The 115,343-nt window shown below is 43.1% G+C and carries 95 protein-coding genes and 1 tRNA gene (2 of these 96 running past the window's edge); 44 read left to right on the top strand and 52 right to left on the bottom strand.

The window, feature by feature from the left end; genetic code table 11:
- Positions 1–624, top strand: partial view of a D-lactate dehydrogenase gene (dld, locus tag JN178_RS16325; protein WP_202262455.1) — the final stretch only. The gene continues 1,110 nt to the left of window position 1, outside the view; the window shows 624 of its 1,734 coding nt (coding positions 1,111–1,734); its start codon lies beyond the left edge, outside the window; it ends in the stop codon at positions 622–624.
- An 88-nt stretch (positions 625–712) separates the two neighbouring features.
- On the opposite strand, the gene mmsB is transcribed toward dld, so the two are convergent.
- On the bottom strand, positions 713–1,588 hold the full coding sequence (gene mmsB, locus JN178_RS16320; RefSeq protein WP_202262454.1) for a 3-hydroxyisobutyrate dehydrogenase: 876 nt from the start codon (positions 1,586–1,588) through the stop codon (positions 713–715).
- Positions 1,589–1,606: 18 nt separating this feature from the next.
- Positions 1,607–3,106, bottom strand: a complete 1,500-nt coding sequence (locus JN178_RS16315) for a CoA-acylating methylmalonate-semialdehyde dehydrogenase (protein WP_202262453.1) — start codon at positions 3,104–3,106, stop codon at positions 1,607–1,609.
- A gap of 113 nt (positions 3,107–3,219) precedes the next feature.
- Here JN178_RS16315 and JN178_RS16310 point away from each other — a divergent pair, with 113 nt between their 5' ends.
- A complete protein-coding gene (locus JN178_RS16310) occupies positions 3,220–4,104 on the top strand; it encodes a LysR family transcriptional regulator (protein WP_202262452.1) in 885 nt (294 codons plus the stop codon).
- Positions 4,105–4,214: 110 nt separating this feature from the next.
- Here the strand turns inward: JN178_RS16310 and JN178_RS16305 are convergent, their stop codons facing one another.
- Both JN178_RS16305 and JN178_RS16300 read right to left on the bottom strand, forming a co-directional pair.
- Entirely contained in the window at positions 4,215–4,976 is a 762-nt protein-coding gene (locus JN178_RS16305) for a reprolysin-like metallopeptidase (protein ID WP_202262451.1), read from the bottom strand.
- A 21-nt stretch (positions 4,977–4,997) separates the two neighbouring features.
- Positions 4,998–5,735 carry a hypothetical protein gene (locus JN178_RS16300; RefSeq protein WP_202262450.1) on the bottom strand — a complete coding sequence of 246 codons (738 nt, stop codon included), beginning with the start codon at positions 5,733–5,735 and terminating at the stop codon, positions 4,998–5,000.
- A 440-nt stretch (positions 5,736–6,175) separates the two neighbouring features.
- Between JN178_RS16300 and JN178_RS16295 the strand changes: the two genes are divergently transcribed.
- Both JN178_RS16295 and JN178_RS16290 read left to right on the top strand, forming a co-directional pair.
- Positions 6,176–7,249 (top strand): adenosylhomocysteinase, encoded by a 1,074-nt coding sequence (locus JN178_RS16295; RefSeq protein ID WP_232369599.1) that lies wholly within the window; start codon positions 6,176–6,178, stop codon positions 7,247–7,249.
- A 97-nt stretch (positions 7,250–7,346) separates the two neighbouring features.
- Complete coding sequence (locus JN178_RS16290) at positions 7,347–8,555, top strand: M24 family metallopeptidase (RefSeq protein ID WP_202262448.1); 1,209 nt, start codon at positions 7,347–7,349, stop codon at positions 8,553–8,555.
- 89 nt (positions 8,556–8,644) lie between these two features.
- Here JN178_RS16290 and JN178_RS16285 read toward each other — a convergent pair whose 3' ends face one another.
- The 4 genes from JN178_RS16285 to JN178_RS16270 form a co-directional block, all read right to left on the bottom strand.
- Positions 8,645–9,259, bottom strand: a complete 615-nt coding sequence (locus tag JN178_RS16285) for a hypothetical protein (protein WP_202262447.1) — start codon at positions 9,257–9,259, stop codon at positions 8,645–8,647.
- 12 nt (positions 9,260–9,271) lie between these two features.
- A complete protein-coding gene (locus JN178_RS16280; protein ID WP_202262446.1) occupies positions 9,272–10,225 on the bottom strand; it encodes a hypothetical protein in 954 nt (317 codons plus the stop codon).
- Positions 10,226–10,244: 19 nt separating this feature from the next.
- On the bottom strand, positions 10,245–13,025 hold the full coding sequence (locus JN178_RS16275; protein ID WP_202262445.1) for a polysaccharide biosynthesis/export family protein: 2,781 nt from the start codon (positions 13,023–13,025) through the stop codon (positions 10,245–10,247).
- A gap of 64 nt (positions 13,026–13,089) precedes the next feature.
- Positions 13,090–14,052 carry a vWA domain-containing protein gene (locus tag JN178_RS16270; protein ID WP_202262444.1) on the bottom strand — a complete coding sequence of 321 codons (963 nt, stop codon included), beginning with the start codon at positions 14,050–14,052 and terminating at the stop codon, positions 13,090–13,092.
- A 471-nt stretch (positions 14,053–14,523) separates the two neighbouring features.
- On the opposite strand from JN178_RS16270, the gene JN178_RS16265 reads away from it, so the two are divergent.
- The 8 genes from JN178_RS16265 (at position 14,524) to JN178_RS16230 (ending at position 22,358) form a co-directional block, all read left to right on the top strand.
- A complete protein-coding gene (locus JN178_RS16265; RefSeq protein ID WP_202262443.1) occupies positions 14,524–15,411 on the top strand; it encodes a sulfotransferase family protein in 888 nt (295 codons plus the stop codon).
- The gene (locus JN178_RS16260) at positions 15,408–16,673 is read left to right on the top strand and encodes a hypothetical protein (protein WP_202262442.1); all 1,266 of its coding nucleotides are present in this window, start codon (positions 15,408–15,410) and stop codon (positions 16,671–16,673) included. The genes JN178_RS16265 and JN178_RS16260 overlap by 4 nt, the downstream gene beginning before the upstream one ends.
- Positions 16,674–16,696: 23 nt before the next feature.
- Positions 16,697–17,803, top strand: coding sequence for a glycosyltransferase family 4 protein (locus tag JN178_RS16255; RefSeq protein ID WP_202262441.1), 1,107 nt, complete (start codon positions 16,697–16,699; stop codon positions 17,801–17,803).
- A gap of 17 nt (positions 17,804–17,820) precedes the next feature.
- Entirely contained in the window at positions 17,821–18,744 is a 924-nt protein-coding gene (locus tag JN178_RS16250; RefSeq protein WP_202262440.1) for a glycosyltransferase family 2 protein, read from the top strand.
- A gap of 194 nt (positions 18,745–18,938) precedes the next feature.
- Positions 18,939–19,382 (top strand): UDP-N-acetylglucosamine--LPS N-acetylglucosamine transferase, encoded by a 444-nt coding sequence (locus tag JN178_RS16245; RefSeq protein ID WP_159626437.1) that lies wholly within the window; start codon positions 18,939–18,941, stop codon positions 19,380–19,382.
- The gene (locus JN178_RS16240) at positions 19,379–19,858 is read left to right on the top strand and encodes a glycosyltransferase (RefSeq protein WP_202262439.1); all 480 of its coding nucleotides are present in this window, start codon (positions 19,379–19,381) and stop codon (positions 19,856–19,858) included. The genes JN178_RS16245 and JN178_RS16240 overlap by 4 nt, the downstream gene beginning before the upstream one ends.
- Before the next feature lie 16 nt (positions 19,859–19,874).
- Positions 19,875–21,200, top strand: a complete 1,326-nt coding sequence (locus tag JN178_RS16235; protein WP_202262438.1) for an oligosaccharide flippase family protein — start codon at positions 19,875–19,877, stop codon at positions 21,198–21,200.
- Positions 21,201–21,287: 87 nt separating this feature from the next.
- A complete protein-coding gene (locus JN178_RS16230; RefSeq protein ID WP_202262437.1) occupies positions 21,288–22,358 on the top strand; it encodes a Kelch repeat-containing protein in 1,071 nt (356 codons plus the stop codon).
- Here JN178_RS16230 and JN178_RS16225 read toward each other — a convergent pair.
- From JN178_RS16225 to JN178_RS16205, 5 genes are all read right to left on the bottom strand, one after another.
- Positions 22,355–23,140, bottom strand: coding sequence for a crotonase/enoyl-CoA hydratase family protein (locus JN178_RS16225; protein WP_202262436.1), 786 nt, complete (start codon positions 23,138–23,140; stop codon positions 22,355–22,357). The genes JN178_RS16230 and JN178_RS16225 overlap by 4 nt on opposite strands.
- A 58-nt stretch (positions 23,141–23,198) precedes the next feature.
- The gene (locus tag JN178_RS16220; protein ID WP_202262435.1) at positions 23,199–25,274 is read right to left on the bottom strand and encodes an ATP-dependent helicase; all 2,076 of its coding nucleotides are present in this window, start codon (positions 25,272–25,274) and stop codon (positions 23,199–23,201) included.
- 101 nt (positions 25,275–25,375) lie between these two features.
- The gene (locus JN178_RS16215) at positions 25,376–27,109 is read right to left on the bottom strand and encodes a protein adenylyltransferase SelO family protein (protein ID WP_202262434.1); all 1,734 of its coding nucleotides are present in this window, start codon (positions 27,107–27,109) and stop codon (positions 25,376–25,378) included.
- Positions 27,110–27,189: 80 nt separating this feature from the next.
- Positions 27,190–27,747, bottom strand: coding sequence for a DUF1439 domain-containing protein (locus tag JN178_RS16210; protein ID WP_202262433.1), 558 nt, complete (start codon positions 27,745–27,747; stop codon positions 27,190–27,192).
- Positions 27,748–27,794: 47 nt separating this feature from the next.
- The gene (locus tag JN178_RS16205; RefSeq protein WP_202262432.1) at positions 27,795–29,180 is read right to left on the bottom strand and encodes a winged helix-turn-helix domain-containing protein; all 1,386 of its coding nucleotides are present in this window, start codon (positions 29,178–29,180) and stop codon (positions 27,795–27,797) included.
- Positions 29,181–29,302: 122 nt separating this feature from the next.
- On the opposite strand from JN178_RS16205, the gene JN178_RS16200 reads away from it, so the two are divergent.
- Together JN178_RS16200 and JN178_RS16195 are read left to right on the top strand one after the other, a co-directional pair.
- Positions 29,303–30,751, top strand: coding sequence for a S41 family peptidase (locus tag JN178_RS16200; RefSeq protein ID WP_202262431.1), 1,449 nt, complete (start codon positions 29,303–29,305; stop codon positions 30,749–30,751).
- Positions 30,752–30,844: 93 nt separating this feature from the next.
- On the top strand, positions 30,845–32,605 hold the full coding sequence (locus JN178_RS16195; protein ID WP_202262430.1) for a substrate-binding domain-containing protein: 1,761 nt from the start codon (positions 30,845–30,847) through the stop codon (positions 32,603–32,605).
- Between the two features lie 46 nt (positions 32,606–32,651).
- Here the strand turns inward: JN178_RS16195 and JN178_RS16190 are convergent, their stop codons facing one another.
- Complete coding sequence (locus tag JN178_RS16190) at positions 32,652–33,521, bottom strand: LysR family transcriptional regulator (protein ID WP_202262429.1); 870 nt, start codon at positions 33,519–33,521, stop codon at positions 32,652–32,654.
- A 169-nt stretch (positions 33,522–33,690) separates the two neighbouring features.
- Between JN178_RS16190 and JN178_RS16185 the strand changes: the two genes are divergently transcribed.
- Entirely contained in the window at positions 33,691–34,374 is a 684-nt protein-coding gene (locus tag JN178_RS16185) for a hypothetical protein (protein ID WP_202262428.1), read from the top strand.
- 75 nt (positions 34,375–34,449) lie between these two features.
- Here the strand turns inward: JN178_RS16185 and JN178_RS16180 are convergent, their stop codons facing one another.
- Entirely contained in the window at positions 34,450–38,970 is a 4,521-nt protein-coding gene (locus JN178_RS16180) for an EAL domain-containing protein (protein ID WP_202262427.1), read from the bottom strand.
- A 483-nt stretch (positions 38,971–39,453) separates the two neighbouring features.
- On the bottom strand, positions 39,454–39,648 hold the full coding sequence (locus tag JN178_RS16175; RefSeq protein WP_202262426.1) for a hypothetical protein: 195 nt from the start codon (positions 39,646–39,648) through the stop codon (positions 39,454–39,456).
- A 121-nt stretch (positions 39,649–39,769) separates the two neighbouring features.
- Here JN178_RS16175 and JN178_RS16170 point away from each other — a divergent pair, with 121 nt between their 5' ends.
- Complete coding sequence (locus JN178_RS16170) at positions 39,770–40,102, top strand: DUF1904 family protein (RefSeq protein WP_202262425.1); 333 nt, start codon at positions 39,770–39,772, stop codon at positions 40,100–40,102.
- Between the two features lie 52 nt (positions 40,103–40,154).
- On the opposite strand, the gene JN178_RS16165 is transcribed toward JN178_RS16170, so the two are convergent.
- From JN178_RS16165 to JN178_RS16155, 3 genes are all read right to left on the bottom strand, one after another.
- Positions 40,155–40,601: a DUF2799 domain-containing protein gene (locus tag JN178_RS16165; RefSeq protein ID WP_202262424.1), complete on the bottom strand. Its 447-nt coding sequence runs from the start codon at positions 40,599–40,601 to the stop codon at positions 40,155–40,157.
- 261 nt (positions 40,602–40,862) lie between these two features.
- Positions 40,863–43,943, bottom strand: a complete 3,081-nt coding sequence (locus JN178_RS16160) for a WD40/YVTN/BNR-like repeat-containing protein (RefSeq protein ID WP_202262423.1) — start codon at positions 43,941–43,943, stop codon at positions 40,863–40,865.
- 25 nt (positions 43,944–43,968) lie between these two features.
- Positions 43,969–44,727, bottom strand: a complete 759-nt coding sequence (locus tag JN178_RS16155; RefSeq protein ID WP_202262422.1) for an outer membrane lipoprotein-sorting protein — start codon at positions 44,725–44,727, stop codon at positions 43,969–43,971.
- Positions 44,728–45,179: 452 nt separating this feature from the next.
- Between JN178_RS16155 and JN178_RS16150 the strand changes: the two genes are divergently transcribed.
- A complete protein-coding gene (locus tag JN178_RS16150; RefSeq protein WP_202262421.1) occupies positions 45,180–47,285 on the top strand; it encodes an LruC domain-containing protein in 2,106 nt (701 codons plus the stop codon).
- Between the two features lie 10 nt (positions 47,286–47,295).
- Positions 47,296–47,814 (top strand): hypothetical protein, encoded by a 519-nt coding sequence (locus JN178_RS16145; RefSeq protein ID WP_202262420.1) that lies wholly within the window; start codon positions 47,296–47,298, stop codon positions 47,812–47,814.
- Between the two features lie 77 nt (positions 47,815–47,891).
- Here the strand turns inward: JN178_RS16145 and JN178_RS16140 are convergent, their stop codons facing one another.
- From JN178_RS16140 to JN178_RS16100, 9 genes are all read right to left on the bottom strand, one after another.
- Positions 47,892–48,326 (bottom strand): DUF3010 family protein, encoded by a 435-nt coding sequence (locus JN178_RS16140; RefSeq protein WP_202262419.1) that lies wholly within the window; start codon positions 48,324–48,326, stop codon positions 47,892–47,894.
- Between the two features lie 370 nt (positions 48,327–48,696).
- Positions 48,697–50,073, bottom strand: coding sequence for a deaminase (locus JN178_RS16135; protein WP_202262418.1), 1,377 nt, complete (start codon positions 50,071–50,073; stop codon positions 48,697–48,699).
- A gap of 389 nt (positions 50,074–50,462) precedes the next feature.
- On the bottom strand, positions 50,463–50,696 hold the full coding sequence (locus JN178_RS16130) for a hypothetical protein (RefSeq protein WP_202262417.1): 234 nt from the start codon (positions 50,694–50,696) through the stop codon (positions 50,463–50,465).
- Positions 50,697–50,838: 142 nt separating this feature from the next.
- Entirely contained in the window at positions 50,839–51,597 is a 759-nt protein-coding gene (locus JN178_RS16125) for a DUF2034 domain-containing protein (RefSeq protein ID WP_202262416.1), read from the bottom strand.
- A 595-nt stretch (positions 51,598–52,192) separates the two neighbouring features.
- Positions 52,193–52,492: a hypothetical protein gene (locus tag JN178_RS16120; RefSeq protein WP_202262415.1), complete on the bottom strand. Its 300-nt coding sequence runs from the start codon at positions 52,490–52,492 to the stop codon at positions 52,193–52,195.
- A gap of 25 nt (positions 52,493–52,517) precedes the next feature.
- Positions 52,518–53,840 (bottom strand): tyrosine-type recombinase/integrase, encoded by a 1,323-nt coding sequence (locus JN178_RS16115; protein WP_202262414.1) that lies wholly within the window; start codon positions 53,838–53,840, stop codon positions 52,518–52,520.
- 201 nt (positions 53,841–54,041) lie between these two features.
- Positions 54,042–54,824, bottom strand: a complete 783-nt coding sequence (locus JN178_RS16110; protein WP_202262413.1) for an HNH endonuclease — start codon at positions 54,822–54,824, stop codon at positions 54,042–54,044.
- Positions 54,825–54,914: 90 nt separating this feature from the next.
- Positions 54,915–56,489 carry an AAA family ATPase gene (locus tag JN178_RS16105; protein ID WP_202262412.1) on the bottom strand — a complete coding sequence of 525 codons (1,575 nt, stop codon included), beginning with the start codon at positions 56,487–56,489 and terminating at the stop codon, positions 54,915–54,917.
- Between the two features lie 704 nt (positions 56,490–57,193).
- Positions 57,194–58,570, bottom strand: coding sequence for a family 16 glycosylhydrolase (locus JN178_RS16100; RefSeq protein WP_202262411.1), 1,377 nt, complete (start codon positions 58,568–58,570; stop codon positions 57,194–57,196).
- Positions 58,571–58,911: 341 nt separating this feature from the next.
- Between JN178_RS16100 and JN178_RS16095 the strand changes: the two genes are divergently transcribed.
- A complete protein-coding gene (locus JN178_RS16095; protein ID WP_202262410.1) occupies positions 58,912–60,342 on the top strand; it encodes an IS1182 family transposase in 1,431 nt (476 codons plus the stop codon).
- Between the two features lie 216 nt (positions 60,343–60,558).
- Here JN178_RS16095 and JN178_RS16090 read toward each other — a convergent pair whose 3' ends face one another.
- Both JN178_RS16090 and JN178_RS16085 read right to left on the bottom strand, forming a co-directional pair.
- Positions 60,559–63,237, bottom strand: coding sequence for a UvrD-helicase domain-containing protein (locus tag JN178_RS16090; protein ID WP_202262409.1), 2,679 nt, complete (start codon positions 63,235–63,237; stop codon positions 60,559–60,561).
- A gap of 124 nt (positions 63,238–63,361) precedes the next feature.
- Positions 63,362–64,105: a hypothetical protein gene (locus JN178_RS16085; RefSeq protein WP_202262408.1), complete on the bottom strand. Its 744-nt coding sequence runs from the start codon at positions 64,103–64,105 to the stop codon at positions 63,362–63,364.
- A 225-nt stretch (positions 64,106–64,330) separates the two neighbouring features.
- Between JN178_RS16085 and JN178_RS16080 the strand changes: the two genes are divergently transcribed.
- From JN178_RS16080 to JN178_RS16050, 7 genes are all read left to right on the top strand, one after another.
- The gene (locus JN178_RS16080) at positions 64,331–64,966 is read left to right on the top strand and encodes a hypothetical protein (protein WP_202262407.1); all 636 of its coding nucleotides are present in this window, start codon (positions 64,331–64,333) and stop codon (positions 64,964–64,966) included.
- On the top strand, positions 64,956–65,993 hold the full coding sequence (locus tag JN178_RS16075; RefSeq protein ID WP_202262406.1) for a hypothetical protein: 1,038 nt from the start codon (positions 64,956–64,958) through the stop codon (positions 65,991–65,993). The genes JN178_RS16080 and JN178_RS16075 overlap by 11 nt, the downstream gene beginning before the upstream one ends.
- Positions 65,994–66,163: 170 nt before the next feature.
- A complete protein-coding gene (locus tag JN178_RS16070) occupies positions 66,164–67,078 on the top strand; it encodes a tyrosine-type recombinase/integrase (RefSeq protein ID WP_202262405.1) in 915 nt (304 codons plus the stop codon).
- Positions 67,075–69,087 (top strand): AAA family ATPase, encoded by a 2,013-nt coding sequence (locus tag JN178_RS16065; protein ID WP_202262404.1) that lies wholly within the window; start codon positions 67,075–67,077, stop codon positions 69,085–69,087. The genes JN178_RS16070 and JN178_RS16065 overlap by 4 nt, the downstream gene beginning before the upstream one ends.
- A 22-nt stretch (positions 69,088–69,109) precedes the next feature.
- On the top strand, positions 69,110–69,547 hold the full coding sequence (locus JN178_RS16060) for a DUF6641 family protein (protein ID WP_202262403.1): 438 nt from the start codon (positions 69,110–69,112) through the stop codon (positions 69,545–69,547).
- Positions 69,548–69,720: 173 nt separating this feature from the next.
- Positions 69,721–70,128, top strand: coding sequence for a DUF2787 family protein (locus JN178_RS16055; RefSeq protein WP_202262402.1), 408 nt, complete (start codon positions 69,721–69,723; stop codon positions 70,126–70,128).
- 65 nt (positions 70,129–70,193) lie between these two features.
- Complete coding sequence (locus tag JN178_RS16050; RefSeq protein ID WP_202262401.1) at positions 70,194–70,490, top strand: RNase H1/viroplasmin domain-containing protein; 297 nt, start codon at positions 70,194–70,196, stop codon at positions 70,488–70,490.
- 1 nt (position 70,491) lies between these two features.
- On the opposite strand, the gene JN178_RS16045 is transcribed toward JN178_RS16050, so the two are convergent.
- Both JN178_RS16045 and JN178_RS16040 read right to left on the bottom strand, forming a co-directional pair.
- Positions 70,492–71,241, bottom strand: coding sequence for an NYN domain-containing protein (locus tag JN178_RS16045; protein ID WP_202262400.1), 750 nt, complete (start codon positions 71,239–71,241; stop codon positions 70,492–70,494).
- A gap of 9 nt (positions 71,242–71,250) precedes the next feature.
- The gene (locus tag JN178_RS16040; protein WP_202262399.1) at positions 71,251–72,018 is read right to left on the bottom strand and encodes a DUF2034 domain-containing protein; all 768 of its coding nucleotides are present in this window, start codon (positions 72,016–72,018) and stop codon (positions 71,251–71,253) included.
- Positions 72,019–72,146: 128 nt separating this feature from the next.
- Between JN178_RS16040 and JN178_RS16035 the strand changes: the two genes are divergently transcribed.
- The 4 genes from JN178_RS16035 to JN178_RS16020 all read left to right on the top strand — a co-directional run bounded on the left by JN178_RS16035 (position 72,147) and on the right by JN178_RS16020 (position 75,675).
- Positions 72,147–73,148 (top strand): DUF429 domain-containing protein, encoded by a 1,002-nt coding sequence (locus tag JN178_RS16035; RefSeq protein ID WP_202262398.1) that lies wholly within the window; start codon positions 72,147–72,149, stop codon positions 73,146–73,148.
- Between the two features lie 337 nt (positions 73,149–73,485).
- The gene (locus JN178_RS16030) at positions 73,486–74,478 is read left to right on the top strand and encodes an HD-GYP domain-containing protein (RefSeq protein WP_202262397.1); all 993 of its coding nucleotides are present in this window, start codon (positions 73,486–73,488) and stop codon (positions 74,476–74,478) included.
- 78 nt (positions 74,479–74,556) lie between these two features.
- Positions 74,557–74,985 (top strand): winged helix-turn-helix domain-containing protein, encoded by a 429-nt coding sequence (locus JN178_RS16025; RefSeq protein ID WP_202262396.1) that lies wholly within the window; start codon positions 74,557–74,559, stop codon positions 74,983–74,985.
- Complete coding sequence (locus JN178_RS16020; protein ID WP_202262395.1) at positions 74,986–75,675, top strand: EAL domain-containing protein; 690 nt, start codon at positions 74,986–74,988, stop codon at positions 75,673–75,675.
- A gap of 747 nt (positions 75,676–76,422) precedes the next feature.
- On the opposite strand, the gene JN178_RS20335 is transcribed toward JN178_RS16020, so the two are convergent.
- Positions 76,423–76,671, bottom strand: coding sequence for a helix-turn-helix domain-containing protein (locus tag JN178_RS20335; protein ID WP_202262394.1), 249 nt, complete (start codon positions 76,669–76,671; stop codon positions 76,423–76,425).
- Positions 76,672–76,821: 150 nt separating this feature from the next.
- Here JN178_RS20335 and JN178_RS16010 point away from each other — a divergent pair, with 150 nt between their 5' ends.
- The 8 genes from JN178_RS16010 (at position 76,822) to JN178_RS15975 (ending at position 86,140) form a co-directional block, all read left to right on the top strand.
- Positions 76,822–78,738, top strand: a complete 1,917-nt coding sequence (locus JN178_RS16010) for a KAP family P-loop NTPase fold protein (RefSeq protein ID WP_202262393.1) — start codon at positions 76,822–76,824, stop codon at positions 78,736–78,738.
- Between the two features lie 6 nt (positions 78,739–78,744).
- Entirely contained in the window at positions 78,745–79,947 is a 1,203-nt protein-coding gene (locus JN178_RS16005) for an AAA family ATPase (protein WP_202262392.1), read from the top strand.
- Complete coding sequence (locus JN178_RS16000) at positions 79,944–80,642, top strand: hypothetical protein (protein ID WP_202262391.1); 699 nt, start codon at positions 79,944–79,946, stop codon at positions 80,640–80,642. The genes JN178_RS16005 and JN178_RS16000 overlap by 4 nt, the downstream gene beginning before the upstream one ends.
- Positions 80,643–80,692: 50 nt before the next feature.
- Positions 80,693–81,442 (top strand): HNH endonuclease family protein, encoded by a 750-nt coding sequence (locus JN178_RS15995; protein ID WP_202262390.1) that lies wholly within the window; start codon positions 80,693–80,695, stop codon positions 81,440–81,442.
- 121 nt (positions 81,443–81,563) lie between these two features.
- Positions 81,564–81,950 carry a hypothetical protein gene (locus JN178_RS15990; RefSeq protein WP_202262389.1) on the top strand — a complete coding sequence of 129 codons (387 nt, stop codon included), beginning with the start codon at positions 81,564–81,566 and terminating at the stop codon, positions 81,948–81,950.
- A 264-nt stretch (positions 81,951–82,214) separates the two neighbouring features.
- Complete coding sequence (locus tag JN178_RS15985; RefSeq protein WP_202262388.1) at positions 82,215–82,976, top strand: BRO-N domain-containing protein; 762 nt, start codon at positions 82,215–82,217, stop codon at positions 82,974–82,976.
- Positions 82,977–83,252: 276 nt separating this feature from the next.
- Entirely contained in the window at positions 83,253–84,374 is a 1,122-nt protein-coding gene (locus JN178_RS15980; protein ID WP_202262387.1) for a hypothetical protein, read from the top strand.
- Positions 84,374–86,140: a hypothetical protein gene (locus JN178_RS15975; protein ID WP_202262386.1), complete on the top strand. Its 1,767-nt coding sequence runs from the start codon at positions 84,374–84,376 to the stop codon at positions 86,138–86,140. Before JN178_RS15980 ends, JN178_RS15975 begins: the two co-directional genes overlap by 1 nt.
- A 358-nt stretch (positions 86,141–86,498) precedes the next feature.
- Here the strand turns inward: JN178_RS15975 and JN178_RS15970 are convergent, their stop codons facing one another.
- The 11 genes from JN178_RS15970 to JN178_RS15920 all read right to left on the bottom strand — a co-directional run bounded on the left by JN178_RS15970 (position 86,499) and on the right by JN178_RS15920 (position 98,048).
- Positions 86,499–87,593 (bottom strand): hypothetical protein, encoded by a 1,095-nt coding sequence (locus JN178_RS15970; protein ID WP_202262385.1) that lies wholly within the window; start codon positions 87,591–87,593, stop codon positions 86,499–86,501.
- Positions 87,593–88,879 (bottom strand): hypothetical protein, encoded by a 1,287-nt coding sequence (locus JN178_RS15965; protein WP_202262384.1) that lies wholly within the window; start codon positions 88,877–88,879, stop codon positions 87,593–87,595. The genes JN178_RS15970 and JN178_RS15965 overlap by 1 nt, the downstream gene beginning before the upstream one ends.
- Positions 88,880–89,008: 129 nt before the next feature.
- Positions 89,009–89,239 carry a hypothetical protein gene (locus JN178_RS15960; RefSeq protein WP_202262383.1) on the bottom strand — a complete coding sequence of 77 codons (231 nt, stop codon included), beginning with the start codon at positions 89,237–89,239 and terminating at the stop codon, positions 89,009–89,011.
- Between the two features lie 297 nt (positions 89,240–89,536).
- A tRNA-Leu gene (locus JN178_RS15955) sits at positions 89,537–89,623 on the bottom strand.
- Between the two features lie 328 nt (positions 89,624–89,951).
- Positions 89,952–91,049, bottom strand: coding sequence for a HupE/UreJ family protein (locus JN178_RS15950; RefSeq protein WP_232369598.1), 1,098 nt, complete (start codon positions 91,047–91,049; stop codon positions 89,952–89,954).
- 28 nt (positions 91,050–91,077) lie between these two features.
- Positions 91,078–92,148, bottom strand: coding sequence for a hypothetical protein (locus JN178_RS15945; protein ID WP_202262382.1), 1,071 nt, complete (start codon positions 92,146–92,148; stop codon positions 91,078–91,080).
- 83 nt (positions 92,149–92,231) lie between these two features.
- Positions 92,232–92,810 (bottom strand): Ig-like domain-containing protein, encoded by a 579-nt coding sequence (locus tag JN178_RS15940; RefSeq protein WP_202262381.1) that lies wholly within the window; start codon positions 92,808–92,810, stop codon positions 92,232–92,234.
- An 11-nt stretch (positions 92,811–92,821) separates the two neighbouring features.
- Positions 92,822–94,414: a DUF4331 domain-containing protein gene (locus JN178_RS15935; protein WP_202262380.1), complete on the bottom strand. Its 1,593-nt coding sequence runs from the start codon at positions 94,412–94,414 to the stop codon at positions 92,822–92,824.
- A gap of 153 nt (positions 94,415–94,567) precedes the next feature.
- A complete protein-coding gene (locus JN178_RS15930; RefSeq protein WP_202262379.1) occupies positions 94,568–95,305 on the bottom strand; it encodes an anti-sigma factor in 738 nt (245 codons plus the stop codon).
- On the bottom strand, positions 95,302–95,835 hold the full coding sequence (locus tag JN178_RS15925) for a sigma-70 family RNA polymerase sigma factor (RefSeq protein ID WP_014977297.1): 534 nt from the start codon (positions 95,833–95,835) through the stop codon (positions 95,302–95,304). Before JN178_RS15925 ends, JN178_RS15930 begins: the two co-directional genes overlap by 4 nt.
- Positions 95,836–95,987: 152 nt before the next feature.
- Entirely contained in the window at positions 95,988–98,048 is a 2,061-nt protein-coding gene (locus tag JN178_RS15920; RefSeq protein WP_202262378.1) for a TonB-dependent receptor, read from the bottom strand.
- A gap of 337 nt (positions 98,049–98,385) precedes the next feature.
- On the opposite strand from JN178_RS15920, the gene JN178_RS15915 reads away from it, so the two are divergent.
- Together JN178_RS15915 and JN178_RS15910 are read left to right on the top strand one after the other, a co-directional pair.
- Positions 98,386–99,474, top strand: coding sequence for a Gfo/Idh/MocA family protein (locus JN178_RS15915; RefSeq protein ID WP_202262377.1), 1,089 nt, complete (start codon positions 98,386–98,388; stop codon positions 99,472–99,474).
- 210 nt (positions 99,475–99,684) lie between these two features.
- On the top strand, positions 99,685–100,164 hold the full coding sequence (locus tag JN178_RS15910; RefSeq protein WP_232369776.1) for an RDD family protein: 480 nt from the start codon (positions 99,685–99,687) through the stop codon (positions 100,162–100,164).
- A gap of 17 nt (positions 100,165–100,181) precedes the next feature.
- On the opposite strand, the gene lptG is transcribed toward JN178_RS15910, so the two are convergent.
- Together lptG and lptF are read right to left on the bottom strand one after the other, a co-directional pair.
- A complete protein-coding gene (gene lptG / locus JN178_RS15905) occupies positions 100,182–101,243 on the bottom strand; it encodes an LPS export ABC transporter permease LptG (protein ID WP_202262375.1) in 1,062 nt (353 codons plus the stop codon).
- Positions 101,244–102,356 (bottom strand): LPS export ABC transporter permease LptF, encoded by a 1,113-nt coding sequence (lptF, locus tag JN178_RS15900; RefSeq protein WP_159626496.1) that lies wholly within the window; start codon positions 102,354–102,356, stop codon positions 101,244–101,246.
- 263 nt (positions 102,357–102,619) lie between these two features.
- On the opposite strand from lptF, the gene pepA reads away from it, so the two are divergent.
- Genes pepA through JN178_RS15885 form a run of 3 tightly spaced genes read left to right on the top strand, consistent with a single transcriptional unit; the run spans position 102,620 to position 107,364 of the window.
- Positions 102,620–104,125 carry a leucyl aminopeptidase gene (gene pepA, locus JN178_RS15895; RefSeq protein WP_202266101.1) on the top strand — a complete coding sequence of 502 codons (1,506 nt, stop codon included), beginning with the start codon at positions 102,620–102,622 and terminating at the stop codon, positions 104,123–104,125.
- A gap of 6 nt (positions 104,126–104,131) precedes the next feature.
- On the top strand, positions 104,132–104,554 hold the full coding sequence (locus JN178_RS15890) for a DNA polymerase III subunit chi (RefSeq protein ID WP_202262374.1): 423 nt from the start codon (positions 104,132–104,134) through the stop codon (positions 104,552–104,554).
- Between the two features lie 35 nt (positions 104,555–104,589).
- The gene (locus JN178_RS15885) at positions 104,590–107,364 is read left to right on the top strand and encodes a valine--tRNA ligase (RefSeq protein ID WP_202262373.1); all 2,775 of its coding nucleotides are present in this window, start codon (positions 104,590–104,592) and stop codon (positions 107,362–107,364) included.
- Positions 107,365–107,445: 81 nt separating this feature from the next.
- On the opposite strand, the gene JN178_RS15880 is transcribed toward JN178_RS15885, so the two are convergent.
- The 6 genes from JN178_RS15880 to JN178_RS15855 form a co-directional block, all read right to left on the bottom strand.
- Complete coding sequence (locus JN178_RS15880) at positions 107,446–108,234, bottom strand: substrate-binding periplasmic protein (RefSeq protein ID WP_202262372.1); 789 nt, start codon at positions 108,232–108,234, stop codon at positions 107,446–107,448.
- Between the two features lie 11 nt (positions 108,235–108,245).
- Positions 108,246–110,936, bottom strand: coding sequence for a hybrid sensor histidine kinase/response regulator (locus JN178_RS15875; RefSeq protein WP_202262371.1), 2,691 nt, complete (start codon positions 110,934–110,936; stop codon positions 108,246–108,248).
- Positions 110,937–110,981: 45 nt separating this feature from the next.
- Positions 110,982–112,265, bottom strand: a complete 1,284-nt coding sequence (locus JN178_RS15870; protein ID WP_202262370.1) for an ABC transporter substrate-binding protein — start codon at positions 112,263–112,265, stop codon at positions 110,982–110,984.
- Positions 112,266–112,641: 376 nt separating this feature from the next.
- Complete coding sequence (locus tag JN178_RS15865; RefSeq protein WP_202262369.1) at positions 112,642–113,430, bottom strand: choice-of-anchor H family protein; 789 nt, start codon at positions 113,428–113,430, stop codon at positions 112,642–112,644.
- Between the two features lie 108 nt (positions 113,431–113,538).
- Positions 113,539–113,940, bottom strand: coding sequence for a ribonuclease E inhibitor RraB (gene rraB / locus JN178_RS15860; protein WP_202262368.1), 402 nt, complete (start codon positions 113,938–113,940; stop codon positions 113,539–113,541).
- A gap of 32 nt (positions 113,941–113,972) precedes the next feature.
- On the bottom strand, positions 113,973–114,698 hold the full coding sequence (locus tag JN178_RS15855) for a 1-acylglycerol-3-phosphate O-acyltransferase (RefSeq protein ID WP_202262367.1): 726 nt from the start codon (positions 114,696–114,698) through the stop codon (positions 113,973–113,975).
- Positions 114,699–114,954: 256 nt separating this feature from the next.
- On the opposite strand from JN178_RS15855, the gene JN178_RS15850 reads away from it, so the two are divergent.
- Positions 114,955–115,343, top strand: partial view of an HD-GYP domain-containing protein gene (locus tag JN178_RS15850; protein ID WP_202262366.1) — the 5' end (the start) only. It continues 751 nt past the right edge of the window; only the first 389 of its 1,140 coding nucleotides appear in the window; its start codon is at positions 114,955–114,957; the stop codon falls past the right edge of the window.

Raw genomic sequence — 115,343 nt, 5'->3', positions numbered from 1 at the left:
TTCCCCAACCATCTGCCGAAACGCATGGAGTTGTACCGCGATAAATATCAGCATCACTGGATTTTAGAGATGAGTAATGAGGGTGTTGATGAAGCTAGAGCGTACCTTGATGAATTCTTCAAAACTAACGAGGGTAGCTACTTCGAATGTACTGAAGAAGAGGCAGATAAAGCCATTTTACATCGCTTTGTGGCGGGTGGCGCAATAGGCCGCTATCACGTTATGCACAGTAAAGAGGTTGGCGCTATGATGACCATTGATGTGGCACTTCGACGAAATGATCCCGACTGGTTTGAAGTACTGCCTAAAGAAATAGACGATCAAATAGATACTAAGTTGTACTACGGCCACTTATTTTGCCACGTGATGCACCAGAACTATGTGTTGAAAAAGGGTGCCGACGCGAAAGTGCTTAAAGGTAAAATTTTGGAAACGTTCGACGCGCGAAGCGCCGAGTACCCAGCTGAGCACAATGTGGGGCATGAGTACTTTGCAAAAGATGCGCTTAAAAACTTTTATCGTGAACTTGACCCGACAAACAGCTTAAACCCTGGCATCGGTAAAACCACAAAATTGAAGAATTGGGCAGAACATTCTTCGTCCTGCTGCGGTGGCCACGATTAGCGTGCTGTCATCATTACGCTAAATTACTGCGCACACAAAAAAAGCCAACATTGTTGGCTTTTTGTTTTTAAGAGCGTGTAAGTTGGGACTACGCGAGGCGATTGATGATAGATGAGAAGTCCATGCTCGCATTGCCTTCTTCGCAGTGCATTTCAAACCATCTTGCTGCAAGCTCTCCCATAGGCACCTGAGCATCTACACCTTTGGCGCCCTGCATGGCAAGTCCTAAATCTTTAAGCATCAAAGCTGATGCAAAGCCGCCAGCAAAGTCATTGTCGGCAGGGCTCTGTGGGCCAACCCCTTTTACTGGACAATAGCTTGTCATAGACCATGTTTGGCCTGATGCATTTGAGGCAATGTCGAAAAAGACTTGGGCGTCTAAGCCAAGCTTGTTGGCAAGCTGAAAGCTTTCACACGTGGCTATCATAGTTGCGCCAAGCAGCATGTTGTTGCAAATTTTAGCTGCCTGTCCAGCGCCGTGTCCGCCAGCGTGCACAATTTTCTTACCCATGGCGCCAAGCACGCCTTGTGCTTTTTCAAACGCTTCTTTGTCTCCACCAACCATAAAGGTTAGTGTGCCACCAGCTGCGGCTGCAATGCCACCAGACACCGGAGCATCAAGCATTTGAAGCCCTTTGCTTGCAGCCAGCTCAGAGACCTTATTAGCGGTTTCAACATCAATGGTCGAGCAGTCGATAAGTAGCGTGTTTCCACCCACATTATCAAGGATCTGCGATGTGTATATGTCCATTACATGTTTGCCCGCTGGCAACATAGTTACCACGATATCGGCATTACTTACGGCTTCTTGTGAACTTTGCGCAATAGCGCAGCCAGCGTCTTTCGCTTTAGTCAGTGCCGCTTCACTTAAGTCAAAAGCAACTACATTAAAGCCATTTTTGACAAGGTTATCCGCCATGCCTGAGCCCATATTACCTAGGCCAATAAATGCTACTGTTGTCATTGTCATGTCCTCGCTGATTTAGCCCATGGTTGGAATAACAAAAGCGTTATCGTTAGAGTCTGAGCCATCAGGCCAGCGCTGGGTAATGGTCTTCACTTTTGTCCAGAACTTCACGCCTTCCATGCCGTGTTGGTTTGTATCGCCAAATGCAGAACGCTTCCATCCGCCAAACGTGTGGTAGGCCACAGGCACAGGGATAGGTACGTTAATACCTACCATGCCTACATTAACGCGCTGGGCAAACTCACGTGCGGCATGGCCATTTCGCGTATACATAGCAACACCGTTACCGTATTGATGATCGCTTGCTAGGTTTACTGCTTCGTTGAAGTCTTTAGCGCGCACCATCTGGAGTACCGGGCCAAAAATTTCTTCTCTGTAAGAACGCATGTCTTTGGTGACATGGTCAAAGAATGTTGGGCCAATAAAGTAGCCATTGCTATCCGCTGGAATTTGGCTGTTTCTACCGTCGTATACTAACTCTGCGCCTTCTTCGATGGCTAAGTCGATGTAGCCTTCTACGCGCGCTTTGTGCGCTGCAGTGACAACAGGGCCGTAGTGCGCGTTAGGATCTTCACTGTGACTTACCATAATGTCTTTAATGGCTGGAATAAGTTTGGCTTTAAGTTTTTCTGCGGTCTCGTCACCGACAGGTACTACAACAGGTAAAGCCATGCAGCGTTCACCGGCAGAACCATAGGCTGCGCCTACAAGGTCGGTGACTACCTGATCTAGATCAGCGTCTGGCATAACAATACCGTGGTTTTTTGCTCCACCCATTGCTTGCACTCGCTTACCTGCGCGTGCACCACGTTCGTAGACGTAATTAGCAATATCTGATGAGCCAACGAAACTGACGGCCTTAACGGTTTGATGATCTAAAATACCGTCCACCGCTTCTTTGTCGCCATGAACAACGTTAAGCACGCCCGCAGGTAAACCAGCTTCAATTATTAACTTTGCAAGTTCCACCGGAACCGATGGATCGCGCTCAGAAGGTTTGAGGATAAAAGCATTGCCGCACGCTATAGCCACACCAAACATCCACATAGGGATCATGGCTGGAAAGTTAAACGGCGTAATACCCGCAACAACGCCTAACGCTTGACGCATTGAGTAAACGTCAATACCAGGGCCTGCACCTTCGGTATATTCTCCTTTTTGAGCATGAGGAATACCGCACGCGAACTCGATAACTTCAAGGCCACGCTGAATATCACCTTGCGCATCAACAAGTACTTTACCGTGTTCGCTTGAAAGTAGTGCGGCAAGTCGATCGCGGTTAGCTTCTACCAACTCCTTAAATTTGAACATAACACGAGCGCGTCGCTGAGGATTGGTAGCGGCCCATTCAGCTTGCGCTGCTTTTGCCGTTTCAATTGCATATTCTAGCGTTGCTTTGTTTGCCAAACTTACTTCAGCTTGAACCTCGCCGGTATTAGGGGCATACACTGGCGATGTACGCTCGCTGCTATCCTCAAAATCTTTACCAGCAATAAAGTGAACAATTTTTCTCATGACATGGCTCCTGACTAAGCGATTCAATAATATATTAACAATATTGAAACCTTGTGTTTGCAATAGCAATACATATACTTGCAGCTAGGTGCTGTAAAAATGCAGGTCAAATTATGAATTGGGATGACATGCGACTGTTTCTTGGGTTGGCAAGAAATGGTCGTGTAGCTATTGCTGCTAAAGGTTTAGGTGTGGACCCGACAACATTAATACGTCGTGTAAAAAAGCTGGAAGACTCGCTAAATTGCAAATTATTTGAACTAACAAAAAAAGGTTATGTACTCACGACCCAAGGCAGTGAACTCGTTCGTTATATCGAAAAAGCCGAGCATTATTTTTTAGAGGCTCAAAACGAGCTTAGCGATGAACGTTCTCATTTATCCGGCACCATTCGCGTAAGCGTATCAGAAGGCTTCGGTAGCTGGTTTTTGGCACCACTATTACCTGAATTTAAACGACTATACCCCGGTATTTGTATTGAATTAGTGGCGACCAGCGGCTTTTTGAACCTGAATAAACGCGAAGCAGACATGGCTATTTTGCTAGAAAAGCCAAGCAAGGGGCTACTCGTTACTCAAAAGCTAACCGACTACAGCCTTTACTTGTACACACATCAGTCACTTGTTGAAACACGTAAACCACAAACGCTCCAAGATCTTAGCCAATTCAATTTAGTGAGTTATGTACCTGACCTTGTTTATGCCCCCCAACTCAAATTCATTGAAGAAACCGCTTTAGCGCAGCTTAGCGCGTTGCGCAGTACAAGCATTAATGCGCAATATCAAATGTTGATAAATGGGGCAGGCGTGGGGATTTTGCCTACATTTATTGCTGAAGCAAACGAAGGGCTCGTTAAGCTATTAGATGAAGATATCCATATTAAACGTACCTTTTGGTTAGCAACGCATAAAGAAACTCACTCTCAAGCTAGGTTTCAGGCATTTACTAAGTGGTTAATTGAGAAGGTTGCAGCAAACCAGTCGCGCTTTGTGCATTAGCGCCTTTTTAACTGGCAAGTAAGAAAAGGAATAACAGCGTTAAGTTCCCTTAACGCTGTTACATTTCTTATTATTATTTAAAACCAGGATATCCCCTGAAGGTCACTTAATTAATAGTAATTAGCAATTTGGTCGATGACGGCATTAACCGCGCGGTATGCGTTTGATTCGTTGACGACTCCACAGGCTTGGCCATTACATCCAGACCAGTATGGATCTGAGAAATAGTCTAATTGAGTCGCACTTCCAAATGCTTGTGGATAGGCCATAATAGTTGAGAAGTTGTTATCTATACCGTGGCCAATACCATCATTGTAAACCCCACCAACTGAGCCCTGACGGACTGAGTGGCCTAAACCCATATTGTGACCCAGTTCATGAACAAAAGTAGAAAGCCCACAATCTACAGCACTAATGCTATACATCCGGCTTTTAGAGCTAGAGTAAAGTGTGCCGTTATTACCTTGACCTACCCAGCCAATACCACAGACATAGCCCACAAGCTGGCCGTTTTCATAGATATTTTCTCGTTTTCCGAGTAGCACAACCATATCTGCGCTTACTGATGTTCTAGCGTTCTGAACGCCGGAGCTATCAGTCAGTAGGTTTAATGCACTGTCCGTAGGTTGTAAGTCGCTTGACGTTGCCGCAGAAGATTGTGCACCAACAAGGCGAAGTTCAAGGTCAACGGCATTGTTGCGATAAACCCTATTAGCATGGGAGATATATTGATTAATCTTAGTATCAATACTCGACACACTACTGGCGGCCGGTTGTGTATAAAGTACCATCACATCAATGGTTGCCGCAGAGGCTGTCGAGCATAGCAACGAAACTGCCAATGCCGTTAAACACTTAAATGTGTGTTTCATTTTTATTTCCTTCTTGTCGTTCTAGTTTCCTACAGGGGATTCGGTGTCATGCAAATCAAACACATCGTCAGTATTGCTGTTATCTGGCGTGGCGTGTTGCTGTTGAGTAGGCTCTCGCTCAATGTGGTTTTTCATCATTGCCGATTTAGGTGCGATCCAAGCGTATTGATCGTTGCCTTCTAAAATGAATACATCACGTGGAGTAGCGAGGTTTCCGTAAGTGGCGTTTTCCCCAACCGTGATAACTGCCGCGTAAAGCGTACCTGCTCCGGGTATGTGGGCTTCTACTGTTCGATCGCCGTTGGGGTGCGTCTGGATATGATCAACTTCACCAGTGTAGCTACCACCAAATTGGGGGATGTATAAATCAAGATATTCACCCACTTCCACACTAAGTAACTCTTCGCGATCAAGCTCGATATATGCTTCATCGGTTACATCAGCGGGAATGAGGCCGGCTTGTGTGAGGACCTGTTGGCTTTTATCCGATTCTTGCCACACTATGGTGTCTTTGACGGCATTTGAGATTGAGTCGGGTGACTCTTTGGATTTCGTTTTCGGCTTAAAGGTATCAATGCCTGTTGAAAGTACTTTGTCTTGACTTACTTTTTGTACCTCGTTGGGAAGCACTGGCGTGTGTTCATTGTCTTCTAGTTGTGCTAGGGCATCTTCCGTGTCGTTTGAAGAAAAATTGTAGTTTATCGATAGGTATACTCCTGCAATAACAATGCTAGATACCAAAATAATACGCTTAAGCATACTGCTTTCTCCTTGTTGTAATTTGTATCCGAATCAAAAAGCGCTAATGCCTATGAAGGGCGGCATCTTTGAATGAAAGAGTGCTGATTAAGAAAACGTTGAATGAATGTTTAATAAAAATGTAACTGCTTTTAATTTTTATTTAGGTATAAGTGAGGATACGAGGGTATAGAATATCAATTCAATTAGGTTGTTGTTTTTTTGGTTTATTTTTTGTAAGCCTTGCTGCGCAAGGCGTTAGCCGATAATGAGTAAGCTGAAAGAACAGCACAGAGGTGAATAAAAAGTAGTCTTTTAGGGTGCTTTTTGACCCATCAATATTGCTGAAAACATAATTTTCACAGATCCGCTTCAGTAACGTATCATTACTTTTTTCTTTTAATTTAATCCTTGTCATGTACCAAAATTTTAACGCTGAACTGGCGTGGGCATCGCTGCACATGCCACGTACTCGCCAGGCAATCGCCGCACTTCCTGATTTAAGTGGAATAAGACTCGCTTGCAATATGCATCTTGACTTGAAAATGGCTCCGCTTGTTGAAGGGTTATTGTCTCGTGGTTGTGAAGTTTTTCTTACTACCTGCAATCCCACTACCGTGCAAAACGATGTGGTTAACTACCTTGTAGAAAAAGGGGCAACTGCGAAAGCATGGCGCGATATGAACAATGAAGAGTGGTCTGCGTCATTTGACGACGCACTTGTGTGGCAGCCCACACACCTTTGTGAAATGGGAGCCGATCTGACAACGCGTTTACACGAAAATGTAGCGTTGGGTAAGTCAGTACCTACTATTGCAGCTAGTCTCGAAGCCACCGGGTCTGGCATTAACCGTTTAAAGGGTATGAAGCCGCAATATCCTATTTACAATTGGGATGATCTGCCGGTTAAAGAGGGGGTGCATAACCGTCATATGGTGGGGTTAAGCGCATGGCAAACTTTCTTCCAAACTACGCATCTAACACTGCATGAAAAGGTTGTTGTCGTTATTGGTTATGGGCTTGTTGGTCAGGGCGTCGCTGCGTCAGCTAGGGCTTTCGGAGCCCAAGTTCAGGTTGCTGAACTTGATGCTGCGCGTGCGCTTCAAGCAAAGTATGACGGTTGGCCAGTAGTCGATTTACATGATGTAGTTGAAACTGCTGATGTGGTGGCTACTGCAACAGGTGCCAACGATGTGGTTAGCGCAAAGCATCTCGATAACATGAAAAGCGGGACTTTTATTCTAAATGTTGGTCATGTGGCGAAAGAAATTGATGTTGATTACTTAAAGAGCAACGCTACACATAGTGAGCCCATGCCGTATGTTAATGCCTATACGCTGCCTGATAAAACGCTCTATTTGCTCGCTGATGGTTCGATGTTTAATTTAACCGCTGGATATGGCGATAGCCTAAATGCGTTTGATGTCACATTGGCGGTTATGGCAGCAGGAATAGGTCATATTGTGGGTGAAGGTGCCACCAGTGAGAGCGGGTTGTACTTGTTACCTGAAATGGTATGGAAGCGCGCGCTGTAGTGAGCGCGCATTGATTTATACGAAACACCTTGTTGTAAAAACGTAATACTTTGGTCAATACATTCTATTTGACCTACTAATGAAAACAGGAAAAAAAATGTCAAATGGTATCGGCGGTAAAACGCAGCAGCAGGCGCTTGCTGAACTGTCTAATATGACGTCAGACTTAACGCCAATTCAATTACATGAATATCAAGCTCGTATTGAAAAAGCGAAAACATATATGCGCAATAACAATATAGGCGCTTTGTATTTAAATGCAGGCACGAACCTTACCTATTTTACCGGTATGCAGTGGTATCCGAGTGAGCGTTTGGTTGGTGCAATACTGCCTGCTGAAGGCGATGTTGTTTACCTCGCGCCAGCGTTTGAGATTGATTCGCTCAAAGAACGCCAAGTTGTAGATGGCGAGATTAAGGGGTGGCACGAGCATGAAAGTCCTTACGCACTTTTTGTTGACGAACTTAATTCATTATCACTAAGTGGCAGCACTAAAATTGCCATCGATGAATCAACGCCATTTTTTATCGTAGACGGTATTAACACCTTATTGGATAGCACATGGTCTGTGATTAACGGTGCAGAGGTTTCTGCGCACTGCCGTATGCACAAGTCTGATAATGAACTTGCCCTTATTCAACGTGCCATGGATATGACCCTTGAGGTACATAAAGCCGCCGCCAGTATACTTTGCGAAGGAATTACAACTAAAGAGGTTGAAGATTTTATCAACCTAGCACATCAGAAGGTGGGCGCGAGCGGTAATTACTTCTGCATCGTATTGTTTGGCAGAGCAACATCTTTTCCTCATGGCGTTAAAGATCCACAAGTCTTAAAGCAAAACGACTTGGTTTTAATCGATACTGGCTGCAAGGTACATGGGTATCTCTCAGATATAACTCGAACCTACTGTTATGGCACACCTACCGAGAAACAAGTGGCAATGTGGGAAAGTGAAAAACGTGCTCAGCAAGCGGCTTTTGACACTGCTCAAATAGGCGTTAGCTGTGGGGAAGTGGATGGCGCAGCTAGGTTGAGTTTACAGCGTGACGGTTTGGGGCCTGACTATAACCTTCCTGGCTTACCTCACCGAACTGGGCACGGTATTGGTATGGATATTCATGAGTGGCCGTATTTGGTGAAAGACAATCCACAGCCACTAGCTAAAGGAATGTGTTTTAGTAATGAGCCTATGATTGTTGTGCCAGGTGAATTTGGTATCAGACTTGAAGACCATTTCTACACGACAGATTCGGGGCCTAAATGGTTTACTCAGCCTAGCCATAAAATAGATGCGCCCTTTTAAAAAGGGCGACAGTTCGCGAGTATAGCTCGCTACTATATTTCGCTACTGTATTTCGCCACTATATCAAACTGTAGTTAGACAAGTTCAAGTCAGGTAGATTGAATCGAAAACACTGTGTGTTTTAGCTCAGTGCCTAGCGGTTTTCGATTCATAACTTTGGCTTCAATAATACCAATTAGCGCCATGCTCGCTGCCGTCACGAGGTACACTTTAAACGCAAATCCGTCGGTATAAGGCGCTAATTCATGATCCCAATTCCAAATGAGCACAGGAATAATACTGACGAACCCACTCAAAATCGCATAGCCGCAGTTACGTACACAACGATAGAGAAATAAAGTGAGTTGATTGACTTGATGTGCGGGCTGGTTGTTAAAGGCCAAATAAAAGGCAGCGCTGTGTACCGTACCGACCACGACCAGTGACACAAAGAAAACGTCAATACGATAGGTTTCATACAACGTATTGCCCATCGAGCTTTCCACTAATGCCGCAAGAATGAGTACAACCGCAATACGTACAATAAGCTCAACTGCCACCACAAAGTAAGTAGGAAACTTGGCCAATTCGCCACCACTGGCATGTTCGTTTATTTTAATCTGAAACGCTCTCGGCGGTGCAAGTAATAAAAAATACAATACCGTGTATGTCAAAAAATGATTATCGAAACGGTATGCCCGAATGGATTCCATGATGTTTCTCATTACATACTACTCCTAGAGATCATGATAGCGTTTAGGTGGGTTGAGCTTTTTAGGCTCAAATCTTTCTGCATAGGCTTTAAGGTCGCGACGCAGTGCTCTAACTGCATTCATTGAAACCACGAAAACAACACCTAAGAACAGAAGCAGTACAAAGGTGATAGCGACCCACTGTTTGCGCGCGGGGTAAGATTCAAAAAGCGGTATGGTTGCCGGTTGGATCACTTCAAGTGGATAGTTTGCCCGTGCATTAATCAGTGACTCAACCGCAAGTTGAGTTTCAAGAAGCCGGAAGATAGAACGCTGAATTTCCGCATTTTTTATTTCGCTAAGACGCTGCTCCAGGTAACTACGTCTGCTTTGGATCTCTTCTAAATCTAATGTGCGTAAATATTCATTGAATGACCTTACAAAGGTATTAGCTAACTTGGTGGAAAACTCAGGTGATTTTGAGGTAATACGTATGTTTAAAAGGTCGGTTTTTTTATCAATAAATACATACAGCGCATCAGATTTAAACTTCTTAACGGCCTCTCGCATGTCAGGCTCAAAACCATCTATCCAGCTTTGTGTTGTGGCATCCCAACTTTCCTCGTACAACCACTGTAGTAGGTTTTGCTCCACAATAAATGCACTGATATAGCCAAAGGAGTCCATCCTAGCGAGTAAGCGTTCTCGTTCATTGGCTTGGATCCCATCAATGATAAAGTCGTACTCCAGTACACCAATGGTGTTTACACCACGATAATTGTTGGGCTGAATGCCACCGGGATCTTCGCTAATATTTATTGCCACCGTGGCTTGCGCCGAATAACGGTTGTCTAGCATAAGCGATATGCCTGCTACAATTGCTGCCCCTAGGATAGCCACCATTGCAATGCGGAACTTGTAGCTGAACAGTTGATGCAAAAACTTCAGCAGTAATTCATATTCAGCGACATGTTGGCTTTCGTCATTGTTATTTGCCATAACATCCTTACTCCATTCGCTAGTTCATTAAGTTCGCAATCATTGCGGTAGCGATAATATTTTTGTAGAAAATATCTACCCATTTTTCTACTGACTCGCGACCGTTTATGCGATCAACGCTCAGTGGTACAAATATTGTTGAACCTGGCGTAACTTTTACGTTCGCTGGAGAGTTGAACCAACCCCAAGAGCTTGTACTAGAGCGAACCGACATTACTTCTCCGTTAGCCTGAACAATATACGCATGCTCGTACTGACCAAGCTCTTTCACACCACCACTTAGGCCTATATAGTCAAGTGCTGCGCGATCGTCTCGATACTTATGTGATGTGGGGAAGTACACTTGACCAATAACACTGACGTCATCTTGATATTTTGGCACTAAGATACGATCACCGTCTTCAAGCACGATATCAGATGACTCGTCACAGCGTGTTACGGCGCTATGAACATCAACAACCATTCTTCCCAGTGCTTTTTCTGGTGACATTTTCTTAAGTACGTCAAATACATCCTTCGCACGTTGATCTTTAGGCATCTTCTCGTCTTTATTAACCCCCTGTGATACATGAGTATCAGCAAGTAACCGTTCTAGTTGGTCAAACATTCTATCAAGTGCTTTTTGCTCTTTCTGACGCACACTTTCTCGCAAAAATACGGTGCCAAATAGATACGCATCTTCGGTAAAACCACCTACTTTTTGCATAAGCGAACAGAGGGTTTCTCTTTTGTCGATGCGGTATTTACCCGGGAAGGTAATTTCACCTTCGATTTCTACAAACTGTGGTGTTTGCACCCACTCAGGCTTAACGCGCAGTACCAAATGATCTTTCGGATGTAAGATTAAATTGGTAGTATCTAAAAGCGGATCGTTTTTAGTCAAGCTTATGGCACGGGAGTCTGTTCTGCTAAACTCACTATCCATCAACACTTGGCGAGACAACGTCGCCGCTAATCCATAGGCTTCTTCTTTCATGCCGCCGGCGGCCGCAATTAAATCGTCAATGCGCATGCCTGGCACCATAGGGTAGGCACCTGGATGAAATACTGAACCAGTAACCTGAACAATAGGCGCTTGCTGGCCAAACTGAGTTTCGCGTTTGACCCGTTCTAGTGGCGTTTTTATTAGTGCTGCTCGGTCGATATCTTTATTAAACAGATAAACTTTGTCTTTAGGCTGCAAAATAGGGTTGTGGTCGGGCTTATTGTTTAGCGCGTCTTTAAGCGAAACGTGAATAAAATAAAGACGGTCTGACTGAAGGTCGGTACGTGCAAGCAACGCGTAATCAAGGTCAACACCTGCTTCTAAACCGCCCGCGTATTTGACCATATCAAGTAGGCGCTTGCCCATGTGCAGCGGATAGGTACCCGGGTGAGGGACCGCACCTTTGAAGTCTACTACTTTAACCGGGTCATTAGCGGTAGCTTCATTTTGTAGCTTCGCTACTACCTTTGATAACTGACCGGCACGAGGTGAATGCGTATCGAAGATAATGATCTGATCACGGGGGTGAAGCACAATATTATCTTTAGAATATTCGTCGGTTATTGCATTCCAAAGGTTAAAGTAAATAGCTTCGGTACGTTTGTCTTCGCGGTTTTCGCGTTGGATCATGGCTGCATCAAACTCAGCTCCCTGTCGTAGAATATTTTTAGACTGGATCAGGTCAGACACTTTCATTCCCTTAAACCATTGATAACCGCCGGGCGTTAATACGTGACCTGAGAGTAATACTACGTCGTCCATTTTATCTAGCACCGGAAAGATGCGAATAAGATCGCCGTTTTTAACGGCCACAGTGTTGCCGTTACGATCCAAATTAGCCTGCATTAAGGTATACATGCCGCTATTTGACACTCGCTCAATTTGGGCATTCTTTGCATTTGCTGTTGGCAGTAAACCGCCTGCTAATGACAAAATTTCAGACACGTTTTGCTCGTTCGCTAGCTCATAAATGGCTGGACGCAATATTTCGCCTGCAATGCCAACTGTCGGGCCAACAGGTGGAACAAAAATAAGGTCGCCCTGACGCAGATAAATGTTGGCGCTGTCGTCACCCTTTAGTAGTAAGGCGTAAAGATCAAAAGTGGCGACAACACTACCATGACGCTTCACTTGAATGTTGCGCAACGAGCCAGTGCGCTTTACCCCGCCGCTGGAGACCAGAGCGTTAATAAGCGTTGAAAAGCCGCTAACGGAATAACTGCCAGGTTTAGATACCTCTCCTACAAGCATAATTTGAATAGAGCGGAATTCAGAAAGTGTAACTATGGTTTTTATACCAATGCGTCTGGTTTCAATGGCCTCTGATATAACAACTTTTGCTTCCTCAAAGGTAAGGCCGCTTAAGTTAACGGCGCCGGCGTCTGGGATAAGTAGCATACCTTCTCGGGTTACCGTTAAGTTGTATTGAACGTTGGTGGCCGCAAATGCTTGTATAGTGAAAGTGTCGCCAGGCCCGATAACGTAATCGTAGGGCACAGGCATATCTGAAACAGGTGCAAACGTAGTAGCAACACTGTTAAACATTTCATAACCGAAAAGCTCTAGTTTACTTTGCACTCGCTGTTGCTGAATTTCTTCTTCCAGTGTTACCGGCCGGAGCGACTGAGAAACGTTCTGTTCTAGTTGCGTAGGCGCTTGGTTCTGTGTATTTGGCTCTTCAGTAATAACCACTTGAAAGCTTGAATTATCTTGCTCAGCATTCGCCGTTTGCGCAGACAATATGGCTTCTTTACGCTGCTGATCTTCAACTGTCGCTACGCGAACAGTGTCAACTTGCGCTACGCTAATATTCATTAGGGAGCCTACAACCAATAAACCCGAAAATATTACTTTTACCATCTTCATGATCTACATCTCCCTAATAGTTCGTTGGAAAGCGCGGACAGCCGCTATAGTCAACCATTTTGCCCGGTGAGGTATCTGGGCAGCGATCTTGATAGTCGTAAATACCATCGTTATCGCTGTCAGAGGGGCCGCGATAAAGCACGGTTTCCACGAAATTAGCCATATTGCTGGGTTGCGCTACTTTATCAACAGCTGCGGAAAAGCCACAGCTGTCAGCACTTTCTAGCCGACTACGTGACATGCGATTGCCAACGCCGACAGTGTAAAAGCAAAGGCCTGAGTAGCTTTGCGGCCACGCTATTGACGCCGATTCTGGAACAACAACATGCGCGTTTGTTGTGAAATCGGCGCGTTGACGCATACGCATTACTGCATGCTCGACTGACTCATCTATTTGCTCCCACTCCGTAACCAATATAACGGCTGATGGACCGTGTAAATTGCCTACAAGCTCCGACACAAAATCAAGCGCAACCGACAAAGATTGCACTTCAACATGTTGCAGCGCACGGTGCTGGCCTAACTGCTTTTCAAGTTCGATTGGAAGCAATGGTGAAACACTCAAACGCGCATCTAATGGCGCATAAAGTTGCGGGTTAATGGCATCATCATAAGTGACGATAGTACTGCTAAAGCGTTGAGTGGGCATTGTCTTGATAAATCTGCGGACCACTTCTTTAGCGTAGAACTGAGTATTGAGACCACGAAACGAATCACTTAGCGCTGAACTTTGGTCGATAACAAAAACGATGTGGTCAACACGTGGTTGAAGCTTAAACTGCGCTACACGCTCGTCTATTGGCATGGGGTTAAAAATATGAACAGACTGACGGTGTAGACCAGTATCGTAGTCTTCAACTTTAGCCATATGCTCATGTTCTGGCACATGAACTAGGTTTTCTGTCGCCATACAGCCGCTTAAGCAGAGTATGACTAACGATGAAAGCAACCCATTTTTCCAATTTTTCCATGCCATCGTAATCACTCCCAAATCCATCCTTCAACGGTCGCTTAAAAGATGCTTTGAATCGAAAATTGTTAATTCGCTAACGGCACGCGTGCCTTTAACTCTGTATTAACTTTAGCAAGAAGCCTTCCTTTTCGATGTTTTAGGGGGCTAAAAATCTATATTTCGAGTCTAAGTTATTGTTTTTTATTGATTGATTTTTGGTCTTTTTCTGATGTGGAGGAAGGGGATTACAGTCAGCTTTTTTATTTTGCAAACTGCAAATCGCGGTTATTCACCGGTTTTCTCAATTGTATTTGCAAAATGCGAATTGCCTCGTGCTATAAGCGGTGTCGCCGTATCTCGTTAATTTCGCTCATCCTTTTATAAATAACCGATAGCGACGAATTTTTAGTGGTTGGTATAGATTTAGCTATAGTTGATGTAAGTGGCCAACATAAAACGAAGCCAAAGCGTATTTAAAAGGAAAGGAGAGTGCCAATGCCTGATGTGTTTATTCTAGGATTTACAAAATGCGCTACAACCAGTCTGTACAATCAGTTGATGCAGCATGAGGATGTTTCGCACACTAAACGCAAAGAGCCTCATTATCATTTTGCGCAAGTGAAAGGAACGCAGTTTGATGGGCCTGCAGACAACGACACTGTAAGCCAAATGTTTGTTACTGAAGAAGATAAGTATCATGCGCTTTATGAACCCGGCAAGCTTTCCATTGATGGGTCGGCCATGTCAATTGAGGCGCCCGAAATACTCGATAGCATTAATGCTCAATACCCAAATGCAAAATACATTTTAATGTTGCGTAGCCCCATTGAGCGGGCATTCTCTGCTTATTCGCACCTGATTAGAGATGCAAGAGAAACGCGAACATTCAAAGACGCTCTCGAGCATGAGCTGTCAGGTGCACGAGATAATTACTTACCCATATGGCATAACCTTAAGTCGAGCCGTTTTGTTGAGGCAACGCAATACGCTCGAAATTTATTTGGTGATCGATTAAATGTTATCGACTACCGTGACTACGCCAAAAACAATAAGCAGGTAATGAATGAAGTTGCCCAGTTCCTTGGACTCTCACCAGCTACCTGGACACAAGACTTTGCGAATCGTTCGGGGGTTCCTCGTTCACCTACATTGCAAAAAGTACTGATGCGCAAATCGTTCGCAAAGAGCGCGTTTGTAGCGCTGTTTCCGGAAAAATTTGTGACATCCTTAAAACGCTCTTTAATGGAACGAAATACCGGTGACAAACCTGTGTTGAGTGAAGAAGACCGCACTTATTTTGCGTCGCTCATCAGCGATGAGCGCGACAAAATTATTCCGTATATGCCCGATGCACAATTGCTGGAGTCGCTTTATTCGTTATGAGAGATACAAAGCAAGTCTCAATCGTGCCACATATTTTGTTCACCATGTTCATTCTTGAAATCTTTTTCTTGATGGTGAAAAAAATCAACTTAGCCTTGTACGGCCCGTTTGACTTGTTTGAAAAGCTCTTCCCCATAATAGCAATTGGACTTTTGATAACTGTCATCAGACCAAGGCTCAATGTTCAATGGTGGGCGGCACTATTTCTCTATCTAGGGTATCTGACTTACGGTGTGCTTATCTCACTTGCTAACCAGAAAGGTATGAAGATTATTCTGGTTCAGCTTTACCACGAGCTAAAGTTCTTCCCAATGGTCATGCTGTTTTCTGTTGCGCGTGTTGATGAGATTTGGACCCAAAGAACACTTAAGGTGATTAAGCCCTTAATGGTCATGTGTATATTTCTCATTCTTTTTCAAGCAGGCGCATCAGGCGCATACGATGCATTATTTAAAAGCGGCGGACATTTTGAGCCCGGTCATTTAGGCGGGATGTTGGTGCCGCGCTTTGTGGGGTGGTTTTGGCACCCGGGTCAATCTGCGTTGTTCTTTACCATCGCCGCAATACTGATAAAAGTGGAATACCAGCGCGGTAATATTCGTTTTGGCCATTCTCTCGTTTTTCTGTGCATTGTTTTTGTCTTTGTTGCCATTCAGCGTTTAGAACTCATGCTGTTGTTTATGGCGCTAATGGCTATGAAGGTTCAGCGCGCCTTTAACTTTGATTACCGCCTTATTTTGGCACTTGCTGTATTTGCGTTTTTTACCTGGCTTATCAGTTTTTTGAGCATGGATAAAGACAACGCTTGGTACGTGCTTGAAAACTTCGAGTCTCCTCGCGTCATCTTTTTGGTAGAAGCTGTATTTGAACTGTTTGAAAGCAATTTTTGGGGAGCCGGGTGGGGAACAATTGGTAGCCATTCGGCGGCCGATGTGGCAAACGTTTATGAATACAATGCGATGAAAGATTTATGGTGGGTTCAGTTAGGTCAATACTTCTATGATACCTACTGGCCACACGTTATTGGTGAGACAGGTATTCCTGGCTATTTCCTTCTATTGCTATCGATGACGTTCATGGTATGTGCACTGAAGCGTCCAGAAGCAAGTTTATTGTTATTTCTACTATTATTAACCAGTGCGCTGTCATCAAATGCGCAGTCGCTTTATCACCTTACGATTTTTGGCTGGTTCATTACGTTGTTGGAAAGCGATCCGAATGGTTGGAAAAAGCCGAAAACAAAACCTGTTTTAACCACGTGAAGCTACGTTGTAGGAGAACAACTATGAGCGATACTATTCAACGAAAGGGCGTTGCGATTATAGGAACAAAAGCACGTGGTGGGATCCATGCTGTCATCGAAAACCACATTCAAGCAGGGGTCTATGATGATTATGAGCGCTACGTCATTGTGTCTCATGATGATGGCAGTATGCTAAAACGCTTTTATGTTTATTTCAGCGCGTTAGCGTCATTACTCGGACTACTGTTTAGAAGCAAAGTCGACATTTGTCATCTGCACGGTTCGCATAAAGGCAGTATCTACCGAAAAGCACTGTTTATTCTTGTGTGCAAGCTATTTAACTGTAAAGTTATTTTCCATCTACATGGCTCGGTGTTTGCGCGGACCTATGATAGTGCGGGTGGTTTCTACAAGGGCCTTGTTAGATATGTCTTAAATAATGCCGATAGCGTTTTTGTGCTTTCTGAGTATTGGGCAAAATACGTCAGCGCTATTTCAAGTAACGATGACATTCGCGTTATAAACAACTTCCCGTCTCCTATTTTTGAGTCTCTCTACCAACAGAAAACCTTTACCTTTACTCAGCCAATTAATTTTTTGTTCTTAGGCTATATTGGTCAGCGAAAAGGCATATACGACCTTGTTGACGCTGTAGAAAGTCTAAAACGACGAGGAGTCGGAGGGTTTAAGATAAAGGTGGGCGGTAACGGAGAAATAGATAAGCTCAAGGCGTTGATAACGGAAAAGGCGTTATCTGACTACTTTGACGTGATTGGCTGGGTGACTGGAGACCAAAAATACCAGCTAATGAACGAAGCTGATGTTCTATTACTCCCTTCACATAACGAAGGGCTTCCTATCGCTATTTTAGAAGCTATGTCGGCAGGTCTTGCGGTGATAAGTACGACGGTAGGCGGCATCCCTGAGGCAATCCCTGACGACAGTGCGGGGTTACTTATTGAGCCCGGTGACAAACAGGCGTTAGCGCAAGCAATTGAGACATATATTACAGATAAGGCGCTAATAGCACGCGCAGCCGAAATCTCACGGCAACGCTACGATTCTGCCTATTCGTCGACATCAAATGTAAAAATCATAAGAGATGTTCTCGAAAAACTGATTAATGGCGAATTGTCTACTGCGGGCTAAACCGCTGTGAGGGCAAGATGAAGATAGACGTCACTGTCATTATTGCGGCGTATAACGCCGCGCAAACGATAGCTACAGCAATTGATTCTGTGCTCAATCAAACTCACTATAATCTAGAGCTTATTGTGGTGGACGATTGTTCGGCCGACGATACTTACTCTATTGCTATGGCGTATGCCCAACATGACTCTCGAGTAAAGGTACTAAAAACACCTCAAAATATGGGACCGAGTGCTGCGCGAAATACAGCGATACGCACAGCGAGTGGCGCTTTTTTTACCGTACTTGATGCTGATGACTGGTTTACAAGCGACAGGCTAGCCACGCTTTTAAACGCCGCTTTAAACAACAATGCCGATGTGGTGATAGATAGTTACTTTCTTGCCAACCCGAAAACTAAAGCTTGCTATGCGGCAAAGCATACAAATTTGTGCCCGCTTAACGCGCACCAATACATTGATGGGGTCTTTTTTATTGCTAACGGCTTGGGTTCAACCAAACCTTTAATAAGCATGGCACTTATTAGGCAAAGCAACGCGGAATTCAATGAGCACATAAATGGTGGCGAAGACCTATTACTCTATGCTCAGCTGGTATTGAGTGCGCCAACGAGCTTGTTTATCAATTGCCCTACGTATTGTCGTACTGAGTCACCCCAGTCAATTTCAAGGGGCAATCGAATTCGCTTTCTTAATGATGTGCTGAATGCCTATGCGATACTTCGACAGCTTGTTCACTCCAATAATCGCGTTACCCCGCAACTTTTAAACGCGTTAAGCTACAGAGAAATGGTGGTTGAAGACGCGTTAGTCGCTGCCAAGTGGAAACACTGGTTATCCCAACAATGTAAACCGCCCGTTCCTTCTACAAAGAGTTTATTACGGCTTATACGACATATATGGTGTCGCAAAGCGCGATATTCCATAAATGTACTATCATAAATATCGTGATTTGCATTCTGCATAAAACCTTATGAAATCGCATTTTCATTTTGCGAAATGCAAATAAGTAAAAACGATGTTTTTTTGTGTAACTTACTGATATTTATTGCTTTTTAAGTTTGGCCTGAGCTTTGCTCTTACTACAGTGTAGTGACTATTCGGTCCCGAGACCGTTTCTATACTGGAGTATCATCATGAAGCAGAAAAAACTTTTAGCAGTAGCATCTCAAGGCGGTCATTTAATTCAGTTGTTGCGTTTAAAGCCTGTTTTTGACCGCTATGACACCAGCTATGTTTCCAACCATTATCGCGAAGGTATGGGAAGTAAGTTTTTTAAGGTTATTGATGCGAACGGCAATGAGAAAATGAAGTTGCTTGTGCTGTTTGTGCAAATGGCATGGATAATGGCTATCAAGCGTCCAGATGTCGTAATTTCAAGTGGTGCTGCACCTGGCTTTTTTGCTGTAATGCTCGGTAAGTTTTTTGGCGCTAAAACAATTTGGATAGACAGTATAGCTAACGCCGAAGAGCTGTCATTGTCGGGCAAGAAAGTAGGTGCATTTGCTGATCTTTGGCTAACGCAGTGGCCAAACTTAGTCCAGCCTTCTGGCCCTCAATATCAAGGGAGAGTTTTATGATATTTTTGACTGTAGGTACACAGTTACCTTTTGACCGTTTTGTTGAAGCTGTCGACACATGGGCAGCAAACCATCCAGAAGTTGAAATATTTGGTCAAATTGGTGAAGGAGAGTATCAGCCAAAGCACATTAAGTACTGTGCGTTTTTGGATGAAAAAGCCTACAAGCAAGAATTCGACAAGGCAGAAGTGGTGCTCGCACATGCGGCAATGGGCTCTATTATCACCTCACTGATTGAGTCGAAGCCTGTTGTCGTGTTTCCTAGGGTGGCAGCGTTAGGTGAACACCGTAATGAGCACCAATTGGCTACATGTAGAAATTTTGAAAAGCTTGACGGTTGCTATGTCACGTATGACGTAGAGCAACTTTATAAAACCCTCGATGAGGTCTCATCGCTTAAAGCTGGGTCGTTAGGCCAGTTTGCCAATACTGATTTAATGGATAGCATAGAGAGTTTTATTCTTTCTGATAGCTAAGAAAAGGACTCACTTTATGGAAAAAGTGCCAAAGTGGCGTCTTTATCTTGCCGACCCCCATATGAGAGAAATGCTTCTTGGTAGCGCAGTAGGGCTTACGGTCAAGGTACTTGCGGCGTTAAGTTTGTTCGCAATGAACGTTGTGGTTACTCGCACCGTTGGCGCTACTCAAGCTGGTTTGTTCTTTCTCTCTTTCACACTCATAACTATCATTGCCACAGTTGGTCGCATTGGGTTAGATCAGGCGGTCGTGCGATTTATAGCGAAAGAAGGGGGCACAGACAGTTCAGATAAAGAAAGTCAGGTTCACAGTGTCTATATAAAAGCAGTGATTTGGACATTGATAGCATCAACATCGTGCTCTTTGATTTTTTATTTTGCTGCGCCTTGGCTTAATAATGCGGTATTTCAGTTACCTGGTTTTACGGCTGTTTTCAAAACCATGCTGTTAGCCGCCCCCATTATTGCCATTTACATCATCCATGCTCAAGCCCTACAAGGACTGAAGAAAATCTCTCAATCGATGCTGGTTTCAAGTGTATTGTTACCCAGTGTGATTCTGGTTTTATTAGTGATTGTGCCAGTTAATAGTGCTCTGGATATTGGCAACTATTTCGTTATTGCGAGCGCATCAACATTTATTATCGGCGTGTGTTTTTGGGCTTATTCGGCTCCCAAGCCGATGAACAAAACAGCGTTTCCATCAGCAGTGCTGCGCAGCACATGTATGCCGCTGTGGACTGTGGCCATTGTGCATCAAGTGATCCAATGGTCTTCCCAACTTATGTTAGGGGTATGGGAAGATGCACAGGGTGTGGCATTTTTCGCCACTGCACAGCGCACAGCTATGCTGACCAGCTTTATTTTATTTGCTGTTAACACAATTGCAGCACCAAAGTTTGCCGCCATGCACGCAGCACATGATATGGACGGGGTTAGGCGCATGGCCATTATGTCAGTACGCATGATGTTACTTGTTGCGATCCCCACTACCTTGTTTATTTTCTTATTCCCTGAATGGCTGATGAGTATATTCGGTGAGGAATTTAGGGCTGCTTCTTATGCGTTAATGATCTTGGCGGCAGGGCAATTTGTGAATATCGCCACAGGTTCCGTGGGTTATTTGCTAAGCATGACTGGGCTTGAGAAAAAAGTGCGCGATAATGTGCTAGTAAGTGGCGCGCTAACAGTGGCGCTGGGGTTAGCGTTAATACCATCATATGGCGTCATTGGAGCCGCAATAGCGTATGCCTGCGGAGTAGCTTCACAGAATTTACTAGGGGTATATCAGGTGAAGAAACATCTTGGTTTTAATACGTTGTGTTTTTGGCGCACCGCTTAACAACGCATATTCAATCGATATCATTGCTAAGTAAACCCACCCCTGCTAGCGTAGCAATATCGCATTAGATTATTCAACGAAAACGCAATGCAAAAAAAGGTCAGAAATCGCTCAGTACAATGGGGTGTGCTACTGACACTAATCACCTTCATGTTTACCTCGCAGGTGGCTCTATCTAATACTGTCGATGAAGTGAGCGGGCTTAACATGTGGAAGGATGCACCGTCATTACCCTACAGAGTGCAAGAGATTTATCCAACCGTTTTTGAAAACCATATTGTTGTGGCCGGAGGGCTATCGCCAGATGTAGACGCAAACAAAATTGGTGTGTCCAAACGGGTTATTGCATTTAATATCGAAAACTCTCGATGGGTTGAATGGCCTGCGTTACCTGAACCACGTCATCATCCTATGTTAGTCGTGGTAGGTGATCGGCTATTTGCATTTGGTGGTTTTGTTCAAGGTAGCAATGGCATGTGGCATAACAGCGTTGATGTGCTTGAACTCATTAGAAAAGATGACACAAAAAGCAACACAGGTGCAACATGGAATAAAGTGGCCAAGCTACCCGCGCCTCTAGCTGAAACACTATCAGCGGTGCACAACAATAAAGTACATCTGGTCAGTGGTAGAGCTCCCTCTACAGCGGCTAATAATAGTCAGTGGAATGATCAAAGCGACGTAAATACGCACTATGTGTTTGACCCACAAACCCTTTCTTTTACTCAAGCACCCGCCATACCGACCGCCCGAAACAGCGCATGCAGTGTTGTTGTTAACAACTCGCTTCACACTATTGGCGGCAGAACCGTAGCAGGCGGTAACTTGAACACGCACGAAGTGTACAGTTTTACTACGCAAAAATGGGAATCCCTTTCTCCACTGCCAGATGCCCAAGGCGGGTTGGCATGTGCCTCGTTGAACAGGCGGATTTATGTATTTGGTGGTGAATATTTTAATAATGGCGGTGGCGTGTATTCAACGGTGTGGGAATACGATATAGCTAAAGATAAGTGGCAAGCGATTAGCGAAATGCCCAACCCAAGACATGGGTTAGGAGCGTTAAACGTGGACAAACGTATTTACGTTATTGGTGGTGCGCTTCAAGCAGGTGGTAACCAAACAAGCGCCCTAATGACAGTGTTTCAACCTAACTAGAGCTTGTAGTTTATTTCGCTATTACCCAACGAGCGCTTAACGGCAATCTTTTGGTTTTTGCCCATAAAAATTTTGATTTGATTTATGGTTTCTTTTGCCAGAATTTGTCGCTCATTGGTTCCCCATACTTGCTGATACATCCGTTTGACCCGCTTATTAACATCAGGTGAGCGCGCCATAAGTTGAAGCGCTAACTTTTGCGCTTCCTCTTTGGGTGAGTCTGAAATTTTCGATATAAGCCCTATAGACAGCGCTTCTTCTGGCGTAAGTTCTTCGGCGGTAATGGCAACACGTTTAGCGTGGTCAATACCCATACACTCTCTCATGCCCAGTGTGCCGCCCATGTCGGGTATCAGCCCCCATTTGGCTTCTAGCACCGACAACGAACTGTCTGGTGTGGCAATTCTATAGTCACCGCCTAACGCTATTTGCATACCGCCACCCCAACACTTTCCGTGTATTGCCATAATGACGGGAACCGGTAAGCGTCGCCAGCCAACACTGACTTGCTGGGCCAAATTAGGGCTGCCAGGAAGCCACTTCCACATCAGCTTGAGCGCGCTTTTTGGGTTCCCCATAACCGATTTAACATCTAAGCCGCTACAAAAGCTGGCTCCGTTGCCTGACACAATAACTACACGCACGGCCTTGTCTTTTTTAATGCGGCTGATGCAATCTGCAATGGCGGTAAACATGCCTTCGTTTAAGGCATTGTGTTTGTCAGGGCGATTTAGCTCAACATGGGCAATGCCATTTTCGACGTGGTAGTGTAGGTAGCTCATTATTTTTCTCTGTCAGGCAATACAGCGTTTCAACGTTTAAAAATAAATGTACCCTAGTTCAGCCTTGGTTGTCCCACATTCCTAGAATGTTTTTCTTTATGTCGGCAATAGCGCCTTTGGCTATTTTCTTCTCGCCCTCAGACGCGGTGCGTTTTGGGTAGAATACTGGTTCCATATGGGCGCATACGCTGTCAGTGAAGAAGCGGCTTTTTGCACCGTATACATGCTTGTCGCCAAATTTTTGCTGTTCCGGTACCCAATACTTTAACGGTTGAATAAGGCTTAATTCATCTTTTGCCCGAGTAATTGCCACATAAAGTAAGCGGCGTTCTTCCTCTAACGCGCGCTTATCGCCCGCGGCATATTCATTGGGAAAGTTGCCATCGGCCACATTGAGCACAAATACATTTTTCCATTCTTGCCCCTTAGCGCTATGCACGGTGGACAGAATAAGGTAATCGTCGTCAATAAGCGGCGCACCGGCCAAATCGCCGGAGCTTTGCGGAGGGTCCAACGTAAGCTCTGTTAAAAAGCGCTCTCGAGAGGTGAATTGCTGAGAAATCATCGATAGCTGTTCTATATCGCCATAACGGACAAAATGATCGTCGTAGTTTACTTCTAGCAATTCTTTGTAAAATGTTGCTATTGCACTGGTTTGCTCTGCCCACACTAGCTTGTTGCTGTGAATATCTTCAAGCAAGGTAGCTAAAGTTTTAAACGTCGATTTCGCAGACTCAGGTATGGCATAGGCCTGCAGCGAAGACAGCAAAAAGTTTTGTGATTCAAGGTAACTAAACACTTTATCGGCAATCTTAGGCCCTATACCTGGTAGCAATTTAAGCACGCGAAATGCAGAAATTTTATGTTTCGGGTTGTCTGCCCAGCGCAATATGCAAAGTACATCTTTCACATGTGCAGCTTCTAAAAACTTAAGTCCACCGTGCTTTACAAAGGGAACGTTGCGCCGCGTAAGCTCAAGTTCAAGGCGATCGCTGTGATAGCTAGAGCGAAACAGTACCGCTTGCTGTTTTAATTCAATACCTTCTTCGCGGGCTGCCAATATGCGCTCTACGATAAATTCAGCTTGTTTAACGTCGTTTTCAACGGTAACCCATTTAGGCTTAGGGCCAGCTTTGCGTTCGCTATACAACTCAACTTTATAGCCTTCACTACTTTCATCTAACAAGGCATTTGAAAGGGCCAAGATTTGCGGGTGAGAGCGGTAGTTTTGCTGAAGTGATATTACCTTGCCAGGTAACGAAAACGCCGTGGGGAAGTTTAGGATATTATCAACGGTAGCTGAACGAAATGAGTAGATTGATTGAGCGTCATCGCCTACTACAGTAAGTCCTTCGCCTGTCGGGAAAAAGCCTTTTAATATGCCTGCTTGAAGAACGTTTGTATCTTGGTATTCATCGACCAAAATATAGTCAAACTGCTTGCGTACCTCAGTAGCTATTGCCTCGACCTGAGCCATGTGAAAGCAATACAGCAGTAGGTCGTCATAATCCAAACTGACTTGTTCAATTTTAGTCTTCGCGTATTGGGAAAATAGTGTGGTTAGCTCGTCTTCCCACTCAGCGCAATAGGGGAAGTGGCTCTCAAGTATGTCGGCAAGGCCGGCTTGTGCGTTGACACAGCGAGAGTAGATTTCTAAGCATGTTTTTTTCTTAGGGAAACGACGGTTTACGCTACTAAACCCGAGCTCATGACGAATGAGGTCGATCATGTCTGCACTGTCGTTTCTATCCATTACCGTAAAATCGGCCTGAAGACCAATAGATGAGGCGTGCTCTCTTAAGAGCCGTGAAGCAATGGAGTGAAAGGTGCCCATCCAAGGTAGTGTTACGGGGTGATAGGCTGCTTGTTTCTCGCGTAAGGTTCTCTCGACAATGCGATTGGCCCGAGAGCTAAGCTCAGATGCGGCGCGACGCGCAAAGGTCATCAACAAAATACGCTCTGGCGCAACCCCCTTTAATATCAGTTGCGCTGTTTTGTGTGCAAGTGTATTGGTTTTACCTGTGCCCGCGCCAGCAATGATAAGAAGCGGGTTATGGTGAGAAGGCGTACTCGAACCAAGACCGAAGGTTACCGCTTCTTGCTGCTGGGCGTTTAATTCTGTTGTTAATAGCATAACGACTTATCCGAGTAATAAAGGATTACAGGATAAATCAAAATACTGTATGTTTAAACAGTTTTAATGTTCACGACTCCTTCATCAATTGAAGCAAGTAGTTATGAAGAGCAGCTGTAATGCGATACACCGCCAGCGCCGAAAAACTCAAGTGGGCGTCTCTGATAAAACTCCTGCTCTATTGCCTGCGTTTGTTCTTCATAGGGTTTACCTAGTATGTCTTGCAGGTAATGAATACGCGTAAAGTTGCCGGTTTCAGCGAGCTTGTAAGCAGGCACGACAAGCCATTCGCGCCAAGTATATTTAGGATTGGTACGCCGCATTTGCGCTGCAATACTTTCCTTGTTACCGCTGTTTTCAATCTGTTTTTGCCACGCACCGAGCCATGCTTTCCACTGCGATAACAACAACTCTTTCGGCGCGTTATAGAAGCTTGGTGAAAGGGCGCTAATATCTTTAGGAAGCGATGATAGTTCTCTAAAGAATATGGTGTAGTCAACGCCCGTGCGCACCATTAGCTGCAATAGCTCAACAAGAAGCGTGTGATCATATTGAATAAGCCCAAGTTTAGCTGCCCACATCCCTTGCATTTTGCTTTCCATCACCTCAGGGAATTCGTCGGAAACAAGTGATAGGGCGTTGGCTTCATCCTGTGCGTCTTCAAGTAGGACGGCCAAAGCTCTACACAGCATTTCAAAGTTCTTATGTGCGGCAATAGGCTGATTCAAAAACGAGAAGTGACGACCACCCCCTGTCCACGGCTGATAGACAGGGTCGAACATTTCACAAAAGCCAAAAGGACCATAGTCGAGTGTATAACCACCGCCTGCACAGTTGTCGCTGTTGAAATTGCCTTGGCAGTATCCCACTCTTACCCAGTGTGAAACTAATGTTGTTAGTCGCTCTCGAAATGCGATAGCTAGTTCGACTACCTGCTTTTCAAAGGGCAGGGTGGTATCGATGTCTTCTTTGTATTCTCTTTCAATAAGGTGCGCAACAATGGCTTTCAATTCATTTAATGCATTCGGATGCTCATGCCTGCGCGCGCGCCGCCCAAATAATTCAACTTGGCCAACGCGTAAGAACGAGGGAGCGACGCGGGTGGAAATAGCAACCAGATTTGGCACCATAACTTCAGGATCTTGAGAGTCTGAACCTTCAAGATACCAGGGTCTGTCTACTGTTTCAGATTGCGACATAAACAAGCTAAGCGAGCGGGATGTGGGTACACCAAGCGCATGCATATGCTCTTGAGCTAAGAACTCGCGCACACTTGAGCGCAGCACGGCGCGTCCATCTGCGCCGCGACAATAAGGGGTTCTTCCAGCCCCTTTTAGCTGCATTTCCCATCGTTTGCCGCTAAGTCCTACCTCTAATACAGATAGCGCACGTCCATCACCGTAGCCATTGCCTGTTTGAAATGGGCACTGCTGTGTATATTCTGTTCCGTAAATAGACAGGGCGTAGCCCGTCGCCCAACCATATGGATGTATGTTGCTGTCAATATTAGACATATCGCCGGAAAACAGACGTTTAAAGTCATGCTCAAGCGCGAGGCTTTCGTCAAAACCAAGTTCATCAAAAAAGGCTTGGCTGTGAGCGACATAAAGCGGATCAGCAATAGGCGTTGGGGTGACAGGTACATAATGGCCGCTAAAAACCTGACGGGGTTTGTGATCGTTACCACCTTCAGTTGCCTGCGGGTCAGCCGTTAGCGTGTTTAACAATGAGTAGTCGACATGCTGTGCCAGCTCATGCATGGTTTTTATCTTAACGCTGTTGGCCGTGCTGTTATCTGGGCTGGGCGTTTTCTGTGAATGCGTATTAGTGGCCATAAAGTAAGTTACCTTTCAAAACGACGAAGATATTTGTGAAAACACGCTCAAGGTATTTTAATTCCAAGGTCTCTGAATTTTTAGCGCTTTGGGCGTAGAACAAGTCGGCCTTGTTCAACATCAAGGCTTAAAGGCACGGAAGACAACAGCCCAATGACGTCATTACTTGTGTCTAGTGTGTAAACTGGGGTTGAGGCAAGGTATCCATTGACTAGCATCATCATTTCACCGCTAACTGGTGCAATGTTACCTCGGTAGCCTCCTGCGTCAATTGTACTATCCAATAGCGAGAGGGACCGAACGAAAATCGCCTTTTTCTCACTGTCATAGTAAGGCGTACCCTCAATCATTAAACTGACTTTCATGGGGTAGTTAAAGCCAAACGCACTGACTGTTGCTGTAGCCTGAGTGCCAAGTGAAACCACATCTCTTCCGTTAGGACCGATATCAACTGTTAAGTCGTCCACGCTGAGCATAAGCGGAATACCGGCCAAGTAGGCCTTTTTTTGTAATTGAACCAATTGTTCGTCTAGGGCTTGCTCTATTTCACTGTCTGAAATACTAAATACCGACCACTGTGGTAGGTTGGCGCAGCCATTTAAGAAAAGCATTGCTGCCAACATAATAAAAAATCGCATTAATTGTCTTCTCGCTAATTGTCTAGTTCTTCGCTTGATTACAGGGTTTATTGTTGGCTGATACACACGGAACTGCCCAACTTTTCTTTGAACTGAGTGCACATGCGCTCAGCTTCTGCGCTTCGACCTGTTTGCGCAAGCACTAAGGCCAGGCTACGTGTTGCTGGCCCGTCATAAGGCGCAAATGATAGTACGTGACGGTACCATATCTCAGCTTCATTCATATTGTTTTGCGCAAAATATTTGTTACCAATAGCGGCGCCTAAGTTTGCGCGCCACGGTCTGCCATGGTTGGTATTGCCAGCTTGCTCAAGGTTCATTGCATTGAGTGCTTTTTTGAAATAACTGATAGCGTCAGAGGTGTGCCCTAAAATCTCGTGAACATCACCCATATTAATAAGCACATCCCAGGCGTTAGGGTTTAACTCAAGTGCCTTTTCATAATGCTGTAACGCACGTGTTAACTTATTTTGCGCTGATAAGACAAAGCCATGGGCTTTGTGAGCTTTGGCATCATATGGCGCAATGGCAATCGCGTTGCTTGAATATTGGTAGGCCCGTAGAAGTATTTGTCTGGCTTCATCGCCATTTAACCGGCCAGATAACAGCGCTTTTTCTAGGTTCATTGCTTTCCAATCTGCAGAATTAACGTTCGGTACTAAGCGAATAGCACGTTGCACAAGCGCATTGGCGATCCCTGCGTTTGCCTCGACCGAATCAGGGGCAGCGGCCAATGCTTGTTGGTACAGCGTTAACGCCATTTCGTTGTCTGCACGTGTGATGTAATGATAGTACTCATCGGCCTGGCGCAACAACGCAGAAACGTGTTCTGTTTGCTGATTTGGGCTTTGCTTTGATGCCGATTGTAAAGGCAAGAAGAAAACAAAAATGCCAATAGCGATAGCAGCCGCCAGTAGCCCAACAAGAGTATAGCGCTTAATCATGTTGGATTGAGGAGGCTGTATAGGCGAACCTGCCGTTGATTCGTTAACAGAGTTGGTGGTTGTAGCTGAATCAGTAGCTAAATCATTAGCTAAATCAACAGGCGACGCGGTATCTTCTGAAGTGATACTTTCAATACTTTCCCAACGACAAGTTTGTGCAATAAGCCGATAGCCGCGTTTTGGGAGTGTTTCAATGATACTTGGCTTGCGCGGGTTATCACCCAAGATTTTTCTCACTCGTGATACGCAGCGAGCCAATGCGTCTTCATTGACGACAGTGTTTGGCCATAGGCTTTCCAACAACTCATCTTTTGATACCAAACGGTGTTTGTTTTGCGCCAATAGCAGTAACAGGGCAACGCCAAGAGGGTCAATTCGTAGGTTTTCAGACGGCGTGCTAGGAGGATTTTGGTCAGCGCTGAGTTCACCTGTGTCTGTATTTATGACCCACTGGTTAATTCTAAGTAATTTTGAAGCGCTTGTTTTCATTGGTTTTTATCTTTCTTAACACCGGGTGGAAACTTTGTCAGGAAAATAGGAAGCTTTTGTCATGACTTGAAAGTGATAAGGTTTCAGTCTCACTGCGTGTTGATAACGTTATGAGTACGATTATGAATAAAAAATGTTTTTATCTCAAAGCCCTTTCTGTTTTTCCTTTAATAACCTTACTGTGTTGCGCCTTGGGTAATAAAAGCGCAGTGGCCTCGGAGGCGGTAACGCCCTCTACAAACGATAGCGCAAGTGAAACGCTGTTTAGCAACGAGATGATTCGGAGCGATTTTGATGTGCTGTATCAATCGCTGCTTGATACTCATTACAACCCCTACGCGTACGTTTCCAAAGACACGCTAGAAAGCCGTTATTCGTCGCTTAAAGCACAGATAGGGAATAAACCTTATTCTCCATTAGCTGCGACTAAATTATTTCAAACTCTGGTTTCTTCTCTTAATAATGGCCACACAGAAGTCGACTTTCCGGTTTCATCTTACCTTGCTTATGCAGAAGCTGGAGGGACGCTTTTTCCTTTGGACCTGGCTTTTGAAAATGGAAAGGCGCTGATAAGGGCCAACTATTCAGGCAATGTGAGTATTTCAAAAGGCGCGCAGCTTCTCTCTATTAACAATGTAGAAATTAACGACATACTCAGCACTATATCGCCACTGATTTCGGCAGAAAGGGCGTACTTTAAATTGGCTAAGTTAGAAGTGTTATCGTTTCCACGTTATTACTGGTACGCGTTTGGTGAAAGTGATTCCTATAGCGTAAAAATGTTAAATGAAGGCGTTGTAAGTACACACTCACTAAGTCCCATTTCTGTGTTTGAAGGGTTTGAAGAAAAGAAAGATGAAGTGCTTAGAGCACAGCAAATACTTACTTTTTACGACAACGTCGCTTATTTAAACCCAGGACATTTTTCAGGCGACGAAAAGCAGTTTAAAGCGTTTATTGATGAGGCATTTTCAACGATTAACAAAAAGCGCAGTAAAGCGCTCATTATTGATTTGCGATACAACGGCGGTGGAAACGATTCATTCAGCGATCATATGGTGTCGTATATTGCTGATGCTCCCTTCAAATGGAATGCGACCTTCCAACTACGTACCAGCAAGCGCTTAAAAGAAGATACAAGGGAGCGTCGTGACCTTGATAACCCTTATTGGCAAGCAATACTAAAGCACAACGCTGGTGAGCGGTATAGCTACGAATTTGATGAATATCCACCCGTTGCCAAAAATAAGCGTTACAGTGGCGATGTTTATGTATTGGTGAATCGTCATTCCCACTCTCAGGCCAGTGTCACGGCAGCACAAATACAAGATTACGGGTGGGCAACACTAGTAGGAGAAGAAACCGGTGACTACCCAACGCTATACGCTTCGCAGTTTCAGTATGCGTTACCTAATACTGGTATCACAGTAAAGATTGCCAAAGGCTACATAGTGCGTGTTAGCGGAAGTGAAGCAGAGCAGGGGGTACAGCCAGATATTGTTATACGCGACCATCTACTTGACGATGAAGACGAAATTCTTGACCACCTCCTAAATGAATTAAGCTACTGATTTTAGTGTTTAATGCTCTACATCTATAAACTGGAATAATTGAAACGAGCGTACTATTTTTACTTGAGTTTACTTAAACGGACGTGGGTAGTTATGCGCTCTTTTATTCTTACTTTGATGTTATTTCTAGGGTTTATACAGTGCCAGTGTTTGGCATCGGCAAGCGTCGAGAATAAAGCAAATTCAGTAACCTTGGTAACTGTAGAGCGCCCTCCATACACCAGCGATGAAAAGAACCGCCAAGGTTTCCTTACTGACATAGTTGAATCAGCCTTCAAAAAAGAGGGTTATCGGGTAAAGCGCCATACATTGCCATGGGCGCGCGCGAAGCTTCTGGTGATGTCCGGTGAGGCCGATGCGATTTACCCCGCAAGTTATGAAGATACTTTCGATATGAACGGCGAGCGGGTGTTGTTGTACAACACTTTGCCAATAGTGCTTGTAAAACATATTTCATCTGAAGATCGATGGAACGGTGATTTGTCCAGTGTAAAAGGTCGAAGTATAGCGTCACACCGGGGGATTCACTTTTCACAAGAATACAGCGTATTGAAAGACGTTGATAAAATCGATGTCGGTTCAACAGAGCAACTATTTAACTTGGTAAAACGAAAGCGTGTCGACTTTGCTATTACCGACGAACTCACAGCAAACTACATGCTCTCAAAGCCTGCTTACAGAGATTTAGTGGTGCTTTCTCCCCCTTATATCGCATCGTCTGAGTTGTATTTAGGTATAAGTTCGCTAGACGAAAACGCTAACGATATGCAGGCTGCGTTTGAGCGTGGGTTAGCAAACATCAAAGCATCTGGAGAATATCAAGCTATATTGTCAGCGTATCGCATAGAAGAAAAAGTGAGGTTACTTAGCGATGAAACCAAACGGTTCACGCCCCTTGAGCCAAGTACCCTTAGAGATCTGAAAGGAAGTGGTTTATTACCAACACAAGAAAGGGCTAGCGTCAGCGAGATGCAAATAGCTGTTATTGGGTTTAATTGGGAAACGGATTCTTATCAGCAAACCTATAGAGATCAATTAGAAGCACTCGCTGCCCAAAAAGGCATTTACCTATCAATCTACGATGCACAAGGTAGCATTGAACAGCAAATAGAGCTTGTGAGGAAGGTAGTGCAATCAAAGCCTGATGTTATTGCTTTGTGGCCTGTACATGGAGAAAAAATAGAGCCTGCACTTCAATTTGCTTATCAGCAAAATATCCCCGTGTTTTTAATCAATACTCCTGTTACGGAGTCGCTGTGGCAATATGTACGTGGCTATATTGGGCCAGATAATTATCAAGAAGGTGTTCTTGCCGCGAAGATGATGCACGAAGCGCTCGGGAACAAGGGGCGAGTGCTCGAAATTCAAGGCTTTCCTGGTTACAAAACGGCTGTGCTTCGCAGCCTTGGGTTTCACCAATATTTAAAGGATATGCGCCAGCAAAATAGTGAGTTTGATATAGAAGTCATTGATGTGGCAGCGGGGTACTGGTCTAGAGACAAAGCTTACCAAGCAATGCAACGTCTTTTAAGGCGACATGACAACTTTGATGGCCTCTATATTGCGGATGACAACATGGCAATAGGCGCAATAAGCGCGTTGAAAGAGGTTGAGTGGAGTAAGGACTATAGCCCTAAAATAACATCGGCAACATTGTTTGGAGAAGGTTACGACGCGATAAAGAAAGGCGATATATGGGGGTCGGTATGGCAATCGCCCAAAGAAGAGGCGACGTTGACCATAGATACGCTGATTTTGTATCTGAGGGGCGAAGATGTCCCTCTACTTACTTTTTTACCAATCAAGCCTGTGACAAAAGACAACGTCGATGACATTCAGCGTCCAATGTTCTAAGGCATATTACGGGTTTGGTGTTCTCAAAGAGTGTTTAATTGCGACGTTATTGATGGCCCTCGATAAGCGGTTTCTTTTTTAGCAGCGCATCAATTAAGAACTGCATTAGCAACTTTACTTTTGACTGATGATGAAGGTCTGGGTGCGTGAGCACCCAAATGTCGTATTTTAAAATGGGAGAACTGCCCTCAAGTCTCACCAAATTCGGGTTAGTATCACCCATGAAGCACGCCGCGCGCCCCATGCCGACGCCCTGAACGATAGCATGGTAGCGCGAAATAATATCGTCAAAAGCGATACCTATGGGGACATCGGGAAGAGGCGATTCAGCAAGCCACTCAGGCCAAACTTCGTTTTCAATAGGCGCTATCCATCGCCAGTCTTCTTGCCCCACGTTACTGCAATAGTCTTTATGTGCATAAAAACACAAGCCAAGCTTGCACAATCTTCTACCAAAAAGGTGATCAGGAAGTTTATACGCACCGCGTATTACAACATCAGCTTCGCCTTTATCGATGTCAGCGAAGGCAGTAGAGCTCTTAATACGCAAGTTAATATTTGGGTATAGACGCGAAAATTCTCCTAGCTCTTTCACTAACAAAAACTGAGACATAGGTTCGCCTAATGAGAGCGTAATTGGGCCTGAAAGCGCGTCGCTATTTGAACAAGCAAAGCGTTCAGATGTCATTATTACATCTTCTACTTTTTTGGCGGTCGCCACCAATTGCTCACCGAATGGCGTTGCTCGGTAGCCACCTGGGATCTTTTCAAATACTTCTGCTTTGCGCTGTTTTTCAAGTATCGCGAGACGTCGAGCAACCGTAGTGTGTGTGGTGCCCAATGAAATTGCTGCGCCGCGCAAGGTTCCTGTGCGGTGAAGCGCTAAGATAAGTGCATAATCATTCCAGTCATTCATGGAACGATAATGCACCATTTTGAATAAAAAACAAACCGTGTTAGCCAGTGTCTACCTTGGTAAAGTGACCTAAAGCTAACAGGAAAAGTACGAGATAGAAATGAAGGGTGTAGATGTTTTTAGTGTAAGGTGTTGTATTATTATTTTTATTGTTTTTTGCGGCCTCATAATGCCCAGAGCAGCGGCGCAAGAAGAAAGTGGTGAATTGGTGGTGCATTTTTATCCGGGCGCTGTAATGCAACTTATTGCTCCGGTAACTGATCCTGCAAAACGCGCACTACGGGATAGTTATTTTAAGAAAAATGGCGATACTGCACGCAACTATGGCTATCAACAAGACGGTGTACTTGTTGTTGAAGAAACTTTACTTGGCGATTTCAAACCCAATGTATTTGTCGTTAGCCATTGGTCTTCACTGAAAGCACAAAAAGCATTTCAGTCGCTTGCTCAATTCACTGATGTTAAATCGTTAAGACGCCAAGCATGGGAAGCGTTAAGGCTTTACGATCATGAGTTAGACGCTCCGCTAACCTTAACGTTTAAAAAGAATAAAACCTATACATTGGCTTTTGCATGGACTAACCCTGCAAAGCCAAGTGAATACTTTGACTACATAAGCAGCCTGCCGCCGCTTTTAGATAAAGTCGGGGGGCGCTTTGTATATAAAATAAATAATAGTGTGCTAAGTGCTCATGATTCCAATGCGTTAGCGCCTCAACAGATTACATTGGTTGAGTGGGACACCTCAGATGGTGTCGAGAAATTGCAGGCGTTACCAGAGTTTGCCAGTCTTTCTGAACAGCTGCGAAATGGTACTGTGCGCTTTGAGTTGCATAAAGTGGTACTACGCTAGAGTGTATTGACCTTTGCCGTACGTTTTTGCTACCTAAAGAGGTTCGCACATTGAGGTTTAGCACATCTGAACAGGTTATTCAGATGTGCTAAGCACGTTGTCATGCAAAAGCGTGAGCATGTCAGCTTCTGGAAGAGGCTTAGCGTATAAGTAGCCTTGTAAATATTCACAACCGTACTGCTTAAAGAACGCTGCTTGCTCTTGGGTTTCAATTCCCTCCGCTACGCATTGAATATTTAAGCTGTCTGCCATTCTAAGCGTGGCAAGAATTATGGCTTCATTACCGCCGTTAAAGCCGATGTCCTGTACAAAACTTTTGTCTATTTTAAGAATATCAATCGGGAAGTCTTTCAAGTACTTTAGCGAGGAATATCCTGTGCCAAAGTCATCTAAAGCAATGACAAAACCACATTCTTTCATTTTTGCCATTGCACGCATGGCGCTTTCGTAGTCTGACATGAGTGCGCTTTCTGTAATCTCAAATCTGATAGCACTGTTTGGGATGTCGTGGGCGGCAAGCAACACAACTATTTCATCAATTTTCGCGCATTTAGATATATGTGTTGCACTTAAGTTGATAGACAAATAGTAGCCACTTTGTCGCCACTCGGGGGAGGTAAGCGTAGGGATTGCTTGCTCGATTAGCGAAATCGTCATGTCTTCGACCAGTCCAATATCTTCTGCAACGGGAATGAAAACATCGGGTGGTGTCATGCCATTCTCAGTGGGCCAGCGCATTAACACTTCAAAGCCAGAAATGCGTCCCGTTTTGCAGTGCACGATAGGCTGGTAGTAGCCAATAAACTGTTTATTGGCATGGGCTTGTTTTACGGCATTCTCTAGTCGCAGTTTGTTTTGTGCTCGTTCATTCATGTATTCAGTAAAGTATTGGAAATTATTACTGCCCAGCTCTTTAGCGTGATACATGGCAATATCTGCATTTTTCAATAATTCTGCTGGTGTGCTGGCATCTTCAGGAAATATCGATATTCCTACGCTTGCTGAAACACTGACAACTTGGTTAGACAGCATCACGCTTTTTGATAGCTCTTTAATCATTTCATTGGCGATATGACTGAGATCTTTTTCTTTAGAGACTTTCTCAATCATGACAACGAATTCATCACCGCCTAATCGAGCGACGGTATCAGATTGACGCATTAAGTTTTCAAGCCTTTCACCGACGACACGCAACAAGGTATCGCCCGCATCGTGGCCTAAGCTATCGTTTACTTGCTTGAATCGATCTAAATCAATGAAGAATAGCCCTATGGAAGTATTATCTCTGGTAGCCTGATCAAACGCGTGTTGAACACGGTCTAGCAGCAAAGAGCGATTTGGTAGCCCTGTTAAACTATCGTAGTTGGCTAATTGTACCAAAGCCCCTTGAGCATCTTTTTGCTGAGTAATATCTGACAGAATGACTAGATAGCGGCTTATTTCGTTGTGGTCTTGCGCATTGGTAACGGCGGTTATGCCAATATTTACAACAAACTTATTGCCTTTTAAGCTTTGAATTTCAGTTTCGCCGCTCCAGTGTTCATTAGGCGCAAGTCTTCGCATATTGCGCAGCGATTCAAACAATGCACTTTTTTGATCAGAAAAAATCTGACTAAGTTGAATGGCAATGTCTTTGTTAGGACAAAGGCAAAGTGCGTCCTTAAACGACTGATTTGCTACAATGGGTCTAAAAGCGCCATCAAAAATTACTACCCAGTCTCGGGTGTGCTCGAATGCTTCGCCGTAGAGCTGTGCTTTAGTTTGCGTGTTAATTGACTCGGTTACGTTTGAATATGTGCCAGCCAGTTTTATGGTGTCACTGGCCTCTGTGCTATCTACAATGGCACCTACATCTCTATACCATTCATAATGCCCGTCTTTTGCTTGTAAACGGTATGTCAGGTCAAGGTTTTTTCGCTGGCCTTCAAGCACAAGTTGCCACTGTGATTTAAATGCTTTGAGGTCGTGTTCGTGAATTAATGCGCAATGTGAGTCGAAGTCAATTGAGCCATCTAAAGCGTCGTATCCAAGCTCTGTAGCAATGCGTTCTTGCGAAATGTGATTGGTGTCTTCACGCCACTGCCATACCTTTGTATTACTAGCTGTGAGGGCCATGGACAGTCTGTTTTTATTCTTAAGCACTGCGAGGTGGGCAGCTTTGAGCTTGTCGCTGTTTAGCTTTCTTCGCCAGAAAAATATCACCAAAAACAAGATGACTAGCAGGCTGTAAACAAGATAAGCAAAAGGAGAGGCAAAAGGGGGATAATGTACCTTAATACGCAAAGACGAAACTGGGCCTGTTGTGTTATTGGCAACATTAAACCGGCTTACTTCAAAGGTGTATTGGCCAGGTTCAAGTTGGGGAAACGTAACTTCTGTTGAATTAGTTGGGGGGTAGGTAACATCAACGCCTCCGAGTAAGGCATATTTATAATGACTTACATTGGTTTGGTCGTATTGCATGTCAGAGTAGTTTATCGTTAAACCAATATCATTGTGCTGCAGAATTACCGTTTTACCGTTCTTGTTACCTGCACCTAATTCAAGTTGATTTGATATTAAGCTTACATCTGTGATCAGAACATTAGACGTAACCTCATTCTTTTGAACAAACTGATCGGGGTTGAAGAGGGTAAAACCTTTTTGAGAACCGAATACCAAATCACCATTGTTTAATGGCTTTTTCGCGCCCCATTTGAATTCGTTGTTGATTAGCCCTTCTTTGGTAGTGTATTGCTTAATAGCCAGCGTCTTAGGATTAAATTGCAGTAATCCTTTGTGGCTACCCATCCATATATAGCCGTTATCGTCTTTCTCTAAACTAAACACGATATTGGTAGGCAGCAAATTTGAAGTATCGAAGAAGTGTTTTTGTTTGTACGTAGTCGCATCTAACCCGTAAAGTCCATGACCTGGGTAGCTAATCCACAGCGTATTATAGTCATCTAAAATAGCCTCAGTAGGCTGAATGACATATTCAGACTGAAAACTTCGCGCCTCGTGGATTTTTTCTAACTGGCTGGTAGCCACATGATAGCGCCATAGCCCACCCGTCATAGAAATAAGTACAGTATGCTCTTCGCTATCATAATCAGGAATGAAGGTGTAGAACTGACTGGTATCTAAAGTGGCTGAAAGTACTTCGTCTTTTGTGAGTGTGTTTTTTGTACCGTCAAGCAGATAGAACTGCTCTTTGCCAGCCACAATATATTTGTTTTTCGACAGTCGAAGAATATCGTAGGCCATGTCTGAGCTTAACAGCGCATTGGCTTTTGCATCCATACTTAAAGGAATAACGCGCTTAGTCACAAGATCAAATTTGAGTATTGCCTCGTAGGTAACCAGCCATACCCAATTGTCTTCACCTTCACGAATAATAAAAATTGAGCCAGAAGAGGCTACTGCTTTTTTATCCGGTGATACCAACAAATGTTCAAAATCGCCTGTTTCCAAGTTGTAGAGGTTTAACCCGTTATTCGTCCCAACCCACAAATTAGTATCATTTTGAACATGGAAGTCATGAACCATATTGTCACTAAGTTGGTTGGGTGACGATTTGTCAGAAAAAATGTTTTTAAAAAGGACTGAGCGAGGATTCCACAGCAACATACCAGATGTCTTCGTTGACAACCATAATTGGCCGTTTGGCGTTTGAGCCATTTCGGTAAGGTTATCGTCAGTCATCAATAAATTGGAGTTGGAAGGGCGAAACAGGTGCTGCAGCTGAAGTGTATTAAGGTCGATAATATATAAACCATCGTTGGTAGCCAGATAATACTGGCTACCTTTAATAGATAGCATGCTCCAAATATTGAGTGAAGATAATGCTCTAACACTTTTGGGCATGTTGTCTTGTCCTCGCGCAAAACCGAGTAACTCAGCGAGATCAAATCGATATAACCCATCGACAGTGCCTAGCCAGAATTGATGCTTATCGTCGATTAGAATTAGCTTCGCGTTCATTTTGTCTTTGTTCGCGTCACTGTTTTTGATGTATTCAACCTTTTTGATAGTAAGGCTTGGGATGTGAAACGTGTAAAGACCTGTGGAAACCGCCACAAAAAGTACATCATCGTGTAACGTCAAATATCGAATAACTTCGTCATCTGAAATAGCGAGTTCGGGTGCCAGTAAATCGAATACGGTTTCCCATGTATTCGTGGTTAGGTCGTATTGAACAACGACGTGATCAAACGCAATAAATAGGGTGTTATCTGGCCCTTCTATATAATGTGATGCATATTGATACCACGACGGCTGGCTTTGGTAGGTTATGGCAAGTAAACGTTCGCTCTTACCCGTGGCGCGACTAATTCGATAAACGCCACTACTGTATGTACTGACCCAAATATCGCCGTTCTTATCTTCAAATAGCGAATAGATACCGTCATCAGCAAACTCATTTTGTAGACCAACATATTGCTTGTTGTGATGTCCGTCATATCGGTTAAGGCCTGTCTCAGTCGCTACCCATAAAAAGCCATCACTATCGACCAACATGTCGTTGACGGAGTCCTGTGAAAGACCATTTTCGGTGGAGAGTTGTTTGAATCGAGGATTGGATATAATGGGCTCAGCAAAGACGAACGAATGCACGCATACGCTTAATACGACTGTGAGTGCAAAGAACTTAACAAAGGTAAAAGTAGAAACTTTTTTGTCGCGCAATGACAGCATCAATTACATTCGCTTTCCGGTTGTTCCACAACGCCTATTCTCTATAAGTAGCAACATAACAGCGTCTTAATTTTGAAGCTAACTTAATGAGGGTAAACAATAACGTCTAGTCTTGTCATTAATTCTAGTTCAATTTATGAAAGTACTGGTAGTCACAAAAAGTATAAGTGTTCAGGCTACAACAAACGTCGTGTAGGTAACCATTTAATTCTAACCGCGATCTATTTTTAACAGTATTGTGTTGTAGTTAATACTTGATAGCGAGCTTAAACTAATGAACCCGACAATTCACAACGCGTTACTCAATTGCACTTCAGAATAGTCGCTTTATTATCGGGCACAGGGGAAGGAATGTGCTGAGTATTGTATGGAGCTAGTAAGGGGGCTTCGTCTAATTCACTATTAGTGGACAGCCGATGATGATGGCGCAATAGGTGGTTTATCGTATTTTGGGGTGTCTAAACCAACAGTGCCCGCTTCCTCGACCAATGCCGTCATGGCATCAATAATATCGAGAAAATGCGCTAGCTGTTTCGGTGATAGTTCGCTAGAAAGGTGTTCAATCTTAGTGATAAGTTGTTTTGTAGGTAAACGCATAGTGTCAAAATCTCGTTGTTTTACTGGTTTTGGCTCTTAATTAACCTTTACCTTTCAAGTTACTTGCCAATATTTAGTATCATTATTAAAAGAAACAAGAGAAGTTTACCAAGGAGCCAACGTGCCACACATTCGAGCTAGAGGAATTGACGTTAGCGCGCTTACGAGCGTTGCGGGTGATATTGTTGAGAGTATTGCTGCGGTGACTGATACGCCTGCCGATCATTTTACTGTCGAACACATACCCAGTGAGTTTATCGTGAAGGGTGGCGCGTCGCCTGCTTACCCTTTCATTGAAATACTGTGGTTTGATAGAGGGCAAGAATTAAAAACCAGTGTGGCCATTATTGTTGATGACATTTTGCGGCCCATAGTGGGGACAGACAAAGACATTACAGTGGTGTTTTCTGATTTGCGCGGGCAAGACTATTACGAAAATAAAACGCACTTTTAGGGCATAAAAAAACCGACACCATGTGTCGGTTTTTACTTAATTCTGTGATTGCTTATCGACCACTAGCGCTCTTTGCGCTGTGAATAGGTTGGCGAGAATGTTTGTAACCGTCGTGGTAAACAGCATGGTTTACACTGTTGTGCTTTTGTAATCCTACTTCATAGCCTTGCATAAAGTCATCGGCCATCGCTGTTGGACATACATTCGGGTACGCTTTTTTAATTCTTCCCAGTGCATAGCCATTGTCATAGGTACAGAAGCTTTCAATGCCTGACATGTAGCCTTGCACAAACTCGGCTTCATCTTGCGCTGTTGCTGGCTTGTCGCACGATTGTACGATATTGTAAAACTGCGTTGCAGGCTCACCTTGGCTTGCTGCTTTATAGCCAACTTCCTGCCACGTAGAGTCTGTGGCGCAAGAAGCGTTGCCGGTGTGCTGACTTGCAAAACTAAAAGGCGCTAGAACTAGCAGGGAAACTACTGCGAAAAGCTTCTTCATAACATTCTTCCTTAAATCTCAGATGTACCTTACTTTCTCAGTACAATGTTGTTTATAAAATATACTTCTTCAACGAAAATATGGCAGTTCACAAAGCGTATGTCAAATTGGTTAAAGAACTAAATTGAGTAAGCTGAACATTTAGTGAATAGGTACTGCGAAATAACACTATTTCATGGATCTTCAATACGTTAAGAAAAAGCGCTGAGAGGGAAGTGCAGGCGAGCATCGATAACTCGCCTGCTTTAGGTGTGCTGAAATTTATTCGGCGACGAAATCGTCAAATGACTTTATTTCAACTTTGCTTTGCTTAGCTTCCAATAACGCGGTAAGCGCAGGTAGCTCTGACTTTTCCATTGCTTGATAAGTGTTTTTTGCTTTATCAAACATGTCTTCTAACAGCGCAAGGTTCTGCATTTCAGACTTAGATGGTGCTACAAAACTTTGCGTAATTTTGCTGTACAAGTCTGCGATTTTCTCGCGCAGCTGAGGTTCGGCTGCACCAACGTAGTTGTCACCCGTGGTGATAACTAGGGTCTCCTTCAGCGCCATAAGTTTATCGGTTATCGCAGTAACTTCGTCAGATTCGCTGCCTTGTGCTGCGTTTAGATACTGGTCAACTTGATAAACTAAGTATGCTAAGTCTTGTGTCATGTCATATAGCTTCATCGTAGTTTGTTGAAGCTTGCGACGCTCACGCTTAGACAAGGCTGAGTCAGGATCGTTTTTAAGCGTTAAGGTGCTTTCAAAGGTTTCTTTGCCCTTGGTTAATACCACTTTATATTCACCTGCTGGTGCGGTAGGGGCCGCGAAACCGCCGCGAGCAAACGTCTTTCCGGTAGCAATTTTAGGGACAGGTAAATGGTAATCCCATGTGACCAAGTTAATACCCTTCTTCTTGCCCGCTGGTAACGCTTTTACTAGCTCACCTTCTTCGTTGAAGATCTCAATCTTCATTTTTCCAAAGATGTGCTTTTTCTTCATGTAGTAAGCAATTTTGGCTTCGTTATTTGGGTTGCGCCCTACAAACTGGGTTTCGCTGCCGAACCCTCCAGCACCAAAGCTTTGCTGTTCATCTATAATGGTCGCAGATCCTTCATCGAAGAAATGTACTTTCTTCGCTAATACATCGTCGTTTAACTCACGAAGAGGCGATATATCGTCAATAATAATAACGCCGCGTCCATGTGTACCCATTACGAGATCGTTGGTACGCTCTTGCAACGCTAAATAGTGCACTGCTGTTGCAGGCATATTGTTAGTGAAACGTTCCCACGACTTTCCGCCATTGATTGTTACAAACAGACCAAACTCAGTGCCCAAAAACAGCAAATCTGGATTTACTGTGTCTTCTTGAATGTTTCTGGCGAAGCCTTCAATGGTGTCATCGTGAAGCGCCGTCCAGGTTTTACCAAAGTCTTGCGTTTTATAAACGTAAGGTTTCATGTCACCTGATGTATGACCTTCAAAGGTCACATAAGCGGTTTTCTTGTCATGCACACTTGCTTCAATGTGTGACACCCATGTGTTTTTCGGTAAGTCAGGTACGTTGTCGATTAAGTTCGTCCACGACTTGCCACCATTTTTTGTAAGCTGAACATTACCATCGTCTGTACCTACCCAAATGATGTCTTCATCAAAGCTCGACTCGGCAATGGTGAAAATAGTGGAGTGATTCTCTGCACCAGAGTTATCCATCGACAGACCACCAGATTCCAGTTGCTTTTGCTTCTCGGGATCGTTGGTTGTCAAATCTGGTGAAATAATCTTCCACGTATCACCCATGTCGTCTGACACGTGCAAGAACTGGCTACCAATATAGATACGATCAGGCTCGTTAGGGCTTAGCGTAATTGGTGCGTTCCAGTTAAATCTAAACTTTGGTGTGCCTTCAATTGGCAATGGCTGAATAGTCTTAATCTGTTTTAGCTTGGTGTTGTAACGCCACACGTTTTCAGCACCTTGCATTTCAGAATAGATTACGGGTTTGGTTTCGTGTTTTAACACGCGAAAACCGTCACCAAAGCCAACACTGTTCCAATCGCTTGCGCGTACACCACCAGGGGCGGCAGAAGGGCCATACCAACTGCCGTTGTCTTGTAAACCACCGTACACATTATATGGCTGTGCGTTGTCTACACTCACGTGATAGAACTGAGATACAGGAATATTCTCAACAATTTCCATTGTTGTACCGCCGTCCCACGTACGGTAAATGCCGCCGTCAGTGGCGACAAACATTTGATCAGAATCGTTAGGGTCAAACCAAATATCGTGAATATCTGAGTGCATAGTACCCATATTTCTAAAGGTATTGCCGCCGTCTCTTGAGATTGAACCAAATAGGCCACCTTTCACAAGGATATCTGGGTTTTTCGGGTCAACCGTAATGCGCGAGAAATAGAAAGGTCTTACTACTAGCCCAAAATCGCTATTAAGGTGCTGCCATGTTGCGCCGGCATCATTTGAACCGTATAAACCTTTTTCTTCATCTTGCTCTGTTTCAAGCACTGCGTACAGTCTGTTCGGATCAGAAGGTGCAACGGCTACGGCAATTCTTCCAAGCTTTCCTTCGGGGAAGCCTTGGTGAATTTTGTTCCACGTTTTACCGCCATCACTTGATTTATACAGTGCACTATTAGTACCGCCAGAGTTGAATGACCAACCGGTACGTCTAAATTCCCACATTGAAGCGTAGAGAACGTTTGGATTTTGAGGGTCCATGATAAGGTCAGCACAGCCTGTCGTTTCGTCTACGTAAAGCTGCTGTTCCCACGTCTTGCCGCCGTCTGTTGATTTGTAAACGCCGCGCTGTGTGCTGTCACTCCATAAACCACCCAACACACCAACGTAAATTTCGTTGCTGTTTTGCGGGTTTACGATAACGCTACTAATTCGTTCAGAGCCTTCAAAACCCATGAGCTCCCAGTTCTTACCGCCGTCACTAGTGCGAAACAGGCCATCACCAATCGATACACTGTTACGCGTCCAGATCTCACCTGTACCAACCCATACGGTATTGTCAGGGTCGCTCGGGTCCACCTCAATAGCACCGATAGACTGAGGGAATTCTTCGAAGATAGGCTGGAAGGTTGCACCACCATTTTCACTCTTCCACACACCGCCGCCCGCTGCGCCAGCGTATAGCACTCGGCTATTCGTAGGGTGACCTTCAATGTCGCCAAATCTACCACTCATTAGTGCGGGGCCAATGTGACGTGCTTGTAAGTCGCCAAAAATTGGGCTGCCTTTTGCCTTGTCAACAGCAAGTGCGGGTGCACTTGCTGCTGTAGTCATTGCAATAGCAACTGCCAACGCCCAGCGTTTTGGGAGTTGATTCATGGGTTTATCTCCTTATAAAACCAATTTATTGTGCAGCTGGAAATGCGAACACACTGTCATCAACAGTTGGGTTTAATTCAATCTCATTAATTACAAGTGGCGATGTAGCAGCAGGCTGTCCTTTGATGCCTTGTGTCATAGCAAACGGAAAATAAATACCGTCAACTTCTTGATAGTCACTCATTTTTATTTGTTGAACCTGGCCTTTCATTGGACCGCTGTGAATATCGCTTTCCATCATCACTAAGACCATGCTTTCTGCATCGAAGTAATAATATTCAACAGAAGGGATTTCTTCGCCTTCAACGGTAATAGGCTCTTTAACTAGCTTCACCTTATAGGTGTCTTCGCCGTCAACACTTTCAGTGCCCATTAGTTCTGCTTGATAGCCTTTTTCAGCGTAATCCATTAACGAATCAGGGAAGTCGTTCATATTTAACTTCATGTTTTCAGTTTCTTCGGTTTGCGCTTTTTCTGCTTTCATGGTCATGAAGTTAGTGCTCCAAAGCGTTTCACCGTCAAATACGCCTTGCATGATTTCTTGACCCTGTACAGTCGCTTTGGTGTACTGCTTGCCCGAAGACTGTTGGACAATTTCCAATGGAAACTTCATTGGTCCTTGCGATACTTCGGCAACAATCTTGATACCTTTCATTGCTTTAAGTGCATCTTCCCCACCAATATTTTCATGGTATGTGGTGATAATTTCATCTGCATCGGTAGCGTGTGCCAATGAACTAAAACCAATTAAAAGCGCAGGCACGAGGATTTTTGCTAGTTTCATATCTATTTCCTTGTTTGTTTAAAACTTAAATTTACTTAGCTTACTGAATGAGTTGTCTGTTAGCGTTAGTCGTTAAACGCTGAAAAAGATTACAGGCAAACTGAATAAAAAAGGTTGTCTGATAACCCAGTATATTGAACACGGGTATGGTTACACTATCACTAAAGGTAAAAAAAATGTGACATTTTGTTTCCTCGTGTATTGCTCGCTTAAAAAGTGCTGAGTGATGGCGTTGAATTGATTTTCTTATTGCGAATCTCTTTGATTTTGCAATTCGCAAATTGAAAATACAAAGTGTTTTTACCCAATACAGTTAACGCAGTAATCTGGTTTGATTTTTTCTTATAGCATTGTTTTAAAAGCTAATTTTCTATGTTTGGTTAGTTTTTTCTTATCGCTGGCATGCAACTTGTAATCACCGTCATTACTATCCTTTGATTGTGAGAAGCTCAATGAAAAGACAATGCAAGCTAGCAGTTGCAATTTTAACGGCATTATCGTCATGTCATGTAGTAGCAGACGCTTTTGACACCTGTCCATCACAAGCCTTTTTAATGCAAGACACTACCGCACAGTTGTATGGGGTAAATCTCGTTACAGGAAACGTTGATTTACTTTCAAGTAATCTTGGCACGAACGATCGGATTAATGGTTTTGGGTTCAGTAACCACGACAGATATCTTTATGGCTGGGGTTATCAAAACAATACTATCGTACGAATTGGTAACGACTACCAAATTGAGCCGTTAACAGTAACCAACAAACCCGGAGCGAACTTTTTTGTTGGTGATGTGGCGCTCACAGAAAATGCCTATTATCTGTATAAGAAAGGCAGTCAATATGGCTTGTATCGAGTCTCTTTAGATGAAGATGATGTCGATTATTTAGACATGCAGCGCGTAATCGATGGCGCTTCGCTTTCAATGCTAATTTACGATTTAGCGTTTCATCCAACCGACGGTTTTGCCTATGCCGTAGACAAATATGGTGACTTATATCGTATAGACGTTAGCACGGGTAGTAAGTCGAAAGTAAGCAACGTGGGGCAACGAGGAACCTTCGGCGCGGCGTATTTTGACGTAAACGGCACCTTTTACATTAGTCGAAACTCAGATGGAAATATTTTCCGTATCGATGTTGACGGGAATAATCCAAAAGCTGAGCTTTTCGCCTACGGCCCAAGTTCTGGCAATAATGATGGTGCGCGCTGCGCGATGGCACCCATCACCGATGAATCTGTGCCAGCGACTACTGATTTTGGCGATGCGCCAGACTCGTATTTAACTTCGCTTGCCAGTAACGGCGCAAGACACGGCGTGGTTGAAGGCATTCATTTGGGTAATGCTATAGATGCTGAATATGATGCGCATGTTTCGCCGTTCACAGATGAGCAGACCAATGGCGATGAAGACGGGGTTAACTTTATTACCGCGTTTGAAGCTGGTCTAGAAAGCTTTATGCAAGTAACAGTCGAAGGTGACGGCTTCTTAAGTATGTGGGTCGACTGGGATCAGAATGGCAAGTTCGACGCGAGCGAGCAATTAATTGCTGATAAAAGCTTAACTTCAGGCACGCACTTCCTCTTCGAAGATACTCCATTAGAAGTCACCTCAGGTGTAACTTGGGCCCGTGTGCGCTATACAACCACGGCGGGGGTTGGACCAAGCGGTGGTGTAACTGATGGTGAGGTGGAAGATTATCAAGTAGCGGTTGTTAACTCAGGCAACAGTTTAGTGAACAATACGCCATACTTCTTGGCCTTTGAAGATAACTGGCCTGAAACCGGTGATTATGATTTTAACGATGTTGTAATTCGTCTTAACTCGTCAATGATTGTCTCGCAACAAAACCACGTTAAAAAACTGAGCCTCACCGGTGAATTAACCGCTATGGGCGCGTCGTATAACAATGGGTTTGCTATTCAGCTTGAAGGTATCACTAATGAGGATATCGATACTGATACTATTCGTTTTTACATTAATGGCACCGAAGTGGCGACACCTTTATTAGAGAATGGTACCGAGTACGCGGTATTAAAAATTAGCGACGATTTATGGGAGCACGTGACAGCCGGCGGTTGTTGGTTCTATAAAACCGAAGAGGGATGTACGTCACAATATGAATTTAAGTTTGCAATTTCGCTTCAGTTCAATCGTGATGTTAGTGTGAGCAACTTCCCTCAGGCTCCTTATAAACCCTTCATTTTCGCCACAGAGGGGACCGAACATGGAGATGCCTTTGCAACTAACCCAGGGCGCGGTTTAGAAATTCATCTTAAAAACAAAACACCTACAGCGTTAGCAAACACAAGTTACTTTGGTTTAGCTGAAGATGCCACAGATTTGGGAGCTGGGGCCACCTATCAAACAGAAAATGGATTACCTTGGGCTATAGCCATTAATGCAAGCACGAACAGTAACTGGCTTCATCCTCAAGAATATGTGGATATTTTAAGAGCTTACCCTCAATTTGCAGACTTTGTAAGCTCTAATGGCCAAGACAAAAAGTCATGGTTTATGAGCGAAAACGCTGACTTATCAAAAGTTTATTCTTACTAAGGGGCTGACAATGAAACATCTTTTACTTATTCCAGCAATTGCAATGTTAGTCGCTTGTGGTGGCGGTGGTAGCGGTAGCGATACGTCAGTTTCAAGTTCTAGTGGTAATGGGCAGTCTGCGCCTCCTGCGAGCACACCGCCTCCGGCAAGTACTCCGCCGCCCACTACTACGCCAGAACCGGTGGAAGAGCCAGAAGAAACAGGCGATATCATTAGTGATGAAAAATTCGACTTTATAGGCAAAAACAACCTAACTTTGTCACTGGATAATAATGCTGATGCATCGAGAGTATACTTGAATGTTTGCAACAACTTTTCAACGGTGAATGGGGTAGTGAAAGTTGACTACACTACCTGTCAGTTGCGCACAACATTGCCTGCTGGCGCGGCTGAATATCAGCTCACGATTGGTGGTGATGTTGAGCGGCTGGTGGCTCAAGTGTGGGTTGTAGAAGCTGGCGCTGTTCCAAAGAACTATTACTGGTCGGCTGCTAATGACGGTGCTGATTGGTCAATTGAAGTTAACTAACTACGCTAATCCAATGCATCTGCGAATATTCTGCAGGTGCATTGGATCTCACTATTGTCTACTTATCTGACCCAGCCTTAAGCCTCGTGCTCATTTTTCATTAGCCATGCATAAGCAGTTGTAAACGCGGGCTCTTGAAATTGTTTTAAACCTGTTTCAGAGAACGGCACTGCCAAAGGATTTTTGCGTAACGATTCTTTTATGTCAGTTGGGCTGAAGACAATCACGTCTAAATCGTCGATAAGCTCAATGGCTGCTTCAAGCTTAAAACCAATGGCGCTGCCTGCAAACTTGCCTTTGCTCTGACGCTGACGAATGATAACAGCATCCACTTTATAATCAGCCGCTAATTTGGCAAACGTGCTCTGAAAGTTTTTTAAACCCTTAGCGCTAGTGTCTGCAAGTGTTAAGCGGCGAGAGCGACAATCTGGAATATGAAATACACCGTCAACTAACGACAATAGACATAAGGTAGCGTCGTTACTTTTTAAATCTACACCTAAAACTTTCATTCTATTTCCTTCAATAATTTGCGCGCGATTATACCGTTTTGAAGCTGTAAAATGGAGTTTAATTCGTTCTAAAAAGCTGATACCCATGAGTGTAGCCTGCATTATAGAGTATAAAACGCTAGGTAGAAGCGGCCTGAAGATAAAAGCCCTAAACCCATTTTCCAAGAACAAAAAAACCGACTCAAAGGTCGGTTTAAGTATCTACTTCTATAAGAGGTGGTACCAGTGGGCGGACTTGATGGGACTGACCTTCGGCCGACACGCTATCGCTAGCAGCGGTTTGTGAACAATTGCATGAACATTAAGATCAATTAGTTAAATTGATCTTTTGACACTTAGCAAAACCTTTGCCTGTTCTTTTTCCATTATCTTAACTTTGCCATTGGACATTCTTGGCCTCATAATATCCGTGTGTATTTTCTGTTAAGATAAACGACACTTCGACCTCTGCAATGTCATCGATATCTAATTTTTGAATAACTTCAATATCTTTGATTACATAATCTGACTTATGCCTATTTGATACACGATTGATATACCAATCGCTGCTTTTCTTGCTTTTGTATGCAGTGCCAATAAATTTCCCAATAATTGTCCCGCTACAGTTTTCAACAACAGACAGAGGTTCGATTGAGTTAGCTAAAAGAATGCGCTTGTCACCAACCGCCAACTTAAATGTGACGAATAAGCCTTTGTAAAGCGACTCTCTGTATTCTTCTTGTACGATAGACAGGTTGAACATGTAATCGAGAGGGTAGCTGTTAGATAGATCTTTTACTCTTTCAATTACATTGACTCCGCTTGAACCATTAAATACTTTTATGTAGGAGGTGTAGGTTTTTTCGAAAAGTTCTTCGGGCCTGCTAATAATATCCTCTGCCAAACTTATAGCTTTTTGTATGTCTGGTCTTTTTTCATTAAACTCTTGAATACTAAGCGAAACCGGAATTTTCGGTTTACAGTATGTTCCTTTTAGAGTTGGTAACGCTTTGCCTTCTTTATTTTTTCTTATAACTCTGCTTGCAGCACCCAAAGCCATAGTTGAGAACAGATCTAAAAATCGCTTAGGACCTACTCCTGTAAATGCCGAAAAAACAACTTTTTCGTTGTTCTCTTCGTCAATCGATATTGAATCGGTGTGTAATTGTAATGCCTTACTTTTCGGATAGGGTTCAATGAAAGTTACTTTTTTTATTCCACTAGCAATAATATGTTTTGCACAATTATGACAAGGAAAAGTGGTACAGAAGAGGTGTGCGCCAACAACACTCAGACTATTTCTTGATGCACTCATAATAGCTGAAAGTTCTGCATGAACAACGCGTCCAAATTCAGTAATATCTTTCAAGCTTGTCTTATTTCTCAGAACGCTTGATAGTTCACCCTTGGTAACACTACCAAAATCTAGCGAAGAATTGATTAGATTTGAAGCTATTTCATCGGCGAGATATGAGATTTCTGCTGCGTTAGCATCGAAACCTATACTCGCGTCTCTTTTATCCTCAAAAGTTCCAAAACTATCTTCTGTGAGAGGTTTGTAAGTACTATCTGGCCAATATTTTCCACCACCTGATTTTTGTACATCATTTGAACCAGTAGCAATAATATCAAGATATTTAGAAGTAATAACAGCGCCAACTTGCCTTGATAAGTCGGCCGAATTCACAGATGCCATAAAAGCCATAAACATTGAGTATTCATCGTGAGTAGGAGTAATATTTGGGGCGCCAAATATTAAATCTATCATTCTCTCAATTATATTGTTTTCATTTTCTGAGGATCTTACGAAAAAGTCCGAATTAACAAAAACTTTTTCTATTTCATTCTTGTTTATTTTCCTAGCTGCGTCGTTTGCGAAATTTTTTTCTTTTTTATTGTTGAAGTCCTCAGCTCTGAGAATAGAGTCAATATTTTTTCTTCTATTTTCTTCTGTATCAGTTATACCTATTTGAAAGAACGCTTGCCCATAAAACTCTCTTAGCTGCTCAGAATCTTTATCATCTTGAAGAGCATTTATTGTGTAGACTACACCATGTTTATCTTCTTTTTCACATTTGTCTATCTGTGATTTCCTATTTTTAATAATATGGCTTATAACTACAGTGGCATTTAAAGAGTTTAGTTTTATTTCTTTATCTAACTCGTCTGAATATTTTCGCTGTCTTTCAAAATTCTAAATGATGTTAATCCCTTCTCCTGCTCTCTACTATCAGAAAATTTATCTTCTTTTAAAACTATAGACGATGTATTTATAAGACAAGGAGTCCATTTGTGGGATGTTATTTCTTTTTCTAAAATTGCTATTGTTTCAGAGCAACTTACCCCAACGGGAGCCGTTATTCCAATAATTAACTCGGAGTATGAAGACATGGTTAAAATCCTTTTTAATTTTCATAAAAGTTTTTAGTGCAAACTAGAGGTTTAGATTATTTTTGTTACTTTAATAGTAAATGTTGGTTTCAACAAATTTAGTACTCCATAATTTTAAGAGGTCTTTCATTTCTATCCTTAGTTATTCGGTGTAACGGCATCTCGGAAAGTTGGCGCACCCCAAAAAGGTATCACCTGCATTAGCACCGCGTTTCGCCGTTCTTTCGACTAACTCACCAGAACACCTTGGGCATACCTTAATTTTTTCAATAGTTACCTGAGGTAAAACTTGTACATCGTTGACTAGTGCTAATAGTTTTGGCCCGTCAATCAACTCGATAGGTTTGCCTGCCGCAAAGTCGATAGCCTGTTGGGTAAAGGTGCCAGAACTGATGATGATAAAGTGGTTAGCCTGATGCGCAGTGAGCACACCAAACATTTCACGCACCACATTTACGCCTACTTTTTGTGTTTTCCACTGCTTGCACTGTACTAAGGTATGTTGGTCATCCTTGAAAAGCTCTAAATCGATGCCTCCATCAGCACCATAGCCTCCTTCAACTACTCGATATCCTTGTCTGCGATAGGCTTCTGCCACCAACTCCTCAAAGTTACGCCAGTGCAAATTACGCACAGTTTGAATATTACGCTGGGTATCCAGCTGCTTGGCTTTTCGGCGAGCATTCAAAAACGCAAAAGGGGCGGCAAGCAATATCATGCCTGCGATAAAAGGAGCGGGGATCGCAAAGGCTCTAAACACCATAGCGGTAATTTGGTTATCGATTTGAATGGATGGCAACACATGCGCCATCATTACATAGGCTGTGGCGGAGACTATTACCGAAACCCACCAGGGCGACTCTACCAGCAGATCAATAAAAGTGGTTTTACTTCTTGGCATTCACAAACATCCTTGTCTTAAGTACCTAAAGTGTAATCTTCTACTACAAAGAATAGAGTATATATCTCCATCGCAAAGTATTAGGCAACATCTCATCCATTGAGAAGGAATCCACATTAGCGATTATCTTTTCTTACATCTAACAGAAACTATTTAGCCAATTAAACTTTTTTGCAAATCCTATGGTTGGGAAAGCAAACTTGCAAAGTTGAGTTACTATCAATTTAACGTTAAATAATCTTGGCAACCTATAAGATTAATAACAAAAACGACTTAAAGGTGGGTTTCAGGATCTATTTTTAAAGAAGTATATGGCCCTAGAGGCAGGACTTGATGGGACCGACCTTCGGCCGACACGCCTGCGTGTCGATTTTCGGAACTTCAGACACAAAAAAACCGACCTAACAGTCGGTTTCAGTATCTTCTTCTAACGAATAAGATGGTACCAGTGGGCGGACTTGAACCGCCACGCTATCGCTAGCAGCGGATTTTGAAAGTTTAGTGTCTATGAATAATCCATTAAAAACAAAGGGTTAAAGTTTGTTTTTAGGCGCTTTGCATGGACTTTGCACGGAAGGGCTTTATTTCTTTGTTTTTAACGCATCCGCTCTATAGCTGGAATATCAAAATAATCGTCAGGCGAGTAGGCTTTTAATTGACTCATGTGCTCTTTCCGTTTCTTCCTTCGCTGAATAGTTTCGCCAAACACAAGAATGTGTTCTTCCTCATAAATATCGCGAACTTCTTCTGAAGTTAAAATTCCAAGTAGCCGACATGCCTGAAAGAGTCCTTCAGTACGGCTTTTCTTTACGTCATCACCTTCGCCTTTCTTTGTACTCTCAAAACAAGCTCTTAGCTCATTGCGACAATGTAGAATAAATTCTTGTGGCTCCATTAGTCCTCCTTTCGTTTTGTAGTCCTTAAATACAGCCTCGTCTTTTGTAGTTGGCTGCCCATTCTTTGGCCCTGCGGGAGTAGCTTTCTATTGCTTTTTCATTGGAAAGTGCGAATCGGTTTTTAATCTGCTGAACCTCGTCAAGTTCAAGTCCAGATAGCTGGTTACTATACATTTTAGGAACAACATGGCTGTAGTGTTGTTCAATCATAGATATAGATGTACCGCACTGTTTGGCAAGAACTTCTATGGGAACTCTTTGAGCTCTCATTTCCCAAGTTATATAGCTATGGCGTAATGAATATAAGGTTCGCTCGCCTGATGAGTTATCTTGCTCTCCTTTCTCTGTTTTAGGCTTTTTTAACCCAAGGTTTTCGAGAGCAAGCGCAAATGTTCTACCAAGCTCCTTAGTTTGCTTCCCGCTTTTCAATCTAAATATCAAATCGTTAGGCTTTCGTTCCGGAAAGTCTCTGGTGAGAAGCCAAATAGCATCATAAATGTTTGCGTTACAGACTACCTCTCTTGTTCCAGTGAACTTGGTTGTTTTTCCTTTCCTGACGTTCAAGTAGAAGCGCGCTTGATGGCCTTGCGTTTGGATATGTAGGTCGCCCCACTTTAGATTATCGAGTTCAGTACCTGGCCTTAACCCCGTATTTATCGCGAATTCCATATAGTAGTAAAGTAGTCGTCGGATTTCGGCGGTAACCTTTTTTCTAGAATTTTGCTCAAGTCTAAGTACTTCCTCGCAGATCTGGTCATATTCTTCAGGCGTGAAAGATAGACGTCTGTGTCCAGACTCTCCATCATTTGTTAATTTGGGGACCTGAATTGGGAGCATCCATTCATTATCTAGAGCAAACTCAAACACTCGTTGTAATGCTGCATTGTGGTTGAGGATTGTGGATTTAGATAAAGCTTTACCGGCTTTCTTAAACCGCCAATTATCAAATTCCTTAAGCTGCGCTCTTTTAATGGACGTAATCGACGTTTTAGCAAAAAATTCGATGTGGTATTTCCTCAGCACACCGATGTAGTCTTTGAATACTACTTTACCGGTTCCAGCATCTATTTTTTGCTTCATATCAGCTATTGCGAGTTCGGCAACCTCTTTGAAACTCTTATTTTTTACTAAGGTTCCTTCATTAAGTTTAGACTGAAACTCTCTTCTAATAAATTTAGCTTCAACTCTTGCGTCTTCGAGGTCTTCTTGACCTGTGGTTTTGCAGTACCATTTTTTACTGGGGTCATTATCTAACTTAAAGCGAGCGAGCCACTTGTTACTGTTATCTTGGAGAAAAACATAAAAGTGTTCAAAACCCTCAATATCTACTCGTTCAAGTTGTGCCATTCGCGTAACTGCCCATGCAAAGAAAAATAACGTGCCTAGTGCTTATAGTACTTGAATTGCTTGCAGTCGCAATCGAAAGTGGATAGTTGCTGTTAACAGGTGCTTGACTACGCAACATTCTCAATGAGAATTCTCACACCTGTCAAATAGGCGAATTTTCAACGCAGAAATTATCGTGCAGTAATAGCATAATTTCGTAAGTTACCTAAATCCTCCTGAACAGAACCAGTCATCTTCAGCTAATGCTAAATACATTGCTGTTTGCCATGAGTTTTTAAACTTCTGATGTTCTGCACGATACTGTCGCAGCAAATGCTCCTTAACGTTTTCAGCTCCTCCGCTCGAATAAAAATATTCTAGGGTATATGGAAGAGTTGATATCTGGTCCGCAGCTTGAGTCGAGTATCTGGTAGCTAAGCTGTTTTTCTCGAAATGGTTTACTACTCTGCTAGATGCAACTGGGTCAAAATGATCAGGAGTTCTCACGAAATACTTTACCGCAGCAGGCTGCGAACGAATAACCGATGCAAACACCCATTGATGTTCCATTATTAGTTCGTGGTCGTAATAAGGATGCAGTATTTGATCTTCTGGCCTCTCAGCAATTTCAGCATTTTTACCACCGTTACAATAAGGACAAGATGGGACAAGGTTCAGTGGTAATACCGTCAACAGGGGGTATTTTGATTTGGGAAGATAATGGTCCAATTGGTCAACGTCGCAATACCCACAAAATGGACATTTGCCATGAGGCGCACGACTCTTAAGCTGGTCATAAATCTCTTTTCTGGGGATTTCTTTCTTTACCAATTGGTTTGAATAAAGCTTGATAAAGTGCTCCTTAGAAAGCCCATTCAAAAAAGCTTTTTCTTTATCACCATCGTTGGGGAGTAGTTCCACTAAAGTTGAATTATTGCCAGCAGTATCATAATCATTAGCCGCATTAACAATATCCACAATGCTTGAATTGAAAGCATCCCGCATTGTTTTGTTGCTTACCTCATCGACGCACTTTTTATACACGGAACTAGCCGAAAATTGATTCCCTTCAGGTTTTGGTATACTCCGCACCTTTTAATTACCTCTATTCACAATTAAAGAGTTCAGCAAAGCTTTTCCTTCAAACCCTATTTGATGGTTATATTCATCTAGAATCTCGTCAAAACTTTTTCCTTTTTCCACCAATCTTGCTAAATCTGCATAAAACCCAGACTGAAAGACTTCTAGTCCGAATACTTCTCTTGTGAGTACCCCAACATTTTCACCAAATGTTTCGAGCTCGGGCCTATCGGCTTGAAGTTCTAATCGAATACGTCTTATTTTCCAAACACAACTTCGAGGTACCTCCTGAAGAATAACAGGCGAGTGCGTAGCAACTAGCGCGACTCCATTCCTATTAAGCAGTAGATAAGATAATGAACTGATAAAAGCAGATAACAACGGCGGGTGTAAATGACTTTCTGGTTCGTCAAGAATAACAAGGGTTTTTTCGTCGACTTTCTCAACCAGTCTCGTAACTGTAAGAAGTACGATCGCATGTCCAGAACTCAATTTAGTTTCAAATAAGTGCCTACATCTCCTCTTCAACTCATTTTTTTCTTGTTCAACTTGAGGATCTAGGTTTAGGTTTTCTACCAAGTTCATGTCTTCAAAGTTTCTATCTGACTCGAGCTTTTTAATAGCAACTTCCCAGCGTTTTCTTCTGGCGCTGCTTCTAAAACAATTGACGACACTAGAAATGAAGTCATCACAAAGGTCTTCATTATCCTTGTGACTAGTTCGCCTTTCGCCATTTTCTGGTATTACAACCTTTTTAAGCCCAACGTAAGTATAGCGGACTCCGAGCTCGTGGTTGTCCTGATCATCTGGTGGAACAAAACGGTCAAAAGAACTAAACGAGACCGAAATTATTCTTGAAAAAAAACTGTCAGGATCTATTTGTGGAATGTTACCAAATGGTGGTGTTCGAGAAAAAAATGCACCTGAGTTTTGATAGTCTTTAACAACAAGGGATTTAACAATGTTATTCAGTAATGTTGTTTTTCCAATACCATTTCGGCCAATTAGGACATGGATGTTCGTTGGAGGTTTGCTATTTGGAACTACATTGAAATCAATGTCGATACCAGAGTATGAGTCTGTTCTAGGTTTGAAATATCGAAAATAGAAGGGGGTTAAAACGGCATCATTACTCAAAACCCGCTGAAACTGGCCGAACACTGCATCAGCCTTTACACCCCTAGTCAAAGACACCTCAAATACGTCTTCGCTCTTCGCTTGATTTAAAATGTCAGCTGAAGCAACTACATCCTTTATTGCTGATAGGTAATTCTCCCTGAGTTGATGTGGTAAATCATTTTGTATTGCCTTGTAATAATCCACATCTTGACCAAGCGAGAAGAATCCTTCTGGGAGTTCGTGAAAGTCACCATTAGGGATAGCTTCAATTGTCCACCCAGGTTGCTGATTACGGAATCCAATCTTTACATCACCGAGTTCGAAGCGATTAGCTTGTGAATCAAAGATCGTAACGTTGAATTGTGTCTTGTGACTGTAGTCATCCCAGTTGTTTGCCGTCAGATATACAATCTCTCTTCCAGATTGAGGTGTTGCTGAGCCATAAGCAATCTTCCTAAAAGTCAGCGCCATTCGCTCTTTCCTTTACAGTAAAAATACATTTTCAAAATGTTAAAGTGGTTGGGTAGGATTATCAAATAACACCAATTTTTTCAGCCGCTTACATCGACTATAGATTGAGCCTTTGTCATCAGCTAAGCTGGCATTGTCGCCCATTCAATGGTGACATATGATACAGCTATTGTTAATTACTTTAACTCTTTATCATTTTCAAAAAGCTTAGAATTTGCCGTTAATCCGTATTAACGTGGGGCTAATTTGGGCTGTTATCTTATTCAATCTGTTTGTCTGGGGTAGCTGTTAACAGCAACTATTTTCAGGTTTCACTTTGGGCCAGTTGACTAGTTCTACAGCTAACCGTTCAGCCTCATAAGTTCGAGGAACTTCTTTGAGCGAATTGCAGGCAATCAGGCAACCCCTAATTGGACGGCGGCTAGAGACAAGGAGCGGACATTCAATGATTAGTTTAGTACTCTGATTTCAAATGGCGCTTTCGCCGCAAAGCCACCTTTGTGCAGCAAATAAAAAGCTCATGCCGTTCTTGCTTCTTCGAGCATACGGCAGATCTGTGGCTTCAATCTGACTGTCAGAATTTTTTATACAAGCTCCACATAATACGTAACCATTAGTCGACAGAGCTACAGAACAATATCTTGCATATCAGCAAAACGCAGACGTTATCGGTGTTAAGGTGGCTTTTGATTAGTCTCTAAACCTTATTCAGCTAGCTGATACAATCTCACATAATCAACTTCCATTTGAACAGGAAATATATTGTCGTCAATTGGCCCGCCTGCTCTTCCCCAGTTTCCACCGATAGCTAAGTTTAAAATAAGGTGATATGGATGGTCGTAAGGCCAAGCCTTCCAACCAGTTCCCTCGTTTATGTAAGTGAAATATAGCTTGTTATCTAGAAATATATGGATATGGTCTGGTGTCCATTCAACTGAATAGAGGTGAAATCTTTTATCCAAATCCTCTTGAACAATACTGCCCTTTCTCTGTTCCCAGTTTATCCAATAATAGGCCTTGTTATGAACAGTTCCCCATACTGTTCCCATGTCATGGCCAACATGCTCCATGATATCTATCTCCCCAGAATTTGGCCACGCATCACAGGTTCTGCTTCCCTGCCAATCCTCATTGGGTCTGCATGTAGTAGAATATTTGTAAGGATCGCTTGGTAGCATCCATATCGCAGCCCAAGTGCCTTGCCCAGGGGGAAGTTTGGCGCTGATGTCGGCTTTGCCGTAGAGAAAGTCACCTTTGCCTTTTGAATGAATGCGGCCAGAGGTATATGCAGCCCCTTCGAAGTCCTCTTTGTGAGCTTCAATAATCAACTTGCCATCAGCAAGTCTGATATTTTTCGCTCTAGCAGTATAAGCTTGGTCTTCGCTATTAACTTTGAATGCTGGCCAAACATCTATCGACCACTTGCTCTCATCGAGACTATTACCTTCAAACTCATCGTACCAAATCAAGTTCCATCTTCTGGTGTCATCATTTGTTTTGCGCACAACGAGCGCACTCAAAATTGGCTTTCCTGTCGTTGCTTCAAACCTTATTTTTAATCTTCCGTCAGTCACTTTTACGTTTGAAACAGCAGTGACCAAACCTGACTTATGCTTGCCATCCCGTGCAAGGCGAACATTCAAATCATTTATTACCAGCTCGTCTTGCGCAATTACATCGAACAAACGTCCGTCCATGTCAATATCGAAGGGCTCTGCGAAATGAAAAACTATATTGTATTCACCATTTTCGAGAGGATAGTCGATAGCGACATCACCCTCTCTATATGATTGATACAAAACACTATCCTGAGAGCCTAAAATTTTATCTATTTCACCCCGAATTCCACCACTAACATACTGTTCAGCTTTATAGTGTATACCGTCTAGCCCAATGTAATCCTTACCACCTACATTTACCGCCCACACAACATCTGAATTATGAAAAATATTGGTTTGCTTGTAAGTCTGAGATTCAGATTCATTCAGAAATTCGCCGTTTAGACCAGTTTTGTACTGACCAAACGTTTCTACGGCAAAGAATAGACAACAAAAAACGGCAGACCAGATTGTTAGTTTCATAAAAATCACCTTAGAAACAGTTTTCGTTAGTGCTAGTGGTTCATCGAATAGTCATGAAGATTAATATAAAAGTCTAGAAAAGAAAAACAACTGGACTACTGTTGCTTATTATCAGTGGACTTATAAATTGATTTACAATAAGTCCGCTAATATCCCTTACTTGCCACCTAGCGCCACCAAAAAGCGACCGTCCGAAATACGTACAGGCTGTGTGAAAACTATTGATCACCTTTTGGTCTAAGTATGCGTTTTATATGATCAATCTGTCTTAGCTATTGATCCTCAATCTGGGTGTCAGTTGGTAAAATGAAACTATCAGAAAGCTGATAGGTTTCAAATGCATGTCGAGATTTATCGAAGGCCAAAGCAGAACACAGAGCACGCTGTTTCCGGAAGTTTTGGATGATTATATCCATGAAGATAATCCGATTCGTGCAATTGATATGTTTATCAATTCATTGGATTTATCTGAGTTGGGTTTTGCTCGTAGTCAACCTGCTAAAACAGGTAGACCAAGCTACTCGCCAGCAACCATGCTCAAGATTTACCTTTATGGCTACCTTAACCGCATTCAATCAAGTCGACGTTTAGAAAAAGAAACACAGAGGAATGTGGAGTTAATGTGGCTGGTTGAGCGCCTAACCCCAGATTTTAAAACGATTGCTGACTTTAGGCGTGATAACGGCAACGCTATACAGCAAGTCTGTAAGCACTTTGTGTTGATATGTCGTGAACTGAATATGTTTACGGATGCCATTGTGGCTATAGACGGCACTAAATTCAAAGCGGTTAATAATATCGCTAAAAACTACTCTCGTGGTTTGATCAAGACGTGTATTGAAACGACCGAAAAAGATATTGCCAATTATCTCATGGAACTCGACAGGGCAGACCGCCAGTCGCGAGCTGACGATGCAATAAAATTGAAAGGCAAACTCGCTAAACTGCAAGCGCGTCTGGAAAGCGAAAAGGTAATTCAGCAAGAACTGGAATCCTTACCCGATAAACAAATATCCTATACCGATCCTGACAGCAGGCGAATGGCGCTCAAGCATAAAGGCGTGTTAGTTGGCTACAATGTTCAAGCGGCTGTCGACACCAAGCACCACCTGATACTTGCACATTATGTGACGAACAACCCCAGTGACAGACATCAGCTTGTCCCCATGAGCCAACATGTACAACAAATATTAGATAAACAAGACATTACCATTCTTGCAGACAGAGGTTACGACGACAGTACGAGTTTTAAGGCCGTTCATGAGGCAGGCGTTACGGCAATTGTTCCGAAGATTCGTACTTCAGCCAATCGAAGCAAGGGACTGTTTACCAAAGAAGACTTTGTTTATAACAAAGAGAAAGATGTCTATGAATGTCCTGCTGGCAAAGACATCCCGTTTAGTTTTGTTTCAACGGATAAAGGTAAACCGTTACGTGCTTACATGTCGGTCATGACCTGCAAAGGTTGTGCTATAAAATCACGGTGCACAACTTCACCAGCAGGTAGACGGATCCGCAGGCTTGATGATGAGGAACACGTTGAGCGGGTTGCTCAAGCTTATAAAAATATGCCAAACGCAATGACATTAAGGCATCAAACCGTCGAGCATCCCTTCGGTACAATAAAGCAATGGGCAGGGACTCACCAATTGCTTACGAAGACACTAAAACACGTTAAAACAGAGGTAAGTCTGCAAGTCTTGGCATACAACTTCAAAAGAATGATGAATATCATAGGCGTTAACGGACTGATATCTGCATTGAAGTCCTAAAAGTTGAAGCAACAATCATTCATAATTTTACAGAGCCAAAAATTACACTGTAGAGCTATCACAGTGGTATCGGTAAAAAATGGGTTTTCACACAGCCTGCGTACCAAGCTGCCGCACGCCGATGGGAAACCGACGACCTGCAACTGGCACATAGTTACCTTTAACATGCATTAACAGTAATTACTTTTGGCTTATGCCTTCAACACATTGAATTGGCTATGGGGACTGGATAGCACCCTCCAAATTCGATAATACATCTAAAATGTTAATATCTTCGTGATCAATACCATCTTTGTAATAGTGGGTGTTAGAAAGCGAGTTGATAAGCATTAAATTATACTTGGGTCTTGTCACAGCTGTGTAGATGAGGCGGTTAAACTCTTTCTTCGTATCTATCACATTGCCACTGAATCGAGGGTCAATCACAATACAGTTCTGACACTCCAGACCTTTAGCCCTATGCATTGTTATCACTTGCTCCGGATCAACAAGTCCTTTCAAAGTTGTTTTCAGTTTTTTAACCATCGAATTTGTTCTGACAAGAATTAGCGTATCGGTATTGTGGTGCTTTTTTAGAAAAGCACTTATTGGTTTAAGTACATTGTCGAGTCTATCGACATGACAGATATGTGGTAGCGTGCCATCAGAGTCTGGCCGAACTCGCAAACCTCTGCTGCCAGTCCCCGTAAACTGACGAACAAAGTTAGTTAGCATTAATAGTTGTTTCGATGCTCGATATTGTCGAGTGAGGTGGCACACATTTGCATCTTTGTTTTTCGCAAACTTGGTTAGCAATTCCGGCCTGCTTCCTCTGAAACCATAGATAGACTGGGATATGTCTCCCACAAAAGTGAGCTCTATCCCAGATTCAAGCAGCCTGCCAAGCAGTTTGATTTGTGCGCGGTTGGTATCTTGCATTTCATCAAGTAGTAGGTGTTTGTGCTTTCTGCCTAGCGTCTCGGCTGTGGTCTTGTCTTTTATCCTTCTTTCTAGCTCTCTTACAACGTCCTCGAAATCCCAAAGCCTATTAACCTTTTTATATTTCTCATAGTGCTTAATGACCTCAAGGCATTCGTTAACCTTGCTTTTTCCCAGAGTCGGCTCTGCACATTTTGATATTGATTTACAGTCGTTGTAAGCAAGTGACAGAACATCGCTGACGTCCGAGGCCGAAATAGTTGCCTTAAGATCTTTAATAATCTTGTTTAGTACTTCAACTTTGCCGCTTTCATCATCAGTGTCAGCAATGTACCTATAGCCCTTATATTCTGGGAAAAGGTTCTTCAACTGTCTACCGCACCACGCAGTGAATGTGGAAACATTAGGTCTGACCGTAAAACCTGTCCTGAACCTTTGATTAAGCTCGTCAGCAGCGGCGTTAGTGAACGATAAGCACGTTATTTCGTTGTCTGGTACACCATTATCAGCAAGGTATTGAGCGCGTTCTGCCATTAGCCTAGTTTTACCTGTACCAGCACCACCGTATACAATAGTAAGCGGAGCTGACGACTCAACAGCTCTTTGCCACGCTCTGTCTGGTTTGAATGGGTCAAATGTTCTTACTGGTCTTACATCGAAAGAGAATAGCTTGTTGGTTTCTGAACGCTGCCACCAGTGACGGTATTGTTCTAAGGTTTTACTATTAGGCGCATCATTTTTAGCTGTGAGTGTAATAGTGGCTAGGAAGTGATCAATTAGCTTAGTTTTTGCGTTTGAGTACCAGTCAGTATCCAGCCTAAACGGCGGTAGCTTTTGCGCAATATAAATTCGTCTCAGTGCGCGCCAAGCATTGAGTTTTTCAGTTTCGCTGCCTTTCTTTCGACGACTCTTGTTTTTGAGTAGTCTCACCAGTTTAGGCTTTTCAAGCTTAGGTAAGAGCTTAGGATTGAAGAATGAGAGCCCTTCAAAATCAATTTTTGCATCATGCAGATTAGACAGTTTTAACGGCTTTTCACCGAAGAAATGGCGGCGCTCAACTCTACTAGCAACAATACACTTTCTTAGTAGATTACTGCTGCGTCTGTGTGTCCACCCATACCGCTCTGAATGCTTTTTAAGTTCCTTAAGCACCTTATCGTAAACAATATAATGATTCGCTTGCTTCCTATCGCCAATATAGGTCGTTTCTGCAAAAGCATCTCCATTAGGAAAGCATGCACCGGCTTTAACAGACTGATTGTTAGCATGATCTACAAATAGAAATAGCTGACTGACCCCGGGCATATTAAAACCGATATCAAGTCGCTGGCACTTTGCATGTCTAATGACTTGCTTGTATTGAGTGTTTCCAATAATAGAACTCAAGTGCTGGAAGAATATCTGTAGTTCAAAGTCACTAAACCTGCTAGGAATAATGTCTAACCGCAATGCTTTCCGATTAGATGTGCTAGCTGTTCCGTCTGCTAAGTAAAGCTGAATACGTTTGTAAGTATTATCGAATAGCGTCATTGAGAATCGGCGCGTGTATTTTACACCTATTTTACCGTCATAGTATCGCTTCTTATGTACTTTGCCGACGTTAGGTTCTTCTTTAACTTTGAGTACCGTCGCTCGTGTTTTTGTCTTTGGATTACATATTGCGTCATTATCGAGAAGCTTTTCAACTACCGAGTTATTTGAGCAGTCAATAAAAATTGAAATATGGTCGATGTCTAACGTGAGATATTGTTTTGGTTTACAAAGATAGCGTTCTAATAAGCGAGCCTGTGCTGCACACATTTGCTTGTCTTGAATAACACTGAGAAGCTTTTCAGCATCAGAACCGTAAGAAAAATCGCGTGTCTGTATCAGTGGCCGTATTATTTCACTGTGTTTTTTGAAGCTAGGTTTGTGCTTGTGAGCTGCAAATTTGTTACTCCAATGAATATCTTCAAAACTCAAATTTGCGTCAGACATGCTTAAATCTTACATCCTTTTACTCAAATACCGCTTACAACTAGCTTTACACTTAATAGCGTTATACATACGTTATAGCAATATTGGGTGGTTTCCGTTTTTTTTGCATATGCAAAAACTAACTTCAACACTCGAAGTCCTCATCATCAGAATTAGTGCCTCCTAAGGTCCCAGATATCTCCGTCGAATGCCACCACGTTTCTATACTCTTACTAAGTGATTCAATATCGCTGCCGGATAACACATTTGGCAAATTGATCATTTTTGCTAAAGCCAACAGTTTTTCGTCTAAATATTCACTGTTTTTAATTTCATGTGCCAGTTTTTCCGCCTCATCTGTTTCTTTTTGTCCTCCGATAAAATCTACAAAGTATTCCGCATCATCAGTGTCTGGCTTTTCATAATCTTTAGGATTTAGACCAAGTTGGTTATAGAAGGCGTTAACTACCTCCGTTCGATCTCTCAGAGACCAAGACATGAAATAAAGCCCCAGGTTGACTGCCTGGACGTTGGTGAGATTGAGAAGTAGGAATTTGTCTTTAATTCTGTTAATTAAATTGGCACTGTCAGAGAGGTCAATTAGGTAATCGTTACGTCTGTTATTACCAGCTTCAGCGTCACGTACTCTCTTAAGCTTGCGAACACAGCTATCCCACAAACCAGAAAGCCAACCCTCCTCTCTTGCACGCTCTAGTTCTGCAACGATTAGCTCGTCTTGGTCGTGTGGGCCAGATTCAGACTTATCTAGGAGTTCTCTGATATGCGCTGGAAGCCTGTCAAACTCGTCACTCTTTCTCTCTTTTATCCATCTCGCAATGATTGCCCAGTCGGAGCGAGTGCGGATTTTTCGTCTGCTAGTTTTCGGCACTACTACCACCTCTTCAAAATGTACATTATGCATACATTAAAGCATTAAAGGATATTTTATGCTCATTAAAATTCATTTTTGAACCGTAGTTTTAAGAGCATGTTGAGTATCAAAAAAGCAAATTAAAACAGTTGTTTATGATTTTTTTTATTTTTTAGTCTGAGTTTCTTTAGGAATTGCTAATTCGAAGGTGAGCAATGTTGCTCTGACTCAGGAAATAAAATCATGAACAAACATCATTCTTGTAACTCACAAAGAAAGCGTGAGAAGCCCAAAGGTTCTGATAGGCAGAAATCAACGAGATGGTTTCCCAAGCCTGTTCAGAAGCTATCTGCAGAGGATGCGTTGGAGGCAATCCGCGAAATTGACTCCTCTGAGGTCAATGTCCGGCAAATGGTAACGGACTTTTTCAATAAAAAAATGCATGTCGTTTTGGGTTTTGAGGACAGTTTGAAGGGATGTATTAAATGCTTGAGTATTCATTGCAAAATTGTTGAGCAATCCACTCTATATCGATATTTGCAGGCACATGACGTAGAGAGGTCATTGGATCTGGATATAGGAGTCTACCGTTTAACCTTGCTTCTGAAGTTCTATAAGTACTCTAAAGAAGATCGTGTCACTATTTGGGAGGAGCTCGAAAAGTGCAGTTCGAAATCTGTTAAAGACCTAGAGCATGTCCTAGCCTTACTTGAAGCAAAGAACCAAATTGACTGCCGCTCTACAAGAAAGTCGACAGCGTCCTTTTCAATAGAACGAGTAGTCCAATCGTTACGCGGGGCGTCGATGGAAGAGCTCTCAGAAATTCAGACGTTTATTGAAGAACGTCTGGAAGATTTGGAGGTGTGCGATGAAGATTGATGCATATCAGAGAATACCTTCACAGGATGCCTGTCTCACACCACTTTATCGCAGCATAAAAGTTAAGCTGGCCGCCAGCGGTGATGTAGAACTCATTAAAACCAACCTGAGAGAAGTAGCTAACAGTAGCCCCGATATAGAATTTAAGGACAATAGAAGTAAGATCGTCGCAGCTCTTCCAGCTTTTACTCTGCACGAAATTTCCTTTAGGCCTCGCTTGATGATCAGAGTAAAACAAGGGAGTAAGCAAACCAAAAATATCGTACTTGATATTTCAATTGCGGATATTTGCTCAATTGAAACACATGCACCTTATTTATCTAGTGTCATAGCGTCATGTTTGAAAGGTGTTGTATACGGCAGTACCAAAACGTTGCAAACCTCCTTTATATTCGAATATTTGGGAGGACCAACAGCAGATGGTTTCTTTTTCGAAGAAGGAAAAAATGAGATTAAGCATCGTCTTAGGATTGACCGTAATACCGAAACTTGGGTTTTACAACGTTTTACCAACCAAAGCAGTGGAATGAATGTATTATTAAGGCGGCGACGTTTTGACAAGGCTTTTTTACCTCGTTTGAGCACCCAACTACAGATACATGCTTCGTATAGTGGTGAAGGAGAAGCACTTCAATTCAAGGCAAGTCGCTATCATCAAGCCAAATCTATTTATTATGCCGATTACATGAGTGCTTATGATGATGGTGTGATCAGCTGTAAGCAACGTCAATATATTCACCGGTATGGAATGCAACGGTTTTATTGGCGTCTTAATGAGCGAAGGCAAGCTGACACCCTCGAAAACATTTGGCGATATGTTTATTTGCCTCATAACTTAGATTATTCGATACAACTTCAAACAGAGCTCGGATTTCTTGAAAATGCACTAAGCACTTCGTACATAACAATACTTACTAAGTACATGAGGGAGAAAGGAATGACACTCCCCATGATGCCGAGAGACGGGAAACCAAAATTGGCCGATATACTAGAATGGGCATTGTTAGTTTGTGACTCCCGAGCTTAATGCTTGGTGAGTTTGAAAGCTGTAGCAATTGTTCTAGCGCATAACACTGTCAACTAAATAGGTCAAAAACAACGGCAGGAATCATCTGAAATAGGCGTTAAATTGTGGATATGGCTGTGGTATGGCAGCCACTTCTTTCCCACTCAAAAACGCTTATTCAGGAGGTTCCTATGGATACTCAGTGTCCGTATCAGCTGTATTTGGCTCGATTATCAACCAATAGCAGGCGGTCAATTCAGGCTCAGTTAGAAGGTATTGCTGATGTCATGGATTGGCCAATTGTTGATTTACCTACCAAGCTTACCTGCGTTGATTATGCACAGGCGCTTTCCCTTCAAAATACACTTCTACGCGAAGGCTATGCACCACGCAGTATCAACCGAGCTATGATGGCGATACGCGGTGTGGTGAAAGCTGCCGTTATTACCAACCAAGTCGACCAACAACATTATCTCAATCTTCAATCTGTTCCTAAGGTAAAGCATGGCCAGCATGCCGGTACGCCGCTTACAGTGCATCAGGTGCGAAAGCTATTTCGGCTGCTCGCTCAGAACCGCACACCGTTAGGTCTGCGTAACTATGCCATCTTTGCAGTGATGTTAGGATGTGGCCTGCGCCGAAGCGAAGTAGCTGACTTAAACATTGGGCACTACGATAAAGAAAAGCGCACCCTATTTGTTGCCCAAGGCAAAGGCAACAAGTCGCGTACCGTCTACTTGCCTGACTGGGTGCAGGTTACCATCGAAGACTGGGTAGAGGCGCGTACCGAAGAACCTGGCTTCCTATTTTGCACCGTAAAACGCGGTGGTCATGCGCATACAGGCAATCCTATTAATGGAGAATTAGTCTATTCACTGGTCAAGCGATACTTCAAAGAACTCGGTTTACCCACCGTCACACCCCATGACTTACGCCGTACATACATTACTCGATTACTAGACCAAGGCGCAGACCTAAACACAGTCCGCCAAATGGCAGGGCATTCGGACATCTCAACTACCGTCATTTACGATAAGCGCGATGATAAAACCATGCGTAAAGCAGCGGATGAGCTTAATTATGGTGATGCAGGTTTGCCTTTATGACATCGCGCAATATGGTATCCAGCGCATTGCCTGCACTTGGTTCAAAGCTGGCATTGAGATTGTTAGAAGTGACACCGTCACACGTTGATTTTGACTGGCCTGCCACGTTGCCTAAAGTGATAGACAAGCATGTTCGCCTTGCCAAGACGTTGAAAAAACAGGACGCTAAAAAGGTACTGTTATCAAGTCTTACTCTGTCTCCAGAAGAACTGCGGTTATCAAGAAACGTCGATAAGGTGTGTGAGCTGTTTGGCCTAGCGCATCCATGCGGCGAGATAATGCTGTTCACGATGCTTTTATCTATCAATGAAGGCTTCGCCAAGCTTTACTCAGACATGGAGTTTACCGTCCAGCGTCTGACTAACCAGCGCATCTTATCCCATATGTTCGAGGCGCGTATCGAAGCATTGCATGATGCTCAGGCAATGCTTTTTGAACTCGGTTTTGTCGATAGCATGGACATCGACAATTTATCGACCTTGGGCTTACCGTACTTTCTGCGTAATGCGTTGCTGACGACAACGATAAGCACAAAAGAGCAGTTGCTAGCACCGTTGATGACGAGCAGCCAAAATGCACAGTTAGGGCTTAAAGACTTTGCGCATATCAATCATGAATTGGTGAGTGATTACCTACATGCTGCAATTGATAAACAGGTATCGGGTGTTTCGCTTCTGCTTTACGGCGAAAGCGGCAATGGTAAAACCGAGTTTGCCCGAACGCTCGCTAAAGTCACGCATCGTCAGCTTATCGAGGTACGTGCAAAAGACACTAAACAGACGGTTACACAGAACGAATTCAGTTACCCATTTGCCAGTGACGAAAGGCTGCAAAGTCTAAAGCTGTTACAAACCCTACTGGGCAGTAACAGCAATGCCATGTTGTTAATTGATGAATGTGAGAGTCTGTTCGACCAAGCCGATACCCGATATACCAAAGAACGGTTACAACGGTTTATTGAGCATACCCAAGTGCCGTGCATTTGGATAACGAATTATATCAACTGGCTAGAGCCGAGCTACATTCGCAGGTTTAAACTGGTGATGGAAGTCACCGCACCGCCTGCGTCACAGCTTGAGTCGATTATCCAGACATCGAGCAAAGGTTTGCGTCTGTCCAAGACGTTCAAGCATCAATGGGCAAAGACAAATAACCTCACGCCAGCAGTCATCGATAATGCCTGCCATGTTGCCCATTTGGTAAATCACTCGGGGAACGATGCCGAAAAGACGGTATCTGAAGTGGCCGAGAACACCTTAATCGCTTCTGGTCTATTGGACTCAATTCCGCAATACCAAGGCGACATGCCGTTTGATATGAGCCTGCTCAATATCAAAGGCCCCAAGTCGCGAATTCGCGACATCGATAATGCGATTAAATGCGATGCGCCTATTCGTGTTCTTTTAACAGGGCCACCCGGCACAGGTAAAACCGCATTGGCTCATCATCTTGCCGACATGCACGACAAGCCTATTATCCGTGTTTCAGCATCGGATGTGCTTAGCAAATACGTTGGCGAAAGCGAGCAACAGGTCTCTGAGCTGTTCTATCGCGCCCATCGTGAGCAGGCAATCTTGTTGCTGGATGAAGTCGATAGCCTGTTAGCAAGCAGGCAGCAATTGACCGCCCAACACGATGTACAACTCGTCAATGAACTGCTGACGCAACTCGAGTGCAATACACAGCCCGTGTTTGCTGCCACTAACTATGCAGCCAAGTTAGACCATGCAGTGCTTAGACGCTTTGATATCAAGCTTGAATGCACGTACTTGTCACTTAAGCAACTGCATAAGCTGTACAAGCAAACGCTTGGCATACGCGCTCTCACGCAGTCTGAGGTCTCTACACTCAGTCAGCTTAAGCATATTACGCCAGGTGATTTGGCAATCGTTGCCAGACATATGCGTTTTAACCCCAAGACGGACCACCGCAAACAGGCACTCTCACTGCTTGTTGAGGAAAACCGTCGCAAACAACCTAAAACCCCAATCGGCTTTATAGCCAACTAAACCAACCTAGAAGGTATACAACATGACTACATCAGTATTGAGTTCGCTCAAGGTTATCGCTCGTCCTAAAATCGAGCCAAAGCCACCGGTTCTTGGCAAACGTCTCAAGCTTATCGAAAAGCTGGAGCAACAAAAAGAGATGGCTGTCTGCATGATTGAGAACCGCCGCTTCGAAGCCTTTCGGGATAAGAAAGTCAAAAATCCCGAAACAGGCGAAGTCACCGTTCAACGTCGACCTACCAGCGTTAGGCCGTGGTATTACGACAGCGACGAACATTACTATCTGGAAGTCAAAGTGAACAACAAGCCTATCGATATACAAAAAGGCAAACCTGCTATCGATGTCGGTGATAAGGCCAAACTGCCTGAGGTGATTGACACCATCATCAAAGCGACAGAGTCCGGTGAGCTGGATGACTTCTTACTTAAACCTGCTGTGCCGAAGAAGGCTAAGCAATAGCGAGTAGAAAGCGGATAACAAAAATAGCCTTATCCGCTTTTATTCATCTAGCAATAAGGTATTGCCGCAAAGATAGGTGCTTGGCTTATCTGCATACTAATAAATTAGTTTCTTCCATCAAATCCAGTGCCAAAGGCGCACATCAAATCCTTTCTATATATTCGAGGTATTTTATGCGTATTCATTACGATGGGCTGGCGTTGCCAGTCTCTACGAAATTTGTTCATGAACTTGATAATCTTTTAAGAAATAACCAACAGCACAGCGAGTCGGTTACTTTTAATTTTCGAGATCCCAACTATTGTGTCAAAAGAGGGGGTTTTCATCCGGTCGAGATAAGGCTCGAACAACGCGACAACATGTGGCATTTCTGCTACATCACCGATTTTGCTTACATCGGTAGTGGACCTTATGCGGAACTGACTAAAGAGCTCGACTTCGATTTCCAATCAGGTGTCTTTCAAAACCTCTTCGGTGTGTTTCCTATCGAACAGGCAAAAGACATGTATCAAATATGGGAAGGCAACTTTTTGTATTACTTGCTTGAATTAGAGGCCTTCACTGTGAGTATTTCCGAATAAACCCAGTGGCATTTCTGAAAACTGTAAACAGTTAGGGAATGATTAAACACAGTAAGGACAGGATTATGCCAAGAGGTTTTGACGATATAAAACTTTCCCGTAGACATGCAGCTTATGTTGTTTTCGAAGGTGTTAAGCCAGGGGGTTACACCACTTGGGAAGAGACGGAAGACCAAGTTAAAGGTTATAGCAATAACAAGCACAAAGGTTTTCCGAGCCTCGAAAAGGCAAGGCGTGCTTACCATCGTTATCTAAAGGAAAAGAAAGCGATATCTAAACCGAAATCCAAACCCAAGAAGCAGAAACCCATCAAACGGTCAGCCGTTATTGATGATGACCTTCCGCCTTGGGATATCGATTAGCCTAAGATGTTGCGAAGATGGGGCGGTACAGAATGATTTGTGTCGTCCCTTTTCCTTTTTGTCTCGTCATTTCAAAGACGGTAGACAGACTTGAAATAATATCGGTAACTTTTGCTGCACCATAAGTTCTTGGATCAAAGTCAGGCTTCGCACGTTTTAGGAAGCTACCAGCGGGGCCCGCATTCACCCATCCATCGTCATTTTGATAGAGCTCCCATGCTTTAAGAAGTGCCGGTATTAACTCTTCTGCGCCATTGGAAGTATTAGTTCCTGTTTGCTTGGACTTCCCTGATTTAGATACTTTTCCGGCTTCAAGGTTTTCCGTAAAGATAAAGTCATCACAGGCATTCCTGAACGACACTGGTGTCTTCTTTTCACCTACACCAAAGACAAACTTCTCTGACTCCCTCAAACGTGACGCAAGCTTGGTGAAATCGCTATCACTGGATACCAATGCAAATGCATCGATTTTTTCAGAATAGAGTAAATCCATCGCATCTATGATCATGGACGCGTCGGTAGAGTTCTTTCCGGTGGTATAGGCAAATTGTTGAATAGGCTGGATGGCTAACTCATTGAGTGACGTTTTCCAGTTCTTAAGGGCTTCAACAGACCAATCACCATAGGCACGCTTGATAAGCACATGACCGTGCGCTGATATCTCATCCAAAATGGCAGATAACTTCGATAGTTGGGCGTTATCAGCATCAATAAGTACCGCTACTTTTTTGTGAACATCCAAGTCTTTCATCTATTTTCCTTAAAATAATTCTTCGGTGTAACGGCATTTGGGGAAGGCAGAACAACCCAAGAAGACGTTTCCAGCATGAGCGCCACGTTTTGCTTGCCGTTCTACAAGCTCACTACCACACCTAGGGCAGACGTTTTGTTTAACCGTTTCTACTTTTGGTTCTGTTTGCACTTCATGAATAAGAGATAGCAGTTCATTTCCGTCAATGAGAGTCACTGGTTTATCAGATGCGAAGTCTATTGCCTGTTGGGTGAATCTGCCTGAACAGATGACAATAACCTTGTCTGCATTACTGGCGGTTAATACACCAAACATCTCGCGTACCACACTGACACCAACTTTTTGTGCCTTCCATTGTTTGCACTGAACGAGAATAAGCCCTTCGCCTTTCCTCAGTTCTAGGTCAATTCCACCGTCAGCACCAAAGCTACCTTCGGTTACTTGATACCCTTGTCTTCGATAGGCTTCTGCCACTAGCTCCTCAAAATTGCGCCAATGCAGTTGTCTGATGGTTTCAATACTCTTTTGCGCATCTAATTGCTTGGCTTTCCGACGCGCATTAAAAAACGAAAAAGGCGCGATGAGTAATATGAAAAGTGCAAAATAAGGCGCAGGAATAGCGAGTGCCTTAAATACCATGTTGATAAGCTGGTTATCAGTTTCAACGGAAGGCAGTACCTGACCCATTACAACATAGGTAATAGCTGCTGTTATAACCGAAACCCACCATGGCGCTTGGAAAAGAAGGTCAGCAAAAGAAGTATTTTTTCTAGGCATAACTGAACATCCTTGTTAAATATCAAAAATATATTAACTCAGGCAATATCTTGATTGGGTATTAATTTCAATCGTGTAGTATCGTCTAACAATAGACGGTAGGTTTTTGAGAAATAGGAGAGGCAAACATGGACGTGTTTATCGGTATCGATGTCGCTTGTGCCAAAGGCAAGTACCTGCCATTGGTGATTTGTACTCAAGAAAATGGGCGACTAATACCGTTCCCGTTAGCCAGCTACCCAATAAAACCACCGAGAGGTTTAGGCAACGGACGGACCTTGGATGACAAGGTTAATCAGGCATTTGCAGAAAATGTCGCCAGTTACATAGAAACGGTATGCGACGCATTCCATTTAAGCCCAATCCGAATAGGTATCGACTCTCCGCTTCGGCCAAGGGATAACCATCTTAAGCGTAGATTTGCAGAACAGGCGCTCGATAGAGCAAGTATTAGTTGTTACACCACACCTTCTGCCAATGACTTTAAGGTGATTAAAGCGAAAGGTATTGCACATCTTGAGGCGGGTAAGCCAATACAAAACCTACCACATGCCCACCAAATCTTTATGCTGTTGGGTTTTGCGTTGAACGAACGGCTAAGCAAAGTCGCCGAATGCATAGAAGTCTATCCCCACGCGACAGTCAAACAGTTAGGTGTTGCTGACATCCACAAAAGCAAAGGAAATCAGGCAGAATTGCAATTGTCTGCCATGTCGCATTACACCGGTTGGCCTAAAACTGACGACGATTGGTCGCAAGCAGACAATATGTGCCTTGGACCGATGCATGACAGAGTGGACGCCTACAGTGCGGCATGGGTAGCAAGCTTACCTGAACAGGAACGCATCTGTTTTGGTGACCCTGAGAAAGACGATGCTATCTGGATACCAAAAATTAAGCCGATAAACAGTCCAACGGAAAATCCAACGACAAAGCCTAAAACCACAACAAAGAAAAAGCAGCCTGTTTCCAATGCAGACCATCAGCGTGCCTGCCCAGCCTGTCATCAACATGAATTTAAACGCTGGCCGTTTGGGTGGGATGCGCATGCCGCGCATCGCTGCACTGGATTAACAGAGGTCGAGCCTGAGGCAAGAAAAAGAGAGTTCAAGCGCCGATTTATGAGCTAGCGTCCGCGAACATTCTTTTTAGCTCTTTCAATCGATTGATGTTAGGCGCTTCCATGTCACTGTGCTTGGATTTCTAATCGCAATTTATTGCACTACTGATTCCTTGTTTGTCCACTTTCTCCTTAGTGGGTCGTATCTACAGTTTCCCCAACCTAACTAAGTCAATAGTTTTTAAACTAAAGTAGTATTGATAGTAAGTGCTGAAGCATTAATACTGTTCGTTTAATAAATTAGAGGTGACAATAGCAGGAACAACTTAATACTATAAATATCAGGGATGTTAAAGGCCAATGGGAAGGCTATGCGGCATTTATAATTACAATATGTTGCAAAATTCATGTTTAAAAAAATTCAACCAGCCGATTTGAATCTCGGTGATTTGGTATTTGTATTTAAAAATTGGTTTCACACCCCATATATAACAAATTTTAAAAAAGTTAAATCAAATAAGGATATTAAAGATTTAGCTGCCTACAAAAATCTTTATGTTATAAGCTTAAATAAAAACTCTAGACTAACTAAGAAAAACGTCAAATTATTAAAAATCATATTTTCCGAAATAGTTAGTTCGGGATTGATAAATGAAGCTTCAGTAGTTTCACGTGTCAACGCGATTGTTTCTCAAGTAATAGAGGGAAACTTCTGTCATAAGACATGTGCAAACTTGATTCGTTCTGAAAATGAGCTCTTCAAGCGAGCGGTAAAGCTTGTTTGTCTAACAGCTAGTTTTTGTAATTATCTCACCTTTACCAGATGCAAGACGATTGAATATTGCAATGCTGCATTCTTAATCGACATTTCTATGGCAATGCAGCCAGTATTGTTGGGCTCTAGGAGGTTAGTCACGCAATATCAAAGAGGACTTATTCAAAAACATCCCATTGAATCAGCGAAAATTGCTAGTGAATCCAACATATCGGGTTCGCTAATAACACTTATAGTCCAACACCATGAAAATTTTAATGGTACTGGTTATCCTAGTGGTCTGAAAGGCCGTCAAATCAAGCTTGGTGCGAGAATTCTAAGAGTTCTGAATACCTACGAGGCGTTGACCTCTGGGCGACGTTATCAAGCTAAAAAGTCACCATATGAAACTATTAACGACATGCAAAACATGGCGTTGAATGAAGTGATCGACCCAATCATATTCAAGAAGTTATGCTTATTTCTAAGGTTATTTCCTAAAGGCAGCTGTGTAGCTGAATCAAATGGAACGCTATATCTAGTGAAAGAGATGCATGTTGAAAGCGGAAGCATAATTGCCTTCTCAAAGCAACACCAAAAAATAGAAGTTATCCAAGAATCACGGATTAAAACACTTATTTTATAAAATTTATAATTTTTATAAAAATTTCTTTTATGACCAATGCAGTTATTCTTACTCCATTAAGGGATCAGGGAGTTTTTTATGTCTAAAACTACTTCAAATATTATTTTTTTAACACGAGACGAGTACCTACGTGATAATCGAAAGATTGCAAATAAAGTGTTAAGTAATAAGTTTTGCAGTCAACACTGCTTTAAATGCTCTTTGTATCCAAGTCGAAGTTTTGTAGTAAGTTCATTAGTTAAATTTGACTCCGGTTTTCTTTACACAAACAGAGGGAACTTCAAAATTTCTTATTCTGCTGGAAGAGCTCTGTGCCTATTACAGAGAAATACTGATGAGTTTGTCAGCAAAGACGACATTATGAAATACGTCTGGGGTGATTATCCAAGAGTTGAAAATAATGTGAATGTCGTAATTTCTGAGCTCAGAACTGCGCTAACAAGTACTGGTGTACATATATTAAACCAACGAAAAGTAGGTTATATGCTGACAGAGGTAGGTTTTTAAATGGAGATAGTGCTGTCTACCCGAAGTTTTTCTAGTAGGGAATTAGAGTACGACCTTGTACCTAGACTAGAGTGTATTACCAGAACTATTGGTTCTGAGAATAACTATTATGAAATCCTCACGTCAGTATTTTTATCGGAAGACCAACAGGATAGTGAACAGTTTTTTTACAGGTTTTCGAGAGTTAATTACTTCTGCTATTTGAGAGACGTTCTCTCAGAAATATCTCAAAGAGGTATAAAAAAAGTTTCATTCAATGTGAACGGAGAATTTCTTAAATCGGCGTATCTCACTTTGTTAATAGAAGACTTCAGAGGTTTGCATATTGCACTGGAAATCTCAGAATCAATGGATACCTCGCCAGAAAATGTTGGAGCAATCAAGGCGCTCACAGCACATCCTAATGTCTCAATTTGGTTAGACGACTTTGGCAATGGCTTCTCTAATTTTGATACGTTAGAAAAATGCAGTTTTGACGCAATAAAATTGTCTAAAGAACTTTTTTGGCAACTTTTCTATCAAGATAAAAAACTATTGAGTTGTTTACTAAGTAATCTATGCAAAAAGGCTGACAATGTAATTGTAGAAGGAGTAGATTGTTTTGAAAAATACATATTCTGTAAGGAACTAAATTTATTAATGCAGGGCTTTTTTTTTAGAGAGTTAGAACAGAAAAAGTTAGTTAAGTAAGGTTATAAATAATGCAGTGTGCAGATGAGATAAGAGAATACTTAGACGGCAAAAAGTCTCTGACTAGTAGCGAGTTACATAAACTCCTTTCTAGATATTTCGATAGGCAATTTAAGTGCGTCTCTAACGTATTAACACCAGAAGAGATTGATTTTATTCAAAGTGTTTATTTAGATAGTAGCTTTGATCAGTAACAAGAACGTGCTTCTTCAAAATCTCTCTTAAAAAGATACTGCATAGTTAAAAGGACAAGTTTTTTTGTGTCATTTTTCTTTTTTTTATGTTTACAAAGTTATTTGAAAATAACGCAAGTAAAAATCTGAAGTAAATCCAACCCGATCAAATAGAAAATCAATGTAAATATATGTTAGGTTTTTTGTTCATAAGATAATCCCAAATATACAGATTTGATAACAACCTTAGGGGAAGGCGCGACCTTACAAGGTGATATAGATGTTACGGGACAATTATTTAAAAGGGGGAATTTCAGGGTGAAATTCTGTCCACTTCACATCCATTCAGCCAGCATGCCATTAAATTTAAAATAGTTACTGTTAACAGCTTCCCTAGACCGATATCCGATCATAGATAATAACGAAAAATAACTCCATGTTAATGCAGCCTAACGGCAGCAAAATTCCGATAGGCATTAACTGAAAGTAGTTACTGTTAATATGAATTAAAAGTTGCTATTGCGAATTGCTTCAACGCAGCAGTTTGCTTGTTATATAACAAAGCATGGTCATGCTAGCCTCTTCGTATTTCATCTTCTAATAATTTGACGAAAGTCGGCAGTGAAAGGTTGAGGACATGACACAGTTCTCTTAGTTGAATAATATCTAGTCTCCTTACTCCGCGCTCGACATCGCTTATGAAGGATTGTGGGCGACCAAGCGCAGCTGAACATTGAGCTTGTGTAAGCCCAGATTTTGCTCTGGTCGCTCTGATAACTTTCAACAAAATATCGTGTTCGCGTGTATACAGTGTCTTTGACATATCCGCGTCTCATTAAGTGGCGGACAGTCACTCTATATCTGAATTTTAGATATCTGATTTTCAGATATTGTGTTAAGTTTGTGTGTGAATTGTTTGACGCAAGAATTGCGCTCGAACGCAACATTCTCAGTTCATCAGAGGACGATGCTCATGCACACTATCCCCCACGCTGTACAAGATATCCCGCTAGGTGAAGGCAGTGACTTTAAGGATGAAATGTTAGGTCTCACACGCTATGCGCTTGCACTTAGCCAGTTCATCGTGCAGTGCGGTACGCCCATGACTATCGCTATTCAAGGCGACTGGGGTACAGGTAAAACAAGTATGATGCGCTTAATTGAATCGACACTTGCCACTGACGAAACAGTGAAGGTCGGCTCATTCTGGTTCAACACATGGCAGTATTCGCAATTCTCGTCGAATAGTTCATTGTTGCCGCTCATCTTCTTGGAAAGCTTAACGCGACAGCTTAAACAGCGGCTTGATGAAAAAAGTTCTGATATGCTGAAAAAGGTTCAAGGCTCATTAAATACCCTTAAACCCTTTCTATTTGCCGCAGGTCGCGGAGTTGCCTATGCTGCAACTGGTGGTATTGCTACGGAGGTTTACGACGAAGCACGGAAACAAGGTGGTGTAGGAAATACCAGTACCTTGGCATTGTCTGATGCACTATCGAACCTAAAACGTGACTTGACGATGTATGTTGAGAAAATATGCGTGGATGAAGGACTTAACCGCATCGTTATCTTTATCGATGATTTAGATCGCATTCGCCCTGAAAGTGCTATTGAGTTACTTGAGACGCTTAAGTTATTCGTCGATATTCCCAAATGTGTGTTCGTACTGGCACTGGATATAAGTGTGGTTAAAAAGGGCGTGAGTGCTAAATTTGGCACCGATGAAGTAGATGCCGAAGGGCGAAGCTTTTTTGATAAGATTATTCAACTTCCTTTTCAAATGCCAACTGTGACATACGGTGCACACATCAAAACGTACCTCACTCGCCTGTTAGAACGTTCAAACTACGGCAATGGCATGTCTGATGAAGGATTAACTACATGCGCGAATCTACTTATTACCAGTATAGGCACCAACCCCAGAAGTATTAAGCGGTTAATTAATGTACTGTCGTTGATGAGCATTTCACACAATCTTGATATGTCTGAAGACAAGCTTGATTTAGATGGAGACGAGCACAACCAGTTACTTTTATTCGGATTTACGTGCTTTCAAATTGCTTACGAGCCACTCTTCTCACTTATATATCGCACTGAGAGCCTAGATTTTTTATTACTGGACTCACTGGATTGGGATAACCACGAAGAAGATCCGCATCTCACAGAATTCATTCGCCTAATAGAACGCGCTGAAGCCGATAACAAGCAGCCAGAAACCTTTTTAACGCTGTTAGCCAATGTTGTTGATGAGGATGGAAGCGGAGATTTTGACGACGCTGAAATGCACAAAGTTAAGCGCATCGCACAAGGGCTTCAATTAACTTCGGTAGATGATGACGACTCTTCATATTCGAGCTCACGAGCAGGCACGGACGAGGATAGGAAAAATGCTATTTCTTCATATTTTAGTGCGCTACTTGACGATATAGCCCAAGAGACGTTCGACTTCCTCATTATACCAACACTGCCCCAGAGCAAAATCAAACGAGACGGTGACACAACACGATTTAAAATCGTGTCAAAAGAAAAAACAACAAATTACTCAAACGCGGCATTTTCATTCGCGATTTCTGATACTGCAAGAGTCTACGATTATCCAGATACGATGTCGCTTGTCTGTGAAATCACAGTCGAGGATGGTGACAATATTATGATGCAGTATGCCAGTGGACGAAGAAAGGCACACCGCGCGTTAAACGACATTTGTAGCGAGATGGAAGCGGTGGCCTCGCAGTATGAGATCGACGTCCATGCGCATGCATATAAAAGCATCATTGTCATCGAGAAGGTGATAGAGCTTACCGACGACGTAGAGCGGGACCATCACGAAGTCAAACAGGGTTTATTTGAGCTAAACCAATGTCTTAGCGAGCTGTTAGGAGTAGAGTAGCGCATTATGAGTGACTTAGAACGCGTTCAGTTTTTCTACGACAATGGCAACATTGAATACGTCGGCACGGTGCACCCAGTTACGCAGCAGTTCCACGGTAAAGGCGTTTTGTTCGCAGAAGAAGGGCACTTGCTTTATGTTGGTGAATTTGCGGAGGGGGACTTCGAAGGCGAAGGCACCGCTTATTTTCCAAACGGAATCAAGTTCAGTGAAGGAACATGGGTAGATAATAAATTGCATGGGAAGGGGAGAGTATATGATGAACAGGGAAAGTTGGGGTATGAAGGCTATTTAAAAGATAACCGTCCTTGTGCAAGACGTGATGTGGAAAATCCTGAAGAATGGGCCAAGGTTGAAGATGTCAAAGCCAGCCATAAGGCACTTGAAACTCTTATGGAGGAGTTAGATGCTTTCATCGGTTTAGGCGCGGTCAAGAAAGAAATCAAAAGTCTTATTAACCTTGTTAAGGTGCAAAAAATCAGGCGCGAACATGATTTACCTGAGTTATCTATAAGCCTTCACATGGTATTAACGGGGAATCCGGGCACGGGTAAAACGACCATCGCTCGTCAGATTGCCAGTATCTTAGGCACGTTAGGAGTGTTATCCAAAGGTCACATGGTAGAAACTGACCGCTCGGGACTAGTCGCGGGGTTTGTGGGGCAAACGGGTATCAAGGTAACTGATATAGTAGATGAGGCAACCGGAGGCGTACTATTCATAGATGAAGCTTATGCGTTAGTAAAAGACGACCGAGACCAGTATGGCGAGGAAGCCATAGCAACATTGCTTAAACTCATGGAAGACCGTCGTGACGATTTGGTAGTTATTATGGCTGGTTACCAAAAAGAAATGAATGCGATGCTTCAAGTAAACCCGGGGCTTGCATCGCGTTTTAACCGCTTTATCGACTTCCCTGACTATAACGCTAACGAGCTTTTATCTATCTCTGACCTTATCTGCAAACAGAGCGGGTATGTGCTTGATGATAATGCAAGACAGTTCCTAACTAAAGTTTATAACATCGCCATCAGTAGAAAGAAAAAGAACTTCGCGAACGGTCGCCTTGCGAGAAATCTGTTCGAGCGAGCCATAATTCATCAATCAAATCGTATCATTTCTGAAAACGCGAACTCCGAATTGGCACTAACTACAATTCAGGTTGAAGATATCAAAGCCGTATTAAAAAATAAGGAAATTCAGCTATGAGGTGTCGATTAGCTTACGTAATTGTTTCTGTACTCATGTTGTGTTTTTTGTCGCCAAACGTTACTGCGCAAACAAATCAAAACCAACAAACGCTGACAGAAGCGGTACAAGATAAAGCAGAAACAATCAAAGATGAAACAGGACTAAAATCAATCAGCTCTGAGCAGTATGACGCTATTATCATCGTAATGTTGGTCATTGTTCTTTGGGGGACCATAAGTGGTTTCAGGCAAAACACAACGGTATTTTACAACTTCGATGACCTAGCATTGTGTTTTGGCATGATTGCCTCACCAGCTGCAATTGGCTTCGTATGGATGATTTTTAATTTTTCTATAGACCTGTATTTTATACTGTCCGGCAGCGCGGTTTTAGCATGTTTGTTGGGTGTTCTTCACTACACATGGAAATCGGGTGTTAGAGGGATGTTTCCTGTTGTGTTTGTGACGAAAGTGTTTTGGGGCACGCTTACGATGTTGGCGATATGGTGGTTACTCTCACCACCAGGAAAAAACGCAGAATCGCGACGCAGCGCCAGGGCATTTGCAACGATGTTCCTATTAATTGCTGCGCCTGTTGTCGCGAGACTTGTAAAGTACAAAGAAGGAAGTTTTTTCAACCCTACTAGCCTGTCCCGTTCTGGTATTACCAATATCGGAAAAATCAGGAACTCATTTAAAGGTGATAATAATTAATAACCTAGGCAATATACCGTAAATATAAAAAAGATAAGAACAAGGCAATCATGAATCGCAACACACCGATACTCATACTACTGAGTTTGTTTATATTTGCATGCACATTTCCCAGTGATGCTAATACCCAAGTAAAAAAGAGTAATTCTGGTATATGTCATGACACGTCGAGCGCATCTTACAATCGAACCAAGAATTTCGAAGCCTTTAGTACTATTGAAGCCTGTCTTGAAAGCGGTGGTCGATTACCCAAAGGAAAATCGGCATACCAGCAGGCTGAAAAAGAGGCGTTAAACGAAGGTAGGGCCTTCACCTCTGACTATGACAGGGCCGATTGGCCGCATTGGATTGATGATGATAGTGATTGTCAGAATACGCGCCATGAAATGTTGATATCAACGTCTAACATTCCTGTCGTGTTTAAAACCGATAGAGGATGTCAAGTTGCCGTCGGTGAATGGTATGACCCGTATTCTGGGGATGTATTTACTGATTCTGCTGAGCTTGACCTCGATCACATCGTACCGCTTAAATTTGCGCACGGTCATGGCGGTGACAAATGGCCCCGAGATAAACGGCAAGCATTTGCAAATGATTCTGAAAACCTCTTGTTGGTCAAAGCGTCACTCAATCGACAGAAGGGGGCTAAAGGTTTAGATGAGTGGTTACCGCCGAATCAGGCTTACCGATGTCAATACATTGAGCGATTTATGAACGTCATCGATAAATATGGTCTTCTACTTATTCCCAGCGAAAAAAGAGTCATCAACAGAATGCGAAAAGCTTGCACAGATAATTAGCCCACGAAGCATGACGGAAGAGTCATTACGAAAAATATAACAACCGTGCGCTAGTCCAGTTACTTCTTCGATGAAAGTAAGTTAGATTTACTCGTATTATTTTCTTAAATAGGTTTTTGACATGGAATGTTCATACGCTAATGAAGTGAAAGCTATTGTCGCAGATACCTACCTCGCTTATACCTCTGATATTGGCGGTGCAGAGGCGTTTAAACGCTTCGTTTCGAGAGTAAAGCCTCTTCTTGATGTTAGGAGAGATCCTAGGTTTTCAGCATTTACAGACGAAGAGCTGATTGATGAAATGGTTTTGCTAGAGAAAGATATAATTGTCGTTTTCAGGAAACAATTGCTGAAAGGCTCGCATCAGTCCTTGAAGACATGTAAATCGGTGGTCAGTAATGCGAATGGCTGTACTGGACCTTCTCAAAACAAAGACGCATGCTTTCTTGAAAGGGGGGATATCGACACTTGGTGCAACGAAAGATGGCTGTGTATGCAGACTGTGTAAAAACTCAGCTGAGCAATATCGTTAAGTGAGCCTACGTTAAAAACAGAACATATGGTGTGAATAAGCTAACGAGTTTAATGTAGTTTGTTTCTGTCTAAAATCACCAATGAGTCATCACTAAAATAGTTTTCATACAGCCTATACAAGAAGCAGGTATTTTACTTTTCCTGTGAAATCACGGAAGATGGTTTATTATGCGGAAATGGGTGTAATTATGATGTCTCAGTAATAAGCTGTTAGGCAGCAGCCACAGAGGAAGTTTTAATGGAAAATAATTTAATTAATGTGTGCTATGAAGGAACTGAGGGCTCATCAGATATTAAAACCGTAATGCAGGGTAATATTCTTTATATTTCGCTGATAGATGTTCAGACTGCACTGAATAAAGAAAATCGGGATATAGATAAAACTCATGTATCAAAATCCATTATTGGTGTATTGAAAGGCCGCCTCAAACAACTTGAGAGTGATGAATACATTTATATTCACAACGAACTTCTTACCCATTTAGATAAGCAAGAAATGTTTGTCACCCAGCCAGGCCTCTTTAGGGTTTTGTCATACGATGATAGCGTAGCAGGTAAGAAATTTCAGAGATGGCTCTATCACGAAGTAGTACCCTCTATAATGAAATATGGCAAGTTTCCGCCTCCACTTGTACATCAAGAATCAGATGTTATGAAAATAGCCAAAACTCTTGTACTTGAAATAGAAGAACGAGAAAGGTTAGAAAGAGAGACTAAGGAACGCTTTGCCAAGCATGAAGAAGTTATTAAATCTATAAGTTCAAAGCTTAATACATTGGAAGAAGTCTCACCAAATACGAAATTTGTTACAGCCACAGAATATTGCGAATCGGAAGGCCTCAAAGATATTGACTTGCAGCTTGTTTTTGGTTGGTGTTTGAAAATTTGCGTAGAGCAATCAGAGCCCACAGTCAAATCTGTGGAAAACGGACAAGAAGTCCTGCGATTTCCGACACATGTGGTGATTGAAGCAGTAAGGAACATCGAAAAAAGTGTCTAACACATATTGGCTTCTGGGCCAAACTAAAACTAATATATAGGCGAACGTTAGTCCCTCATTTTAAAATTTCTAATCTTTAATTTAAATCGACGGAATGAGAGCGCGATGGGATATCAGTTTCATCTGAAGTATGTAAAACTATTCTTCTATAAAGGAATTAGAAGCAAAACCAGCTTCTTTAAACTGAGCAACTTAAGTGACAATATGTCACAAAGTTTAAGGGCAAATGGCATTGTGTGATGAGGATGCTATCAGGGTTTTGATTAAGGTGAAGCTTTGAATAAAAGAAAAAAATCAGCTAACTCTGGGATTGATGCTTTATTGGGATTCGAATTTCAGCGCAATTGTGCGTTGTACTTACTCCTAAACGAATATAATCGATTCAAGGGAAGAGAGTTTTTTCTTAGTATCGAGCATCATGACGACTTCCTATTTTGCTACAGAACAGATTGTCGAAGTAATATTGAAGAAGTGCATTCTTATCAGGCCAAAAAACTTTCAGGTAAGGTATGGACTATAAATGAACGTTTCTCTGAAGTAATAGCTAAGATGCTAGATGTTGGAAACGATCTCCGAAACGACCCAGCACCTAAATGTCAAAACTATACTCATGAGCTAACTTTTGTATCCAACTCCGACATTGAGCTTAAATTCACGCCAAATCAGAAAGAAAGGAATGATGGAAAAAAGGAAATAATAACACTGCTTAACGAGCAGAACTGTAAGTGTAGATACGATTCCTTTCCTGACGATATCAAGGATAAAATCACCAAGAAAGTAGACAGTTTTTGTGACAAGGCAAAACTTACTTTCCACAAACATGAACTCGCCAATCTGCATATTCAATGGGTGGATTTTCCACGAACAAAGACTGCACAAAAAGATGGCCTAGTCGGGCTGATGAGGAGGAAGTTTCAACACGTATCAGATCCTTTTGCCGCCGTCGAGTTGCTTCTTAGCCTTTTTAGAGAAGTTGAAGCCACTTATAACCAAGGCAAAGTTATTACCTTACTTGACAGTTCTAAGAGGGTTGAGGGCGATGAAATTAGGAAAGCGATTGATATCATTGAAACAGAACAGAAGACATTCAAGCTGTGGAGAGATCACTCAACCAAGTTAGCTCGTAAGTTTCGAGTTCCTATAGGTATCCAAAATAGTCACGAAAACTATATTAGGAATACATTTGAACTTCTCAAGGACATGATGAATAACGAGCACCAGATAATCAAAAGCTTCGTCAAGGACAATGACTACTCTATGAACTTTTACAGCCATGATGAAATGTTCGAAGCGTACGTTTCGGATATTAAAAGAAAGATCAGCATCAATCTAAACGATATTGATATTTTCTTCTCTACTTTATGCGCATTTGTAGAGCACCACGGAGAGGCCTTGTAATGAACACAACAATTACGTTTAACAGATTATTTGTAAGCTCAGAATCGCATAATTCTTGTTTCAGTAATGAGTTTTCACCTGGTGTAAACATAATTAGTGGGCGCAACACATCAGGTAAAAGCTCTTTAATCCAGAGCCTAATGTTCGCGTTTGGTGTCAATGACGTTAGAGAAAGTTTAGACGAAATCCTGTCATATCAGCCGACGTTCAGAGTAGACTTTACTAAGAAAGTAGGTGATGTTGAAGAATCTTATACTATTGTAAGGGACTCAAAAACCATCTATGTCAAAGAGCCAAGCGGGAAAATAATTTCTTTCCATGGAATAGATGCAGATAACAGTGTTGAGCACACTAGACTGAAGGATTACATAAGAGATTTAGTTGGATTTTCGCTTATTCTTGAGCAAAAAGGAGAGCTAAAATCTGCTCCGCTTGAAAGCATGTTTTTACCGTATTACATTTCTCAGTCTGTAGGCTGGGTATATTTACGTGATTCATTCTCTAATCTTCAATATTACAAGGGATTTAAAGACGACTATTTAGATTATTACCTAGGTATAAGTAACAGGTTTGATCGCTTGGAGCATAGAAGGTTAACGAAGGAAAGAGATCGACTCTTTGCTGAGATAAATAATCTCAAACGATACAGTAAGAAAGCGGAGTTCCAGTTTTCTAATTTGGTTGACGAAGCATTTGGTGAGCAAGCAGAGGCCTATATTGAAAACTACGTTTTAAAGGCAAATTCATTAGAGGAAGAAAGAAACAAGTATATAAAGCTTTGTAATGAATTTTCTCTATTACAAAATCATCATAAAATTCTAAAAAGAACCAAAAGTAATATCAAGAAACAGAATTACAACGATGTTGATCGTTGCCCAGCCTGCACGCAGGTTCTGTTATATTCACTTGAAGGATTGTATAGCCACTATCAAAAATATAATGATACCGTCGAGCTTGAGTCGCACATTACAAGTAAGCTAATAGATAAAAAATCTAAGATAAATTCGTCTAAAAAGAAAATGAGGGCAATAGAAAACGAAATTTTTAATGATTATGGCGTACTTTTGGACAAAAACGTGGATGGAGTTACGTTTGAACAATGGGTGGCAAATAAAGCAAATATTACGCTATATAAAAAAATGCAAGCAGATATTGAGTACTCAGAAAGTGAGTTAGAAAGCGTAAAACTTTCTCTTGGCGCCATGGTCACTGAACAAGAAACAATATCCTCACGAATAAGTAAGGAAGAGGCATTTAGGAAGATATTTACAGAGTATACATCGCAGTTAAAGCTTAAGCCTTTAACTGATTCGCGATATCTAGATTTGTACAAAATACATTCTTTCCCACGTCAAGGAGTTGAACTTCACAAGACCGTCATGGCTTATCATTTTGCTTTAAACGCCATGATAGAGAAATCAAAAACAGGACATAGACTCCCATTCTTGCTTGACGCCATTCTCAAGGAGGATATTGATGAGACTAACTTGGAGACTATTCTGTCATTTGTTGCGAATAATCTGCCAAGTGATACTCAGACGTTTTTTTCGATTTCTGAGCATGTTAAAGAGTCTAGTCCTGAAGAAAATGCAGAAATCAAACCTATCGAAAAAGTCAGAGTGAAAGACGTTCAAAGCTCTTACTTTCCGACTAACTCAAAGCTGATTTATGTAGGCGCTGGAAAGTCAGAGCGTAGCTTTTTTTCTCAATCACTAGAAGATTATCAACATCTTCATGAAGAAACCGTCGATATGACTGTAATCTAAATGAAGAACTGAGATGTGGTTCAACTTAAGTTGAGACTAATTCAGATAATAGGGTCGTCCTTCTTTTCTCGTCATTAGTTGGCTTACTTTTCTTAATCTCGATTGAATGCATGAGGGTTAGAGTCTTAGCGCATTTCTGTCCAAACAAGTTAGAGTAGAGAGGTCGCACCGATACTTGGTGAAATTTAAATCAGGAGGGGGGCAAAATTAGATTGCCGATTCACCGCAAAAGGGGACAAAATTAAACTGCCGTTGACAAGGTACTGTGAATGATGGTTCACAGTACCTACGAAACCTCTTAACGCTGTTTATCAACAAGAGTTGCGTTAAGAGGAGCAAGTAGATTAGAACCCATGATTTATTTCAATAATTCTTCAAAACTATCATTTAGCTTATCCATCATATCTCTTGGAAGATCAGTTGCACCTATAAGATAGGAAGCTATAAAGGTACAGAATTGACGGACACGGTTGTTTGATTTGATCGTGTCTTTCAAGTAAAGATCTTTAACTTCCATTCTAGCTACAACTTCCAGCATTCCGAACTCTCGCATTGGCGCGATACATTCTGAAATATCTGAAGGTGAATCCATCAAATTCCGTACGAGTTCGATGAATTTATCCCAGTCTTTTAGCTTCAACTCATTTTCAGGGAGATCCATCGGTTTTTTGATTGATTGCAGTTTGTTTCTCAATTCAAAGCTGTCTTTTCCACCCCAAACGTAATATTTCAAAGTTTTTTCGAAAACCTTTTCTGAGGCATTAAAATCAATGATGTTACGCAAATCATGCACAATTTGAGAGAGTGTAAAAGCTAGCATTGCAACAGAGTAAAAGAACACTGCGCGGTGTTTAGCTTTGGCTGGATCAAATTCACCTTTTATTTTTCTAGTTGCGGCGAGTAGTCTACGGAAACCTTTGACAGAATCATTCTCAAGTGGAATTTCATTACAAAGAAAGTGCATGTATTGTTCAAAATGGATATTTCCAGTAGACACGTTTTCAAGCGCAATCCAGCTATCAATATTTGTGCTATAGCAATAGTCAATATTAAAGTCTTGAGAACATGATTCAGCATAATTAATGAACTGCTTGTCATTAAATAAGTGAACGCCAATTCTCTTTGCTGAAAATCTATGTGCCTCCGAGGCTTTCTTGCTTAAAATAATGAAAGCTTCAGTACAACCCGTGAATTGCATTAATCCGGATGCCCAGAAAGCCCTATTCACTGGGCTTGTATTTTTCAAAGTTTTGCAGTCAAAAATCACTTTACGCGGTTTTCCTGCTGAATCGATGCTTACTCCCAAAGCATCGATATCTGTAATTGTTGTTGAGACATCGGAAAGCTCTCTATAGTTTTGTACATCGACCTCTAAAAATGGAATTAAATTGTTCACTAGACAAAATCTAACGGCCATTTCCTTTTGCAAAAGGTCTTTATCAAGTTTTCCCATTATGTGTCCAACCCCAATACGAACTGCTCCCACTGTTCTGATGCTTCAGCCTCCAGAACAACCTGTTCCCTTTTTTTGAGCTCAGCAGAAGATATTATTGACTGTATATATTTTTCATCTTTGGATAGTGCTAACTGAGCTTCTTTTTTAACATCCAAGTTTGCTAAATCCCCTGTTTGCAACAACCCTATAGCCAAATTCACAGCCTCGATATTTTCAGGTTCTTTGACTAATTGAAATTGAAACCTGCCATGCCCAACGTCAACAAGTTTACCCACTTTAAGAAATACAAGATTTCTATATTGATTGTTAGCTTCTGAATTTGCACCTATATAGCCCTTATCCCTCAGAGCTCTCAATATTGCAACTGGATGTCTAATTCTGTATTGGTCTGCAAGAAGCTGTCCTTTTCTGACACAAGAAACTAACGCCATAGCCCTTTCATAAACCTCACGGTTGGCGACATCAAGTCTTGCGTTCCCAGGTTTGGGAGTGAAAATAAATGTTTCTTTTGTATTATTAAACTTTAACGATGGTGGTTTGAGTATTCCATCACTGCAAAGTTGGATAAGGAGTTCTTTTTGTGTGGCAGTAAGCGTAAATCCACCTAGTTCTAATCGCTGATGAATTAGCGAAAGTGGCCAGCCTTGATTTTTTCTGATAATTTCCAGGACCTTAGAGATATCATCCGAGCCAACCTTTGCGGATAAGTCAGCCAGTCCATCTAGATTGTCTGAAAAGTAGAAAGGACTTGCGAGAATGTTTTTACCACGTTTTCGGTATTCCTTAAAATAATTGCCGAACTCTCCTATTTTCAGAGATCTGTCTAGCACATTTCTATTGATACCAGTTGACGCAATGAGTTTGTCTTTATTCTCAGGCTTGTTTTGAAGAGTAGATAATATAACGAGAGTTGCCTGTTCGTGCTCGTTAAGTTCTGCAAACGTAAAGTACTCACCGACGCCCTCATAAAGGTTTTTGAATCTAGGTATTTGGGGGATGATACTTCTAATTCTCGCCCCGGTTTTGTTGATTTGAATATATTCAATTTCAGCGAGGATATTAATTGCAGCTTTGAGTGACACAGATGGGATGTTAAAATAGAAGTCACTAACTTTCCGCAGCAAGTCATACTCGATTTCCCCTAATCCTCGCAGATGAACTGCAAGGGTAGCAGCCATTCCCATTTCAGTTAAACCATCAAAGTCCGGTACGTCAGTATTTCCTAAGCCTGACTGTATATCATAAGACAGCTCAACTAACTTTTTTCCCTTTAAATCGTTCATTTCCATTCCTAACGGCTAAGAGATAATACAAATACTTTCTGTCGTATAGGATACTCAAAAATTCTATTTTAATCCCAGAAAAACAAACGATTGAGAAAATTTGTATATTCGCAAAGCTATTTGATTGCCTCAGATACAACCACGGTTCTTTAATTCAGCAGCCCATTCTTTAAATCGTTTCTCGTCGCGCTCCATGTTTTTGGCATCGACAGCTTGCCTTTTCTTGGACTTAGGCTGAGGCTTTTCTTGATCAAACGTAACACCAGATAATGCATCTGCAAACATCTCAGGTTTTACATGACTGTAATGCTGCTCAATCATTGCAGCACTTTTACCACATTGGCGAGCGATCACGTCCATGCTGGTTCTAGCAATAAGTTACCAAGTGATGTTCGTATGCGTTGAAGAGTTGAGTGTTCTAAGTCCCCGGAATCTTGTAGTAGCGAGCCTTTCAGTGGTTTGGAAGGAACTGGTATATAGAAGCTAGTTTGGACCTTACCCAGTCGACTATCTTGCTACAACCGTGAAAGAAGAGCCATGAATGCTGAGCTCCCGTTCATGGGGTAGAGCCGAATTAACTGCTGAACAACAACTATGTAAGGATACAAAAAAACCGACTCGAAGGTCGGTTTTAGTATCTACTTCATAAAGAAGAGATGGTACCAGTGGGCGGACTTGAACCGCCACGCTATCGCTAGCAACGGATTTTGAATCCGTCATGTCTACCAATTCCATCACACTGGCATTAAATTTTACAGTCCACAAAACTCTAAACACTTTGCATGACTTTGCAAGCATTTTTTAACTTGTTTGAGTCAAAAGGAGCTTTACCTTTCAATGACTTACCAGGATTTACGTGCTAGACGCGACCAATTTTGAATCCGCCATGTCTACCAATTCCATCACACTGGCATTGTGTATGGTTATCAACGTGGAGTTGATGCTTGGCATTATAGCGATGCAGCGCGCCTATACAACAACTTTTTATGCTTTTTATGATCAAGTGCCGAAAGATTGTTCAAAAGCGTATTCTGCTTTTGCAATTTCTCTATTATTCAACAAAACGTGGTCTTTACCAACGCTGAAGTGTCCAATTAATCGCTACTAGCGCAATTATTGACGATGCAATGGGCATAATGGCTTTTGAATATAACTTTATGTTTCTAAGCAAGATTAACAAAGGTAATAGCAGTACAATTATGGCGAGTTGGCCAATCTCAACGCCTAAATTAAAGGCGAGAACACTCACTACTAGACTGTTCGACTGGGCATTAAGGTCGCCAAAAACGCTGGCGAACCCCATTCCATGAAGTAGGCCGAACCCGAAAGTAATAAACCCTAAGCGCATGATGACTGGGTACACATTGTTGATGGCAGTAACTACTACTGAAATGGCAATACCTAACTCAACAATACGGCTTTCAAGCGTTATAACATTTAATGCTGTTGCGGTTAACGTAATTGAATGCGCTAAAGTAAACGTGCTCACTAAAATGACCGTACTTTTTATAATATGTTGCTTGCTATGTTTTTTTACCCAGCTTTTATTTTCTCTGTAAAGATTCACGGTAAGTAACGTAGCCACTAAGAACAGAATATGATCTAGACCAATAAATATGTGCCAAATTCCCTGATAAACCATCTCGTTAAACTGAGAAATCCAGTTGTTTTCACCAGCTGATACGGTGATAAGAGGTCGCTCATCGGTTAGCACATGAACATTTGTGCTATCGCTTAGCGTTAGTGTTGTGAGTAGTTTGTGCGTTGGAAAGTTATTAACTATGCCGGTGTACTGAATCGACACTTCGTTTAAAGAAGCGCAATTTACTGATAGTGGATATGCGAGTAGCGACTCAGCAGATATCTCCCGTAAAGAGGGGGGGGCTACGCTAATGGAGCATCGCGTTTCGCTGCCTCGTATCACTAAGTGTTTTTGAATGTAGTCGTTTGCTACATTATGGTTTCTGTTGACCTCACCCCAAGTCAAACTCCCGTCGTTGTTAATGTCCAAACCAGCGGCTCGTCCAATATCTTCAGGCTTTAGTAGAAGTTCGCCCAAAAGCGATTCACTTGAACTGTTTTTAAGCGTTAAATAGCCGTTGCTCAACTCGTGTGAAAATGTGAAAGCACTGAAAGCTGCAAAAATAACAAATGCGATAAATCTATTCATGATTCGTACACTAAAGTAGTTGAAAGCGTTAAGCATTGGTTGATACATCATTAGCTTGGCGAGCGCGCTCCAAGAGCCTTTTGTCATCCAATGACTGTGCGAACTGCCAATTGAGTTCAGCAAATTTGAGTGCCAATGGATAATCAGGTTCTATCTCTAAAAAATACGTGGCTACTTGTGCAGCGTGAGAGCTGTCTTCGCGCCACACTCTAATTTCCATGTTCTTGGCAAGTTGGTTTTGCACTTCAGATAACACAATACCTTGTGCTCTCTCGGCAATTGCCCATTTAAGAAGTAGGCCATCGTCGGCTGTCGATATATCAGGCACGAAGTAGGCAAGTTTAGAGGTTATTGTTTCGTAATTTTCTAATGCAAAATGAGCGTCGGCCCAAACTAGCATTGCGCTTATGGGAAGCTGCTCAAAATTGGTTTTTGCTAGATGTTTAATTGCTGTTTCAGGATTACCAAGTTGCAGTGCCATATCTGATAGTACTTCGTAAAACCACTGGCGCTCAGCAGGCCTTGCTTTACTGGTGTAGCGCTCAAATGTACTAAGCTTACTGAGCAGTTTTGCATCTCTATTTTGTGAAAAATCGGCGTTTATCATGCACGTAAAGGCGATCAAAAAGCTTGTTTGTCCTACCAATTTCTCGCAGTATTCTTTTGCTTTTTTGATATTACCTTGTTGCATATTGATGTCTGCCAACAGTAATTGTGCAGCTGGAGAGCGAGAGTGATTTATTTTTTTAAGGTGTTGTTGAGCCTGCTCAAATTTATGAATGCCCTGTAATAATCGAGCTTCCAATAACACTAAACGCTCTTTTTGTCCGGCACTTAGTAATGTAATGTCTTTTCGCATGAAGTTTACAAAACGCGTTACTCGTTCTCTTTCATCTCCAGATGCTGAAAGGTAACGACTTGAAGACAGCACCTCTTCCGCTTCATCTATACTCTCTATTGATAGCTGCTGAGGCTGCCATGTTGCGATAACGGTATTAAAATCTAGATTTCTAGATTGGGCATACGCTGAACAAGCTATCGAGGCCAGCGATACACTTGCTAAAGCGAATTGCAGAGCTGAATGCTTTAAAAACTTCATGAGAACTTCCTTTAAAAAAGCCGTCCTTGGCTTTGCGGTTGACACTGTTGGTTTGCTAACGCATTGCTAGCATTTGATGCGTGCTATTGATCTATCAATAAGTCATCAAATGTTGTGTCGTCAGCATCTTGGGTGAACTCGCGGCCGTTAATTGGCAGAGGTTCATCGGTGGGTGCTTGATTAAAGGCATCACGGGTATAGCTAGAGAACGATACCTGCTGTGCCTCAATCGTAACGCTTACGGTGGCCGTAACCTCTGAGTTTACGCCATCAGAAACGGTGAATGTGAAGCTATCGCTACCCGTTACCTGAGCGTTAGGTGTGTAGGTAAAGCTTCCATCAGCATTAACTTCTGCATTACCTAATGTACCGTTTTCACCAAGCCCAAATGTAAGCGCATCACCATCGGCGTCGGTTGCTGTCAACGTGCCATCAAACGCAATATCTGCTTGCGTCGTTAGCATTTCATCAACGGCTACGGGCACTGCATTTTCTTCTGGCGCTTGATAATCGTTATCGTCATCACTATCGAAACAACCAGTTAGCGCTAGCACCAATCCAGAAATGACCCACAACTTGTGTTTTTGCAAAGGGGCTTGAGCTGAACCCGCAAACGCGGGTGCATTTGGATTCTTGTTAAATAACCTAATCTTCATGGACATGATGGATCTCCTTATTCAGAGCCAGCAAGTGGTGTTTTTAGGTACGGAAATGATGAATCAATCATGCTTGCATCTACAGGCGCGCCATCAGTGAAAGGTACATTACCTACGCTAGCGTCCTCTGGTGTACAAAGGCCAAGATCTGTATCTTCACCAGCTACCGGGATGGGGTAGCACAAACGGCCCATAACTACGCGAAGGGCAATATCAACCACGTCATCACCTGGGCGGCGACCGTTCGGAAATCCTGCTAAGTCATCGCCTGCAACGCCAAATGCTGACTGTGATTCGGCTGGCGTTGCTGGGATCCCTGTATTTAGGCGCAGCATTTCTGATGCTGTAACCGTTGCTTGCTGGTTAACGCCTGGGAAACCTGTAAGAAACGCTGTTACTAAGTCCATTCGCGGGAAGTTAGTCGGCGCAAGGGTCTCGATATCCGTACCCAGCGTAGTATTCACTGCATCTTTAAACAGGATGTTCAGTAGTTCTGGCAAAGAAGGGTGGGTTACATAATCAGCGAATTGACCGTCTGTACTTGGGTGAGAAGTTGAGAATTTGTCTTTATCGCCAATGCCAATAACAAGCTCATTGACTAGCGGGCTACCTAAACGAGACACCTGAGTCATCGCGCCGCCATTAGTCTCAGGTTTCGCAAAAGTGGCATCTGGATTTAGGATGCGCGCCTGCGGTAAACTTGCCGTGGTCCAGCTACCTATTACGCCGTTACCTTCACCGGTGATGCACGCTTTTGGAACTTCAATAGATAACGCTGTCACGTTTTTATCGGCCAAGTCATCATTCATGGCACTTTGCGTTATACCGCCAGGGAATCCTTCACCATCGCCAGCGCCCGGTGAGCTGTCGCCCTCAACCGGTACATAGTTTACCAAGTCGAATGTTTTGCCCAAGTTAACAACGAAGGGGTCTTTACGCTGACCAACAAACACTTTGGCCATATCATCGCACCCAGGGATACTAAACGAGTAAATAAAGCTTTCAGCATAACGCGCGTATTCAGTTTCGCTGGTAAAGGTTTTGTTACCAATGTAATCAAGCGGCTTTTTAAACATATCGCCCATGGCGGGAGTAAGCGTAGTGCGCGTGCCTGTCTGCATGTCGCCGCTCACCATAGTAAGGCTGTACATTTCTGAGAAGTTTGCTGCGCTTGAATCGTCTGCGCTGATACCGCCTACATTTTTAAGCGGTACTTTCACCATTTTTTGTTCGCCTTCAGGGCCTATAGGCAGGGCAATACCTTCGTTCTCGGCGGCAAGCATATTGTTAAACTTGAAAACAAAGCTTAGGTCTTCAACCGCGTCGCCATCACTATCGATATGAATCGCGTAGTGCGCGTTGGGATCCATAGCAAAGTAGTTAGGGCCACCGTAGGCATCTTGCAGTGGAATATAGTTTGCTATGAAAGTCACATAATCTTCACGACCTTGTTCATAGCTATTGAAAGCATAAAAGTCGGTGCTATCTAAAGCGGGGTGGCGAGTGATATTCGGTGCTTCTCGGTGACTTGACGCTATTGCGCCAGCAGTTAGAGCTGCACATGTCACGGCAATAGCCAGTGACAAAGTTTTGCGTTTGAATTGGATCATGTCGAGTCTCTCTGTTTTTTTATGAGTTCAAGAGACCAAACGACTGAGGTTTCACCTTAGATGCAAAATTGTTTAAAAAATTAGAAAAAAGTTTTTATGAAAAGTAAAAGGCCACGTTTTGTGGCCTTTTGGTGTGCTGCTTAGTGCGAAAAATTACACAGAAACAATCGGCGCTATATATAGCACTTCCGTTGGTGCGCCTGTTACCGAGCCGCCTGGTGCTTCTAAGCTCACTGCTAACGCCGCGATACTTCGATCTAGCAAGATATCCGGAGTCGCGCGCGTGTCGCCATTAACTTCAGGCATCAAGCCGAGGGAAATTGGTGCTTCGCCGTTTGCCGGCACCATCCAAAGTTCATAGTCTTTGTCCGCTAAAGCCACAAATGCATCGGTGACCTTAACATTCATGGTCGCGTCAGAAACTTCTATCACCCACAATGGCGTGTTATCAGCATTATTGACCACGGCAATATGGGAAACCTCTGGGGTAGGTACAGGTTGCATGACGAAAAGCAATACGGCCAACACCATTGCAGCAGCTGTGGATATGAACGATAAGTTCTTCCAGCGCTTCTGCTTTTCTTCTTCAAGAGCAACTACGTTGTCGCTACTTGGTTTTGTATTAGTCGTTTGATCGACAAATTCTGTATCATTGGCCGCCTTGTGGCCAAGCTTAATTTGAATATTCTCCCACACGCTGTCAGGTGGTGTCACCGGAGGCAAGGTTTCAGCAAACCCAGTAAGGTATTGCTCCCATTGTGCGGTTGCATCGCTAACTGCCTGATACTGCATCATTAACTTTTGATAGCGCGTACGCGCTTTGCCGCGCAGCGTTCCAACTACATATTCAGCAGCGAGGGCGTTTAATCGCTCTTCTTTTAAATAATTCATAGTGATAGGCACCTCTGCAAGCTTTGCAAGCCTCGTCTTATCCAGCTTTTAATGGTTCCAAGTGGTGACGCCAAGTGAGTCACCACCTCTTGATGTGACATACCATTCACATAGGCTAAATGGATAGCCTGACGCTGCGGTCCATCAAGTTCATCTAAACAAGAGGCTAATTTTGCTTGTTCTGCCTCTAACTTTATTGATTGCGTAGTTTCCATACCTGACGGTGCATCATCATTTAATTCGACTTCATTTCTAACATTGTGATAGCGGATTAAATCGAGCGCACGATAGCGAGCTATACTGACCATCCAAGTAAGTACCGTACCTTTGCCTCGTTGATAATTACCGGCGTTATGCCAAATTTTTATATAGGCGTCTTGGGTGGCTTCGTCAGCAAGTTCGGGGCGTTTCAAAAGCCTTAAAGCAACAGCGTAGAGCTGTGGACTTGTTATCTTATAAAGCTCTGCGAACGCTTTTTTGTCGCCGTCTGCGGTTTTACACAGCAGAGGAAACAGAGTTTCGTGTTCCATTGTTGCTCCTATTTTTATCGTTGTGGTGCGGCCATTTGTTTATTGCTTTAACTGTTTGGCGGCTATTCCTTAAACTAGCATGTTTTATATACAACTACCTGAATGATTACCTAATCAATAGACAGACCTCTAAACAGCAAAGCGTTTATGTATTAATACTTTATTGAAACGGTAAGGCGAACATTTCTCGGCTCTACAGGGTGATAATGCAAGTCCTCAACCCCTTCATCTGGCTCTCCGGACAGCCTAGATGCGTAAAAATAATCAATATCGTGATCGTCACTGTCTAGGGCATTGAGTACTTCTAGCGTTACGTCCCATGCTGGCTGGCGATAGGCAATTTGAGCATTAATTAAAAATGTTGATGGCGGTGATATTTCATCGAAACTTTCTACTGTGCGAGTGCTTAAGTAGCGGCCTCGTAGAGTATAGCTGAACCCTAGTTGATTACTTCTTCGATAGTAGGTCAGCCCTGCACTCACCACACCTGGCACGGTGCCATCAATGTGACGGCCTTCGCCTTCAACGCTGTCGCTAAATCGTGCCTTGGTCCACGCGGCTTCAATATCTGTAGTTAGGTGATGGCTTATCCAGTAGTAGGCACTCACTTCAATGCCGTGTCTTTCCGACGGGCGACTGGCTTCAGTAAAGCCTGCATCACCAACATATACCAGCTCGCTATCAAGTTCTAAGCACCATAGGGCAGCAGACAGGTTATAGGTTTTATTATCGGTAAAGTTAACACCCGCTTCATAGCCAAGGCTCTTTACTAATAATGGAGCAGCTTCGGTGGTGTCACCACTTACCGGGTCTACGCTAATTGTTGCTCCTCGTGCATCATTAGAATGAAAGCCCTGCCCAATGTTGGCAAATGCGGTGACTTGGTCTGATACACTGTACTTCAAGCCTGCTTTAAGGGTAAATAAGCCGTCATTTTCGCTTCCCGAATTAGCACCAAGATTGCTAGTAACGTCCACATCTAAGTAATCGTATCGAGCACCTAATGACAGGCTTAGTGCGTCACTCAATACAATGTTTGACTGAGCAAAAAGTGCATAGCTGTTGCTGTTAATCTCGTCTTCTCGAATAGTGCCAAAGCGGGTTAAGTTTTGGGTGCGATACAAACCCACGTTTTCAATATCGTCGAAACGCCACTGGCCGCCTAGAGTAATACTGCTTCCATCCGTAAGCGCGAAGGGAAAGGTAGTGAATATTTCGCCACCGTAAATTTTTCGGTCGTCGGCCTGTTCGAATTGATCGCCTGTCTCTGGGTTATCAAGGAAGTAAGTAAAGTTAGAAAAAAGGCTAAGCGTAGTATCTATGGCATACAGCGAGGCATTCCATGTATCACTGGTATAGTTTGCGGAGAGACTATAGCGAGACGAATCGCCGCCAACTTGGGTGTCGATAGAGCCAAGGCGGTCAATTAAGCCGCTTTCAATAGCGCGTTCAGGTACTTGGTCAGCACCGTTCCAACTATTATCGTAGGCCATACCTGTGATGGCGAGTTGGCCGTCTAGCAAGGGCGTAATATAACGAATATGGGCGTTTTTCTTTTTTACATCTTCGTCAACGTCAGTCCACGGACCGTCATAGGTTTGATATTCCAAAGCTGTAATAACGCGGCTCTCTCCTGCTTCAAAGTGATTTAATGCTACGGCTCGCTTGAACCCAAATTCTCCTACGCCTAAGAACAACTGGTTTTGCTCAAGTGAATCTCTTAAATTGAAGAACGCCCCGCCAGCGCTCGAAAAGTCGCCGATGTTGGCATAATAGGTGCCTTTGAAGTAGCTTAGGTTGTCGATAAATTCGGGGATAATGAAGTTAAGGTCACTGTAGCCTTGACCGTGCCCGTGGCTTCGCATATTCACCGGCATACCGTCTACACTCACCGTGAAATCGGTGCCATGGTCGAGGTTAAAACCGCGCAGGAAGTACTGGTTGGCTTTTCCCGAACCGCTGTGTTGGGTCACCATCATGCCTGGAATAAATTCAAGTATTTCGCCGGCGCGTAACATTGGGCGCTCAATTAAGGTGTCACCAGACACCCACCCTTGCGAAGCCGAGATAAACTCACCATCTTTTACAGATGAGTCACCACGTACTCGAATATGCTCAATATCACCTTCGGGGTCGTCTAACGCCATTGCAGCGCCCATACCGAGCGAAAATGAGCTAGCGATAAGTGTTGTTACCAGAATTTTTGCTGTCACCGTATCTACGTCCGTAATCTGTCTGTAAAAGCACTAACGATTAACAGTGTGGATTGGATGCAAATGCTTGAAAAATATTTTTCAGTAAGTCATGTGTGTAGAGCACTATTAAATGATGTTAAGTAAGGCTTATGTTATCCATGTCTTAGCTTTAAATGAGATGTCTTTATCGCGCACTTATTTATGTATGGCACTTCGAAGCAACTCTGAATTAATGAACGCTGTATTTGTAGCGAAAAATGTAAGGGTGTGTTTGAAGAAATAGCAGAGTGATCTTTTCATACAGAGCGGACACTATTAAAACTATACGTGGATCTTTTTCTTATGGAGAGCGCCTGTGCCTAGCATCACTCGCCGTCATTTTCTTCAATTAACTGGCTCAGGTTTGCTCATTGCGCACAGCCCTTATTTACTAGCTCAGCCCCCTAAAAATAAATTAGGCGTCGCTTTGCTTGGGCTGGGCAATTACAGCACAAATTTATTAGCGCCAGCGCTAAAGCATACCAAGTATTGTGAGCTGCGAGGCATCATTACAGGAAGCGAAGAAAAAATTCCTCAGTGGCAAAGAAAGCATGGTATCAAGGACAGCAATGTATACACGTATCGCACCATGGCTGAGATTGCGAACAATGATGACATCGACATTATTTATGTCGTTACCCCCACTGGTACACACAAAGATTTTGCAGTGCAAGCTGCAAATACCTCAAAGCACGTGTGGTGTGAAAAGCCCATGGCAATGGATAGCAAGGAGTGCCAAGCTATTATCGATGCCTGTAAAAGCAATAATGTAACCTTGTCTATTGGCTATCGCATGCAGCACGAACCAAATACACGCACTTTTCGTCAGTATCTAAAGACAAAGCCCTATGGAAATATAACGGCGGTATCGAGTTTTGCAGGCTACGCTGGGCAGGGTAGAGCAAAAGACAACTGGCGTATGAAAAAGCATATGGGAGGCGGTGCGCTTTATGACATGGGGGTTTATGCCATAAACAGTGCGCGCTTTTTGACTGGCCGAGAGCCAGTGGCGGTTACCGGCAATCACCCTCCACAACGCTTCCCTGAAAAATTTACTGAAGTTGATGAAACTACCTTGTTTACCATGGACTTTGGGGGCGGGTTGGTGGCTGATTGTGGTACGAGCGTAGTGAAAGGGTTTAACCACTTTAAAGCAGACTGTGAAGACGGTTGGTATCAACTTAAGCCCATGCAGAGCTATAGCGGTGTAACGGGCACAACGTCAGACGAGAAAGTACTCCCCCCTATTGACGGCATGCAGCAAACGCTTCAAATGGATAACGATGCCTTAGCTATACTAACCGGGCGACAGCCAATGGTAACTGGTAGTGAAGGGCTAGCTGATATCAAAATTGTAAATGCGATATTTGAGGCTGCGAAAACCGGTAGAACAGTAACTCTGTAAGCTTTTGCTGACGTATCGCTCATATTCATACTGTCTAAATGCTTAATCACCTGATTCACTTATGATTGCTTGTAGATTAACGCTAATGTGGCAAACTACGCGCCAATGAAGTTTTAAAACGGGTTATTCATGGCCAGAGACAGAAAAAAGAAAGCAGCACGTGCTGTTCAAGCCAATGACAACGAAGAGCAAACGCAAAATACTGAGCAAATGGAGCGGGCAGGGTTTGTGCGCCGCCTGTTGGCAATGATTTACGATACGCTAGTGGCAACTGCTGTGGGGATGTGCGCTGCCATGGTGATGATCGTAACGCTGGTGGTCATGCTGAAAAATGGTGCGCTTGACCTGCAAGGTTATGCTGAGCCCGCTGATCTTATTCAAGCGTCATTTGGCTATAAACTGCTTATTCAAACATGGGTAGGCGTGTGGATAGTTGGCTTTTTCTTGTGGTTCTGGCGCCGAGGCGGTCAAACCCTAGGCATGCGAGCATGGCGTTTGCGAATTTATAGCACGGTTGAAGAGCCAATGACGTGGCCGCGCTTGTTCATACGCTTAATAGCATCGTTGGGCGGTTTGGGTACATTGCTTGTTTTATTCGATTTTAAAAATAAACAATCATTGCAAGACCGCCTTGCGAAGACCGAGGTATTAAAGCTCACCAAAGAAGCCAACGACCACAAAAGCTGGTAAATAGCGTAAGGCGCGAATCAGCGCCTTAACATTATTCCTGCGATAGCAGCAAAAAGTAAGCTAGGGAGTAAGGCACCCAAGAAAGGCGGAAGTTGATACACCAAGCTTACCGGCCCAAATACTTCATTTAGAATAAAGAAACCAAAGCCTGTTAGTACGCCCATGATCACGCGTGCGCCCATAGTAACACTGCGCAATGGGCCAAAGATAAATGACAACGCCATTAACAGCATAACGCCAACCGATATGGGCTGAAAAATCTTTCGCCAGAGCGCTAATTCGTAACGAGCAGGGTCTTGCTGGTTATTCTCAAGATAATTTACGTAATCTAATAAGCCAGTTATCGACAATGCCTCTGGCTTAACTGCAACTATACCCAACTTATCTGGAGTGAGTGTGGAGTTCCAACGCATACTCTCGCTGGCCTCAAGCGTTACTTGAGTATCGCTGAATTGTGTTACCTCGACATCGCTTAGCCACCAACCATCGCCATCGAACTCACTGTTTTTGGCATAGGTAATACTTTGCAGTGATAAATCATCATTAAAATTAAAGATACTAATATCTTTTAACGAGTCTTGGCTAAGCACCTGACCTATGCTTACAAATCGCTCGCCATCCTTAGCCCACACTAATTTGTCAGATGAAAATAAACTACCGCCAGAAATGGCTTCGGTACGAATTTGTTTGGCTTTGGTTTCACTGTAAGGAGTAACCCATTCGCCCACAGCCATTACCAGTAATATCATGACCAATGTCGACTTCATGGCAGAATTAATGATATTCCAGCGGCTGAGTCCCGCCGCTTGCATCACTACTAGTTCGCTGTTGCTCGCCAGCACGCCCATACCAATCAGGCCGCCAAGCAAGGTTGCCATCGGGAAGAACTGTTCTAAGTCGCGTGGTAAACTCAGTAAAACATAGAGAAAAGCAACCATCATGTCATAGTCGCCTTCGCCTATTTTTCTTAGCTGCTCAACAAACTTAATCAGTGCACTTAAACCGATAAGGACACTTAGCGTGACCGTTATTGTGCCTAATAGTGTGCGCGCAATATAGAGATCGAGGATCTTAAACATTTACTTTTTCCCCAATATCCACGCACGAAATTGCGTGCCGGTTTTTCTATCTCGAGCAATCAAGGTAATACCAATTATTAGCATGATTGTGTGCACCCACCAAAGCCCCAATTGAGGTGGCATTTTGCCATCTTCGAGTACGCGTCTACTTGCAAGCAATAACAAGAAATACCCTAAATACAACAGTATTGCGGGGAACATTTTACCAAAGCGTCCCTGACGAGGATCTACCGCACTCAGCGGTACCGCGATTAGGACCAAAAATGGAATAGATAATGGAATGGCAATACGCCATTGAAGCTCAGCACGTGCCTCAATACTGTCATCTTCCCATAGTTCTGATGTGGGTAATACGCTCACTTTTTTACGGGTTTCATCAGCGGGTTTATCTGCAATCTGAATTTGGTATTCATCAAACTCAACTTTGCGATAAGCCTTTTCAGATTGATTGCCTTCATACTGCACACCTTGTTTAAGTACAAGGTTTCGCGTGCCGTCTGGGTTGTTGGCCACTTCGCCCGTTTGTGCATACACTACCCGCACTTCGCCATCATTACCTTCGGTCTGATTTTGCGACAAGAATACGCGAAGTAACTGGTCTTGGTTGTCACTATTGCTATCAACGTCGTGAACAAAAATAACGGCTTTTTCATTGCCAGTTTGCTGGAATCGTCCAGGCATAAGCGCAGAAATTCCTGCCTCACTGCGAGCTTTCTCGCGTAATTGGTATTCATTTTCCGCCGCCAGTGGTGCGAAATATAGCGTAATAGCCCCCGTGACTACCATTATCAGCACAGATAAAAACAACATAACCCGCGTGACGTACCATTCGCTGATACCACAGGCACGCATGACGGTCATTTCACTGTCTACATACAATCGGCCATGGGCCAACATAATGCCCAAGTACGCACTGATGGGTAACACGAGTGATGAGAGTATTGGGGCATATAAACCTAAAAAGCCTAAAACAAGGCCTGCAGGGATATCACCGTCAGAAGCGTCGCCTAAAACGCGCACAAACCTCAAGGTGACAAAAATTGCCATTAAGATGAAGAAAATCGCTAACTGAGATTTCAGCGTTTCCTTAAGTAAATAGCGGAATATCAGCATCTCAGTCCTTCCGGAAAATTAGGAATTTTAGTGAAAGAATGCACAATTTTGTTTAAACTTACCGTTTTTACAAGTTTTGCCTGCAATCATAAACCGTTTGCATGGTGTTTTGACGCAAAAATAGCCTATATTTCATAGGGCGTTTTGCGTGATTTGCAGCGTACTCAATAGTTATGCTGTGTATTAAAACATAAAGCAGCGCGAAACGTTACGTGATTTTAGTCATCGTGCAAACCATAAACGACGAAAAGCGAGGTGATATCGTGGAGTTTAGTGTAAAAAGTGGCAGTCCAGAAAAACAACGCAGTGCATGTATTGTTGTGGGTGTCTTTGAGCCGCGCCGCCTAACGGCAGTGGCTGAACAGCTAGACGAAATCAGTGAAGGTTACATCAGCAACTTGCTACGCCGCGGCGATTTAGAAGGCAAGGCTGGTCAAATGTTGCTTTTACACAATGTGCCAAATGTACTGAGCGAGCGAGTCCTTCTTGTCGGTTGTGGTAAAGAGCGTGAACTAGACGAGCGCCAGTACAAAAACATCATTGCCAAAACTATCCAAACGCTGAACGAAACGGGTTCAATGGAAGCAGTGTGCTTCTTAACTGAATTACACGTTAAAGGCCGCGACACGTATTGGAAAGTGCGCCAAGCAGTAGAAGCGACTGAAGATACGCTTTATACGTTTATGCAGCTTAAAACCAAAAAAGGCGAGCCTCGTCGTCCACTGCGTAAAATTGTATTTAATGTACCTACTCGCCGTGAACTAACGGTAGGAGAGCGCGCTGTTGAGCATGGTCTTGCAGTATCTCGCGGCGCCAAAGTAACCAAAGATGTGGCTAACATGCCGCCAAATATCTGTAATCCAGAATATCTGTGGCAACAAGCACAAGAATTAGCAAGCCAATACGATAGCGTTACTGCTGAAGTGGTTGATGAAACCCAAATGGCTGAGCTTGGCATGCAGGCCTATCTGGCGGTTGGTCGTGGCTCTGAGAATGAAAGCATGATGAGTATTATGCACCATCGTGGTGGCCCTGCTGACCAAGCGCCTATTGTGCTTGTAGGTAAAGGCCTGACGTTCGACTCAGGTGGTATTTCAATTAAGCCTGGCGAAGCCATGGATGAAATGAAATACGACATGGGAGGTGCAGCAGGAGTACTCGGTACCATGCATACCATTGCGGCGCTGAATTTGCCGATCAACGTTATTGGTGTACTTGCTGGCTGTGAAAACATGCCAGACGGCAAATCGTATCGTCCAGGCGATATTTTAACGACAATGTCTGGTCAAACGGTTGAAGTGTTAAACACGGATGCCGAAGGCCGTTTAGTGCTTTGTGATGCGCTAACTTACGTTGAGCGTTTTGAGCCAGAGTTGGTAATAGATGTAGCCACCCTTACGGGTGCGGCCATTATCGCGCTTGGTCACCATGCAACAGCGGTAATGAGCACACACAACCCGCTAGCACACGAGCTACTTAATGCATCTGAGCAAAGTTCAGATCGCGCGTGGCGTTTACCGCTATGGGACGACTATCAAGAGCAGCTTGAAAGTCCGTTTGCGGACATGACAAACCTAGGCGGTCGTCCTGCTGGTTCAATTACCGCTGGCTGTTTCTTGTCGCGTTTCACCAAGAAGTACAACTGGGCGCACCTTGATATTGCCGGTACAGCATGGCGCAGTGGTAAGAACAAAGGCGCAACGGGTCGTCCAGTGCCTATGCTGTCTCAGTTCTTAATGAACCGCGCAGACATCAAGTTAGAGGACTAATTATTCATGCCACAGGTTATTTTTTATCAACTTACCAGTAGCGACAACGGTGTGGCAGGCCGTGCCAGTGAAGTGATTGCATCGGCATACGCTAATAAACAAAAAATTAGCGTATTGTGCGACACTCAGGCGCAGGCTGAGCAGGTTGATGAATTGTTGTGGCAGCTACCGTCAGACCGTTTTGTTCCTCACAACCTTCACGGTGAAGGTCCACAAACGGGTACGCCGGTAGAAATTTGTTGGCAACCGCAACAGGTAGCCAGGCGACAAATGGTGGTAAACGTGGGCTCTGGCATGGTGCCCTCGCCCAACCAACATCGCCAAATTATTGATTTTGTACCCGTGGATGAAAACGCTAAGCAAGCGGCACGGGTAAGATATAAAAACTATCAGCAAGCTGGTTGCAATATGCAGTTTAAATCTGCATAAGTTTTTCGCATCTAGCTTCAATTTGAGAGTAAGTAATGGATAAAACCTTTGAACCGCAGTCCATCGAGCAGCAATGCTATAAGTCATGGGAAGATGCGGGTTTATTTAAAGCTTCAGGCAGTGGCGACCCATATTGTATTTTGCTTCCGCCACCCAACGTAACGGGTAGCCTTCATATGGGCCATGGTTTCCAACAAACCATTATGGATGCCCTTACTCGTTATCACCGCATGAAAGGTGACAACACGCTTTGGCAGGTGGGTACAGACCACGCGGGGATCGCAACACAAATGGTCGTTGAGCGTCAGCTTAACGCACAGGGCAAGACTCGTCACGATCTAGGTCGCGAAGACTTCATTAAAAAAGTGTGGGAATGGAAAGAGCACAGCGGCGGTACTATCACCGGCCAAATGCGTCGTTTGGGTACGTCACCTGACTGGTCGCGCGAAGTGTTTACCATGGACGAAGACCTGTCTAAAGCTGTGACAGAAGTATTCGTGAAATTGCACGAAGAAGGCCTTATTTATCGCGGTAAGCGATTGGTAAACTGGGACCCAGTGCTTCACACTGCGGTATCAGACCTAGAAGTACTGAACGAAGAAGAAGACGGCCACATGTGGCACATGCGCTATCCGCTAGCGGATGGCAGCGGTGAGCTAGTGGTAGCGACTACCCGCCCTGAGACTATGCTAGGTGATACAGCGGTTGCAGTGCACCCAGATGACGAGCGCTATCAAGACTTTATCGGTAAAGAAATTAAGCTGCCTATTACGGGCCGTTTAATTCCTGTGATTGCCGATGACTATGTCGATCAAGAATTTGGTACAGGCTGCGTTAAAATTACGCCAGCTCATGACTTCAACGACTACGACATGGGTAAGCGTCACAACCTACCTATGATCAACATTCTTACCGACGATGCAAAAATTAACGATGATGCGCCAGAAGCATACCGTGGTTTAGATCGCTTCGACGCGCGTAAGCAAATTGTTGCAGACTTAGAAGCACAAGGTTCACTGGTTAAGATTGAACCACATAAGCTAAAAGTGCCGCGCGGCGACAGAACCGGTGCCGTCATTGAGCCATACCTAACTGACCAATGGTATGTTGCCGTTGAGTCTCTTGCAAAGCCTGCTATTGAAGCAGTAGAAAGTGGCGAAATTCGCTTTGTGCCAGAGAACTGGAACAAAACGTATTACCAGTGGATGCACAATATTCAAGATTGGTGTATTTCACGTCAGCTGTGGTGGGGACACCGTATCCCTGCGTGGTACGACGAAAATGGTAATGTTTTTGTTGGCCGCACTGAAGAAGAAGTGCGTGAAAAGCATGAACTTGGTAGTGACGTTTCTCTTTCACAAGATGACGACGTTCTTGATACTTGGTTCTCAAGTGCACTTTGGCCATTCGCAACCATGGGCTGGCCAGAAGAAACGCCAGATCTTGAAACGTTTGTTCCGTCTTCAGTATTGGTAACTGGTTTTGACATCATCTTCTTCTGGGTTGCCAGAATGATCATGATGACCAAGAAGTTCACTGGCAAGATCCCGTTTAAAGATATTTATATTACCGGCCTTATCCGCGATGAGAACGGCGACAAAATGTCAAAGTCGAAGGGCAACGTGCTTGACCCAATCGATTTGATTGACGGGATTGATATTGAGTCGTTAGTGACTAAACGCACCGCGGGTATGATGCAGCCGCAGCTTGCTGAAAAAATTGCGAAGCGTACTCGCAAACAGTTCCCTGATGGTATTCAAGCTTACGGTACAGATGCATTACGCTTTACCTTTGCCGCTATGGCATCAACCAGTCGCGATATCAACTTTGATATGGCTCGTGTTGAAGGCTACCGTAACTTCTGTAACAAAATTTGGAACGCATCGCGTTTCGTATTGATGAACACAGAAGAGCACGATACCGGTCGTGACGGCGGCGAGATGGTGCTTAGTATGGCCGATCGCTGGATTTGGGCTAAGTTCCAACAAACGCTGGTTGAGTTTGAAAAGGCTCTTGAAGATTACCGCTTCGATATTGCTGCGCAAACCGTTTACGAGTTCACCTGGAACCAGTTCTGTGACTGGTATCTAGAGCTGACTAAACCTGTGCTTAACAATGACGCTAGCACCGAAGCTGAAAAGCGCGGTACGCGTCATACACTAATCAACGTGCTTGAAAGCCTGCTTCGATTATTGCACCCGCTTATGCCATTTATTACCGATACTATTTGGCAGCGCGTTGTTCCGCTAAGTGCGCTTAAAGTAGAAGAGGGCGCTAGCATTATGGTTCAGGCATTCCCTGAAGTTGATGCTGCGAAACAAGACGATAAAGTGCTTGCTGACATTGAGTGGGTGAAGAAGTTTATCGTAGGTATTCGTAATATCCGCGGTGAAATGGATATCTCTCCAAACAAACCACTTAATGCGCTACTTAAGAACGTAAGCGATGAAGATGCACGCCGTCTTGATGCGGCTAAAGCGTTCCTTGATAAGCTTTCTAAACTTGAAACCGTAACCGTATTGAAAGACGGTGAAGAAGCGCCAGCAAGTGCAACAGCGCTTGTGGGTGAGATGGAAATTCTTATCCCAATGGCGGGGCTTATCGACAAAGACGCAGAGCTTGCTCGTATTACCAAGGCCATGGAGAAAATCGAGAAAGACGTATCTCGCACTCGCGGTAAATTGGGTAACGAAAAGTTCGTAAGCAATGCACCAGAAGCCGTTATTGAAAAAGAGCGTGCTAAGTTAGAAGAGGGTGAAAAAGCCCTAGCTAAGCTTAAAGAGCAGTTTGAGACAATTCAGGCGCTGTAACGTTTGGCAACTGTGCTATTTGCTTGATTCAAGTAGCACAATGTTTCTTGCAAAAAGGGCTGTCTTATAGACAGCCCTTTTTTATTTCCAGTCATCAACACCGTACTTCTTTAAAATGGCGTCTAGTTCTCCACTGGCTCTTAAACGCTTAATCGTCGAATCCACGTTGTCTGCCAAAGCCGTTGAAGAGGGGGTCTCGGGAGAGAAAGCAACATACGCGTACATAGGGGCTGTGCAGCCTGCTTTTTTGATATTATCTAACCCCTTACTTGCAATAGAGTGTCTTACAACCAAGTTTGCCTCTATAAATGCATCTATTCTCCCCACTTCAAGAAGGCGAAATAAGGTTGCCAATGACGCTTTGTCTTCCCCTGACACCTTAACAATGTTGTTCAGTCGATTTTCAAGAATATAGTCGTCGATTTCACCATAGTGATAACCGTTGGTAACCCCCAAAATGCTTTTGTCTAAAGATGCAGGAGTGTCGTAATAAAAGCTACTGTCTGCTTTTGCAAAAAAGCAATTTTGCGCCATGGCAATGGGCTCAGCGGGGTAATGAAAATCGGGCGCATCGTCAATAAATGTAGCCACCATACCGTCGATACTTCCTGAGCGAGTAGCGCTAACTTGGCGCGCAAATGGCATTTCTATAAAAGTCAGTGACCAGTTGTGCTCATTAGCAACTGCTTGAAGAATTTCGATGCTTAGCCCAGGATTAATTTCAAGAACAGAGCCGCTCTGGGTATAGATAAAAGGGCGACCGTCACCGGTTCCTATGACAACGCGACGCTTTTCGTTGGCCGAAGCGGCAAAAGAAAAACACATTAGCGATATCAATAAAATAGACTTAAAACTAACTTGGCAATTCATAGACCCCCTTATTATGACGCTGAGCGTTTATCTAGGGCAGCAGATTTTAAATAATGCTTTAGTAATGCTACCAGAGACTTTTGTTTTATAGGTTTGGTCAGGTAGTCGTCCATACCAGCTTCTATTGCGCTCTGTTTATCTTCTTTCATTGCGTTAGCTGACAGGCCAATGATAGGGATATGTTTGTACCCTTTTTCTCTTAATGAGATGGTGGCTTCGTAACCGTCCATCACAGGCATTTGAACATCCATGAGAATAAGGTCGTACTCCGGGGAGTTTTCGACTTTTCGGACCGCCTGTTTACCGTCTTCAGCAATATCAAACGTAAGCCCCAGGTTAGTTAGCATTTCTCCTGTGACCAATTGGTTGATGTTGTTGTCTTCGACAAGTAAAACATGGCCTTCAAGACTAACTGCTTGGTTGTCATCCTCAAAATCCATCGCGGCCTCATCGTCATTGTTAATCATTTGATTAACGAAGCGCTCGAACTGTGCCGGTGTGAATGGGTGCATAATAAATGACCCTTTCCACAATGAGGCGTATTTTGACTGCAACGCACTGCCAGCACTTTCCATGATCAATCCAATGGATTTCCCTTGTTCCAGTAGCTGATTTAACCACGCAATATTGAGCCTGAATGCACTAAACTCTGGAATGTCGACGAGGATGTGAGAGGGTAATGATTCAGCCTGCTTAGCCTCTTCAACTGATATTATCGCGCTGCTATTTACATTAATTTGTTTGCAATAACTGCGGGGCAAAAGCTTGTCTTGGGTGATGTAAACGCAATCGCTTGGTAACTCGGGCACGCGTTCTAATACACCACTTTGATTCTTAAATGCTTTAAGTGGTAATGAAACCTCGAACATGCTGCCTTTGCCCAGTACAGAAGTGGCGTGCAGCTGGCCGTGCATAAGTTCAGTAAGTTGACTTACAATAGCTAAACCTAAACCCGTGCCCCCGTACTTCCGGTTGGTAGAGCCGTCGGCTTGTGTAAAAGGGTTAAAAATTCTGGCAAGCTGCGATTTACTCATTCCAATACCAGAATCAGTAATACGCATTGTCAGTGACAAGATGTTACCGCTCGCATTTAGTTCACCGTCAAACTCAATATCAATTCTTCCTTGTTCGGTGAATTTAACGGCATTATTACCAATATTCATAATGATTTGAGCAATACGTAACGGGTCGCCTATCACTTGGGGTGGAATTTTGGGGTTAACAGTAAAATGAACGGACAAGTTCTTTTCTTTCGCTCGAAGTGCGATTACAGCAATAAGATTGTCAAACAAAGAATGAAGAGAAAAGCTCACTTCTTCTATTTTTAGTTTGCCCGCCTCTATCTTCGAAAAGTCGAGAATGTCGTTAATAACACTCAACAATATTTGCCCTGAGTACGCGGCTTTATCAAGGTAGCCTTTAACTGTTGGGTTTAAATCCTGTTGTTGTGCTAGTTCTATCAAGCCTATGATCCCATTCATCGGCGTGCGAATTTCATGGCTCATATTGGCAAGAAAGATACTTTTAGAGGCCGTAGCTTGTTCAGCCTTAATTTTTGAGTCAGTTAGCGCTTTATTAAGATTCTCAAGCTGGGCATTCATATTTTGTGTGTCTTCCAGCAGCTTTTCCGTTTGGCGATTTTTATCACTGAACACCAACGCTGCCCTAGCCAGTTTCCCAATTTCATCTTTACGTGTGCTGCCGGGAATATGAGAGATTTGTATGCCGCGCGAAAGTTTGTTGAATACTTCGGTAATGGAGCGAATGGGACCCAAAATGCGAAGCGTAGAGAATAGTGCAGCAATCAATGCCAATAAAATGGCAAAAAGGGAAAATAGCTCACCATTTTGCTGCGTGTTTTTGGCAAGCGCATAAGTGCGTTTGGTTATAATTTCTGAGTCAGATGTTACTTTGCTTGCTAGCTCTCCACTTAAATACAAAAATTCGTTGGCAGACCCTGCCATTACGACATTGACTAAAAATAGATTGCCTTGGGTTATTTGAGTGAGCTTGAAAAAGTCGGCCTTTGCTTTTTCCGTCAGTCTAACAATGCGGCCTTGAACTGCTTCGTCGTTTGACAATGGTAAAGATTGAAAAGCATTAATGGCATCGTTAAAGTGCTTAGTATAGCTAATGTCAGGTTTAGACAAATACTTAAGCATGGCGTTTTCCGCACGCAAAAGTAGTGACAGCGCACTGTCAATCGACGCTTCGTTCAATGCACCTTTATCTAATGCATCTTGAAGTGTTCGCTCTAGCGTTGTGATATCAGACAGCGTGCCGTAGGCGACTAAATTATCGCGTTCTGAACGTGCATCAACCACTTGGTTAAAATTCTCTTGATACGCCGTAAGGTGCTCACGCATGCGCGTTAAAATGTAATCGTCAGCGGCCCGCACATCAGGTGAGTCGGCTTTGGCTAACTGGTCGAGCTTGGAGTTTATCGTCACCATCAATCTGCCAAAACGAGTGATGGCTGACTGGCTGGCATTTTCTTTAAAAATGAGCACATTGCGTTGTAAGTCTACGACATCGCGTTCAAGCTCTTTCACTAACCCCACATCTATAACTGCTTTGGCAGCCGCAGACACGCCACTATTGAGAATGGCTTGGTTTTCTCTGGCAATGAATCCCTGCGCCAGAATGAGTGCTACAAGAGCGACTAATACGGCAATCAGTTGTATTCGAATTGATGAAAGCATGATGGTAGTGAGGTCCTATCTCATGAGCACAAAGACAAGAAGAGTCTATGACGTAATAAACTCATACCACTTTTGCAGGCTATATTCGTAAGTCGGCATAACTGTATTCCATACTGCCACGTTGCTAAACCGTTCTTCGTAGCTACCGCCATTCCTCTGCGCTCCTTTTTCGACACTTATCATGCCATCGGTACCTTTTAGTGGCGCCGTCGCCACTTGCCCCTTGTACCAGTAATTCCACTCTGCCTCAGATAGATATTCTGCAGACCGCTGTGGGTTCGATATGTAATAGCCTTGGCGGGCAATAAATGCACCGGGCCACCCCGACAACCACCAATTCATGTATTCATAAGCAACATCTTTGCTTCTTCCGTGGGTTGCAGATGACAAGCACATTACCCCATGCCAGCCGCGATAGCCTTCCTTGGGGGCGGCGAACGTCACTGGGATATCTTGACCATTTAGCGCAGATACCGCAGGTGAAAACATACTCTCAATCGCAACTCTGCCGCTTTTCATGAATTGTACAGATTCAGGAACTGAAGTCCAAAAACCGCTAAAATGATTTAACTGCGTGAGTTCTATTAGTACGCTGAAAAGACTGTCTAGTTCAACTTCGGTCATTGCACCAATATCATCAAATTGAACAAAGCCTTTCGCTTGGGCGGCGAGTGCTAAGTCAAAAAGGCCAATAGTGGGGTCATTAACAATCGCCACTTTACCCGAGTAACGACTATCTAGTAGCCATCCCCAGCTTTCGGCTTCACCTTGAAGTTCTTGGGGTAACAAGCGCCTGTCGTAACCAAAGGAGTCTACATTGTGTACGTAAGGCAAAAAGCTGATAGTATCAGTATGACGTTCACCTAGCGTTCCGTTGCCTTGCACATTGATAATTTTGTGTGGTGCGTCGCCTGCTCCCATTCTAGCGTTTGCCGTAAGCTTGCCTGTTTTAGACAGATCATTAATCTCTTCCCAATACGCAATTCGCTTTTTCTCAATAGGCTGTATTGCTTTTGCACGCCATAATACGTTAATGCTGTTTGACCACTGTTCGTAGAGCTCAAACGATGTTGGGTTCATTGATGCTTTTTGAAGTACAGCCGCACTGCCGCCGGGTTCAAAAACAATGTTTATTCCCAAGTCTTGCATGGCACGTTGCCGAAGCTCTTCCTGTAATGTGACATGTGTGCCTAACACCCTAAGTGTCGGTTTTGCTTGACCAATGGCAAAGGGAGTAACTCCAGCGGTAATACCGAGAGCTGCGCCGCCTTTGAGAAGCGTGCGACGGGCAGGGGAGTGAGGCGTATTGGGTTTTATCTTATGCGGCATTGACGCAATTCCATGACCATTATGCAATACATAATATTCTGGCATCTATTTCAGAGAGTTACCAAAAATAATAGTCGTGGCGTGAAATTGCGTCAATCAACAACATCTAGAGCGTGTTGATCTTTGCCGTACGTTTTTGCAGCAAAGTGTTTAGCATTTAGACAAGGAAGTGCACACGTCGTGTAGCCATCTACATAAGTGTGCGCAGACGCAGTATAAATGCTAAACAATTGCTGCCTGAAAGGTTCATCCAAGCGAGCCTCATGCGGCTTTATTCGTCGCTAATTTGGAATAACCAAACCACGCAACTCGTTCATTGCCTGATACTCGCTTGAAATGAACAAAAAGTGTACCGAAAAGGTCAACACGCTCTAGACTATGACTTCCATAAACGCCTAGCGCTTGCTATTAATCCCAAGGCAAATAATGACAAGAACGTAGTACTGCCCCCGTGCTCTTCTACAATGACTACTGTTTCTTCAACGACGTATTCATTGTTCTCGCTTTCAAGCGGTAAATAGGCGAAGTCGGCGTTATCATAGCTATCTGAATAAGCTACCAATGTTTCTGTATCGGCATCGTAAAGTTCTAGCAGTACATCGTAGTCACTGGTAGGAAAGCCGGAAACCAATGTACTTTCTATTGTAAAACTATCCGTAGAGTCTTCGCCGTAGATGTAAAATTCAGAAGAAACGTGAATGGCATCGTAGCGGTCATTTTTACCCACATACAATACGGCATAAACAGGCGCACTGGTGAAAATGGTGTCTGCATCGAATTCTACTGAAAAGGTTGAGTGATAACCGTCGTAATCGATATCGTTATCAAGCGTTACCCAAGTATCATAAATCCAAAATTCGTTAATACTGTTTACAACAATATCACTTGAGGACTTGCTTGAGCCAATATACTTCTGGGTACGCGCTGTTTTGTCAGCATTGATTACAGCTTGGCTTTTTGTTGGTGTATCGGCGGTCTTTTGCGAATTGTTTGAAGCAACAGCCAACGGCTCGTTTGATTGCACGTAAGGCTTATCATAGCGAAATTCTTTTGAAGCCACTTTTATTGGGGCTGATGTGTCGGCAGCTTGCGCTGTTGTCGGTACTAGCACGTGCAACAGCGCAAATGCTGATAATGTTGCTAAAGAAATCTGAGATGTTTTCATTTGTGCATCCTTTTCCAATCGTTAATGACAGTGTCATTGTTGATGGAAAAAGATGAACAAAAGCTGAAGACTACCTTAACGCTTTAGTGGTCGCCCTGTAAGTCCGCGCTAGTCGTCGTAGAAATTACTGTCATCGTCGTCAAATTCGCCGTCTTCACGAGGCTCAAAATAGGTGCCCCAGCCGTCGTAAGTGACATCGTGCTTATCTGCAATCTTGAGCAAGGTGTCGATATCTTTATTTAGCTTTTCAATGTCAAGCACGCGTTCAACAATAGCATCGAAACAAAAGACAGTGTCACCGTCGTCTAAAACTAACTCTTCGGCATCTGTTACTTCAAAGCCTGCTTTGAAGGCGTCAACGGCTGCTTTTTCAAGAACGTCAAAGTCCGTACTGGCAAAGTGGTGCTCGATAGTATAGTCGGCATCTGCTTGGCTGCCGTCTTCTAGAAGGGCATCAATAGTTTCTTGGTTAAACTCGTACCACTCTTCTCTTTCGTCAAACTGGTTCATGATAGACACTCAATGGAAATTTTGACGCAAGTTTACCTGCTTTTTTCCAGTTCATCGACCTGAGTATTTATTTGTTCGAATTTTTGTTTCATTTGGTCGTTAAAATGTACCATCCATTCTTTTATTGAGTGATCTTCGGTTAATGCTTCAGGCGCAGCAATATCAATAAGTACAATGCCGTTATCCCATCGGTTCCATTTTACTTTCTTGTTCAAATTGCTGGCTGTTACCATTACAACAGGTTCATTCGTTGATTTAGCAAGCCTAAATGCGCCTTGCTTAAAAGGAAGGATACCGCGGCCGTAGCTTCTTGTTCCCTCCGGAAAAAGCCAGACAGAGGTTTTCTTGTTAGCAATTTTATTTGCCGCTATATCTAGCGTGTTGCGCGCACGGCCAGAGTTTTTTCTGTCTATAAGAATGTTGCCAGACAACCAGTAAATTTGGCCGAAGATCGGGATCCATTTAAGGCTTTTTTTTCCTATAGTGACAACACCCGGCAGTGCTGCTTTACATATGGTAATGACATCAAAGCTATTTTGATGATTTGCAATGTAGACATAGGGTTCATTTATCTTCACCGCAGGATCTTTTTGTATCACTATCTTTAGGCCCACCACTCTGGCCATTAACGAATAAAGCTGCCCAGCAATATGAACATTATTTTTGTGGAAAGGGCGAGCAATACACACCACAAGCAAAACGATGTTGATAAGTAAAAAAGCAATGAATAGTGCTGGAACGCGGAATAAAGCTAACAAAACAACTCCTAGAGATAAATGACGCGCGCAGTATAGTTGAAGTTTCAGCGTACACTTGTCCGATGAGTTTTTACAGCGCTTCTAGGTGTAATGCCAGTATCAGCGCGCCGTATGGCTATAAAATCAGCAAAAAACTATGGAACAAAATACTTTTTGCGTGGTTTCCTACTTTTCTGTGCTTTAGTATAAGGAAATTAAGCCGATACCCGTTTACAATAAAAATAAATTAAAGCGCAATTTAACCACGGTAATTTGTATGCAGACATTCACTCCTGACGACCTAGAAGAAGATATTCTTACTGACCTAATGGAGGAAATTAACGAGCTCTATGAAGCAAGTGAGCAGACGTTGATTGAGCTAGAGCTTCGGCCTGAGGACAACGAATTACAGCGTGCGCTTTTCCGTTCTATCCATACAATCAAAGGCGATTTAGGGTTAGTTAATTTCTCGCCCATGATCCCGCTACTGCAACACGTTGAAGATTTGCTCGACTATTTGCGTAAAGGGCAAGTCGCCTATACCAGTACAATGAGCGACTTGGTTTTACTTACCATGGACAGAGTTAAGGCCTTTGTCGAGTTAGTCATGGCGAAAGGGAGTGCTGAGTATGACGATAATCTGCATAATCAGCTTGTACTAGCGAT

The sequence above is a fragment of the Alteromonas sp. KC3 genome (assembly GCF_016756315.1).
Lineage (GTDB): Bacteria > Pseudomonadota > Gammaproteobacteria > Enterobacterales > Alteromonadaceae > Alteromonas.
This window is presented reverse-complemented; position numbering and strand designations above follow the sequence as displayed.

Excerpts from the sequence above, each read along its gene's own strand:
- JN178_RS16225 (WP_202262436.1), bottom strand. The coding sequence starts at position 23,140 with ATGAGCTACCTACACTACCACGTCGAAAATGGCATTGCCCATGTTGAG.
- JN178_RS15910 (WP_232369776.1), top strand. The coding sequence starts at position 99,685 with ATGGAGCGGGCAGGGTTTGTGCGCCGCCTGTTGGCAATGATTTACGAT.
- JN178_RS15975 (WP_202262386.1), top strand. The coding sequence starts at position 84,374 with ATGAACACAACAATTACGTTTAACAGATTATTTGTAAGCTCAGAATCG.
- JN178_RS16230 (WP_202262437.1), top strand. The coding sequence starts at position 21,288 with ATGCAAAAAAAGGTCAGAAATCGCTCAGTACAATGGGGTGTGCTACTG.
- JN178_RS15925 (WP_014977297.1), bottom strand. The coding sequence starts at position 95,835 with ATGGAACACGAAACTCTGTTTCCTCTGCTGTGTAAAACCGCAGACGGC.
- JN178_RS16235 (WP_202262438.1), top strand. The coding sequence starts at position 19,875 with ATGGAAAAAGTGCCAAAGTGGCGTCTTTATCTTGCCGACCCCCATATG.
- JN178_RS16140 (WP_202262419.1), bottom strand. The coding sequence starts at position 48,326 with ATGAAAGTTTTAGGTGTAGATTTAAAAAGTAACGACGCTACCTTATGT.
- JN178_RS16030 (WP_202262397.1), top strand. The coding sequence starts at position 73,486 with ATGTTTAAAAAAATTCAACCAGCCGATTTGAATCTCGGTGATTTGGTA.
- JN178_RS16150 (WP_202262421.1), top strand. The coding sequence starts at position 45,180 with ATGAAAAGACAATGCAAGCTAGCAGTTGCAATTTTAACGGCATTATCG.
- JN178_RS16210 (WP_202262433.1), bottom strand. The coding sequence starts at position 27,747 with ATGCGATTTTTTATTATGTTGGCAGCAATGCTTTTCTTAAATGGCTGC.
- JN178_RS16295 (WP_232369599.1), top strand. The coding sequence starts at position 6,176 with ATGCCACGTACTCGCCAGGCAATCGCCGCACTTCCTGATTTAAGTGGA.
- JN178_RS16065 (WP_202262404.1), top strand. The coding sequence starts at position 67,075 with ATGACATCGCGCAATATGGTATCCAGCGCATTGCCTGCACTTGGTTCA.
- JN178_RS15945 (WP_202262382.1), bottom strand. The coding sequence starts at position 92,148 with ATGAAGTTTTTAAAGCATTCAGCTCTGCAATTCGCTTTAGCAAGTGTA.
- JN178_RS15875 (WP_202262371.1), bottom strand. The coding sequence starts at position 110,936 with ATGCTTTCATCAATTCGAATACAACTGATTGCCGTATTAGTCGCTCTT.
- JN178_RS15950 (WP_232369598.1), bottom strand. The coding sequence starts at position 91,049 with ATGAATAGATTTATCGCATTTGTTATTTTTGCAGCTTTCAGTGCTTTC.
- JN178_RS15995 (WP_202262390.1), top strand. The coding sequence starts at position 80,693 with ATGAATCGCAACACACCGATACTCATACTACTGAGTTTGTTTATATTT.
- JN178_RS16265 (WP_202262443.1), top strand. The coding sequence starts at position 14,524 with ATGCCTGATGTGTTTATTCTAGGATTTACAAAATGCGCTACAACCAGT.
- JN178_RS15890 (WP_202262374.1), top strand. The coding sequence starts at position 104,132 with ATGCCACAGGTTATTTTTTATCAACTTACCAGTAGCGACAACGGTGTG.
- JN178_RS16250 (WP_202262440.1), top strand. The coding sequence starts at position 17,821 with ATGAAGATAGACGTCACTGTCATTATTGCGGCGTATAACGCCGCGCAA.
- JN178_RS20335 (WP_202262394.1), bottom strand. The coding sequence starts at position 76,671 with ATGTCAAAGACACTGTATACACGCGAACACGATATTTTGTTGAAAGTT.
- JN178_RS16130 (WP_202262417.1), bottom strand. The coding sequence starts at position 50,696 with ATGTCTTCATACTCCGAGTTAATTATTGGAATAACGGCTCCCGTTGGG.
- JN178_RS15970 (WP_202262385.1), bottom strand. The coding sequence starts at position 87,593 with ATGGGAAAACTTGATAAAGACCTTTTGCAAAAGGAAATGGCCGTTAGA.
- JN178_RS15870 (WP_202262370.1), bottom strand. The coding sequence starts at position 112,265 with ATGCCGCATAAGATAAAACCCAATACGCCTCACTCCCCTGCCCGTCGC.
- JN178_RS16280 (WP_202262446.1), bottom strand. The coding sequence starts at position 10,225 with ATGGCAAATAACAATGACGAAAGCCAACATGTCGCTGAATATGAATTA.
- rraB (WP_202262368.1), bottom strand. The coding sequence starts at position 113,940 with ATGAACCAGTTTGACGAAAGAGAAGAGTGGTACGAGTTTAACCAAGAA.
- JN178_RS16100 (WP_202262411.1), bottom strand. The coding sequence starts at position 58,570 with ATGAAACTAACAATCTGGTCTGCCGTTTTTTGTTGTCTATTCTTTGCC.
- JN178_RS16040 (WP_202262399.1), bottom strand. The coding sequence starts at position 72,018 with ATGCCTAGAAAAAATACTTCTTTTGCTGACCTTCTTTTCCAAGCGCCA.
- lptF (WP_159626496.1), bottom strand. The coding sequence starts at position 102,356 with ATGCTGATATTCCGCTATTTACTTAAGGAAACGCTGAAATCTCAGTTA.
- JN178_RS16305 (WP_202262451.1), bottom strand. The coding sequence starts at position 4,976 with ATGAAACACACATTTAAGTGTTTAACGGCATTGGCAGTTTCGTTGCTA.
- JN178_RS16070 (WP_202262405.1), top strand. The coding sequence starts at position 66,164 with ATGGATACTCAGTGTCCGTATCAGCTGTATTTGGCTCGATTATCAACC.
- JN178_RS16260 (WP_202262442.1), top strand. The coding sequence starts at position 15,408 with ATGAGAGATACAAAGCAAGTCTCAATCGTGCCACATATTTTGTTCACC.
- JN178_RS16215 (WP_202262434.1), bottom strand. The coding sequence starts at position 27,109 with ATGGCCACTAATACGCATTCACAGAAAACGCCCAGCCCAGATAACAGC.
- JN178_RS16005 (WP_202262392.1), top strand. The coding sequence starts at position 78,745 with ATGAGTGACTTAGAACGCGTTCAGTTTTTCTACGACAATGGCAACATT.
- JN178_RS16190 (WP_202262429.1), bottom strand. The coding sequence starts at position 33,521 with ATGAATGACTGGAATGATTATGCACTTATCTTAGCGCTTCACCGCACA.
- JN178_RS16185 (WP_202262428.1), top strand. The coding sequence starts at position 33,691 with ATGCCCAGAGCAGCGGCGCAAGAAGAAAGTGGTGAATTGGTGGTGCAT.
- JN178_RS16055 (WP_202262402.1), top strand. The coding sequence starts at position 69,721 with ATGCGTATTCATTACGATGGGCTGGCGTTGCCAGTCTCTACGAAATTT.
- JN178_RS16205 (WP_202262432.1), bottom strand. The coding sequence starts at position 29,180 with ATGAAAACAAGCGCTTCAAAATTACTTAGAATTAACCAGTGGGTCATA.
- JN178_RS16020 (WP_202262395.1), top strand. The coding sequence starts at position 74,986 with ATGGAGATAGTGCTGTCTACCCGAAGTTTTTCTAGTAGGGAATTAGAG.
- JN178_RS15885 (WP_202262373.1), top strand. The coding sequence starts at position 104,590 with ATGGATAAAACCTTTGAACCGCAGTCCATCGAGCAGCAATGCTATAAG.
- JN178_RS16010 (WP_202262393.1), top strand. The coding sequence starts at position 76,822 with ATGCACACTATCCCCCACGCTGTACAAGATATCCCGCTAGGTGAAGGC.
- JN178_RS16025 (WP_202262396.1), top strand. The coding sequence starts at position 74,557 with ATGTCTAAAACTACTTCAAATATTATTTTTTTAACACGAGACGAGTAC.
- JN178_RS15940 (WP_202262381.1), bottom strand. The coding sequence starts at position 92,810 with ATGTCCATGAAGATTAGGTTATTTAACAAGAATCCAAATGCACCCGCG.
- JN178_RS16245 (WP_159626437.1), top strand. The coding sequence starts at position 18,939 with ATGAAGCAGAAAAAACTTTTAGCAGTAGCATCTCAAGGCGGTCATTTA.
- JN178_RS15865 (WP_202262369.1), bottom strand. The coding sequence starts at position 113,430 with ATGAAAACATCTCAGATTTCTTTAGCAACATTATCAGCATTTGCGCTG.
- JN178_RS16290 (WP_202262448.1), top strand. The coding sequence starts at position 7,347 with ATGTCAAATGGTATCGGCGGTAAAACGCAGCAGCAGGCGCTTGCTGAA.
- JN178_RS16200 (WP_202262431.1), top strand. The coding sequence starts at position 29,303 with ATGAATAAAAAATGTTTTTATCTCAAAGCCCTTTCTGTTTTTCCTTTA.
- JN178_RS15960 (WP_202262383.1), bottom strand. The coding sequence starts at position 89,239 with ATGGACGTGATCGCTCGCCAATGTGGTAAAAGTGCTGCAATGATTGAG.
- JN178_RS16135 (WP_202262418.1), bottom strand. The coding sequence starts at position 50,073 with ATGATAGATTTAATATTTGGCGCCCCAAATATTACTCCTACTCACGAT.
- JN178_RS16315 (WP_202262453.1), bottom strand. The coding sequence starts at position 3,106 with ATGAGAAAAATTGTTCACTTTATTGCTGGTAAAGATTTTGAGGATAGC.
- JN178_RS16240 (WP_202262439.1), top strand. The coding sequence starts at position 19,379 with ATGATATTTTTGACTGTAGGTACACAGTTACCTTTTGACCGTTTTGTT.
- JN178_RS16045 (WP_202262400.1), bottom strand. The coding sequence starts at position 71,241 with ATGAAAGACTTGGATGTTCACAAAAAAGTAGCGGTACTTATTGATGCT.
- JN178_RS16090 (WP_202262409.1), bottom strand. The coding sequence starts at position 63,237 with ATGTCTGACGCAAATTTGAGTTTTGAAGATATTCATTGGAGTAACAAA.
- JN178_RS16105 (WP_202262412.1), bottom strand. The coding sequence starts at position 56,489 with ATGGCGCTGACTTTTAGGAAGATTGCTTATGGCTCAGCAACACCTCAA.
- JN178_RS16175 (WP_202262426.1), bottom strand. The coding sequence starts at position 39,648 with ATGCGTTTACCTACAAAACAACTTATCACTAAGATTGAACACCTTTCT.
- JN178_RS16285 (WP_202262447.1), bottom strand. The coding sequence starts at position 9,259 with ATGAGAAACATCATGGAATCCATTCGGGCATACCGTTTCGATAATCAT.
- mmsB (WP_202262454.1), bottom strand. The coding sequence starts at position 1,588 with ATGACAACAGTAGCATTTATTGGCCTAGGTAATATGGGCTCAGGCATG.
- JN178_RS16035 (WP_202262398.1), top strand. The coding sequence starts at position 72,147 with ATGGACGTGTTTATCGGTATCGATGTCGCTTGTGCCAAAGGCAAGTAC.
- JN178_RS16255 (WP_202262441.1), top strand. The coding sequence starts at position 16,697 with ATGAGCGATACTATTCAACGAAAGGGCGTTGCGATTATAGGAACAAAA.
- JN178_RS15930 (WP_202262379.1), bottom strand. The coding sequence starts at position 95,305 with ATGAATTATTTAAAAGAAGAGCGATTAAACGCCCTCGCTGCTGAATAT.
- JN178_RS16270 (WP_202262444.1), bottom strand. The coding sequence starts at position 14,052 with ATGGCATGGAAAAATTGGAAAAATGGGTTGCTTTCATCGTTAGTCATA.
- JN178_RS16310 (WP_202262452.1), top strand. The coding sequence starts at position 3,220 with ATGAATTGGGATGACATGCGACTGTTTCTTGGGTTGGCAAGAAATGGT.
- JN178_RS16300 (WP_202262450.1), bottom strand. The coding sequence starts at position 5,735 with ATGCTTAAGCGTATTATTTTGGTATCTAGCATTGTTATTGCAGGAGTA.
- JN178_RS16125 (WP_202262416.1), bottom strand. The coding sequence starts at position 51,597 with ATGCCAAGAAGTAAAACCACTTTTATTGATCTGCTGGTAGAGTCGCCC.
- JN178_RS16000 (WP_202262391.1), top strand. The coding sequence starts at position 79,944 with ATGAGGTGTCGATTAGCTTACGTAATTGTTTCTGTACTCATGTTGTGT.
- lptG (WP_202262375.1), bottom strand. The coding sequence starts at position 101,243 with ATGTTTAAGATCCTCGATCTCTATATTGCGCGCACACTATTAGGCACA.
- JN178_RS16195 (WP_202262430.1), top strand. The coding sequence starts at position 30,845 with ATGCGCTCTTTTATTCTTACTTTGATGTTATTTCTAGGGTTTATACAG.
- JN178_RS16115 (WP_202262414.1), bottom strand. The coding sequence starts at position 53,840 with ATGGCACAACTTGAACGAGTAGATATTGAGGGTTTTGAACACTTTTAT.
- JN178_RS16095 (WP_202262410.1), top strand. The coding sequence starts at position 58,912 with ATGTCGAGATTTATCGAAGGCCAAAGCAGAACACAGAGCACGCTGTTT.
- JN178_RS16060 (WP_202262403.1), top strand. The coding sequence starts at position 69,110 with ATGACTACATCAGTATTGAGTTCGCTCAAGGTTATCGCTCGTCCTAAA.
- JN178_RS16120 (WP_202262415.1), bottom strand. The coding sequence starts at position 52,492 with ATGGAGCCACAAGAATTTATTCTACATTGTCGCAATGAGCTAAGAGCT.
- JN178_RS16080 (WP_202262407.1), top strand. The coding sequence starts at position 64,331 with ATGAACAAACATCATTCTTGTAACTCACAAAGAAAGCGTGAGAAGCCC.
- JN178_RS16155 (WP_202262422.1), bottom strand. The coding sequence starts at position 44,727 with ATGAAACTAGCAAAAATCCTCGTGCCTGCGCTTTTAATTGGTTTTAGT.
- JN178_RS16145 (WP_202262420.1), top strand. The coding sequence starts at position 47,296 with ATGAAACATCTTTTACTTATTCCAGCAATTGCAATGTTAGTCGCTTGT.
- JN178_RS15880 (WP_202262372.1), bottom strand. The coding sequence starts at position 108,234 with ATGAATTGCCAAGTTAGTTTTAAGTCTATTTTATTGATATCGCTAATG.
- JN178_RS16110 (WP_202262413.1), bottom strand. The coding sequence starts at position 54,824 with ATGCGGGATGCTTTCAATTCAAGCATTGTGGATATTGTTAATGCGGCT.
- JN178_RS15965 (WP_202262384.1), bottom strand. The coding sequence starts at position 88,879 with ATGAACGATTTAAAGGGAAAAAAGTTAGTTGAGCTGTCTTATGATATA.
- JN178_RS15985 (WP_202262388.1), top strand. The coding sequence starts at position 82,215 with ATGGAAAATAATTTAATTAATGTGTGCTATGAAGGAACTGAGGGCTCA.
- JN178_RS16165 (WP_202262424.1), bottom strand. The coding sequence starts at position 40,601 with ATGAAGAAGCTTTTCGCAGTAGTTTCCCTGCTAGTTCTAGCGCCTTTT.
- JN178_RS16075 (WP_202262406.1), top strand. The coding sequence starts at position 64,956 with ATGAAGATTGATGCATATCAGAGAATACCTTCACAGGATGCCTGTCTC.
- JN178_RS15990 (WP_202262389.1), top strand. The coding sequence starts at position 81,564 with ATGGAATGTTCATACGCTAATGAAGTGAAAGCTATTGTCGCAGATACC.
- JN178_RS16050 (WP_202262401.1), top strand. The coding sequence starts at position 70,194 with ATGCCAAGAGGTTTTGACGATATAAAACTTTCCCGTAGACATGCAGCT.
- JN178_RS16160 (WP_202262423.1), bottom strand. The coding sequence starts at position 43,943 with ATGAATCAACTCCCAAAACGCTGGGCGTTGGCAGTTGCTATTGCAATG.
- JN178_RS15935 (WP_202262380.1), bottom strand. The coding sequence starts at position 94,414 with ATGATCCAATTCAAACGCAAAACTTTGTCACTGGCTATTGCCGTGACA.
- JN178_RS16220 (WP_202262435.1), bottom strand. The coding sequence starts at position 25,274 with ATGCTATTAACAACAGAATTAAACGCCCAGCAGCAAGAAGCGGTAACC.
- JN178_RS16275 (WP_202262445.1), bottom strand. The coding sequence starts at position 13,025 with ATGAATATTAGCGTAGCGCAAGTTGACACTGTTCGCGTAGCGACAGTT.